95 protein-coding genes and 1 riboswitch (1 of these 96 running past the window's edge) are annotated in these 115,343 nt (G+C 52.0%); of the genes, 77 read left to right on the top strand and 18 right to left on the bottom strand.

What is annotated here, in order from left to right; genetic code table 11:
• A protein-coding gene (tgt, locus tag BN3772_RS17445; protein ID WP_042201018.1) for a tRNA guanosine(34) transglycosylase Tgt crosses the window boundary here: on the top strand, window positions 1–1,045 show its 3' portion. Its footprint begins 92 nt before the window's first position; the window shows 1,045 of its 1,137 coding nt (coding positions 93–1,137); the start codon falls outside the window, past its left edge; it ends in the stop codon at window positions 1,043–1,045.
• A gap of 120 nt (window positions 1,046–1,165) precedes the next feature.
• On the top strand, window positions 1,166–1,471 hold the full coding sequence (gene yajC / locus BN3772_RS17440) for a preprotein translocase subunit YajC (protein WP_042201017.1): 306 nt from the start codon (window positions 1,166–1,168) through the stop codon (window positions 1,469–1,471).
• Between the two features lie 83 nt (window positions 1,472–1,554).
• Here the strand turns inward: yajC and BN3772_RS17435 are convergent, their stop codons facing one another.
• Window positions 1,555–2,391, bottom strand: a complete 837-nt coding sequence (locus BN3772_RS17435; RefSeq protein ID WP_244444772.1) for a phosphatase PAP2 family protein — start codon at window positions 2,389–2,391, stop codon at window positions 1,555–1,557.
• 96 nt (window positions 2,392–2,487) lie between these two features.
• Window positions 2,488–2,880, bottom strand: coding sequence for a TIGR04086 family membrane protein (locus BN3772_RS17430; protein WP_042201015.1), 393 nt, complete (start codon window positions 2,878–2,880; stop codon window positions 2,488–2,490).
• Window positions 2,881–3,303: 423 nt separating this feature from the next.
• Here BN3772_RS17430 and BN3772_RS17425 point away from each other — a divergent pair, with 423 nt between their 5' ends.
• Window positions 3,304–4,089, top strand: coding sequence for a YetF domain-containing protein (locus BN3772_RS17425; RefSeq protein WP_042201014.1), 786 nt, complete (start codon window positions 3,304–3,306; stop codon window positions 4,087–4,089).
• A gap of 4 nt (window positions 4,090–4,093) precedes the next feature.
• Here BN3772_RS17425 and spoVB read toward each other — a convergent pair whose 3' ends face one another.
• Window positions 4,094–5,647 (bottom strand): stage V sporulation protein B, encoded by a 1,554-nt coding sequence (gene spoVB, locus BN3772_RS17420; protein WP_042201013.1) that lies wholly within the window; start codon window positions 5,645–5,647, stop codon window positions 4,094–4,096.
• Between the two features lie 257 nt (window positions 5,648–5,904).
• On the opposite strand from spoVB, the gene BN3772_RS17415 reads away from it, so the two are divergent.
• The 6 genes from BN3772_RS17415 (at window position 5,905) to BN3772_RS17390 (ending at window position 12,697) form a co-directional block, all read left to right on the top strand.
• Entirely contained in the window at window positions 5,905–6,156 is a 252-nt protein-coding gene (locus BN3772_RS17415; RefSeq protein ID WP_081947725.1) for a post-transcriptional regulator, read from the top strand.
• 219 nt (window positions 6,157–6,375) lie between these two features.
• On the top strand, window positions 6,376–7,626 hold the full coding sequence (gene secD / locus BN3772_RS17410; protein WP_042201012.1) for a protein translocase subunit SecD: 1,251 nt from the start codon (window positions 6,376–6,378) through the stop codon (window positions 7,624–7,626).
• Entirely contained in the window at window positions 7,616–8,512 is an 897-nt protein-coding gene (gene secF, locus BN3772_RS17405) for a protein translocase subunit SecF (protein ID WP_086074631.1), read from the top strand. Before secD ends, secF begins: the two co-directional genes overlap by 11 nt.
• Window positions 8,513–8,638: 126 nt before the next feature.
• Window positions 8,639–9,601 (top strand): cation diffusion facilitator family transporter, encoded by a 963-nt coding sequence (locus BN3772_RS17400; RefSeq protein ID WP_042201011.1) that lies wholly within the window; start codon window positions 8,639–8,641, stop codon window positions 9,599–9,601.
• A gap of 29 nt (window positions 9,602–9,630) precedes the next feature.
• The gene (gene recJ / locus BN3772_RS17395) at window positions 9,631–12,030 is read left to right on the top strand and encodes a single-stranded-DNA-specific exonuclease RecJ (protein ID WP_042201010.1); all 2,400 of its coding nucleotides are present in this window, start codon (window positions 9,631–9,633) and stop codon (window positions 12,028–12,030) included.
• 148 nt (window positions 12,031–12,178) lie between these two features.
• A complete protein-coding gene (locus BN3772_RS17390) occupies window positions 12,179–12,697 on the top strand; it encodes an adenine phosphoribosyltransferase (RefSeq protein WP_042179638.1) in 519 nt (172 codons plus the stop codon).
• 240 nt (window positions 12,698–12,937) lie between these two features.
• Here BN3772_RS17390 and uraA read toward each other — a convergent pair whose 3' ends face one another.
• Window positions 12,938–14,248 carry a uracil permease gene (uraA, locus tag BN3772_RS17385; protein ID WP_042201009.1) on the bottom strand — a complete coding sequence of 437 codons (1,311 nt, stop codon included), beginning with the start codon at window positions 14,246–14,248 and terminating at the stop codon, window positions 12,938–12,940.
• Between the two features lie 414 nt (window positions 14,249–14,662).
• On the opposite strand from uraA, the gene BN3772_RS17380 reads away from it, so the two are divergent.
• The 10 genes from BN3772_RS17380 (at window position 14,663) to BN3772_RS17340 (ending at window position 27,376) form a co-directional block, all read left to right on the top strand.
• On the top strand, window positions 14,663–16,843 hold the full coding sequence (locus BN3772_RS17380) for a RelA/SpoT family protein (RefSeq protein ID WP_042179633.1): 2,181 nt from the start codon (window positions 14,663–14,665) through the stop codon (window positions 16,841–16,843).
• 22 nt (window positions 16,844–16,865) lie between these two features.
• Entirely contained in the window at window positions 16,866–17,309 is a 444-nt protein-coding gene (gene dtd / locus BN3772_RS17375; RefSeq protein WP_042201008.1) for a D-aminoacyl-tRNA deacylase, read from the top strand.
• 176 nt (window positions 17,310–17,485) lie between these two features.
• Entirely contained in the window at window positions 17,486–17,641 is a 156-nt protein-coding gene (locus BN3772_RS30705; protein WP_157643613.1) for a hypothetical protein, read from the top strand.
• Between the two features lie 110 nt (window positions 17,642–17,751).
• Window positions 17,752–18,258: a type 1 glutamine amidotransferase domain-containing protein gene (locus BN3772_RS17370; protein WP_042201007.1), complete on the top strand. Its 507-nt coding sequence runs from the start codon at window positions 17,752–17,754 to the stop codon at window positions 18,256–18,258.
• Window positions 18,259–18,292: 34 nt separating this feature from the next.
• Window positions 18,293–18,742, top strand: coding sequence for a hypothetical protein (locus BN3772_RS17365; protein WP_042201006.1), 450 nt, complete (start codon window positions 18,293–18,295; stop codon window positions 18,740–18,742).
• 922 nt (window positions 18,743–19,664) lie between these two features.
• The gene (hisS, locus tag BN3772_RS17360) at window positions 19,665–20,918 is read left to right on the top strand and encodes a histidine--tRNA ligase (protein WP_042201005.1); all 1,254 of its coding nucleotides are present in this window, start codon (window positions 19,665–19,667) and stop codon (window positions 20,916–20,918) included.
• Between the two features lie 76 nt (window positions 20,919–20,994).
• A complete protein-coding gene (gene aspS / locus BN3772_RS17355) occupies window positions 20,995–22,773 on the top strand; it encodes an aspartate--tRNA ligase (RefSeq protein WP_042201004.1) in 1,779 nt (592 codons plus the stop codon).
• A gap of 72 nt (window positions 22,774–22,845) precedes the next feature.
• Window positions 22,846–23,601 carry a tRNA threonylcarbamoyladenosine dehydratase gene (locus BN3772_RS17350; protein WP_042179614.1) on the top strand — a complete coding sequence of 252 codons (756 nt, stop codon included), beginning with the start codon at window positions 22,846–22,848 and terminating at the stop codon, window positions 23,599–23,601.
• A 160-nt stretch (window positions 23,602–23,761) separates the two neighbouring features.
• A complete protein-coding gene (locus tag BN3772_RS17345; protein WP_042201003.1) occupies window positions 23,762–25,063 on the top strand; it encodes an NCS2 family permease in 1,302 nt (433 codons plus the stop codon).
• A gap of 108 nt (window positions 25,064–25,171) precedes the next feature.
• Window positions 25,172–27,376 (top strand): HelD family protein, encoded by a 2,205-nt coding sequence (locus BN3772_RS17340; RefSeq protein ID WP_042201002.1) that lies wholly within the window; start codon window positions 25,172–25,174, stop codon window positions 27,374–27,376.
• Window positions 27,377–27,464: 88 nt separating this feature from the next.
• Here BN3772_RS17340 and BN3772_RS17335 read toward each other — a convergent pair whose 3' ends face one another.
• Window positions 27,465–29,498 (bottom strand): methyl-accepting chemotaxis protein, encoded by a 2,034-nt coding sequence (locus BN3772_RS17335; protein WP_052380556.1) that lies wholly within the window; start codon window positions 29,496–29,498, stop codon window positions 27,465–27,467.
• Between the two features lie 530 nt (window positions 29,499–30,028).
• Between BN3772_RS17335 and BN3772_RS17330 the strand changes: the two genes are divergently transcribed.
• The 10 genes from BN3772_RS17330 (at window position 30,029) to BN3772_RS17290 (ending at window position 43,972) form a co-directional block, all read left to right on the top strand.
• A complete protein-coding gene (locus BN3772_RS17330) occupies window positions 30,029–30,310 on the top strand; it encodes a CD3324 family protein (protein WP_039876272.1) in 282 nt (93 codons plus the stop codon).
• A 132-nt stretch (window positions 30,311–30,442) separates the two neighbouring features.
• Complete coding sequence (locus BN3772_RS17325; protein WP_042201001.1) at window positions 30,443–31,747, top strand: replication-associated recombination protein A; 1,305 nt, start codon at window positions 30,443–30,445, stop codon at window positions 31,745–31,747.
• A 35-nt stretch (window positions 31,748–31,782) separates the two neighbouring features.
• Window positions 31,783–31,935 carry a hypothetical protein gene (locus tag BN3772_RS30700; RefSeq protein WP_157643612.1) on the top strand — a complete coding sequence of 51 codons (153 nt, stop codon included), beginning with the start codon at window positions 31,783–31,785 and terminating at the stop codon, window positions 31,933–31,935.
• Window positions 31,936–32,158: 223 nt separating this feature from the next.
• Window positions 32,159–34,891, top strand: a complete 2,733-nt coding sequence (locus tag BN3772_RS17320) for a glycoside hydrolase family 9 protein (RefSeq protein ID WP_086074630.1) — start codon at window positions 32,159–32,161, stop codon at window positions 34,889–34,891.
• Window positions 34,892–34,919: 28 nt separating this feature from the next.
• Entirely contained in the window at window positions 34,920–37,907 is a 2,988-nt protein-coding gene (locus BN3772_RS17315; protein WP_042201000.1) for a glycoside hydrolase family 48 protein, read from the top strand.
• A 354-nt stretch (window positions 37,908–38,261) separates the two neighbouring features.
• A complete protein-coding gene (locus BN3772_RS17310) occupies window positions 38,262–39,278 on the top strand; it encodes an ABC transporter ATP-binding protein (protein ID WP_042200999.1) in 1,017 nt (338 codons plus the stop codon).
• Window positions 39,265–40,200 carry an ABC transporter ATP-binding protein gene (locus tag BN3772_RS17305; RefSeq protein WP_042200997.1) on the top strand — a complete coding sequence of 312 codons (936 nt, stop codon included), beginning with the start codon at window positions 39,265–39,267 and terminating at the stop codon, window positions 40,198–40,200. Before BN3772_RS17310 ends, BN3772_RS17305 begins: the two co-directional genes overlap by 14 nt.
• Window positions 40,201–40,205: 5 nt before the next feature.
• Window positions 40,206–41,168, top strand: a complete 963-nt coding sequence (gene opp4B / locus BN3772_RS17300) for an oligopeptide ABC transporter permease (RefSeq protein WP_042200996.1) — start codon at window positions 40,206–40,208, stop codon at window positions 41,166–41,168.
• A 30-nt stretch (window positions 41,169–41,198) separates the two neighbouring features.
• Window positions 41,199–42,104: an ABC transporter permease gene (locus BN3772_RS17295; RefSeq protein ID WP_042200995.1), complete on the top strand. Its 906-nt coding sequence runs from the start codon at window positions 41,199–41,201 to the stop codon at window positions 42,102–42,104.
• Window positions 42,105–42,127: 23 nt separating this feature from the next.
• A complete protein-coding gene (locus tag BN3772_RS17290; RefSeq protein ID WP_042200994.1) occupies window positions 42,128–43,972 on the top strand; it encodes an oligopeptide ABC transporter substrate-binding protein in 1,845 nt (614 codons plus the stop codon).
• Between the two features lie 124 nt (window positions 43,973–44,096).
• Here the strand turns inward: BN3772_RS17290 and mnmA are convergent, their stop codons facing one another.
• A complete protein-coding gene (mnmA, locus tag BN3772_RS17285; RefSeq protein ID WP_042200993.1) occupies window positions 44,097–45,224 on the bottom strand; it encodes a tRNA 2-thiouridine(34) synthase MnmA in 1,128 nt (375 codons plus the stop codon).
• A 323-nt stretch (window positions 45,225–45,547) separates the two neighbouring features.
• Between mnmA and cymR the strand changes: the two genes are divergently transcribed.
• Window positions 45,548–45,967, top strand: coding sequence for a cysteine metabolism transcriptional regulator CymR (gene cymR, locus BN3772_RS17280; RefSeq protein WP_042179583.1), 420 nt, complete (start codon window positions 45,548–45,550; stop codon window positions 45,965–45,967).
• 76 nt (window positions 45,968–46,043) lie between these two features.
• Window positions 46,044–46,104: riboswitch (Fluoride riboswitch) on the top strand.
• A 115-nt stretch (window positions 46,105–46,219) separates the two neighbouring features.
• Window positions 46,220–47,515, top strand: a complete 1,296-nt coding sequence (locus tag BN3772_RS17275; protein ID WP_042200991.1) for a voltage-gated chloride channel family protein — start codon at window positions 46,220–46,222, stop codon at window positions 47,513–47,515.
• Between the two features lie 272 nt (window positions 47,516–47,787).
• Here BN3772_RS17275 and BN3772_RS17270 read toward each other — a convergent pair whose 3' ends face one another.
• Window positions 47,788–47,973, bottom strand: coding sequence for a hypothetical protein (locus BN3772_RS17270; protein ID WP_042179574.1), 186 nt, complete (start codon window positions 47,971–47,973; stop codon window positions 47,788–47,790).
• A 241-nt stretch (window positions 47,974–48,214) separates the two neighbouring features.
• A complete protein-coding gene (locus BN3772_RS17265) occupies window positions 48,215–48,883 on the bottom strand; it encodes an SOS response-associated peptidase (RefSeq protein WP_042200990.1) in 669 nt (222 codons plus the stop codon).
• Window positions 48,884–48,978: 95 nt separating this feature from the next.
• Here BN3772_RS17265 and BN3772_RS17260 point away from each other — a divergent pair, with 95 nt between their 5' ends.
• The 6 genes from BN3772_RS17260 to leuS all read left to right on the top strand — a co-directional run bounded on the left by BN3772_RS17260 (window position 48,979) and on the right by leuS (window position 55,752).
• A complete protein-coding gene (locus tag BN3772_RS17260; RefSeq protein ID WP_042200989.1) occupies window positions 48,979–49,449 on the top strand; it encodes a 2-thiouracil desulfurase family protein in 471 nt (156 codons plus the stop codon).
• A gap of 191 nt (window positions 49,450–49,640) precedes the next feature.
• Window positions 49,641–50,786, top strand: coding sequence for a cysteine desulfurase family protein (locus tag BN3772_RS17255; RefSeq protein WP_042200987.1), 1,146 nt, complete (start codon window positions 49,641–49,643; stop codon window positions 50,784–50,786).
• Between the two features lie 56 nt (window positions 50,787–50,842).
• The gene (locus tag BN3772_RS17250; RefSeq protein WP_042200986.1) at window positions 50,843–51,364 is read left to right on the top strand and encodes a PRC-barrel domain-containing protein; all 522 of its coding nucleotides are present in this window, start codon (window positions 50,843–50,845) and stop codon (window positions 51,362–51,364) included.
• A gap of 14 nt (window positions 51,365–51,378) precedes the next feature.
• A complete protein-coding gene (locus tag BN3772_RS17245; RefSeq protein ID WP_042179559.1) occupies window positions 51,379–51,588 on the top strand; it encodes a hypothetical protein in 210 nt (69 codons plus the stop codon).
• A gap of 239 nt (window positions 51,589–51,827) precedes the next feature.
• Window positions 51,828–52,895, top strand: coding sequence for an AI-2E family transporter (locus tag BN3772_RS17235; RefSeq protein ID WP_042200983.1), 1,068 nt, complete (start codon window positions 51,828–51,830; stop codon window positions 52,893–52,895).
• Window positions 52,896–53,301: 406 nt separating this feature from the next.
• Entirely contained in the window at window positions 53,302–55,752 is a 2,451-nt protein-coding gene (leuS, locus tag BN3772_RS17230; RefSeq protein WP_042201037.1) for a leucine--tRNA ligase, read from the top strand.
• An 83-nt stretch (window positions 55,753–55,835) separates the two neighbouring features.
• Here the strand turns inward: leuS and comER are convergent, their stop codons facing one another.
• Window positions 55,836–56,687, bottom strand: coding sequence for a late competence protein ComER (gene comER / locus BN3772_RS17225; RefSeq protein ID WP_042179556.1), 852 nt, complete (start codon window positions 56,685–56,687; stop codon window positions 55,836–55,838).
• A gap of 437 nt (window positions 56,688–57,124) precedes the next feature.
• On the opposite strand from comER, the gene BN3772_RS17220 reads away from it, so the two are divergent.
• From BN3772_RS17220 to BN3772_RS17195, 6 genes are all read left to right on the top strand, one after another.
• A complete protein-coding gene (locus BN3772_RS17220; protein ID WP_042200982.1) occupies window positions 57,125–57,772 on the top strand; it encodes a ComEA family DNA-binding protein in 648 nt (215 codons plus the stop codon).
• A gap of 198 nt (window positions 57,773–57,970) precedes the next feature.
• Window positions 57,971–58,576, top strand: coding sequence for a TetR/AcrR family transcriptional regulator (locus BN3772_RS17215; protein WP_042200981.1), 606 nt, complete (start codon window positions 57,971–57,973; stop codon window positions 58,574–58,576).
• Complete coding sequence (locus tag BN3772_RS17210; RefSeq protein WP_042200980.1) at window positions 58,557–59,060, top strand: flavoprotein; 504 nt, start codon at window positions 58,557–58,559, stop codon at window positions 59,058–59,060. The genes BN3772_RS17215 and BN3772_RS17210 overlap by 20 nt, the downstream gene beginning before the upstream one ends.
• Window positions 59,060–59,716 (top strand): flavodoxin family protein, encoded by a 657-nt coding sequence (locus BN3772_RS17205; RefSeq protein WP_042200979.1) that lies wholly within the window; start codon window positions 59,060–59,062, stop codon window positions 59,714–59,716. Before BN3772_RS17210 ends, BN3772_RS17205 begins: the two co-directional genes overlap by 1 nt.
• Window positions 59,717–59,798: 82 nt before the next feature.
• Window positions 59,799–60,317: a deoxycytidylate deaminase gene (locus BN3772_RS17200; RefSeq protein WP_042179548.1), complete on the top strand. Its 519-nt coding sequence runs from the start codon at window positions 59,799–59,801 to the stop codon at window positions 60,315–60,317.
• Window positions 60,318–60,440: 123 nt separating this feature from the next.
• The gene (locus tag BN3772_RS17195; protein ID WP_042200978.1) at window positions 60,441–63,137 is read left to right on the top strand and encodes a ComEC/Rec2 family competence protein; all 2,697 of its coding nucleotides are present in this window, start codon (window positions 60,441–60,443) and stop codon (window positions 63,135–63,137) included.
• Here BN3772_RS17195 and BN3772_RS31325 read toward each other — a convergent pair.
• The 4 genes from BN3772_RS31325 to BN3772_RS17175 all read right to left on the bottom strand — a co-directional run bounded on the left by BN3772_RS31325 (window position 63,103) and on the right by BN3772_RS17175 (window position 67,893).
• Window positions 63,103–63,276, bottom strand: coding sequence for a hypothetical protein (locus BN3772_RS31325; protein WP_244444770.1), 174 nt, complete (start codon window positions 63,274–63,276; stop codon window positions 63,103–63,105). The two genes, BN3772_RS17195 and BN3772_RS31325, sit on opposite strands and share 35 nt — an antisense overlap.
• A 92-nt stretch (window positions 63,277–63,368) precedes the next feature.
• Window positions 63,369–65,174 (bottom strand): ABC transporter ATP-binding protein, encoded by a 1,806-nt coding sequence (locus BN3772_RS17185; RefSeq protein ID WP_052380555.1) that lies wholly within the window; start codon window positions 65,172–65,174, stop codon window positions 63,369–63,371.
• Window positions 65,116–66,867 carry an ABC transporter ATP-binding protein gene (locus BN3772_RS17180; RefSeq protein WP_042200975.1) on the bottom strand — a complete coding sequence of 584 codons (1,752 nt, stop codon included), beginning with the start codon at window positions 66,865–66,867 and terminating at the stop codon, window positions 65,116–65,118. The genes BN3772_RS17185 and BN3772_RS17180 overlap by 59 nt, the downstream gene beginning before the upstream one ends.
• A gap of 36 nt (window positions 66,868–66,903) precedes the next feature.
• Window positions 66,904–67,893 (bottom strand): LacI family DNA-binding transcriptional regulator, encoded by a 990-nt coding sequence (locus tag BN3772_RS17175; protein ID WP_042200973.1) that lies wholly within the window; start codon window positions 67,891–67,893, stop codon window positions 66,904–66,906.
• A gap of 213 nt (window positions 67,894–68,106) precedes the next feature.
• Here BN3772_RS17175 and BN3772_RS17170 point away from each other — a divergent pair, with 213 nt between their 5' ends.
• The 3 genes from BN3772_RS17170 to BN3772_RS17160 all read left to right on the top strand — a co-directional run bounded on the left by BN3772_RS17170 (window position 68,107) and on the right by BN3772_RS17160 (window position 70,955).
• On the top strand, window positions 68,107–68,667 hold the full coding sequence (locus BN3772_RS17170) for an RNA polymerase sigma factor (protein WP_341872577.1): 561 nt from the start codon (window positions 68,107–68,109) through the stop codon (window positions 68,665–68,667).
• A complete protein-coding gene (locus BN3772_RS17165) occupies window positions 68,664–69,848 on the top strand; it encodes a hypothetical protein (protein WP_042200971.1) in 1,185 nt (394 codons plus the stop codon). Before BN3772_RS17170 ends, BN3772_RS17165 begins: the two co-directional genes overlap by 4 nt.
• A 90-nt stretch (window positions 69,849–69,938) precedes the next feature.
• Window positions 69,939–70,955 (top strand): LacI family DNA-binding transcriptional regulator, encoded by a 1,017-nt coding sequence (locus BN3772_RS17160; RefSeq protein ID WP_042179536.1) that lies wholly within the window; start codon window positions 69,939–69,941, stop codon window positions 70,953–70,955.
• 480 nt (window positions 70,956–71,435) lie between these two features.
• Here the strand turns inward: BN3772_RS17160 and BN3772_RS17155 are convergent, their stop codons facing one another.
• Window positions 71,436–72,389 carry a sugar kinase gene (locus BN3772_RS17155; RefSeq protein ID WP_042200970.1) on the bottom strand — a complete coding sequence of 318 codons (954 nt, stop codon included), beginning with the start codon at window positions 72,387–72,389 and terminating at the stop codon, window positions 71,436–71,438.
• A gap of 356 nt (window positions 72,390–72,745) precedes the next feature.
• Between BN3772_RS17155 and BN3772_RS17150 the strand changes: the two genes are divergently transcribed.
• The 5 genes from BN3772_RS17150 to holA all read left to right on the top strand — a co-directional run bounded on the left by BN3772_RS17150 (window position 72,746) and on the right by holA (window position 77,249).
• Complete coding sequence (locus BN3772_RS17150; protein ID WP_039876193.1) at window positions 72,746–73,387, top strand: bifunctional 2-keto-4-hydroxyglutarate aldolase/2-keto-3-deoxy-6-phosphogluconate aldolase; 642 nt, start codon at window positions 72,746–72,748, stop codon at window positions 73,385–73,387.
• Window positions 73,388–73,524: 137 nt separating this feature from the next.
• Window positions 73,525–73,803 carry a hypothetical protein gene (locus tag BN3772_RS17145; protein ID WP_157643611.1) on the top strand — a complete coding sequence of 93 codons (279 nt, stop codon included), beginning with the start codon at window positions 73,525–73,527 and terminating at the stop codon, window positions 73,801–73,803.
• Between the two features lie 273 nt (window positions 73,804–74,076).
• A complete protein-coding gene (locus BN3772_RS17140) occupies window positions 74,077–74,628 on the top strand; it encodes an RNA polymerase sigma factor (protein ID WP_039876188.1) in 552 nt (183 codons plus the stop codon).
• Entirely contained in the window at window positions 74,625–75,866 is a 1,242-nt protein-coding gene (locus tag BN3772_RS17135) for an anti-sigma factor family protein (RefSeq protein ID WP_052380554.1), read from the top strand. Before BN3772_RS17140 ends, BN3772_RS17135 begins: the two co-directional genes overlap by 4 nt.
• Before the next feature lie 363 nt (window positions 75,867–76,229).
• Window positions 76,230–77,249 carry a DNA polymerase III subunit delta gene (gene holA / locus BN3772_RS17130; protein ID WP_042200968.1) on the top strand — a complete coding sequence of 340 codons (1,020 nt, stop codon included), beginning with the start codon at window positions 76,230–76,232 and terminating at the stop codon, window positions 77,247–77,249.
• Between the two features lie 194 nt (window positions 77,250–77,443).
• Here holA and rpsT read toward each other — a convergent pair whose 3' ends face one another.
• Window positions 77,444–77,716, bottom strand: coding sequence for a 30S ribosomal protein S20 (gene rpsT / locus BN3772_RS17125; RefSeq protein ID WP_039876184.1), 273 nt, complete (start codon window positions 77,714–77,716; stop codon window positions 77,444–77,446).
• Window positions 77,717–78,185: 469 nt separating this feature from the next.
• Here rpsT and gpr point away from each other — a divergent pair, with 469 nt between their 5' ends.
• The 6 genes from gpr (at window position 78,186) to BN3772_RS17095 (ending at window position 85,228) form a co-directional block, all read left to right on the top strand.
• Window positions 78,186–79,196, top strand: a complete 1,011-nt coding sequence (gene gpr, locus BN3772_RS17120; protein WP_042200966.1) for a GPR endopeptidase — start codon at window positions 78,186–78,188, stop codon at window positions 79,194–79,196.
• A gap of 212 nt (window positions 79,197–79,408) precedes the next feature.
• The gene (locus tag BN3772_RS17115) at window positions 79,409–80,731 is read left to right on the top strand and encodes a stage II sporulation protein P (RefSeq protein ID WP_042200964.1); all 1,323 of its coding nucleotides are present in this window, start codon (window positions 79,409–79,411) and stop codon (window positions 80,729–80,731) included.
• Window positions 80,732–80,772: 41 nt separating this feature from the next.
• Window positions 80,773–81,246 carry a hypothetical protein gene (locus tag BN3772_RS17110; protein WP_042200963.1) on the top strand — a complete coding sequence of 158 codons (474 nt, stop codon included), beginning with the start codon at window positions 80,773–80,775 and terminating at the stop codon, window positions 81,244–81,246.
• Between the two features lie 282 nt (window positions 81,247–81,528).
• Window positions 81,529–83,343: a translation elongation factor 4 gene (lepA, locus tag BN3772_RS17105; RefSeq protein WP_039876177.1), complete on the top strand. Its 1,815-nt coding sequence runs from the start codon at window positions 81,529–81,531 to the stop codon at window positions 83,341–83,343.
• Between the two features lie 128 nt (window positions 83,344–83,471).
• Window positions 83,472–84,644: a radical SAM family heme chaperone HemW gene (gene hemW / locus BN3772_RS17100; protein ID WP_042200961.1), complete on the top strand. Its 1,173-nt coding sequence runs from the start codon at window positions 83,472–83,474 to the stop codon at window positions 84,642–84,644.
• Window positions 84,645–84,736: 92 nt separating this feature from the next.
• A complete protein-coding gene (locus BN3772_RS17095) occupies window positions 84,737–85,228 on the top strand; it encodes an N-acetyltransferase (RefSeq protein ID WP_042183115.1) in 492 nt (163 codons plus the stop codon).
• 86 nt (window positions 85,229–85,314) lie between these two features.
• Here the strand turns inward: BN3772_RS17095 and BN3772_RS17090 are convergent, their stop codons facing one another.
• Window positions 85,315–86,037 (bottom strand): hypothetical protein, encoded by a 723-nt coding sequence (locus BN3772_RS17090; protein ID WP_052380553.1) that lies wholly within the window; start codon window positions 86,035–86,037, stop codon window positions 85,315–85,317.
• 223 nt (window positions 86,038–86,260) lie between these two features.
• Here BN3772_RS17090 and hrcA point away from each other — a divergent pair, with 223 nt between their 5' ends.
• From hrcA to dnaJ, 4 genes are all read left to right on the top strand, one after another.
• The gene (gene hrcA, locus BN3772_RS17085) at window positions 86,261–87,292 is read left to right on the top strand and encodes a heat-inducible transcriptional repressor HrcA (RefSeq protein WP_042200960.1); all 1,032 of its coding nucleotides are present in this window, start codon (window positions 86,261–86,263) and stop codon (window positions 87,290–87,292) included.
• Window positions 87,293–87,341: 49 nt separating this feature from the next.
• On the top strand, window positions 87,342–87,917 hold the full coding sequence (grpE, locus tag BN3772_RS17080; RefSeq protein ID WP_042200958.1) for a nucleotide exchange factor GrpE: 576 nt from the start codon (window positions 87,342–87,344) through the stop codon (window positions 87,915–87,917).
• A gap of 97 nt (window positions 87,918–88,014) precedes the next feature.
• On the top strand, window positions 88,015–89,850 hold the full coding sequence (gene dnaK, locus BN3772_RS17075) for a molecular chaperone DnaK (protein ID WP_042200956.1): 1,836 nt from the start codon (window positions 88,015–88,017) through the stop codon (window positions 89,848–89,850).
• A gap of 218 nt (window positions 89,851–90,068) precedes the next feature.
• Window positions 90,069–91,193: a molecular chaperone DnaJ gene (gene dnaJ / locus BN3772_RS17070; RefSeq protein ID WP_042200954.1), complete on the top strand. Its 1,125-nt coding sequence runs from the start codon at window positions 90,069–90,071 to the stop codon at window positions 91,191–91,193.
• A 180-nt stretch (window positions 91,194–91,373) separates the two neighbouring features.
• Here dnaJ and BN3772_RS17065 read toward each other — a convergent pair whose 3' ends face one another.
• Window positions 91,374–95,474, bottom strand: a complete 4,101-nt coding sequence (locus tag BN3772_RS17065) for a S8 family serine peptidase (RefSeq protein WP_042200953.1) — start codon at window positions 95,472–95,474, stop codon at window positions 91,374–91,376.
• A 587-nt stretch (window positions 95,475–96,061) separates the two neighbouring features.
• On the opposite strand from BN3772_RS17065, the gene BN3772_RS17060 reads away from it, so the two are divergent.
• From BN3772_RS17060 to BN3772_RS16990, 15 genes are all read left to right on the top strand, one after another.
• On the top strand, window positions 96,062–96,421 hold the full coding sequence (locus BN3772_RS17060; protein ID WP_042200952.1) for a hypothetical protein: 360 nt from the start codon (window positions 96,062–96,064) through the stop codon (window positions 96,419–96,421).
• Between the two features lie 45 nt (window positions 96,422–96,466).
• Window positions 96,467–96,646: a YfhD family protein gene (locus BN3772_RS17055; RefSeq protein ID WP_042200950.1), complete on the top strand. Its 180-nt coding sequence runs from the start codon at window positions 96,467–96,469 to the stop codon at window positions 96,644–96,646.
• 104 nt (window positions 96,647–96,750) lie between these two features.
• Window positions 96,751–97,125, top strand: a complete 375-nt coding sequence (locus BN3772_RS17050; protein ID WP_042200949.1) for a hypothetical protein — start codon at window positions 96,751–96,753, stop codon at window positions 97,123–97,125.
• Between the two features lie 135 nt (window positions 97,126–97,260).
• Window positions 97,261–98,172 carry a methyl-accepting chemotaxis protein gene (locus BN3772_RS31550; protein WP_042200947.1) on the top strand — a complete coding sequence of 304 codons (912 nt, stop codon included), beginning with the start codon at window positions 97,261–97,263 and terminating at the stop codon, window positions 98,170–98,172.
• Between the two features lie 231 nt (window positions 98,173–98,403).
• Window positions 98,404–100,848, top strand: a complete 2,445-nt coding sequence (locus tag BN3772_RS17040) for an EAL domain-containing protein (RefSeq protein ID WP_042200945.1) — start codon at window positions 98,404–98,406, stop codon at window positions 100,846–100,848.
• Between the two features lie 260 nt (window positions 100,849–101,108).
• Window positions 101,109–101,675 carry a DNA-3-methyladenine glycosylase I gene (locus tag BN3772_RS17035; protein ID WP_086074626.1) on the top strand — a complete coding sequence of 189 codons (567 nt, stop codon included), beginning with the start codon at window positions 101,109–101,111 and terminating at the stop codon, window positions 101,673–101,675.
• A 149-nt stretch (window positions 101,676–101,824) separates the two neighbouring features.
• Window positions 101,825–102,874 carry a 50S ribosomal protein L11 methyltransferase gene (prmA, locus tag BN3772_RS17030; protein ID WP_042179480.1) on the top strand — a complete coding sequence of 350 codons (1,050 nt, stop codon included), beginning with the start codon at window positions 101,825–101,827 and terminating at the stop codon, window positions 102,872–102,874.
• Between the two features lie 2 nt (window positions 102,875–102,876).
• Complete coding sequence (locus tag BN3772_RS17025) at window positions 102,877–103,569, top strand: site-2 protease family protein (protein ID WP_042200944.1); 693 nt, start codon at window positions 102,877–102,879, stop codon at window positions 103,567–103,569.
• A gap of 94 nt (window positions 103,570–103,663) precedes the next feature.
• Window positions 103,664–104,428 (top strand): RsmE family RNA methyltransferase, encoded by a 765-nt coding sequence (locus BN3772_RS17020; RefSeq protein WP_042200943.1) that lies wholly within the window; start codon window positions 103,664–103,666, stop codon window positions 104,426–104,428.
• A gap of 3 nt (window positions 104,429–104,431) precedes the next feature.
• On the top strand, window positions 104,432–105,775 hold the full coding sequence (gene mtaB / locus BN3772_RS17015; RefSeq protein ID WP_042200942.1) for a tRNA (N(6)-L-threonylcarbamoyladenosine(37)-C(2))-methylthiotransferase MtaB: 1,344 nt from the start codon (window positions 104,432–104,434) through the stop codon (window positions 105,773–105,775).
• 432 nt (window positions 105,776–106,207) lie between these two features.
• Complete coding sequence (locus BN3772_RS17010) at window positions 106,208–106,645, top strand: NUDIX hydrolase (RefSeq protein ID WP_042200941.1); 438 nt, start codon at window positions 106,208–106,210, stop codon at window positions 106,643–106,645.
• 392 nt (window positions 106,646–107,037) lie between these two features.
• The gene (locus BN3772_RS17005; protein ID WP_042200939.1) at window positions 107,038–109,266 is read left to right on the top strand and encodes an Ig-like domain-containing protein; all 2,229 of its coding nucleotides are present in this window, start codon (window positions 107,038–107,040) and stop codon (window positions 109,264–109,266) included.
• Between the two features lie 145 nt (window positions 109,267–109,411).
• A complete protein-coding gene (locus BN3772_RS17000; protein ID WP_042200937.1) occupies window positions 109,412–109,972 on the top strand; it encodes an ECF-type riboflavin transporter substrate-binding protein in 561 nt (186 codons plus the stop codon).
• Between the two features lie 107 nt (window positions 109,973–110,079).
• Window positions 110,080–111,786, top strand: coding sequence for an ABC transporter ATP-binding protein (locus tag BN3772_RS16995; protein ID WP_042201032.1), 1,707 nt, complete (start codon window positions 110,080–110,082; stop codon window positions 111,784–111,786).
• Window positions 111,783–112,610 carry an energy-coupling factor transporter transmembrane component T family protein gene (locus tag BN3772_RS16990; protein ID WP_042200936.1) on the top strand — a complete coding sequence of 276 codons (828 nt, stop codon included), beginning with the start codon at window positions 111,783–111,785 and terminating at the stop codon, window positions 112,608–112,610. The genes BN3772_RS16995 and BN3772_RS16990 overlap by 4 nt, the downstream gene beginning before the upstream one ends.
• A gap of 152 nt (window positions 112,611–112,762) precedes the next feature.
• On the opposite strand, the gene BN3772_RS16985 is transcribed toward BN3772_RS16990, so the two are convergent.
• Window positions 112,763–113,755 carry a Na/Pi cotransporter family protein gene (locus BN3772_RS16985; RefSeq protein WP_042200934.1) on the bottom strand — a complete coding sequence of 331 codons (993 nt, stop codon included), beginning with the start codon at window positions 113,753–113,755 and terminating at the stop codon, window positions 112,763–112,765.
• Window positions 113,756–113,853: 98 nt separating this feature from the next.
• Between BN3772_RS16985 and BN3772_RS16980 the strand changes: the two genes are divergently transcribed.
• Complete coding sequence (locus BN3772_RS16980; protein ID WP_042200933.1) at window positions 113,854–115,254, top strand: class I SAM-dependent rRNA methyltransferase; 1,401 nt, start codon at window positions 113,854–113,856, stop codon at window positions 115,252–115,254.
• The last annotated feature ends 89 nt before the right edge of the window (window positions 115,255–115,343 follow it).

The following is a 115,343-nucleotide window of genomic DNA, read 5'->3' as shown; positions in this document are numbered from 1 at the left end:
CCCTACCTTTATGCCTGTGGGCACACAGGCAACCGTCAAAACGATGGCACCTGAAGAGCTTAAGCAGATGGATGCCCAGATTATTCTGAGTAATACCTATCACCTGTTCCTGCGTCCCGGACACGATATTGTACGTGAAGCCGGCGGACTGCATAAATTCATGAACTGGGACCGTCCGATTCTGACGGACAGCGGCGGTTTTCAGGTGTTCTCGCTAAGTGAGATGCGCAAAATCACCGAGGAGGGCGTTCATTTCCGCTCCCACCTTAACGGAGACAAGAAGTTCCTGTCGCCGGAAGTGGCAATGGAAATTCAGAATGCGCTCGGCTCCGATATTATGATGGCATTCGATGAGTGCCCGCCCTACCCTGCGGAATATGATTATGTCAAAAAATCACTGGAGCGCACAACACGCTGGGCAGAAAGATGCCTCAAAGCCCATGCCCGTCCTGAGGATCAGGGGTTGTTCGCGATCGTGCAAGGCGGCATGCATGAAGATCTTCGGCGTCAGAGTGCGGCTGATTTGACTTCCATGGATTTCCCGGGGTATGCTATTGGGGGGCTTAGCGTCGGTGAGTCCAAGCAGATTATGTATGATGTGCTGGATTATACCGTTCCGCTCCTGCCGCAGAATAAACCCCGTTATTTGATGGGCGTCGGTTCACCGGATGCGCTGCTTGAGGGGGCAATCCGCGGAGTGGACATGTTCGACTGCGTCCTGCCTACCCGCATCGCCCGCAACGGAACCACAATGACCAGCCAGGGAAGGCTTGTTGTACGCAATGCGCAATATGCCCGTGATTTCGGACCGCTTGATCCGGAGTGCAGCTGCTACACCTGCCAGAATTACTCCCGTGCTTATTTACGTCATCTGATCAAAGCTGATGAAACCTTCGGCTTGCGCTTAACGACCTACCACAACCTGCAGTTCCTGCTGGATTTGATGCGTAAAGTACGTGAAGCGATCAGAGAAGACCGTCTGCTTGATTTCCGCGATGAGTTTTTTGCACAGTACGGTTTGTATGATAATCTCAAAGGCTTCTAGTACAACTGTGTATTTACCATATGGCCTTATTGCAGCATGAACAGTTATGTTTACATTTGCAATTTAAGCGTACTAGAGAACTAGAATGTGCTTACATGCATATTGAAGGGGGGGAGAAATATGTTTCAATTAGCATCTGGGACTGGAAGCGGCAGCATCCTGGGTCTGGTAGGCCCGTTTGTGCTCATGTTCGTGGTATTCTACTTCCTGCTGATCCGTCCGCAGCAGAAGAAGACCAAAACGCGCAATTCCATGTTGAAGGCACTGAAGAAGGGCGACAAGATCGTTACGATCGGCGGCCTGCACGGGACAATTGTTGAGTTGTCCGACGATATCGTTGTTCTGCGCGTTAATGATGTAACCAAGCTGACCTTTGACCGCGGGTCGATCAGCCATGCAGTTACTGTAGCAGAAGAGAAAGAATAAATCCGGTTATACGTACATAAAAGCGGCGTTCTCTGTATAAGAGAAACGCCGCTTTTTTAGTAACAGGGAGTATCGTTGAACAATCACGAATTCGTGACCCGGCTCGGAACCGTAAGGGTATCATGTCCGCTGCGCAGAGTCAGCTTAGCCAGCTGGACAGCCACTGAAGTGGAGGCCACGGCCAGTACAGTACCTCCGATCATATCGGTAAGCCAGTGGATGCCGAGATAGAAGATTCCAAATACAATCAATGCAGCTGAAACGGTCGTAATAGCCAGCCAGCGCCGGTTGCCGGAGCGGTAAGCCAGAATTGCCGTAGAGACTGAGATGGCAGTGTGCAGGCTGGGAAAGCAGTTGTTTAAACCAGAGAGCGGCCGGTACTCCTGTTCAAATCTCGGAAATACATCTAGCATCACGAAGCGCACGCCTGCCGGGGCATAGGACCAGACCTCGTTGACCGGGAAGTAGAGATAAAACGGAATTGCGACTGCATAGACGAGCATAATCGTATAACATGTTGCATAGAGCATGACCCGGTTCTTATCCAGCAAATACACACCCAGTGAAGCACCCAGTACGGACTGGAGCATGAAAATATAGAAAAAAACGATTATAGGCGTTAGCCAGGGAGCATAGAACAACTGCTGGATCTGCTGGACGAAATGCCCTTCAAGCCCGAAGATGAGTGAGGTAAAGTTAGAGCCGAGATGCATTTTTTTCTCAATCTGCAGTTCATATTTATTAAAGGTCAGGACGCTGATCATGCCGGCGACAATCAGAAGGAATTTGTATGAGCGCAGCAGCTCCTTCCCGAGCTCCAGAAAGGCAAGCAAAGGGTTGCGCCTTGAGCCGAGCCAGATTAAAAGGACTACAATTATGATAGTGAACAGCACTACATGATTCATCGATTGGTAAAGCAAAATAATCAAAGCCTCCTTGAACGTTTGCGTTAATCAGATGAACCCAGTGTAACATATTTTCGATAAAAGATTTAAGGTTCTAAAAGATTAAATTTTCTAGGTTTTTTGTAAATTTACACCAAATATTCCGCCGAGTGCGCTAATTGCTGCCGCAGCGAGAACCCACAAGCCGTCAATGCCGGCAGGCGAGCTGTCGAGAGCGAGAAAACCGACCAGCAGCACAATTACCCCATACAGTATTCCCGTTAATGCACCCTGATACCAGCCTCTGCTTTCCGCTCTCCGCCCGGCAGTAAGCCCGCCGAAGGCAGCAGCAATGCCGTGGACTATGTAGGTATACATCGCAAGATCCTGCTCCTTCATTCCGCTGCTCCACAGCAGAAGTGAAAGGACCACAGCCCCCAGCAGCATCCACAGAAAAGAGCGGCATAACCCCGAGAGCACTGGACTTGATATTCTCCACGAGAACAGACGCCGGATTAAGTACATGATAGAACCTCCTAAAAGTTTTTTAAGCGTTAACTACCCCCGATTCAGCTTCGAAAAAAACTGTCTTCGGAAGCATCTGCTTAGTTTTTTAAGCGTGACTACCCCGATTCAGCTTCGAAAAAAACTGTCTTCGGAAGCATCTGCTTAGTTTTTTAAGCGTTAACTACCCCCGATTCAGCTTCCAGTTAAATCGTTTCAAAAGCATATACCTAATTTATTCAGCAGTTTTGGTCTTTGGTTACTAATTATTCTATGGGCAGGCTTGCCCCAATAGTACAAGATTGGAGCGGGCAGTTTATTTACCAGTAATTTATATGGCAGCTTCCGAATGTTCCCTTGGCAGGGAGGTCAGAATAGGGTTACATTCATCCACCCACGGCACAGCGGCTGCGGGTGAGAAGCGGAAAGGGGAGCGAAGCGAATATGCTCCAGCATATTACCAGCCATGTCTTTCTGACCGTGCTGATGTATTTCTTCATTTTCCTGTGTATGCGGATTATGGGGAAGCGTGAAATCGGCAAGCTGTCCGTGTTTGACCTGACAATCTCGATAATGATTGCGGAAATAGCCGTTTTTGTCATTGATGACATTGAACGCCCGATCTATGACGGTGTAGTTCCGATGGTAACCTTGGTTTTAATCCAAATTGTTGTTGCACAGCTCAGTCTGAAAAGCCGGAAGCTGCGGCTGCTGATTGATGGCAGGCCCAGTGTGCTGATCTCGAACGGCAAACTGCACCGGAGCGAAATGCGCAGGCAGCGGTACAATATGGACGACCTGCTGCTGCAGCTGCGCGGCCAGAATATTGTCAGTCCGGCTGACGTGGAGTTTGCCATTCTCGAAACCAGCGGACAGCTGACGGTTATTGAAAAGAACAAAAATGTCTCGTCATCCAACCAGTCTGGTAACAGCAGCGATACTGCCGAGAATCAGGAACAGAACTCAGGCGGCGGATCGGGCGGATCAGGGAAGTCAGGGGGCTCCGCGGGTGTAAATCTGTCCAAGAGCAAAATCCGGTATGAAGGTCTGCCTGTTCCGCTGATTATGGACGGAAAGGTGCAGGATGATAACCTGGAGATGATCGGGAAAAACCGTTTTTGGCTGCGGACACAAATCCGCCAGAAAGGGGTTTCTGATTTCCGTGATGTGTTTCTGTGCTCAATCGATCATACAGGTAAAATATATGTAGACCGGCTGCGCAGCCGTTAAATGTCTAGCGCCGCCGTCTGAAAAAGGGAACCCGGTCAAGATCCCTGACAGAGATCAGGCCCGTAAGCAGGCAGATGCCGAGGTATAGCGCCATACCGCTGGCGGCGGCGAACAGAAACTGCAGCCACATGGTGCCGGAGAGCGGGACAGAATAAAAGACATAAGATGTGCCGGCAGCCATGATAATCATGGCTGTTATGGTTTTGAGCGGATCAGTAATTCTCAGTGAAAGCTGAATCAGCTTCACCACACTTGAATAATGCAGCAGCGTAACCAGAATGCTGTTAACGATAATTGCAATAATCGCACCGTAAATGCCGTATTCCGGCCGGGAGGCCAGCAAGAGAATAAGCAGGATCTTTATCACTGCACCGGCCAGAGTATTAATAAGGGCCCGGCCCGGACGGTCCATGGCCTGTAGGGCAGCCTGGAGGGGAGCCTGGACATAGAGAAACAGGGCGAACGGGGCCATCAACCGCAGCATTGGAGCGGTATCCGCATTGCCGTACATCAGCGTACACAGCGGTACGGCAAGTACATACATGATAGCAGCAAAAGGGGCACCTGAAACCATCGCCAGCCGGAGGGCCTGATGCATCCGTTTATGAATAGAAGGCAGATCTCGGCGGGCCGCCGCTTCAGACAGCGAAGGGACTAACGACACTGCAAGAGATGAGCTGAGCACGCCCGGCAGCAGCAGCAGCGGGATGACCATACCCTGCAAAGAGCCGTATTGTGCGGTGGCAGCGGCAGTTGCAAGCCCGGCGAGTGCCAGACTGCGGGCGGTAATAATCGACTCCAGCAGATAGGAAAAGGAGCCGACCAGCCGGCCAGCCGTAACTGGAACAGCAATACCCAGCATCCGTCTGAGCAGAGTACCGCTTTGCCGATCCTTGTCCTGATGCAGCCCGGTATCCAGTGCTGCTGTATCCGGGTTGCTTTCCAGCCGGTCTGCCTTTGCAATAAAGAAATATTGTACCAGCAGCGCGAGCATCCCGAAAATTTCACCGACAGTGACACCGAGCATCGCTCCTGCCGCAGCAAAAGCCATTCCCTTGGGAAGCAGCAGATAAGAGAACCACAGCATGAAAAAAATGCGGATTACCGACTCCAGCACCGATGAAAGCGCAGAGGGAATCATGTTCTGCCTGCCCTGGAAATATCCCCGGTACACCGAAGAGACAGCAACAATTGAAATCATCGGCGTCATGCTGACAAAGGTATAATACACCCGGCTGTCCGTTAAAATAACATTAGATACCCAGGATGCGCTGAGCAGTGCCACCAGGGTGAACAGCAGGCCCAGCGAAAAGCTCAGGGTAAGCCCGGTCCGCAGAATACGGCGTGACTGCTCAGGGCGGTTTTCACCCTCTGCTTCGGCGACCATTTTTGCAATGGCCAGAGGTAATCCGCCTGTAATGACTGTAATCAGCACGATGAAAAAAGGGTATCCCAGCTGGTATAAGCCGACGCCCTCGGCACCGATAATCCGCGGTAAGGCAATTCTGGGGATAAAGCCCAGCATACGGTTAATGATACCTGCGGCCAGCAGGATCATCGTTCCTTGTATAAAGGTCTGCTTTGCGGGTCTCCTCAAAGGACACTCCTTCTTCCTGAAATGAAATGAAACGCAGGTAGAGCATGCCGGTCCGCGAGGCTGCGGGGCTTGTATATTGATATGCTTGACCCTGTCCAATCCATGACAAGCTTTAAGTGCGATATCTTTTTACGGGAAGAAGGATAGTTGGACGGGGAGGTCGAATATATATCCGGTAGCCTGCTTCAGCGAGCAAAACCTTGGGAGGTGTTTATCACGTGGAATCTGAACCGTGGAAGTACGACGAGCTTAGTGATGTGATCGAGGCCATGTGCGCAAGCAAAGCGGAGGAATTCCGCCTTCTGGGCTATGAATACGTAACGGGCAAGGATATATGGGAGTGCATCAGCCGTAAGCATGAGAAGGAAGGCCACCCGCCCCTGTATAAGCTGGTGAATGATATTTATTCGCTGAAAGCCACCACCTATATGAATTATCTGATGCTTGCAGCCTATAGGGGGATTACTTGATTAGCAGGAACGAATTTCTTTTGCAAACTGATAGAGGAAGCGGTAAAGTAAGAGAGGATAACTTAAGTACTGCCTATCCAAACGGATGGCTTGCCACCAGAGCATAGCCGGCCGTTTCTTTGTGTGATTAGAGCACCGTCATTCTACCCTGAATTGACGGTGATTTCGCACGTAGCTATAATAGGAATATTGAGTAATGAAAGGGGAACTAGCAAGAGCATGAAGAGACTGTTGAGCTTTATCATTACCGTGCTCGTTTTAACCGGCGTCATGGCGTTTACAACCCCCGGTCTGCTGGACAAGGTCCGTCTGGGTCTTGACCTGAAAGGCGGATTCGAGATTCTGTATCAGGCCTCGCCGATGGATAACGGCGGCGAACTAACCAGAGCTTCTCTGCAGCAAACTGCAAAAAGCCTGGAGAAACGCGCTAATGCGCTGGGCACAAGTGAGCCTGAAGTGACAACGGAGGGTACAGACCGCATACGTCTGAAGATTGCCGGTGTTACCGACGAGGCTGAAGTCCGCGAGAAGATGAAAGAACCTGCTGTAATGACATTCCGCAGTGCTGCCGAAGGTGATGCAGCCGGAGTATACAGTAAGATTGAGCTTGTGGGCAGTGATTTTGTTGAAGGTGCGGCAGAAGTTCAACGCAGTAACCTGAACCAGCCGGAAATCAGCATCAGCATTAAAGATAAGGCTAAATTCGCTGAAATTACCAAGCGCCTGCTTGGGAAAGAGCTTGCTATTTATTTGGATGAAAACCTGCTGTCGGCACCATTTGTAAGAGCGGAGCTGACCGACGGTAAAGCATCCATCTCCGGTAACTATACGTTAGATGAAGCACGCGAACTGGCAGATACTATTAACCTCGGCGCACTGCCGCTGAAGCTGACCGAGAAATATTCCCAAAGTGTCGGCGCAACCCTTGGTAAACAGTCTCTTGATCAGACGGTTAGAGCAGGTCTCGTAGGCTCGCTGATTATTTTGATCTTTATGATCGGAATGTACCGGCTTCCCGGTATTCTGGCCAGCTTCGCGCTGATCCTGCATACCTGGCTGCTGATTCTTGTATTTGTAGTAGCAGATTTCACCTTGACCCTTCCGGGTATCGCCGCATTTATCCTAGGTATAGGGATGGCGGTCGATGCCAATATCATTACCAATGAACGGATAAGAGAAGAGATACGCAGCGGCAAGGGCATTATGTCCTCCGTCAAAGCTGGGAACAAAACCTCCTTCCGTACGGTTATGGACGCCAACGTGACGACCATTATCGTTGCGGCTGTAATGTTCGCTTTCGGTACAGGTGCGGTTAAGGGCTTTGCACTGATACTGATTGTAGAAATTGTGCTTAGTATCTTGACCAACCTCTATTTTACCCATTGGCTGCTAACGGTGCTCGTTAAAGCCGGCGCTTTGAAGAAACCTAAGCAATTTGGGGTAAAGGAGAGTGACATCAGTGCGCTTTAATAAAGATATGGATTACGTGCATTGGAGTAAATACTTCTTTAGTTTCTCCATTGTACTTACTGTACTAGGTGTAGTATTCCTGGGTTTTATGGGGCTTAACTACAGCGTAGATTTCAAGGCGGGTTCGAACGTCGATGTGTCATTAACTAAGAGCATTACACAGGCTGAACTTCAGCCTGCTCTGGATAGTCTGAATTTTGAGCACGCTCCGAGTATCACATTCGGTGAAAACCGCGTCAATATCCGTTATGATGAAGTACTGGAAAACGAGCAGAGTGAAGCCCTCAAAGCAGAGATCAGCAAGCTTGATGCCCAGGCTTCTTTTGAGATCAACACTGTTGATACGGAAATGGCCAGAGAACTTGCACGCAACGCGATCTATTCGGTGCTTCTCTCAAGCTTAGGGATCATCATTTATGTTAGTATCCGTTTTGAATGGCGTTTTGCACTGGCATCGATTGTAGCACTGCTCCACGATGCGTTTATGGTTGTAGCTGTCTTCTCGATCTTCCGTCTGGAGGTTGATATAACCTTCATTGTCGCAGTGCTTACTATTATCGGTTACTCCATCAATGATACGATCGTTATCTTTGACCGGATCCGTGAAAATCTGCGCTTCGGCAAACAAAAAACGTATGAGGATCTCAAAGTACTGGTTAACAAGAGTATCAGCCAGACGCTTATGCGGTCCCTGTATACAGCCTTTACGGTGTTCATTGCCGCTTTCTTCCTGCTGGTAATGGGCGGAGAATCCATTAAAATGTTCTCCCTTGCCATGGTTGTCGGTCTGCTCTTCGGAGCTTACTCCTCCATCTTTATTGCTAGCCCGCTCTGGCTGCTGCTCAAAAAGCGCCAGAAGCCTGCTGTGAAGAATAATGCTGTCTAAGCTGCACAGCTGATTGTCTCGAAAAGCCGCGTCAACGACGACGCGGCTTTTCGGAATCTTTGGAACCGGCTGACAGGCGTATGCCTCAACATGAGATTACTTGCTACCAGGTAAGGAGGGCTCGTTATGAATGACAAACAATCACCGCAAAGTGAGACGGTCGCCTGGAACGGGATCGTCAGTGATGCTGTACTGGCTCTGGCTAAAGGCAGTGTCGGTTATTTCACGGGCAGCAAGGCATTGCTGGGCGATGCCTTATATTCGGGAGCAGACGCAGCTGCAAGGCTGGCGGAGGCTCTTCCCTGGCGCCCGGAAAAGGGTAAGAAGCAGAGGGCAGCCCGCCGTGCCGTTGCCGGGACAAACGGCAAGGAACCGATTATTACGATTCTTTTTTCTGTGCTGATTCTGATGGCCGGACTGCAGATGACTTTTTCAGCCATCCGTGATTTGACCAGGGGACATTTGTCTACGGTTCCGCCTGCTGCGCTTGTTACGGTTCTGATTTCTATTTTAGTTAAAGAGGGCATCTTCCAGTATCAATACCGTTATTTCAAAAAAATCGGCGACGGCAGCCATGCTGCTTATGCAGACAGCCACCGTTTCAGTCTTTATAGCTCGGTAGCCGCTTTGATCGGAATTACACTGTCTATGATCGGGGGATATATCAGCTGGAGTCCGCTCTTATACATGGACCCGGTAGCAGCCCTGCTTACAAGCTGCCTGATTCTCCGCAAGGGCTATACGATGATTGCGGCTTCAATATACGGTAAGACCAGTCAGGAGCTTCCTTCTGCGGAAGCGGCCAATTTCATTGAAACGGTAGGACGGGTGCACGGTGTGATCAGGGTTGAGCATCTTCAGGCGGTGGAACAGGGCAGGTACGTTAATCTTCAGGTTAAAATCAGCGTCAATCCGCGGATTACAGTCATGGAGGCCCAGGATATCTCAGAATGTGCCAGAAAGCTTCTGCAGCATCGTTTCGTCCATGTGGGTGAGGTGCATATGGATGTTGTACCTTATGATCCGGGTTACCCTTACAAAACCAATCATCAGCTTGCGGACAATGATATACCTACACTGCTTCAGTAAACCGCATGGCGAGAGAAAGGTGAGCTCTATTGCTTCATTCAAAAACAAGATGGCATTCTCCGGCAGCCGATCCCGATCAAGTTCGTGATCTGGCCCGGAGCCTTTCTATTTCACCGCTCCTTTCCTCCTTGCTTGTCACAAGGGGCTTTACTGCGCCGGATGAGGCGCTGCTGTTCATGGACGGAGGAACGGATGACAGCTATGATCCGTTTCTGCTCAAAGGGATGGCTCAAGCTGTACCGCGGATCAGAAAGGCTCTGGAGGAAGAGGAGCATATCCTGGTATACGGTGATTATGATGCTGACGGCGTATCCAGCACGTCGCTCATGATCTATCTGCTGCGCCACCTGGGCGCTTCCTTTGATATTTATATTCCTCACCGCTCCAACGAGGGCTACGGCCTGCATAATCATGCCCTGGACTGGGCGGTTCAGCAGGGCGTTACACTCGTCATAACGGTCGATACCGGAATTAGCGCAGTCCATCAGATTGCTTATGCAACCCAGCTGGGAATTGATGTTATTGTCACCGATCATCATGAACCGCCCGGGCTGTTACCGGAAGCGTTTGCTTTAATTAACCCCAAGCAGCATGATTGTCCTTATCCCTTCAAAGGGCTGGCCGGAGTTGGTGTAGCCTATAAGCTTGCTCAAGCTCTGCTCGGCGGCAGAGTGCCTGAGGAGTGGAGTGAGATTGTGGCGATCGGCACCATAGCGGATCTGATGCCGCTGCTGGATGAGAACCGCAGCCTGGTGCGCCAAGGGCTTGCCAGTATGCGGAATTCGCCGTTTCCCGGCGTTCGTGCGCTGCTTGAGGTCAGCGGGGTAACGATGAGTACAGTAGGTGCGGTCAATATTGCCTTTGGTGTGGCTCCGCGGATCAACGCCAGCGGCCGCCTGGATCATGCAGGCCGGGCTGTAGCCCTGCTGACTACCACTGACAGTGTGGAGGTCGGACAGCTGGCGGGTGAGCTTGATCTGCTCAATAAGGAACGCCAGATGGTCGTGGAACGGATTGTAGCTGAAGCTTCGGATAAGCTGGCCGGGCAGATTGGAGACAGCCAGCCGCCGGATATTATTGTGCTGGCTAATCAGGGCTGGAATGTCGGCGTTGTCGGGATTGTAGCCTCCAAGCTGCTGGAACGGTACTACCGTCCCGTTATTATCCTTGATATTCATCCTGAGACAGGCATGTGCAAAGGCTCGGCCCGCTCCATTCCCGGCCTGGATATTTATGAGGCATTGACTTCCTGCAGCAGCTTGATGGACCACTACGGCGGCCATCCGGCGGCTGCCGGGATGAGCCTGCACCGCGATAATCTTGCCGCCTTTGCCGCTGCTTTAAATGAATATGCTGCTGGTGTGCTGACACCGGAGGATCTGATTCCGGTAACCGCTGCAGACGGGGAAGCGGAGGTCGCAGATCTCACACTGCAGGCTGCACTGGAGCTGGAGCGGCTGGCCCCGTTCGGGATGTCTAATCCGCTGCCCAAATTTATTGTGCGCGGAGCGGCCGTGAAGGAGACCCGCACAATGGGCCAGGACGGCAAGCACCTGAAGCTTGTTCTGCAGCAGGGCAGGCATACCATCGAAGCGGTTGCTTTTGGGAAAGGGGCACTTTCTGAGCTGCTGCCCGGAGGAACCCGGGTTGACGTGCTCGCTGAGCTGTCAGTCAACGAGTGGAACGGCTCCCGCAAGCCCCAGCTGATGCTGCAGGATCTGGCTGTCCCTGAAGCGCAGCTGCTGGATCTGCGCGGTTCAGCTGATGCGGTGAAGCGGGCGGTTCGCCTCAAGGAGCTGCTGCAGCCGTATAGCGGCAGTACACCTTTTACAGCGGCGGCCGTTTTTCAGAACAGCCGGCAGTCGCCGCTTAGCGAGCTGAACGGCATGTCACTGTGGACTTATGATGAGGACGGCGGAATTACGGCGCTTCCTCATGGACAAGCTGAGCATAACGGGAGCGTATCCCTGCTCTGCCTGCTGGACATGCCGGATACGCCAGAACAGCTTGATGCTCTGCTGGCCGCCTTTCCCCGGGCAGATAACATTGCGCTGCTGCATGCCCTGCGTGACGGGCGCGACAGGCTGCAGGTTCCAACCCGGGATCACTTTAAAATACTATATAAATTACTGGCCTCCATTGCCGCTTCGGCAGTGCCGGAGCGTGAGGTGCTGCTGCGGCTCAGCCGCCAGTCCTCGTTAGGTGTGCGGATGCTGGGGCGGATGCTCGATGTGTTTGAGGAGCTTGATTTTATCGAGCGGACCGGCGGGATGATCAGTTTTGTATCTGCGCCGGCTGCAAAGAGCCTGTCAGCCTCACGTCACTTTGTGCGTCTGGGCCAGACAGCAGAGATGGAGCAGTATTTCATGGACGGCAGCGCCCATGAGCTGGAAAGCTGGATGCAGGCCCGCCGGCAGGGTGTATCGTAGACCGGTTGGCATATGCTTCCGAAGTAAGTTTTGTACGAAGTAATTAAAGTGGGCTGAAGCTCACAAAACTAAGCATATGCTTCCGAAGCGAGTTTGTTCGAAGCGAAATCGGTGAGGTAATCCTCACAAACTTTTAGGAGATGATACTATGGATTTCAAAAATAATATTCGTGTAATTGAAGATTTCCCGCAGCCGGGAATCAGCTTTAAAGATATTACTACCCTGCTCAAGGACGGAGAGGCTTACCGCTCCGCGATCGACGAGCTTAAAGCACTGGTGTCCCATCTGCAGATTGACGTTATTGCCGGACCGGAAGCGCGCGGCTTTGTAGTAGGCGCTCCGCTGGCCTACGCGCTGGGTGTAGGATTTGTGCCGATCCGTAAAAGCGGCAAGCTTCCTTACGAAACTATTGAAGTAGGCTATGATCTGGAATACGGCAAGGATACGCTTGCTGTTCACACGGATGCTATCAAGCCAGGCCAAAATGTGCTGATCGCAGATGACCTCCTGGCCACCGGAGGAACAATTGCTACCTCTGTCAGCCTGGTTGAACAGTTGGGCGGCAAGGTTGTCGGTGCTGCTTTCCTGATTGAGCTGGTTCAGCTGGCCGGCCGTAACAAGCTGTCTGACATCGAAGTAGTATCCTTGCTGACTTACGAAGACTAAATAAAATTCCTGGATAGCTTTTCCCGGGAAATAAAAAGCGGACCGTTGTCGATTTGCGACAGCTGTCCGCTTTTTTGCTATGCTATTGCGTTTCATTACGCTCACATGGAATTGCACGATAACCGGCTGTTAGCCGGCAGGGAATACAGGATCTGTCTGGCTGAGTATACAGCAAGAGCTGCCCCGGCAGCAATACAACTGCATGGGGACAGCTCTTGTTATTAATCGGAGTAATGTAGCTTAATGGGCTGATTTCTCCGGCTCCTGTTCGTTAGACAAGCCAAGAACTTCGATTAGCTTGAAGAACAGGGACAGAACGATACCAACGATAGTAGCCAGTGCCATACCTTTGAGCTGTACGCCGGCGATATTAAGCGAGATGCCGCTGATGCCGACAACCAGAACCAGGGTGGCAAGAATCATGTTGCTTGCTTTGGAGAAATCAACCTTCTGTTCTACAAAAATGCGCAGGCCGGATGCTGCAATTACTCCGAACAGCAGCAGGGATACACCGCCCATAACCGGCAGCGGGATGTTGGCAATAACAGAGGAGAAGGTTCCTGAGAATGACAGGAGGATAGCAATGACAGCCGCTCCGCCGATTACGAAAACGGAGTACACTTTTGTCAAAGCCATAACGCCGATATTTTCACCGTAAGTGGTGTTAGGTGTAGAGCCGACGAAACCGGAAAGAACGGTCGAAATCCCATTACTGAACAGGGAACGGTCAAGCCCGGGGTCCTTGGTCAGATCTTTACCAACAATGTTGCTGGTTACTAGCAGATGACCGATATGCTCAACGATAACAACGAGTGATACAGGAATAATGGTCAAAATAACCTGTAAATCAAAGGAAGGAGTGGTAATAGTCGGATGGGACAGGAAGCTAGCGTCGGCAATAGCTCCGGTATTTACTTGTCCCATAATATAGGCCAGCACATAGCCGGTAACGATACCGATGAGGATATGGATGATTTTGGGGAAGCCGCGGAACATAACGGAACCGATAACGGTTACTCCCAGTGTGACCAATGACAATGTAATAGCCTTACCGTCCGGAGTCCAGTCTGCAACCGCAACGCCTTCAGGAGCAATCAGTCCCGCCATACGTGCAGCTACCGGTACAAGCTCAAGCCCGATTGTTGCTACGATAGCACCCATGGCTGCGGGAGGGAAAACAACATCAATCCAGCTTGTTCCGGCATAACGGACGATCAAAGCGACAAGAATAAAGATAACGCCGGTAACAATAAACGCGCCCAGTGCAAGCGAATATCCATGCTGATGATCCCCCTCATATTTGCCGAGCACACTCAGCACCGGTGAGATAAAAGCAAAGCTTGATCCAAGGTAGGCCGGAATTTTACCGCGGCAGATCAGAATATAGAGCAGTGTGCCGATACCGTTCATCAGCAGGATCATGCCGGGGTCTACCCCGAACAGGTTAGGAACAAGCACGGTGCTGCCGAACATGGCGAACAAATGCTGCAGGCTCAGCAGAAAGCCCGGGCCAAAAGGGAGTTTCTCGTTAACTTGAATTTCGCGTTGCAATGGAGTTCACTTCTCTTTCTCATATGTAGTTTTGGGTTAGCCTGGCGAAAACCGCCTTTACTAGATTAAATAGTCCGACGGCGTTTGACAACAACATTTTATGAACAATGTAAGTCTTTATTTGTTTATGTCATAAATTATCCTCTAATTGTTGGTAAAAGCGGCAGAATGCCATCCGGTGGGAAGTGTTGACGTAATGCATCCTAAGCGTCATAATTATAAACAACTTTAGACTGCGTTCAGTACAGCTCAGATGAGCTGAAGGCCTGCAAATAGGGTTTCACTTGCGGGTTTATTTTATTAATTCGGCAGAGATTACCTTTTTTTGATTACATTTAACGAGCAATTCGACTACATCTTCGAGAAACTCCTTTACGGAATTTTTCTAATAGAAGGGAAACGGATACGACGAGAATGGGCATAGAGCAATTAGTTGAAAAGGCCGGCGCCTATATAAAAGAAAAAGATCTTCTCCGCATCCGCGAAGCTTATGAGTTTGCCGATCAGGCTCACCATGGCCAGGTGCGCAAATCGGGAGAGCCTTATATCCTGCATCCGCTGGCGGTTGCAGATATTGTCGTCAATATGCAGATGGATGTCATCTCCATTATTGCAGCGCTGCTGCATGATGTCGTCGAGGATACAACGGTATCGCTGGAGCAGATCCGCGAGAAATTCGGGGATACCTGCGCCATGCTGGTGGATGGCCTGACCAAGCTGGAACGCATCCGCTTCCGCTCCAAGGAAGAGCAGCAGAACGAAAATTACCGCAAAATGTTCATCGCCATGGCCCAGGATATCCGGGTCATCGTGATTAAGCTTGCGGACCGTCTGCATAATATGCGGACACTGAAGTATCAGTCTGAGGATAGCCAGCGGCGTATTTCCTATGAGACGCTGGAGATCTTTTGTCCAATTGCGGACCGGCTGGGTATTTCTGCGATTAAATGGGAGATGGAGGACATTGCTCTCCGTTACCTGAATCCGCAGCAATACTACCGGATTGCGAACCTGATGCATAAGAAGCGTGCAGAGCGTGAACAGTTCATCGACAGCGTTATCGGCAGAATCCGGGCCAAGCTGGACGAAATGGGAATTGAAGGAGACCTCTCCGGACGTCCCAAGCATATTTATAGTGTCTACAACAAAATGAGCACCAAAAACAAGCAGTTCAACGAGATCTATGATCTGCTTGCAATTCGGATCATCGTTGATAATATCAAGGATTGTTACGCTACATTAGGGATTATCCATACTCTTTGGAAGCCGATGCCCGGCAGGTTCAAGGATTATATTGCCATGCCCAAGGCGAATATGTATCAGTCACTGCACACCACAGTGGTAGGTCCCGGCGGAGAGCCGACAGAAGTGCAGATCCGTACCTGGGAAATGCACCGGACAGCAGAGTTCGGGATTGCCGCACACTGGGCATACAAAGAGGGCTCAAGCAATACCGGGAACCCGGAGAACCGAATGCCGTTCTTCCGGGAAATTCTCGAGCTGCAGCATGAGGCCAAGGATGCCGAAGAGTTCGTGGAATCGCTTAAAATGGACTTTTTCTCTGACCTTGTGTTCGTCTTTACGCCGAAGGGTGAGGTAGTAGAGCTGCCGGCGGGCTCGGTTCCGCTGGATTTCGCTTTCCGGATTCATACTGAGGTCGGGAACCGGACCATTGGCTCCAAAGTGAACGGGCGGATTGTACCGCTTGACCATAAGCTGAAGACTGGGGACATCGTGGAGATTCTGACCTCTAAGAATTCCTACGGGCCGAGCCGCGACTGGCTGAAGATCGCTCAATCCTCACATGCGCGAAGCAAGATCAAACAGTGGTTCAAGAAAGAAAAGCGTGAAGAGAATGTGGAAAAAGGCCGCGAAGCCGTGGAACGCGAGCTGAAACGGCTTAATATGGAGGTCTCTGATTTCCTGACAGAGGATAAACTCAGCGACGTAGCCAAGAAGTTCGCTTTCGGCGACGTCGAAGATATGCTCTCCGCTGTCGGATTCGGGGGCATTACCGCTTCGCAGATCGCCAACAAGCTGACTGAGAAGCTCCGCAGAGAGCAGGAAGAGGCTGCCAACCACCTGGAATTGTCTACGGAGATGAAGGAGATCAAATCCAGCGGCGGGAACCGCAATCAGCCGACTAACGGCGTACGTGTCAAAGGCATCGACAACCTGCTAGTCCGCTTCGCACGATGTTGTAACCCCGTACCGGGGGACGATATTGTCGGATACGTAACACGCGGGCGCGGCGTGTCTGTGCACCGTGAGGACTGTCCGAATATTCCGACCGACGGTGACGGGGAAGAGTCGGCGCGGGTGATCGAAGTCGAATGGGAAGGCAGCATGGAGGCCAACTACAGCGTCGATATTGAGATTACAGGCCATGACCGCAACGGTCTGCTTAATGAGGTGTTGCAGGCGGTGTCGGAGAGCAAGACGAACATTTCCGCAGTCACCGGGCGCTCCGACAAGAACAAGATGGCAATGATTCACATGACGATTCTCATCCGCAATACGGATCATCTGCAGTCGGTTGTCGACCGGGTGAAGCGTGTGAAGGATGTATATACGGTTAACCGGATTATGCAATAGGGCAAGGAGCTGACAGACGCCAATGAGAGCAGTAGTACAACGCTGCAAGGAAGCGAAGGTCACAGTTGATGGAACGGTAACAGGAGCCATTAACGAAGGCCTGATGCTGCTGATCGGCGTAACGCACAGGGATACCGAAAAGGATGCGGAATATCTGGCCGGTAAAATAGCCGGACTGCGCATCTTCGAGGATGAAGCCGGCAAAATGAACTTCAGTGTTACGGATACCGGAGGGGCGATCCTGTCGGTATCACAGTTTACGCTGTACGGGGACTGCCGCAAGGGACGCCGCCCGAATTTTATGGCTGCAGCGGCTCCGGATGAGGCTAGGCGGCTTTATGATTATTTCAATCAGGAGCTGAGAGCCGGCGGACTCCAGGTGGAGACGGGCGTGTTCGGAGCGATGATGGACGTTTCTTTTACTAACTGGGGGCCGGTAACCCTGATTCTGGACAGCAGGGATTAGATATTGGCAGACTTATAACCTGGTATCAAGCATACCGCAGATTGTTCCTTTGAGGAGCAGCCTGCGGTATTTTTGCGTCTGCACCTGTCAGTCTGTACGGACCGCGCGGATAGAGCCTGCCTGTCCAGGATAAACTAAAGGGGATTGAAATTTTGTCAGGGGCAGGTAATCCAAAGATGAGATACTCACCAAAGTCGTGGGCATGGAGCCGTATTCAGGCCTGTACGGCAGGCAGCTCAGCGGAAGCAGCTGCAACAGCAAAAGAGGCAGGACAGCAGGATGATCCGGTGATGCTGAAGGGGAGAAGCCGCGGTCTTTTGCCCAGAACTTAGAAGTTAATTACAAATCCAGCAGATTTCCTATATCCGGTGTCGTTAGAAATCCAGCTATTGCGGGTAATAAGAAAGCGAGAACAAAATAGCGGAGAGGAGAACTTATCTAGATGAGTAAAGTAGCTTTTCTGCTCGCCAGCGGTTTTGAAGATTCCGAAATGCAGGTACCTTACGATGAAGTGAAAAAGGCAGGACATCAGGCGGATATTATCGGTCTGAAGAAAAATGAAACGCTGCTCGGCAAAAAGGGAAAGGTCTCTTATGCCGCAGACAAAGCAATCAGCGAGGTAAAGGCCGGGGACTATCATGCGGTCGTCATTCCAGGCGGTTCGTCACCGGAAAATCTGCGGCTGAATGAGGATGTTCTTGCTTTTGTAAAAGAAGCTGATGCTTCCGGAACACCGATTGCATCCATCTGCCACGGACCGCAGATTCTGATTAGTGCAGACCTGCTTCAAGGACGAACCATAACTTCCTACCCGCCGCTCAAGGATGATGTTGTGAATGCAGGAGCGGAGTTCAAGGATGAAGAGGTCGTCGTTGACGGCAATTATATAACTTCGCGCACCCCGGAAGATGAGCCGGCCTTTGTGCGTGAGCTGCTGAGGGTCCTGTAATCCATAGCAACCATTACTGAAGGAGGGAACAATTATGACCAGAAGAATTCAGGCTTATTTCAGAACGGAAAGTGAAGCGGAAGGCGCTAAGACTGCATTGATTCCATACAGTGTGGAGGCTCTGGAGATTTCTACGCTGACCGATCCACTGGACAGCGGGAGAGACCGCAGACCGAATCTTCTATTGCCGCTTGTTCCGTATAATAATTCAGCAATTACCGGCGGTACTATGGGTGTGGCAGGAACAGCAGGCGCCTTGAGCGGCGCAGCGGTGGTTCCCGCAGTATCCGACATTAATGATGAAGGGCTGAAGCGCTCTGACGTTGACAGAGACAATGATATTGTCCAGGATACGAATATCAATGACGATGTGGATCTGAGTGAGGTGCATATTGTAATGTCGCTGAAGACTACTGAGGAGCATTACAATGAGGTTGTAGAGACCCTTCGCGGCAAGCATGCTTACGTAGAGGTTTTTGATTAAGATAGGATGACAGCTGCCTGCTGCAGAGCAGGCTGTATACCCTCACGCCCCGGCGGGTCAAATGGACCGCCGGGGCGGTTTGTGCTTGGGGACAAAAATTCACTTTACAGCTTAAGTGCCGTAGTGTAAAGTATGCTTGTGCTACTGAGTACGGGGAATGTCCCAATAATTGAAACGCTTTCTTTTCTGTAATGCAAACGTAATAATTCTAAAATGATTCCTTAATATAGGGTGCTTATAATAGAAGCATGACCCCCTTTTTTATAATATATGAACTGGACCTGCAGCAATCGGCTGCAGGTCACTTTTTTTGTGACGGCATCTTTCTGTACAAATTTTCATTTCCTTCCTTGACTTTAGCGCAGTGGTTCAGTAGAATCTAACAATATACGAAATGTTTATATTGCTTTGATGACGGGACCAAGTAATCCGTAACCCACAACCCCAGAGAGGAATCCCCCGCAGAACCGGCTATCATCCTTAGGACGTAGGAGTAGCCGATTCAGTATGGCTGTAAGGATTCTGTTGATGACCGGATGAATGACTTCCCCGAGAACGCACGGCGAACGCAAGGCAACAGAAATTGCCGAGGGTCAGTAGCCGGAGCGCGTAGGCGGGCGTTAACCGCTTTGAGCGGATTCAATGATGGTGAATGAATCCGGAATGTGGGTGGTACCACGGGTGAATAATCATTTATGATAATCCCTCGTCCCTGTTTGTTACAAACAGAGGCGAGGGATTTTTTGCTTTTTTTTGAAAGATCAGAACGTATAAGTCTAAGGGCTTATACAGGTCTGATCTTTCTCGCAGAAACGGTTGCCGACTTCCCCGAAGAACGGCAAAGCCGTTTCTGCTTGAAATGGTGCAGACTAAGGTGCATGCTTTGTCTGGTAAGAGGGGTTATTTTCAGGAGGGATAGGCTGTGGCTAAAGAAAGATTCGAGAAACCTACAGGTACTCAGGATGTACTTCCGGGTGCTGTAGAGAAGTGGCAGTATGTTGAAGGCAAGGCCAGAGATCTGTGCCGCCGGTTTAATTACCGGGAGATCCGCACTCCGATGTTCGAGCACACCGGGCTGTTCGAGCGCGGCGTAGGTGAAACGACGGATATTGTGGAAGGCGAAATGTACACCTTCAAGGATAAGGGCGACCGTGATCTGGCGCTCCGTCCGGAAGGAACGGCCGGTGTTGTGCGTGCTTATGTCCAGAACAAGCTGTACGGCGAGCCGGATGTCAGCAAGCTGTATTATATCGGTCCGATGTTCCGCTATGAGCGTCCGCAGGCAGGCAGATACCGCCAGTTTCACCAGTTCGGCATTGAGGCGTTCGGTGCGGTAGATCCGGCAATTGATGCGGAAGTCATCTCACTGGGATATCAGTTCTACAAGGATCTTGGGCTTAAGGAGGTCAGAGTTGAGCTGAACTCTGTCGGCAATGCGCCGAGCCGGGCCGCTTACCGGGAGAAGCTGCTGGATTTCCTGAGACCGATGCGGGATAGCCTATGCAGTGACTGTCAGCGCCGGATGGAGCGTAACCCGCTGCGGGTGCTCGACTGTAAGGTCGATCAGGATAAATTCGGCGGGGCGCCGTCCATTCTGGACAGTCTAGATGAAGAGTGTACTACCCATTTCGAAAAGGTTAAGATGCATCTCGATACGATGGGTGTGGAGTATAGCATTAACCCGCGTCTCGTACGCGGACTGGATTATTACACGCATACCGCGTTTGAGTATAAGGCAGCCGGTATCGGCTCGATTGATACCGTCGGCGGCGGCGGCCGCTACAACGGGCTGGTGGAGGAAATCGGCGGACCGGATCAGCCGGGCATCGGTTTCGGGATCGGGCTGGAGCGTATCCTGCTGATTCTGGAGAGCCAGGGTGTAGAACTTGAGACAATGAAGCCGCTGGATGTATATTTCGTAGCGCTTGGAGAGGCTGCGGATCAGGAAATTACGAAGCAGCTGTTCCTGCTGCGCAGCCAGGGGTTCTCTGCAGAACGCGATTATCTCGGCCGCAAGATGAAGGCCCAGATGAAGTCGGCCGACCGCATGTCGGCGCGGTATACGGCGATCCTTGGTGAGGATGAGCTGAACAGCGGAGTCATTGCCCTGAAATCAATGGAGACCGGTGAGCAGAAGACGGTCAAGCTGGAAGAGCTGGCGCAGGCGCTGGTGTAGGCTGGGCTGGTTGATGCACTACTGAACACAAGCTAGGGGAACCATGTATTTTAACCACGAAAGGGTAGGATAAATTATGAGTAGAAGTCACCATTGCGGACAATTGACGCCAGAGCAGATCGGCCAGACTGTAACACTGAACGGCTGGGTTCAGACCCGCCGCGACCTTGGAGGCGTGCTGTTTATTGATCTGCGTGATCGTTCAGGTATTGTGCAAATCGTATTTAACCCGGATTATTCCGGTGAAGCGCTGCAGATTGCCGATAAGGTACGCAGTGAATATGTACTATCCGTTAAGGGTACCGTTGTTAAGAGAGACGAAGAAACAGTCAACCGTAACCTGCCTACCGGTGAAATTGAAGTGCAGATTACAGAAATTGAAGTGCTGAATGCCGCCAAGACTCCTCCGTTCTTCATCGAAGACGGCGTGGAGGTAGATGAGTCCCTGCGGATGAAATACCGTTACCTCGACCTGCGCCGTCCGGAAATGCACAAGACGCTGCTGCTGCGTTCGAAGGCGGCGAAGATTTTCCGTGACTTCCTTGACGGTGAAGGCTTCATTGATGTAGAAACACCGATTCTGACCAAAAGCTCCCCGGAAGGCGCACGCGACTATCTGGTGCCAAGCCGGGTGCATGAAGGCGAATTCTTCGCGCTGCCGCAATCCCCGCAGATTTACAAGCAGCTGCTTATGGTCGGCGGCATCGAGCGTTACTACCAGATTGCCCGCTGCTTCCGCGATGAGGATCTGCGCGCTGACCGCCAGCCGGAATTCACCCAGGTCGACATCGAGACCTCCTTCGTGCCGCAGGATGAGCTGCTTGGCATGATGGAGACGCTGATGCAGCGTCTGCTGAAGGAAACCATTGGTGTGGATGTGGCAGTGCCGTTCCAGCGCCTGACCTACGCCGAAGCGATCGGCAAATACGGCTCGGATAAGCCGGACCTGCGCTTTGGCCTGGAGCTCGTTGAAATGAACGATATCGTTGCCGGCAGCGGTGTCAAGGTATTCGCTTCCGTTATTGAAAAAGGCGGAGAAGTGAAGGTTCTCAACGCCAAAGGCTGCGGCACATGGACCCGTAAGGAAATCGATGATCTCGGACCTTATGCTGCACGTTACGGCGCGAAGGGACTGGCTTGGATTCAAGTGAAAGACGGAGAGTTCAAAGGCCCGATCGTCAAGTTCTTCACTGAAGAAGAGATTGCAGCTGTAAAAGAACGTACGGGCGCTGAAGAAGGCGACCTTCTGCTCTTCTCCGCAGACACCAAGAAGGTTGTTGCTGATGTACTGGGTGCCCTGCGCCTGAAGATCGGCCGCCAGCTTGGTCTGATTGATGACAGTGTGTTCAAATTTGCCTGGGTTACTGAATTCCCGCTGCTGGGCTACGATGAAGAACAGAAACGTTATGTAGCCGAGCATCATCCGTTCACCCGTCCGATGGACGAGGACCTGCACCTGTTCGACACTGATCCTGGTGCGATCCGTGCGCAGGCCTACGATATCGTGCTTAACGGCTATGAAGTAGGCGGCGGCTCCCAGCGTATCTACAAGCGTGATGTTCAGGAAAAAATGTTCGAAGCACTGGGCTTCTCGCCTGAAGTGGCTTATGAGAAGTTCGGTTATCTGATGGATGCGTTCGAATACGGCACGCCTCCGCACGGCGGAATTGCCTTCGGCTTTGACCGCCTGGTAATGCTGCTGGCCGGACGCACCAACCTGCGTGAGACGATTGCCTTCCCGAAAACGGCAAGTGCAACCGACCTGCTGATGGATGCACCGTCCCCGGTAGATGCTGCACAGCTGGAGCAGCTGCACATCAAGCTGGCGCCAAAGCCGGAAAAAGTGAAAAACTAACTAAACCTGTGCCTGCGGAGATTGGAATGAGACCTGCTCCGCAGACTGCATAATAAAGGAGGCGTGAACCTTATGCTGCATCAGTTCTCGCGTACAGAGCTGGCCATCGGGCCGGAGGGTCTGGAGATTCTGAAGAACAGTACAGTAGCTGTGCTGGGGATCGGCGGCGTTGGAGCAATGTCTGTTGAAGCGCTGGCCCGGATGGGGGTCGGCCGGATTATCCTGATCGACAAGGATGCGGTGGATATCACCAATATCAACCGCCAGATTCATGCGCTTACGACCACGATCGGCCAGAAAAAAGCTGATCTGATGGTCGAGCGCGTCAAGCTGATCAATCCGGAGATTGAAGCAATTGCCCTGAACATGTTCTACACGGATGAAACATATGAGGAGCTGTTCAAGCTTAAGCCGGATTTTGTAATTGACGCTTCAGACACGATTATCTACAAAATCCATCTGATAAAGGAGTGCCTGTCCCGGAAAATCCCTATGGTTTCCAGTATGGGCGCAGCGAACAAGATGGACCCTACACGCTTTAAAGTAGCTGATATTTCTAAAACCGAGATGGACCCGATTGCCCGCGTAATCCGCACCAAGCTCCGCAAGGAAGGCATCAAAAAAGGTGTGAAGGTTGTCTTCTCAACTGAAGTGCCGGTGAAGCCGCGTGTGGATGTAACGGAACAAATTGTTCCCGCCGATGCGCCTGACCGCCGTAAGGCCAAGCAGCCGCCGGCGAGCAATTCGTTCGTACCGCCGGTTGTCGGCCTCATTATGGTCAGTGTGGCTGTGGATGATCTGCTGAAAGCCGGCGGAGCCAGCGTATAATTAAGATTCAGACTACAAATAAATGAATGTGGACGAAGGGCGCAAGCAGCCGGTTATCCGGCTGCGCGCCCTTTTATTGCGGTTTTCCGCTCATTACGATTACGGGACTGCTAAACCGGGTAATAGCGGGCGGAACTTAACAATCAGTGGAGGTTTTTACATGAATTCGAATTTTTGGCGGAATAGCGTGGGTCTTGAGCCTGGAGATGACTGGAAACGGGAATGGGCTGCTGGAATCCTGTCCTATTTTGCCTCTGTATATATTGTTATGGTTAATGCGGCGATTCTGCAAGATGCAGGCATGCCGCTGCGTGCGGGAATGGTGGCGACACTGCTGACGGCGGTTACCGGCTGTCTGCTGATGGCCTTCGGCGGCAAAACGCCGATTATAGTTGTGCCGGGCATGGGGATTAATGCGTTCTTCACCTATACACTGGTCCATTCCATGAAGCTGGACTGGCGCGAAGCGCTGGCGGTTGTTGTGCTGACCGGGGTGCTGTTTGCCGTTGTGGCGTTCACATCGCTGTACCGGATTCTCAGTGAAGCCATACCCCACAACCTCCAGCATGCGATTACTGTCGGGATCGGATTGTTCCTGACCTTTATCGGCCTGCAAAAAAGCGGAATCGTCATCGCCCACCGCACGACCTTCGTCGCTATCGGGCACTTTAGTGATCCGGCGGTTATTACCTCCTGTGTGACGCTGGTTCTGGCACTGGTGCTGTTCATCCGCGGAACGCGCGGCGGGCTGCTGATCAGTATGATCGCCGGCACAGGGCTGGCCTATCTGCTTGGAGCGGCACATAAGCCGGAAACGGCGGAAGCAGGCCATGTGTTCACCGGTTACGGTGATGTGTTTGCCGGCATGGACTGGAGCGGAGTCATCAGCCTCGTGTTCTGGATAGCCGTGTTCCTGCTGCTCCTGATTGTCGTATTTGAAAATATCGGGCTAATCTCCTCCCAGACCCTTATGGCCGGACGGCCGGAACGGTTCAAGAGCAGTCTGCGGGCGCTCTCCCTAGCCAATATTGCATCCGGCCTGTTCGGCAGCAGTCCTGTGGTCGCGGCCGCAGAATCGACCGCAGGCATCGCGGCGGGCGGCAAATCCGGCTTGACCTCGCTGGTTACCGGGCTGCTGTTCGGGGCGACCTTCCTGTTCATTCCGCTGCTGGCTTACGTGCCGGACAGCGCCATTGCCCCAATTCTGATTGTTATCGGCGGCCTGATGGTGCAGAGTGTGAGGGAAATGGACCTCAGTGACATGACCGAGCTGTTTCCGGCCTTTTTAATTATGGTGATGATTCCCTTTACGTACAGTATTGTGGACGGAATGGCCTTTGGCTTCATTACCTATCCGATTGTGAAGCTGGCAATGGGAAAAGGCAAGGAGGTTCCTCCGGCACTGTACGGTATTGCGGGACTGTTCGTAGCCAACTTTGTGCTGCACGCACTGATGGGTTGAGGATTATTCTGGATTTCCTGAAGGTGATGTGCTATGATGGGAATCCTTTTTGTGTAAGTGAATCAGCCTTGCACGGGGTAAATCAAAACTTTTAGGAGGTAACTGAAAATGGAGGAGAACTTTCAAAGTGCCTATCAAGAGGAAGAAGACAGGCTGAACAGCACGCTTACCGAAATTGACTCAATTCTTACAAGGCTAAGGAACACTCCGGTGTACACAGGACACGATTATACGGAGCAGGTGCTGGAGGATTCCAGGGAGCAGCGGCGCAAGGATCTGGCCAAGCTCGTACACGAGCCTTATTTCGGACGCCTTGACTTTCAGGGCAGCGGTGAGGGAGAGGCGCAGCCGCTCTATATCGGCAAAATCGGCGTGGACCGCGAGCAGGTAAGCGACCGTCCGCTGGTCATCGACTGGCGTGCACCGGTAGCAAGCCTGTTCTATTCTTTTATCGGGGGAACCGACCCGGCCTCATATGAAGCTCCGGAAGGGCTGATTGAAGGGCTCGTGTATCTTAAGCGCAACGTAGTGATCCGGAAGCAGATTCTGGAACGGGTTGCGGATACGTACAACCGGAACAGCGACGCGCCAGCCGTGTCCGATGAATTCCTTGTCTACCGGCTGGGTGAGAACAAGGACAACCGGCTGCGTGATATCGTCTCGACAATCCAGGAGGAGCAGGATAGAATTATCCGCGCAGTGAAGAATACGGCGCTGATTATCCAAGGGGTAGCAGGCAGCGGAAAGACTACGGTTGCCCTGCACCGGCTGGCGTTCCTGCTGTATCAATACAAAGACCAGGTCTCTGCAGAGAAAATGATTATATTCGCGCCTAACCGGATGTTTCTGGACTATATTTCTGATGTGCTGCCTGAGCTCGGTGTGGGCAACATTGCCCAGAGCACCTTCCCGGACTGGGCTGCAGCTGTGCTGAACCTGGAGCTGCCTGAACAGAACACGGCAGATACGCTGAACCGCTGGTTTGAAGCCGAGGGCGGCATGCCGGCTATTACGGAGGAAACACCGGGCCGCTTTAAAGGCTCAACAGCCCTTATTGGGATCATTGAATCGTCCGTCCGGCTGCTGGAGAGCGGAGCGGTTCCCGAAGGGGATTTCATCCCGTGGGAAGGCGCTGTGCTGCGCCGTTCTATGATTCTGCGCTGGCATAATGAGGAGTACGCTCCTTATCCGCCGCTGAAGCGCAAGGAACGGGTAATGGCGCGGATTCACCGCTGGATTGAGATGGAGCTGAAGAAAAGCCCGTCAGCAGCCGCGCTGAAGGAACGGAAGAAGAAGGCGGCCGCCCGCGAAAAGACCTACGGCGGCAAATGGCCGAAATATGACCCGCTTATGATCTATAAACAGATCTTCCGGGCAGCCAAGGTACCGGCGGACTGGCCTACGGAGGCTTCGGAGCTTATTCCGCCGAGCGTGCTGAAGGAAACCGCAAAGGATCTCAAAAAAGGTATCCTGCGCGAAGAAGATCTGCCGCCGCTGCTCTATATCCATTATCTCCTCAGCGGCAATGAGGGCACCGAGCGTTTTGACCACATCGTAATTGATGAGGCACAGGACTTCTCGCCTTTCCAGATTGCCGTACTGGATTTATATGTGAAGGGACATTCATTCACAATCCTCGGGGATCTGTCGCAGGGAATCCATGCTTATAAAGGGGTGCACGAATGGTCTGAAATGCAGACGCTGTTCGCCCCGGAACATACAGCTTATCATGCACTGACGCGAAGCTACCGCTCAACGATGGAGATCATTGAATTCGCCAACGGCATCCTGTCAGCCGGCGTACAAAGCCCGCTGCTGGCTGTACCGGTGTTCCGCAGCGGTAACCCGGTCCGGCTGATCGATTACAGCGGTGAAGCGCCTAAGGCTGTCTCTGGCGCTTCTCAGCGGCTGCATGCAGTAAGAAGCGCGCTGGAATCGCTCTCCGGGCGTGAGTACCGCACAGTTGCTGTGTTGACCCGCAGCCTGCGCGAAGCAGAGGAGCTGTTCACGGAACTGGCCGGCCCATTCGCAGATCTGCATCTCATTGACGGGAGCATGACTCATTATCACGGCGGGCTGTCGGTGCTGCCGGTCTATCTGTCCAAGGGACTTGAGTTCGATGCTGTTATCCTGGCCGATGCCGATACCGGCCATTACGGTGCTGCGGCCTGGGACGCGAAGCTGATGTATGTCGGCTGTACCCGTGCACTGCATGAATTATGGCTGCTGCATGGCGGGGACCTGCCTGCCTATGTACAGACAGCAGGAGAAGAGACGGTTTCCGGCTGGCCGGAAACTGCCGCTGATCAATAATGATATATAGAAAAGGACCGCCCTGAACGTAATGTACAGGTGCGGTCCTTTTCTATTCTGCGTGAACCTTTTGATCCGGTTATAGCCTTTATAATCCCTTGGTGCTGTCATTCTTTCCGCTGAAGCGGAACTGCTCCACCTGCTGCTGCATATCCGCTGCCATACCGGACAGGGCAGTGGCCGATGAGGTGATCTCCTCCATTGAAGCAAGCTGCTCCTCTGTAGCTGCTGTCACGCTCTGGAAAGAATCGAGTGCGGCTTTGGCGATGACTGCCATTTCCTGCACGGAAGCGGCTACTTCAGCCGAACTGGCGGACATCTGCTCGGTAATTGCCGAGACTTCATGGATCTGTTCACCCACATGGCGGGTAGACTGCTGAATCTGTACGAAGGCTTCATTTGCTTCCTGAGTAAGATTCATCCCCTGCTCCACATCTGCGGCCACTTTCAATCTCATCAGATCATACGCACTGGAGATCAGCCCGACCATTTCGGAGATGGTCTCCTGGATATCTCCCGCACTAGCCCTTGTAGCTTCCGATAGCTTCCGGACTTCCCCGGCGACAACGGCAAACCCTCTGCCGTGCTCCCCTGCCCGGGCCGCTTCAATGCCTGCGTTCAGCGACAACAGATTAGTCTGCTTGGCTATGGCGGAAATCGCAGTGCTCGTCTCAGCCACCTTAGTACTCAGTGTATTGAGCTGGGCAATCAGGCTGCCGGACTGATGAACGGAATCACGGATCGTCTGCATCTGCTCGCCGACATGCTGTACCTTGCTGCTGCCAGTGTTAACATCCTGCTCTGTCAGTACAGCAGAGCTGACGATGGACTGGGAAGCGGCGGCGATTTTTTGGATAGCTGCTGACATCTCATCCATTGTTGTCGCAACCTCTGAGGAAGCGTACGCCTGGGTTTCAACGCCGCGGGTGGAATCCTCCACCAGCTCGGTAACATATTCGACAGCCCGGCTGTTCTCGCTGGTGCTGGCGGTAAGCTGCTCACTGGCGGCAGCCAGGTGCCCCGAGGTCTCGGCAACCTCCTGGACCATGGTCCGCAGGGAGGCGACCATCTTGTTATAATTGGCAGCCAGCTCGCCGATTTCATCTGCACGGCGGGTGTGCACTGCTTCATCCAGATAACCTTCACTGACTCTTTTTGCCGAAAGATTCAGCCGGATGAGCGGGGCGGTAATGTTGCGGATAATGATAAAGGTGGCGGCTGCAGCCAGAATCAGGGCAACAGCAAGTACAACTGCTGACTTCAGCAGAATCGGATAGGCAGCATGTGCATATTCATCCTCGGGCAGCACGGCGATCATCTTGAATCCGCTAAGATCATTGGTGATATAATAACCGGCCATTTCAGTCCCGGTGATGTCATCCTTATAAGCGATTTCGCCTGCAGGCCCGCCGGCCAGTGCAGCTGTCTGTACTTCACCTATGGTTGTACCCGCCTCCAGGGAAGGATGATAAATAACCTTATTCTGGCTGTCCAATATATACACGTATCCCATGGAGCCGATACTTACATTCTGGGCAAGCTCCATGAGCTCTGAAAGACTAAGGCTTATTGTAATCGCCCCCCGGCCGTCAGGCAGAGCCCTGGAGATCGGCAGGATAAAATTGTTCGTAACCCGGGAGAAGATCGGATCGATCAGCGAGGCTTTTTCCGGTGTCTTCAGTGATTGAATATACCAGTCTCTTTCACGCGGATCGTAATCCCCAAGCCGTGAGTCAGGGGAGAACATATATTGGCCGATGCTGTTTCCGACTGCTACGATATCGATTTCAGGGTGCTCAGACTTGAACTGGTCAATATGCTCCCGGATCGAATCCGCATTTGCACCGGCGTTCATATCACTTGACGGAAGCTGATAAGCCAGGCTGTTTACATTCGCAATTTCCAGCTGGACAAGCTGGGACAGTGTTTTATCCAGCAGATGAATGCTTGAATTTGTCGTTTCCTCCATTTTGGAGCGAAGCTCCGTTTCAGAGGTTGAGGTAGAGATTACCGTCAGAGCCAGCGAAGGCAGAAGAATAGCAGTAATCATAAACAGCATCAGTTCAGTCCGAAGTTTCTTTAATTGAAAAATACGCTTGAATACACGCCGCATAGCCGCCATAGTATATTCCCCCTAAAAGTTGTGTAAGCATAAGCTTTTATAATCATAAAGTAATGCATATTTAAATACTTATTTCGACATTAATCGACCTGATAATTAGTTTTTCTACATAAATCTTTTTCCGGTTCTGGTGAAGAACGATTATAACTGTTCTTGATCTTGTATCCCCCGGGCAGCTATGGCTTAATAATAAGTGTCCGGCCGGGCAAGATTACTTCTGGAAGGAGGCTGAGTGAAATGATTTCAGTATACGAGGTGGTTTCCGTCTAAGGACGGAAATCCTGTTTACGGGGAGGCCGCAAGGCCTCCCTACTTACAACACCTGACAGCGGTGCAGGTGTACCCCTCAGAGGGGAACTGGAAATAAAAATGAGAACGAATGTAGACGCTAACCATAGGGTTTTATATAATGAACTTACGGTATTTACCAAATATGAGCTGAAGAAAGGAGGCAGGTGCAATGATTATTACTTTAGATGCGGCAATTGACGGACACAAAGGGACACACCTGTTGAAGGAGGAAACACAACGTGAGTTATGTAAATGGGAAGGATGTGCTCCCCCCGGGCCTGCTCGAAGAGCTTCAGGGATACATTCAAGGTGAATTGCTCTACATCCCGAAGAAGACGGAGCAACGGGTAAGATGGGGTGAGAACAGCGGCTCGAGGCAGGAGATTGCCAGCCGGAATAAGGAGATTTTCTGCAGTCACAGCAGCGGCTGCTCGGTGAACGAGCTGCAGAAGAGATACCACCTCTCGGAGGAAAGCATCCGCAAAATTATTTCAAAAATGCGGCTGGCGATGAACCGCTAGCCTGAAATTTGAACAAAGAGCATGACGCCCGCTTAGTGCAGCGAGGTCATGCTCTTTCTATGTTTTGTGGTATGATAGGGAGAAGTATTCAGGTGCGGCTAGCCTGAAAGTTAACAGCAAGGAAGTGGATTTATGGACTTATTCTCACTCGGAGACAATACCGGAGGCGGCCGGCTGCTGGCAGACCGTATGCGTCCGCAGAGTCTTGATGAATATATCGGCCAAGAGCACATCATCGGGCCGGGCAGGCTGCTGCGCAGGGCGATCCAGGCCGATCAGGTCTCGTCGGTTCTCTTATATGGCCCCCCGGGCTGCGGCAAAACGACGCTCGCCCACATCATTTCTAATCATACGCAAGGCGAATTCGTGCGGCTGAATGCGGTTGAAGCCTCGGTCAAGGATGTGCGCGAGGTCATCGAGCGGGCCCAGAGCAACAAGGCGCTGTACGGCACGAAGACAATCCTGTTTCTGGACGAGGTGCACCGCTTTAACAGCTCGCGTCAGGATGCGCTGCTGCCGGCTGTCGAGAAGGGCACGATTATTTTTATCGGCGCAACGACAGAGAATCCGTTCCATTATGTGAACGGGGCCCTGATGAGCCGTTCTACACTGTTCCAGCTGGAATCGCTGACCAGCGGACACAGCATGCAGGCCATGCAGCGGGCGCTCGCTGATGAGCAGCGCGGGCTTGGCTTTATGCGGCTGCAGGCTGACGAAGATGCGCTGCTGCATATTGCAGCGATGGCGAACGGTGATATCCGGCGGGCGCTCAATGCACTGGAGCTGGCGGCGATGACTACGGCGCCGGAGCCGGACGGCAGCGTGCACATCACACTGGCTGTGGCGGAGGAGTCTATCCGCCGGCCGATTGTCAAGGCGGACGAGTCTACCCAATACGATGTGCTGTCCGCCTTTCATAAGAGCATCCGCGGCTCCAGCGACGCCGCGCTGTTCTGGTTCTTATATGCCGTGGAGAAGCTCGGGATGGACCCGATGACCTTCATTCGCCGGCTGATTGCCGCCTGCAGCGAGGATATCGGCCTGGCGAACCCGCAGGCCATGGTCCAGGCGGTCAGTGCGCTGGACGCCTACCGCAATAACGGCTGGCCGGAGGCGCGGCTTAATGTAACACAGGCAATTCTGTTTGCGGTGGAAAGTCCAAAGTCCGATGCGGTAGTTACGGCTATTGCAAAGGTTATGGATACCATTGAAGAGCTCAAATCCGCTGAGGTACCGCTTCATCTGCGCGATACCCACTATAAAGGCGCGGTAAAGCTCGGACACGAGGGCTATCAGTACCCGCATCATTTCCCCGGCCATTATGTCCGGCAGGAATACCTGCCGAAGCCAATTGCCGGCAAGGTGTTCTATGAGGCCACCGAGCAGGGTAATGAAGCAAAGATCCGCCATAATCAGGGACTGCGGCGCGGGCAATAAGAAGGAGATCATTCCTTGCTTCCGCCGGAGAATAGATGAATGAGGTGAAAACCGCTGTTTGGCTACAGGAAGCTGGTATTCCTTTGGCACAAGCAGCGGTTTTTTTTGAAAGACAGGGAAGTCCATTTGAATTCAGCAGCGGTCCGCATGATTTGCGTATAATTACAAAAGTTTCTAAAATTTTCTAAAATACTACTATAGTCACATAGAAAGACGTCCGTATTTATGGTATATATTTACATAGAAAGAAAAACATCCTAAGATTTTCTCCAAGAAGAGCAGGTTGAAAGAGAGGTGGAAGACTTCTTCTGACAATTTATTCGCTGTAATGGATGGTCCATCTGGGGAGGCGCTATGCAGATATGCTATTGAACAGAAGCGAAAATATGAATTGGAGGGAGCAGGGCTAAGATGGGCAAAGGGATCAGGAAAGGCTGGGCGTTATCCTTGAGCTTTATGTTAGCGGTTACATTAACCGGAATTGCCGTTCATCCGGCTGTGGGAACAGCGGCGGCAACCGACTATAATTATGCAGAAGCACTACAGAAATCTATTTATTTTTACGAAACGCAGCGTTCCGGCGAGCTGCCGGAGAACAACCGTGTAGAGTGGCGGGGAGACTCCGGGCTTCTGGATGGTGCTGATGTCGGTCATGATCTGACCGGCGGCTGGTATGATGCCGGAGATCATGTAAAGTTTGGATTTCCTATGGCCTATACGGCAACGATGTTGGCATGGTCGGTTTACGAGTACAAGGACGGCTATACACAAGCTGGTCAACTGGAGGAAATCCTGGATAATATCCGCTGGGCGACCGACTACTTCATGAAGGCGCATACCGCTCCGAATGAGCTGTGGGGGCAGGTTGGCAACGGGACGGCGGATCATAATTGGTGGGGAGCGGCAGAGGTGATGCAGATGCAGCGTCCTTCCTACAAAATTGACGCTGCTCATCCCGGCTCTGATCTGGCAGCAGAAACCGCTGCAGCACTGGCCTCGGCCTCGATCATCTTCAGGGATTCGGATGCCGCGTATGCGGACGAACTGCTGCTGCACGCAAGACAGCTCTATACGTTTGCGGATACCTACCGCGGCTCCTATTCGGACAGCATTACCGATGCCAAGCAGTATTACAATTCATGGAGCGGCTATGCCGACGAATTGAGCTGGGGCGGGGTCTGGCTGTATCTGGCGACCGGTGAGCAGACCTATCTGGACAAGGCCGTGGCCGCCAGCAATCTATGGGGCACGAATCAGTCAGGGCAATGGGGCTATCAGTGGACACAGTCCTGGGATGACAAGCATTACGGAGCACAGCTGCTGCTGTCGCGGATAACCGGGGACGCGAAGTTCATTCAATCCACCGAACGCAACATGCAGTACTGGACAACCGGCGTCAACGGTACAGGCGACCGCGTAGCATACACCCCCGGCGGACTTGCACATCTTGATCAGTGGGGAGCACTGAGATATGCGGCCAACCATGCTTTTCTGGCATTTGTCTACGCAGATTGGGTCAGCGACCCTATTAAAGCGGAGCAGGCACGCACATTTGCTGAACGGCAGATTACCTACATGCTGGGCGACAACCCGCGCAGCAGCAGCTATGTAATCGGCTTTGGCGATAATGCGCCTGAGCATCCGCATCACCGAACTTCCCATGGCTCATGGAGTGACAGCCAGTCGACTCCGGCTAATCACCGTCATATCCTTTATGGCGCTTTGGTAGGAGGACCTTCCAAGACGGATGCCTATACTGATACCATCAGCGATTATGTCTCCAATGAAGTTGCAACCGATTACAATGCAGCATTCACAGGAGCCTTAGCCAAAATGATGACACTGCACGGGCAGGGACAGCAGCCGCTTTCCTCCTTTCCGGCAGCTGAAACACCGGAGGATGAAATGTTTGTTGAGGCCTCTGTGAATGCCAGCGGAAGCAATTTTGTGGAAATCCGTGCGGTTATTAACAATCGTTCCGGCTGGCCTGCCCGGGCCAGTAAATCAATGTCATTCAATTACTACCTGGATCTTAGTGAAGCAGCAGCAGCCGGGTATGGACCTGGGGACATTACGGTTACAGCTGGCGGATATAATCAGGGGGCAACGGTATCTGCACTCCTTCCGTACGATGAGGCGAATCATATTTATTACACCAAGGTGGATTTTACCGGAACTCTGATTTATCCGGGAGGCCAATCCGCTTACCGCAAGGAAGTTCAGTTCCGGATTGCCGGACCGCTGAATACGGCGTTCTGGAATAATTCGAATGACTTCTCTTATCAGGGAATAGCGGGCGCAGGAGCTTTACCGGTAAAAATGGTGAATATTCCGGTATTTGATGCAGGAGTCCATGTATTTGGCGAAATACCGCCCGGAGGCGGTCAGCCGGGTGAACCGCAGGTGCCGGCACGTCCTTCGAATGTTGCAGCTACGGCCGGGAATGCCAGCGTCAGCCTGTCCTGGAATCCGGTCGGCAGTGCAACCGGATACGTAATTAAGCGGGCAGAGGTAAATGGGGGACCGTATACTGCTATTGCTAATGTGGCAGGAGGCACCTACACAGACAGCAGTGTGGTTAACGGAACGACTTATTATTACGTAATTACTGCATCTAACAATGTAGGAGAGAGTGTGTCATCTCTTCAAGTCAGTGCTACACCGCAGAATGTACCGCCTCCGGCAACCGGTGATTTGCGGGTGGAGTACCGTAACAACGATACGAATACCGGAGACGGGCAGATGCGTCCGCAATTGCGTATCGTGAACACGGGCACTACAGCAGTGCCGCTGAGCGGGCTGAAGCTCCGCTACTATTTCACCGTTGACGGGGACATGCCCCAGCAATTTCATTGTGATTATGCGGTGGTTGGGAGCGGTAATGTGAACGGAACGTTTGTCAAGCTGGAGCCGTCCAAGAGCGGGGCGGATTCTTATCTGGAAATATCTTTTGCTGCGGGTGCGGGAAGTATTGCTGCCGGAGGCAACAGCGGAGAAATTCAGGCACGTACCAATAAGACGGACTGGAGCAGCTATAACGAAAGTGATGATTATTCCTACAGCGGTACACAGCAAGCTTTTGCTGAATGGAGCAAGGTGACATTATACCATGACGGAGCACTTGTCTGGGGATTAGAACCATAATTTATCTAAGAGAGGAAGCTTGCCTACAATGGTGAAATTGAGCTTATGTAAAAAGCCTATTTCCTTTATCATGTCCTCGATTCTGTTTCTCTCCCTTGTCAGCGGTCTGATTACCGTGGGTCCTCAAACCGTCAAAGCCGCTTCGGCGGAAGAGACACGGTTTCTGCAATTGTACGCCCAGCTGAAGGATCCGGTTAACGGGTACTTCTCAGCTGAGGGTATCCCCTACCATGCAGTAGAGACGCTGATGAGCGAAGCACCCGATTACGGGCATATGACGACCTCGGAAGCCTACAGCTACTGGATGTGGCTCGAAGTTCTGTATGGCTACCATACCGGGGACTGGGGCAATCTGGAAGAAGCCTGGGACAATATGGAGAAGTATATTATCCCGGTAAATGAAGGCGATGGCGTGCAGGAGCAGCCGACAATGAGCTTTTACAATCCGAACAGCCCGGCCACATATGCCTCTGAATATGCCCAACCGGATCAGTATCCCAGCCTGCTTAGCGGCAAATACGCGGCAGGCAAGGACCCGCTTGATGCCGAGCTTAAGGCGGCTTACGGCAACAATCAGACCTACCTGATGCATTGGCTGGTGGACGTGGACAACTGGTACGGATTCGGTAACCTGCTCAATCCGTCCCATACTGCTGCCTATGTAAATACTTTTCAGCGGGGCGAGCAGGAATCGGTGTGGGAAGCAGTCCCTCATCCATCCCAGGACAACAAAGCATTCGGTAAAACGAATGAAGGCTTCATGAGCCTGTTCACCAAAGAGAGCAGCGTGCCTTCCGCCCAGTGGCGCTACACCAATGCCACTGATGCTGATGCGCGGGCTGTGCAGGCGATGTACTGGGCCAAGGAGCTCGGCTACAACAATACCGTTTATCTGAATAAGGCTAAGAAGATGGGCGATTATCTCCGGTATGGCATGTACGATAAATATTTCCAGAAGGTTGGCAGCGCCGCTGACGGAACTCCCGAAGCGGGAACCGGCAAGGACTCGAACCAGTACCTGCTCGCCTGGTACACAGCCTGGGGCGGCGGACTCGGCTCAACCGGGAACTGGGCCTGGAGAATCGGTGCCAGCCATGCGCATCAGGGCTATCAGAATGTAGTTGCCGCCTATGCGCTTTCTGATCCGGATGGAGGACTTGTTCCGTCCTCGGCCACGGCCGGACAGGATTGGAGCAATTCGCTGAAGCGCCAGCTGGAATTCTATACCTGGCTGCAATCTGCCGAAGGTGCAATCGCCGGCGGTGCAACCAACAGCTATGACGGCGCTTATAAAGCTTATCCTGCCGGTACGAGCACTTTCTACGGCATGGCCTATGATGATGCTCCGGTCTATCATGATCCCCCGTCCAACAACTGGTTCGGGATGCAGGCATGGAGCGTTGAGCGCGTAGCAGAGCTGTATTATATTCTTGCTTCAAGCGGAGATACTTCCTCTGAGAACTTCCAGATGGCCAAACAGGTTATCGAGAACTGGGTGGACTGGTCTTCGGATTATGCTTTTGCCGGAAGCAGACCGGTGACAGATGCAGAGGGGTATTATCTGGACAGTGCGGGCAACCGCATTCTCGGCGGAGACAATCCGCAGGTAGCTACAGTGGCTGCTCCGGGAGAGTTCTGGATTCCCGGAAATGTGGAGTGGACGGGCCAGCCGGATACTTGGACAAGCTTCGCGGGCAGCGACGGCAACAGTAATTTAAAGGCCGTTACGAAGAACCCCAGCCAGGATACCGGTGTGCTTGGCAGTTATATTAAGGCGCTTACCTTCTTTGCAGCCGGTACTCAGGCTGAGCACGGCAGCTATACCGCCCTTGGAGGGCAGGCGCAGCAGCTGGCTAAATCCCTGCTGGATGCTGCCTGGGGCTATAACGACGGTGTAGGTATTGCGACAACGGAGAGCCGCGGCGATTATTTCCGTTACTTCACCAAGGAAGTCTATTTCCCAAGCGGCTGGACAGGGACGTTCGGACAGGGTAATACGATTCCGGGCAGTGCTACAGTACCTTCTGACCCTGCCAAGGGTGGAAGCGGAGTCTATGCCAGCTATACAGATATCCGTCCGGATATTGTAAATGATCCCGATTGGCAGTATCTGCAGGATAAATACAATACCTCTTACAACACCGTTACCAAGCAATGGGATAACGGAGCACCCGAATTTACCTACCACCGTTTCTGGTCGCAGGTAGATATGGCAACAGCCTATGCCGAATATGACCGGCTGATTAACAAAAGTAACGGACCGGTAGAGCCGGCAGCTCCCAAAGCTCCGTCCAAGCCTAATGCGGCTGCAGGTGACAACAGCGCTCTGCTCAGCTGGAATAAGGTAAACGGTGCGGACAGCTATACTGTGAAACGTGCGGTTACGAGCGGAGGCCCCTACACGAATGTGGCTACGGTTACGCAGGCTACTTACAGTGACAGTACTGTAGTGAACGGAACGACTTATTATTACGTCATCAGTGCATCTAATAGTGTCGGAACAAGCCCGGATTCTGCGGAGGTAAGCGTCAAGCCGGTAGCGGTACCTATTCCGGCCGTAGGAGATCTGGTGGTACAGTACAAGACCAGTGATACGAATCCGGGGGATAGCCAGTTCCGGCCGCAACTGCGGATCGTGAACAACGGAACAACTTCGGTGGCGCTCAAGGATGTGAAGCTGCGCTATTACTATACGATCGACGGCGAGAAAGACCAGCAGTTCAATGTGGATTATGCGACACTGGGCGGAAGCAATGTGCTCGGAAGTTTTGTTAAGCTAACTCCTGCGGCAACGGGAGCGGATTATTATGTGGAAATATCTTTTACAGCAGGTGCGGGAAGCCTGGCTCCTGGAGCCAACACCGGGGAAATCCAGCTCCGCATCAATAAAACCGACTGGAGCAATTATAACGAGGCTGGCGACTATTCATATGATCCGTCCAAAACCTCGTTTACAGACTGGGAACGCGTGCCGCTGTACTTGAACGATACACTGGCATGGGGGCTGGAGCCTTAATGCTGTCTAAGTCTTAGAACCAAAAGCCGCAGGTGCCGGTACATTCGGGCTTGCGGCTTTTCCTCTCATGATCATCTTTCTCGTTATGATGCTACGCAAAATAAATGCAAATAGTGACAAATACCTCTATTTAAGAGTCGTATTTTGTCGTATTTGTCATATTAATTAACATGACAATATTTTTTTATAGAAAAAAGATTGATAATTTACCATGAGTCAATTAGAATAAACTCTAACATTCAGGGATTGCTTCCATAATAATCCTAAATCTTAATCTACAGTTCTTTGGTGGGGTTACTGTATGTAACATAAATGTCCCGTCCAACTAAAAATCCTGGTGTTAGGGTGATGAATTTGAGTGAAGACTTACTTCGAATTGAGAATTTAACGACATCCTTCAGAATTGCAGATCATTATTACGCTGCAGTTGACGATGTGACGCTCACGGTGAAGAAGAATGAGATTCTGGCTATCGTAGGAGAGTCGGGGTCGGGCAAGAGCGCCCTTGCTTTCTCTATTATGGGGCTGCACACAAAAGCAAGAATTGAAGGGAAAGTAAATTACAAAGGACAGGATATTGTCCAAATGTCCCCCGGCATGCTGAATAAGGTCCGCGGCAAGGAAATGTCGATGATCTTCCAGGACCCTTTGGCTGCATTGAATCCGCTGATGATTATAGGCAGCCAGATCGATGAAGTCCTGCTGCTTCATGATACCGGCCTCTCCAAGAAACAGAGAAAAGAAAAGGTGCTTGATCTGTTGACCAAAGTGGGCATCCCCCGCCCTGAACATACATACCATCAATACCCTTATGAACTATCCGGCGGTATGCGCCAGCGCGTTATCATCGCTATCGCGATTGCAAACGGCCCGCAGCTGCTGCTTGCCGACGAACCTACAACGGCATTGGATGTGACCATTCAACTGCAGATTCTTGAGCTGATCAAAAAGCTTAAGGAGGATATGCAGGCAGGCATTATCCTTATCACCCATGATCTCGGGGTTGTTAGTGAAATGGCTGACCGTGTGGCCGTTATGTACGCAGGCCAAATCGTGGAGATTGCCGATATTTACACACTGACCTCTAATCCGCAGCATCCGTACACAAGATCCCTGTTCAACTCCATTCCTACTGTAAAAGAAGTAAAGTCAAGGCTGCACGTTATACAGGGGATTGTACCTTCGCTTAAGAATCTGCCGCGCACCGGCTGCCGCTTTGCTGGGAGAACGCCTTGGATTGATGCTTCTGCGCATGAGGAGAATCCGCAGCTTCACGAAATTGCTCCGGGCCACTTTGTCCGCTGCACCTGCTACAGACATTTTCATTTCCCGGATAGCACGGAGGAGGTAGGCACCGATGGCATTGCTTGAAGTTAAAGACCTGCAGGTTCACTTTCCGATTAGGGGCGGGCTGTTCAGCCGTCAGGTTGGCGAGGTTAAGGCGGTTGACCGTGTCAACCTTGCAATTGAGGCCGGCCAGACCTATGGTCTTGTCGGTGAATCCGGTTCAGGCAAAACAACAACCGGCCGCGCTATTATCGGCCTTAATCAGATCACAGGCGGCAGCATTCTGTTCGAAGGTGCAGATCTGGCTTCCAAAGGTGCACGCAAGCAGAACAATGTCCGCCGCGATGTGCAAATGATCTTTCAGGATCCGTACTCCTCACTCAATCCAAAGAAACGCGTATTGGATATTATCGCCGAGCCGCTGCGCAATTTCGAGAAGCTGTCCCCGCAGGAGGAAATGCGGAAGGCACAGGAGCTGCTGGAGCAGGTCGGACTTAGTGCGGACAATGTGCTTAAATATCCGCATGAATTCTCCGGCGGCCAGCGCCAGCGTATCGGAATAGCCCGGGCTATTGCCTTGAAGCCCAAGCTGATTATTGCCGACGAGCCTGTCTCGGCACTTGATGTATCGGTTCAGGCGCAGGTGCTGAACTTCCTGCGGGATATACAGAAGGAGCTGAATTTGACGTATTTGTTCATCAGCCACGATCTCGGTATCATCCGGCATATGTGCGACCGCATCGGCATTATGTACAAGGGGCGCCATGTTGAGGAAGGGACCCCTGAGGATATTTTTGACAATCCCCGGCATATTTATACCAAGCGTCTCATCGCCGCAATTCCGGACATCGATCCTCTACAGCGTGAGGTACGGAATGTTTTCCGCCGGTCCGTAAGTGAAGAGTACGACAACGCCTACCGGAGCCACTTTGACCAGGACGGCCTGGCTTACCCGTTACGATCCATTTCCGATACCCATATGGTGGCTATGCCCGAGAAAGGTTGAGACGTATGTGGAAGATTATTGTACGAAGATTGTTAATTATGATTCCCCAGGTATTTCTGCTGAGTATTCTCGTATTTCTGATGGCCAAAGCTATGCCGGGCGATGCACTTACCGGGATGCTTGATCCGAATATTGATCCGGCGGCGATTGAGGCAATGCGGGAAAGGCTGGGTCTGAATGATCCCTGGCACATCCAATACTGGAACTGGATCAGCAATGCTGTCCAAGGCGATCTGGGCCAGTCCTTCAACTTCAAAATGCCGGTGACCGAGCTGATCGGCCAGCGGATGATGAACACCCTGTGGCTGTCGCTGGCTACACTGATTCTTACATATCTGATTGCTATCCCGCTTGGCATTCTCAGCGGACGCTTCAATGATACATGGGGTGACCGCCTGATTACCGGCTATACCTATATCGGATTCGCTGCTCCCCTGTTTATTGTAGCGCTTGTAATGCTCTGGATGTTCGGCTTCTATTTCTCCTGGTTTCCGACCGGGGGAAGCGTATCGCCAGGTGCGGTTCCCGGAAGCTTCAGCTATGTGCTCGATAAAATCTATCATTTGCTGCTGCCGGCCTTATCTATCGCTTTAATTACGACTGTAGGTACGGTCCAGTATCTGCGCAACGAGATTATTGATACGAAGCAGAAGGATTTCATTCTTACCGCCAGAGCAAAGGGAGCTTCAGAATCGCGGGTGTATAACCGCCACATTCTGCGCAACTCACTGCTGCCGATAGCCGCCTTTTTCGGTTATGAGCTGACAGGACTCATCGGAGGAACCATCTTTGTAGAGAGCATCTTCAGTTATCCCGGCATGGGACAGCTGTTCCTGGGCTCGATCGTCATCCGCGATTTCACCGTGGTGACAGCGATAGTGCTGCTGTATGGGATTGCTACTATCATCGGTTCCCTGCTGTCTGACATCATATTAAGCATCGTTGATCCGCGCATCCGGATTAAATAAGGATCAGAACCTATACTGAGGTGAAATGAAATGGCAAAATCAAGCGCTGAGCTCCCGCTCCCGCACAATATCGAAAAAAGCCCGTCAGGCTGGAGCATTATCTGGCGGGAAATTTTTAGAGATAAGCTGGCACTGACTTCCCTGATCTTTCTGGCTCTGGTCTTTCTCGGAGTGTTCGGGACTGCCCTATTCCTCAACCAGCAGGAGATTGTAAAGGTTGATCTGTTCTCTCTATATAAAAAGCCTTCTGCAGAATTCTGGCTGGGTACCGATTACGGCGGCCGTGATGTATTCGGACAGCTTATTATCGGCACACGCAACTCGCTGAGCATTGGTATTATGGTCACCCTGATGACCGGGGTTATCGGAATTACAATCGGACTGGTTTCCGGATACTTCGGCGGCCTTATTGATAATCTGTTCATGCGTCTGGTTGACTTTTTCATGATTCTGCCGATGCTGATGATGGTCATTGCTTTTGTAACGGCCGTTCCGAAATATAACACACTAACCTTTTCGCTCATTATGACAGCATTCCTGTGGATGGGGATCGCCAGGCTGATCCGTTCCAAGACATTGCAGGAGAAAGAGCTTGAATATGTTCAGGCTTCCCGCACACTCGGTTCTTCCCATCTTAAGATTATCTTTAAGCAGGTGATGCCGAATCTCAGTTCGATTATCATCGTAACGATGACGCTGAATCTTGCAGCTAACATCGGGCTTGAGTCGGGGTTATCCTTCCTTGGCTTCGGGTTTCCCGAAAGTACACCGAGTCTGGGTACGCTTGTCAGCTATGCCCGCAACCCGCAGACTCTGCAGTCCAGATGGTGGATCTGGTTACCCGCATCACTGCTGATCCTGGTGTTGATGTTGAGTATAAATAATGTCGGTCAGGCGCTGAAGCGTGCGACGGACGCAAGACAAAGAAAAGGATAAATATAAGGGAGGAAGAAACAAGTATGACAAAAAGAAAAACCGCAAAGACCATGCTGGTCAGCCTGATGCTGGTCCTGTCGCTCGCAGTAACTGCCTGCGGCTCCGGCAACAATGAGGCTGCTGAGCCATCAGCAACCACTGCCGCTACAGATGCTGCTGCTACTACCGCTCCTACAACTGCACCTGCATCAGAGGACGGGCTGTACAACATTGCAGATTTCAGTAATGTTAAGACGAATCAGGGTGAAGCGCTTGAAGGCGGAACACTTAATTATGGCCTTGTATCTGATACTCCTTTTGAAGGAACGCTGAACTTTAACTTCTACTCCGGGAATCCGGATTCCAAGGTTCTTGAATGGTTTGACGAAGGCCTGCTGACTTGGGATAAAGACTATGTGTACACCAATGATGGCGCGGCTACCTATGAGGTTTCCGAAGACGGACGCACGTTCACCTTCACGATCCGCGACAATGTAAACTGGCATGACGGCAAGCCGGTTACGGCTGAGGATTGGCTGTTTGCCCATGAAGTCATTGGTAACCCGGCTTATGACGGTCCGCGTTACGGCTCCGATTTTACTAACATTGAGGGAATGGAAGCATACCACGACGGAACAGCAAAGACCATTTCCGGAATCAAGGTACTTAATGAGAAGCAGCTGGAAATTACTTATATTAAATCAACTCCTTCGCTGCTGACAGGAAGTATCTGGACTTATCCGCTGGCTAAGCATATCTTCGGAGCTATGGATGTTGCCAAGATCTCTGCTTCCCCTGAGGTCCGTCAGAAGCCAATCGGCTTCGGTCCGTTTAAAGTGGAAAGCATTGTACCGGGTGAATCTGTTGTCTATGTTAAGAATGAAGATTACTGGCGCGGTGCTCCTAAGCTGGATAAGGTTGTGTTGAAGGTTGTTCCTCCAACTACAGTTGTGCAGGAGCTTAAAGCTGGAAACATCGATCTGGTCGACAGCTTCCCGATTGACCAGTTCCCTGATAACTCGGGTCTGTCTAACGTAGAATATCTTGGTGCAGTTGACCGCGCTTATACGTATGTCGGCTTCAAGCTTGGTAAATGGGACGCAGCCAAAAGTGTAGTTGCACCTGATCCAAATGCCAAAATGGGAAATGTGGCACTGCGTAAAGCAATGTGGCAGGCGGTTGATAATGATGCTGTCGGCAAAAACTTTTACCATGGCCTGCGCTGGAATGCAACAACACTGATTCCCCCGTCCCATCCTGAATTCCATGATGACAGCAATCCTGGTATGCCTTATGATCCGGAAGCAGCAAAGAAGACACTTGAGGATGCAGGCTTCAAAATGAACGGTGAATTCCGGACTAATCCAGACGGTACTCCGCTGACTATCAATTTCATTTCTATGACCGGTTCGGATATTGCTGAGCCGCTGGCCCAATATTATGTGCAATCCTGGAAAGCAATCGGCCTGAATGTCACGCTGGAAATGGTGGAGTTCAATACATTCTATGACCGTGTAGGCAGTAATGGTGAAGATGATCCTTCGGTTGACGTCTACCAGGGTGCTTGGACCGTGGGGATCGACGTTGATCCGCAGGGACTCTACGGCCGCGATGCTATTTATAACTTCCCGCGTTATGCGAATGAAGAGAGTGACCGTCTGATGGCAGAGGGTGTATCTGAAGAGGCATTTGATGTAGAGAAACGTAAAGAGATCTACAAAGAATGGCAGGCGCTGATGGTTGAAGAAATTCCTGTGTTCCCAACCCTGTACCGCGCTGCGCTTGTACCGGTTAACAACCGTGTCCTGAACTACGCTATCGGTGATGGAACCGGAATCTATCTTAATGAACTTGCCGTATCCGCTGATAAAGGGATTGCAGCAAAATAATTCATTGCAGCAGTAAGTTATTTCGAGCAGGTTCAATAACAAAAATCCCTTCGGCATATGCCAAAGGGATTTTTGTGCGCTTGCTGATATGCAGCTTATGCAGACTGTGGCTGTAGTGCAGGGATCACCCCTGATGCTGCGGCACAACCTTCTGCGCTGCTTCAATCGTTCCGCCGCCCAGACACTGCTCGCCCTGGTAGAATACAACTGCCTGCCCTGGAGTGATAGCTTTCTGCGGCACATCAAACCGAACATCCAGGCTGCCGTCTTCCCGTGCAGTCAATGTAACACCCTGGTCGGGCTGGCGGTAGCGGAATTTGGCTGTGCACTTCAGCGGTGCATCACCAGGCGCTAGTACCTGTCCGTCAATCCAGTTGATGCCCGAAGCCATCAGGCTGGTGGAGTACAGGCTGTGGTGCTTGTCTCCCTGTACAACATACAGAATATTCTTCTCAAGGTCCTTATCGGCAACGAACCAGGGCTCACCGTTGCCGGAGCCTCCGATTCCCAGTCCCTGCCGCTGTCCCAATGTGTAGTACATGAGGCCGTCATGCCGGCCCTTAACTTCGCCGGTGGCAATATCGACCATATCGCCGGACTGCGCCGGCAGATACTGGCTGAGGAATTCGCGGAAGTTACGTTCGCCGATGAAGCAGACGCCGGTGCTGTCTTTTTTCTTGGCAGTATACAGGCCGGCTTCTTCAGCAATTCTCCGCACTTCCGGCTTCGGCAGATGGCCGATCGGGAACATGGCCTTCGACAGCTGGCTCTGGTTCAGCGCGTTCAGGAAATAGGTCTGATCCTTATTGTTGTCTACGCCGCGCAGCAGCTTGAACAAGCCGTCTTCTTCAACTACACGCGCGTAGTGGCCGGTTGCCACATAATCCGCACCGAGCTGGAGCGCCTTGTTGAGGAATTCCCCGAACTTGATCTCCCTGTTGCACATGACATCCGGGTTAGGTGTCCGGCCAGCCTTATATTCATCAAGGAAATAGGAAAAAACTTTATCGAAGTATTCCTTTTCAAAATTAACGGTATAGTAAGGAATATCAATCTGCTCACACACACGGCGCACATCCTCAGCGTCGGTCTCGGCAGTACATACTCCGAATTCGTCGGTATCATCCCAGTTTTTCATAAAGATGCCGATGACGTCATAGCCCTGCTGTTTGAGCAGAAGCGCCGTAACGGAGGAATCGACTCCCCCGGACATGCCGACGACGACACGTGTATCCTGTTTAGCCTTTGTCATTCCAATCACCATTTTCTATGCACAAAATACCGGTTATCTTAACTGAACACCCGGCTCATTTCGTATTATAACATACCTGTCTACCCTAAAACTGCCTGCGGACAGAGGAATTTGGTACAGAAACAGCGGAGATTTTGACAATTTGTCCACCACTGGCGAACATTCCGCCAAAAAAATGACTTTTACGCTGCAAATGTGTCCGCAGATATGATAACATAAGCATAGAGCAAACATCGGAATACGTTGATATGACATTTCTCATAATGTCTTCTTAGCTTATTGTGAACTACAACTGCAGCAATTAAACCGAAAGAGGTGCCCCTTTGAAAATATCAACAAAAGGACGTTACGGATTAACCATTATGATGGAGCTTGCCCTGAAATTCGGCGAGGGCCCAACCTCCCTGAAAAGCATTGCCGAGAAAAACGGCCTGTCCGAGCATTATCTGGAGCAGCTGATTGCACCGCTGCGCAATGCCGGACTGGTAAAGAGCATCCGCGGAGCCTACGGCGGATATATTCTGTCCCGTGATTCAGCTACCATCACCGCCGGAGATATTATCCGGGTGCTGGAGGGGCCGATCTCACCGGTCGATTTCACAGAAGAGGACGACCCGGCCAAACGCAACCTGTGGCTGCGTATCCGTGACAGCATCGCAGACGTGCTTGATTCGACTACATTGTCTGACCTGATTAATTATAAAGAAGAGAGTAAAGCTGATAATTACATGTTTTACATCTAAAACCTGGACTTTAGCCGGAACACCGGCAGCTCTTTACCATTGACGTTTCTCCAGCAAAATATTAAAATAGTTCTGCGATGATAAGGGCGATGGAGTTCGCCATTAACTGCCGAGAGGCTAATGACTCCTACCAGCGAAGCATATTCCTGGTAGGAGTCTGTTTTTTTATGTACAACTTTATATAAGACTTTATTTACAGCTTAATATGAAGGGAAGAACGGCATGGATCGGTGGAGACAAAGAGGGGCTATCATGTTAGAAAAATGTTGGTTTGCCGCAGCCTGGGGCACACTGCTGAAATGGATCGTACTCGGCAGCGCAGTAGGGGTGCTTGCCGGAACGGCGTCTGCTTTTTTTCTGAAGAGTCTGGACTACGTAACCGGAGTGAGGGTGGCCAATCCGTGGCTGCTGTTCCTGCTTCCGCTTGGTGGAGCGCTGGTCAGCTATCTGTATTCCAGGTACGGGGGCAGCAGTTCAAAGGGGAATAATCTGATTCTGGAGCAGATTCAGACGGACAGTGAGACTGTTCCGCTGAGAATGGCGCCGCTGGTCTTATTTGGAACACTGGTGACCCATTTGTTCGGCGGCTCTGCGGGACGGGAGGGTACAGCTGTGCAGATGGGCGGGAGCCTGGCGGACTGGCTCGGGAGAATGCTCAGAGTGAAGCCTGTTGACCGGAGGATTTTGCTGATATGCGGAATCAGCGGCGGGTTTGGTTCTATTTTCGGAACACCTTTGGCCGGAACGGTATTTGGTCTTGAAGTGCTTGCTATCGGACTGATCAGCCATGAAGCGCTCATTCCTGCTTTTGTAGCCAGCTTTGCCGGCAATCTTACTGCAACTTCTCTTTGGGGTGTTACCCATTTGCATTATCCGATTGGGGAGATTCCTGCTCTTTCCTTAATGGTGCTGCTCAAGGTAGTACTGGCCTCCGTCCTGTTCGGGCTGGCAAGCGTACTGTTCAGTGAATTGACACATGCACTAAAAAAGGGGTACACCTGCCTGTTCCGTAATCCTGTTCTGAAAAGCGCCGCCGGCGGTATTGTGATCATTATTCTGGTATATGCTCTGGGAACAAGAGATTATCTCGGGCTGGGGCTGCCTCTGATTGAAGATTCGTTTACCGGGGAGGTCAAGCCGTTTGCTTTTCTGGGTAAGCTGGTCTTTACTTCATTGACGCTTGGAGCCGGCTTTCAGGGCGGGGAGGTTACTCCTTTATTTGCAATTGGTGCCACATTGGGGCATTCGTTGGCAGGGCTGCTGCACCTCTACGGCCCTTTTCTGGCTGCGCTCGGGTTCATCGCTGTGTTTTGCGGTGCCGCCAATACGCCAATTGCCTGCTTTCTGATGGGCATTGAATTATTTGGGGGAGACGGGGCGGTATACTTCTTTATTGCCTGTCTTGTGAGTTATTTATTCTCAGGACATACGGGAATTTACACTTCCCAGCAGATCGGTATTTCCAAAAGTCCGCTCTGGTCCTTTTCGCAGGGGACAACATTAGCCAAAGCAAGGCAGCACAAAAAGAAGAACGGCAGCCCCTTGTGAATACCCGCATCAATATTTATCCTTGGCTTCTCAATAGGGAATTTACCGTCTTCTTACCTGTACGTGACATTCCGGAAACAAACCGCTGCTAAACTATGAATATCCCCAAAAGTATGTAACGTTCGTTCATGTCCCTCTTGAAGCCCTGCCGTTGCCGGCGGGGTTTTTTTTGTCTGGTCAAAGCTCGGGAGGAGATGCATGGGTCGCATAAGGCGGGATTATTAGGAGGAAGGATGTAAGGGGTTATGGCTGCAGAGATGCAGGATCCGGGATTATAATCTTTTGTATCGTTTAATGGTCCAGAACGGCAGCGTTAACAGACCCGCGTCTGTCTTGAACTCGAAGGAGTTTGCTGTGTGGCCTTTTTCGCCTGTGCCTTTGTACGTTTCACCGCTAATCAGATGAATTTCAAGCAGAGCTCCTTCAGAGATCGCCTGTTGAAGTTTTGAATTTTGCAAAATAAGGTCTCCTTACTATACGCTGTTTGAAAAAAATACTATGAGTTTTATTAAACCAACGCTTTGCTGTTTACTCGCGAAAAATGATATTTGACAAATTTGTAATGTTTCTGCTGACAGGGTATCAGATTGTACATGACCAGTAAGTCATAATGGTATCTATGTAGTTTAGTGCATAATGCGTAAAAATTGAAACTCTCCAAAAGAGCACTGCCTGGAAAATTATGCAGCCGGTATACGCTCAGGCTTCCTTAACAAGCTCCGAGTAATCATTCCGTACATTGCCTACTGCCGCGGATACGGGGTAAGCCGTCATTTGAGCAGCATCGTAAGGCTTAAGCAGCCGAAGCAGGGAAGGGATATCCTTATTGCTGCGGTCAAGCCAAAACGCTTCAGCCCCGGGTTCAAGAATAACCGGCATCCTATTGTGAATGTCAGCCATCAGACTGTTCGCTTCGGTCGTTATAATGGTGCAGGTGCTGAGCCGGTTGCCGTCAGCATCGATCCGTATATCATACAATCCTGCCAGTGAAAAAATACTGCGGTCCCGCAAAGTAATCCGCATCGGCTGCTTGCCGTCCTGAAGCTGCTTCCATTCATAGAAGCCGTCTACAGGAATGATGCAGCGCCGCGAAGGAAGCAGTCCTTTAAAGGCAGGTTTCTCCAGCAGTGTCTCAGCGCGCGCATTGATCATCTTGCTGCCGGTACGGTCATCTTTAGCCCATGAAGGGACCAGTCCCCAGCGGAGCTCGCCCAGCCTGTTGCGCCTGCCGTCATGAATAACTGCAGGAATCTGCTGTACCGGTGCGGCATTATACTTGGGCGAGTAGTTAATCAGCGGGCTACCCTCTATGAAATAACGCAGCATCAATTCGTCCAGGGTTACAGTAATGGTATATCTTCCGCACATGTCCGGTCTGCCTCCTATTTACGCCAAAACTATTTGTTATTATAATTCATGCTGTATGTGTACGTGAAGTGCAGATAAGAGAAGGAGGAAATACTGTGATAATGGTAAGCTCCTGTCTGGCAGGAATGAAAGTCCGGTATAATGGTACAGATTGTCTGGAAAAGAGTCTGAAGACGCTTTTTGACGGCGGACAGGCGGTTGCAGTCTGCCCCGAGCTGCTGGGCGGGTTCGCAACGCCGCGGGAACCGGCCGAAATTGTCGGCGGGACTGGCAGGGATGTGCTGGACGGCAGAGCCAGGGTAATAGACCGCTCAGGAAAAGAGGTTACTGCTATGTATCTGGAGGGAGCCCGGATAACTCTGGATACTGCGCTCCAATTCGGCGTGTCCACCGTAGTGCTCAAGTCAAATAGCCCATCCTGCGGAAGTGCCATGATCTATAACGGTGAATTTACAGGTGTAAAAATCCCCGGTGAGGGTGTTACCGCCGCCCTGCTGCGGAGAAACGGTATTGAGGTTATTTCCGAGCAGGAGCTTGCGGACAGGCTGGAAGATTTAGGGCTCTAAAATAAGCTTTTAAATACTATTAGCGAACCCATATATTTCTATACAATAAACCAGTATTTTCAGGGGATATGCCCTTTGATACATGTTACAATATTGTGTTCTTTACCGGGTGGTAAAAGACCGCATTCAGCAGTATAATCTAGAAGCCTTAAGAAATCCTGAATTCTAATATAAGAAGCGGAGAAAACAGTATGAAATCCATCTATTTGGACCACGCCGCCTCAACGCCGGTTCATCCGGAGGTGGCCAAGGTCATATACCATATACTGACTGAAGAATACGGCAACGCGTCCAGCGTGCATCATTCCGGACGCTCCGCCAAAAGAATTGTTAACGGCGCGCGCGATACGATCGCGGGCTTTTTGGGCTGTGCGCCGGATGAATGGGTGTTTACCAGCGGAGGCACGGAAAGTGATAACCTCGCCCTACTGGGGGCTGCGGCTGCCACAGCGCACAAAGGAAAACATATCATTACTACTGCTATTGAGCATCATGCGGTCCTGCATACCTGCGAGCAACTGGAGCGGCAGGGCTACTCCATCACCTATCTTCCGGCAGATTCCACGGGAAGGGTGTCGGCTTCGGATGTTGAGGCGGCCCTGAGGGAAGACACGGTACTAATTAGTGTGATGTTTGCCAATAATGAGGTAGGAACGGTTCAGCCGATTGAGGAAATCGGCAGGCTGGCGGCTGAACGGGGAGTCCTGCTCCACGTTGATGCTGTACAAGCCCTCGGCATGGTGCCGTTTACGCTGTGTGAGCTGCCGGTGGATTACATGAGCTTCACCGCCCACAAAATCAACGGTCCGCAGGGTATCGGCGGCCTGTATGTGCGGCGCGGGGCGCCGCTGCATCCAAGGCAGCACGGAGGCCTGCAGGAGCGCGGCAGGCGGGCCGGTACCGAAAGCCTGGCAGGTGCGGCCGGCTTTGCCAAGGCGGTTGAGCTGGCGGTGCAGGGGCTTGAGGAGCGCCGGGAGAAGGCGCTGCAGCTGCGCAGCACACTGCTCGGTGAGCTGGACAAGCGGATTGGACAAGACGGCTATACGGTTAACGGTAATCCGCAGCATTTTTTGCCGGGCATACTGAATATCAGCTTCCCCGGGGCAGGGACAGATGTGATGCTGATGAACCTGGATATGGAACAGATTGCCGCTGCGAGCGGGTCGGCCTGTACCTCCGGTTCACTGGAAATCTCACATGTTCTGCAGGCTATGAAACTTCCTTCAGAACTTTTGAACTCAGCGATTCGATTTAGCTCTGGTTTGGGTAATACTAAGGAAGAAATGGATTACGTTGCCCAAAAAGTTGAAACCATTCTGAAACGGCTGCGTAAATAGGGCTAGGGTTTGCTTCAGCTCAACGCTGTTTTGGTACATAATAGGAGGCCTTGGCATTGAAACTTCAGGATTTGATCGGCCTCACTGTATATGAAGTTGAAGAAGGTAACGAAGTCGGCAAGCTTGTCGATTGTACACTGGATTCAAACTGGAATATTACGGGTATTGAACTGGAAAGCAAATCATTTTTTTCCAGTCATGTGAAAGTTGTGGCATGGGAAGATATTGTCGCTTATGGCGAAGATGCTGTCATGATTCGCAGTAAAGAGTCGATTATTAAGGCCGACACTGACCATATACCATATACTTTTCTTTTGGGAAAGAACAAACTGAAGGATCTGCAGGTCCTGACTACATCAGGAAGTAATCTTGGGCGAATATCCGATGTTTATTTTGACCAGAAGTTGGGAAATACAATAGTAGCGCTGGAAATCAGTGACGGGCTTGTAACGGATTTGATCGAAGGCCGCAAATGGCTGCCTTGTTCTGAAGAGATGTCCATTGGGGAGAATGCCGTACTGGTTCCCGCGATGAGCGAAGAACGGCTACAGAAAGCCATTAATATTGTTAACGGATAGGTGGAATGTATGATATGAAGTGTCCAAACTGCAACTCCAAGGATATCGGCAAGATTGGTTCACACCAGTTCTATTGCTGGGGCTGTTTTATTGAACTAACGGTCAATGGTGAAAAAATGTCGGTTTATCAGGTTGAAGAAGACGGCACGCTCAGTTCGCTTGACGATCTGTTCTCAGGCGAAGAAATTGCTCAGGATTTCCCGCAAATCCACGCATCCTCCTGATTTTACGTTCTTCCTGTGCTTTGAGCAGCGGGTACGTATGAAGAGCTTATTAAGCGTCAATTTCCTTTCAGCATACGGAATGCTGAGGGTTTTTGGCGCTTTTTTTCATAGTCTGCATATCTTCGTTTTGACTGGAGCGGCGGTTATTTTTATCTCCGTATACATATACTTATCTACGAAGCCTGTCCGGATATTGGCGGGCTTCTTCATGTGGGATGTGTACTAAGGAGGTGTTGATCTTGGAGCAATGGTCGCAGAGCAAGTGGTTCCGCTGGATGACTGGTGTGCTGCTTGGGCTGATTATCCTATATTTTGTCTGGCTGCTCCGTCCGATGCTGCACGGGATTTTTATATTTTTAAAAGCCATTCTAGCTCCGTTTCTGGCTGCCATGATTATATCTTATGTGCTCAATCCGGTGGTCAGTATGCTGGCCGGACGAAAAATGCCGCGCAGTGTCGCGGTGCTGCTGATCTATACCGTATTCCTGACCACACTCGTTGTTATCGCCATCAACCTGATTCCGATGTTCATCGAGCAGCTTGAGGAACTGAATGAGCATCTGCCGGAAATGACCCTGCATGCCCAGGGGCTGATGCGCAGCATGAATACGAAGCTGATTCCGCCGGGGGTGGAGACAGGGATGAACAACTGGTTTTTTCAGCTGGAGAACCGGCTGGCCGGCGGAATTTCCCATTTTCTCGATAATATCGGAACGACAATCGGTCTGCTGTTCAATGCTTTTATCGTACCGTTCCTGGTGTTCTATATTCTAAAAGACTTCGACGTGTTTGAACGGACGATGGTATCCTGTCTGCCCCGCTCCCGCCGCAGGTCGATTGTGAAGCTGCTGAAGGATATCGATGATGCGCTCGGGAATTACATCCGCGGCCAGATTCTGGTCTGCCTGATTATCGGTGTGCTGGCATATATAGGCTATGTGATCGTAGGAATGCCTTACGCCCTTCTGTTTGCCTGCGTAGTGGCTGTGTTTAACATTGTGCCGTATATGGGCCCGTTTCTCGGGGCTGCGCCCGCCATTGTCATGGCAACGACGATCTCGCTGCGGCTGGTGCTGCTGGTAGCGGTTGTAAATACGCTGTGTCAGATGCTGGAGAGCAATGTGATATCTCCGCAGGTGGTGGGCCGGAGGCTGCATCTGCATCCGCTGCTGATTATTTTTGCCCTGCTGGTCGGCGGAGAGGTGGCCGGTATGATCGGATTAATTCTTGCAGTGCCTGTTTTTGCCGCCGGAAAGGTGGTTATTCAGCACCTCTTTACCTATTATATCCGCCGGAAGGCGGCATAGGCGGCAAAAACGTTGACTATCGACAAGAAAGTTGTATATAATATTGTGTAATATTACGATTAGCATTACGAAATAGCTGTCGATGATGAGGAGTATTAGTTCGCAGAACGTTAGCTCAGAGAGCCGGTGTACAGGTGCAAGCCGGTTAACGGAGCGGATGAACTCACCTCGGAGTAATGGCGCAAGCCGCAGGCTTCTGCAACAATTGCAGATCCGCGGGTGAACCGCCGTCGCCTCACCCCCGGTAAAGGGTGTCAAAGTGAGTGGCAGACATAGCATGTCCGGCCGCTAACTAGGGTGGTACCACGGGAATTCAGACCTCTCGTCCCTAGCGTTAATACGCTGGGGATGGGAGGTTTTTTTGTTTGAAAAGTACAGCAGCTGTAACTCCAAGGAGGAGAACAAGATGAGTGAGAACCAGACAACTACGGTGGCCGGAGCCGGCTACCGCGCCCAGACCATTGAGCCGAAATGGCAAAAGTTCTGGGATGAGAACAAGACCTTCAAGACAGGTGAAGATGCGGATAAACCGAAATTCTACGCGCTGGATATGTTCCCGTATCCATCAGGTGCGGGCCTGCATGTAGGGCATCCTGAAGGCTACACAGCAACCGATATTATCTCCCGTTACAAACGGATGCGCGGTTATAATGTGCTTCATCCGATGGGCTGGGATGCCTTTGGCCTTCCGGCTGAGCAGTACGCTATGGATACCGGGCAGCACCCGCGTGACATCACCTTCAAGAATATTGACAATTTCCGCCGCCAGATCAAGTCATTGGGTTTCTCCTATGACTGGGACCGCGAGATCAGCACCACCGATCCGGAATACTATAAATGGACCCAGTGGATCTTCATCCAGCTGTATAACCGCGGTCTGGCTTATGTAGCTGAGGTATCGGTGAACTGGTGTGAGGCGCTGGGAACGGTACTGGCAAATGAAGAGGTTATCGACGGCAAAAGCGAGCGCGGTAACCATCCTGTTGTCCGCAGACCGATGCGCCAGTGGATTCTGAAAATTACCGAGTATGCAGAGCGCCTGCTCGAGGACCTGGATGAGCTGGACTGGGAAGAGAGCATCAAGGATATGCAGCGCAACTGGATCGGCAAATCGACCGGTGCGGAAGTCAACTTTGCGGTCGACGGCCATGATGCAAGCCTGGAAGTGTTCACCACCCGCCCGGATACACTGTTCGGCGCAAGCTACTGTGTACTGGCACCGGAGCATAAGCTGGTGGATGTAATTACCACGGAAGCACAGGCTGCGGCCGTAGCGGAATACCGTGACAAAGCAGCCCGCAAGAGCGATCTGGAGCGTACGGATCTGGCAAAAGAGAAGAGCGGCGTATTCACCGGGGCTTATGCTATTAATCCGGTTAACGGTGCCAAGGTGCCTGTGTGGATTGCTGATTATGTACTTGCCGGTTATGGAACCGGGGCGATTATGGCTGTTCCGGGCCATGACACCCGTGACTGGGAATTCGCGAAGCAGTTCGGCCTCGAAATCATTGAAGTGGTGCAGGGCGGCAATATCCAGGAAGAAGCATTCAGCGGCGACGGCCCGCATGTGAACTCTGATTTCCTGAACGGCCTGGACAATAAGGAAGCTATGGCTAAGATGATCTCATGGCTGGAAGAACAGGGCAGCGGCAAGGGCAAGGTAACCTACCGCCTGCGCGACTGGCTGTTCAGCCGCCAGCGCTACTGGGGCGAGCCAATTCCGATTCTCCATCTGGAGGACGGCACAATGAAGACTGTGCCTGTGGACCAGCTGCCGCTGATGCTGCCGGATGTAGATGCCATCAAGCCTTCAGGCACAGGTGAATCCCCGCTGGCTAATGTTACCGAATGGGTGGAAACTGTTGATCCGGAGACCGGCATGAAGGCACGCCGCGAGACCAACACGATGCCGCAATGGGCCGGCAGCTGCTGGTACTACCTGCGGTATATCGATCCGCATAATGATAAAGAGCTGTGTTCGCCTGAGCTGCAGAAAGAGTGGCTGCCGGTTGACCTGTACATCGGCGGTGCCGAGCATGCGGTGCTTCATCTGCTGTATGCCCGCTTCTGGCACAAGGTGCTGTACGATATCGGTGTAGTGGACACCAAAGAACCGTTCCACAAGCTGGTGAATCAGGGCATGATCCTGGGCAACAACAATGAGAAAATGAGTAAATCGCGCGGCAACGTTATTAACCCTGACGAAATCGTCGAGGCTTATGGTGCGGATACCCTGCGTGTGTATGAAATGTTCATGGGACCGCTGGAAGCCACCAAGCCCTGGAATGAAAAAGGTGTGGAAGGCGTTCACCGCTTCCTGTCCCGTGTATGGCGCCTGTTCGTCAATGAAGACGGCAGCCTGAGCAGCAAAATTACACCGGATGGCGGAAGCGACGAGTTCAAACGGACCTGGCACAAGACGCTGAAAAAGGTTGGGGAGGACTTCGAAGGCTTGCGCTTTAACACAGCGATCAGCCAGCTGATGATCTTCACCAACGATGCGTATAAGCAGGATACCTTGTCCAAAGAAGCGGCAGAGCACTTCGTGCAGATGCTGGCGCCGCTGGCACCGCATATTGCTGAAGAGCTGTGGCAGCTGCTGGGTCACGAGGGAAGCATCAGCTATGTGCCTTGGCCGTCTTATGAAGAAGCCTGGACGGTGGATGCCGAAGTGGAAATTGTTGTACAGGTGAACGGCAAGATTGTACAGCGCGCACTGGTAGCTGCAGAGATGGGCAAGCAGGAGATGGAAGAGCATGCACTGGCTCTGCCGAACGTGCAGTCTGCTGTTGAAGGCAAAACCGTCCGCAAAATTATTGCGGTGCCGGGCAAGCTTGTAAATATTGTAGTGGGTTAAGCGAAGAACGCAACTCTACCCGCAGCTACGGAGCAATCCGTGCTGCGGGTTTTTGTCTACTATTTCCGCTTACCGCAATAAGTTTACCGGTCCAGCGGGCCCTGGGTAATCCCGCTGCGGCCGAACAGATCATCCAGCCGGAGGACATCCTCATCGTACTTGTCATGTGTGGTTGTAATAAGCCGCTCGAACACACCTTCAAGGCTGATTCGCAGATGGTTCAGCGCTTCTGCTGTAATGCCGCCGCGGACGGCGACCCGCTCCTGCAGCTCCTGGGGAGTGAACGAGCCTTCTGTCAGCAGCCTGCCGGTGCCGAGCAGCATTTCACCGGCCAGCCGGCTGACCAGTGCCTCGTCAATGCCGGTTGCTTCAACAGCAGCTTCAATCCACCGTTCCAAAAAGTAGCTTAGAAACGCCGGACCGCAGCTGGAGAAATCAGAGGCAATCCGGGTATGGCTCTCAGGGATTTCCGCGGGCACGCTAATGCAAGAGAACAGCCGGAGCAGGGACAGCCTGTCTTTTTTATTTAATCTGCTTCCGAAGATGCAAAGAGAAGTCCCGCTCTTGACGGAATGGGTGATGCTGGGAATAATCTTGGCAATTTTGGACGGCAGCACGGATTCCAGATGATGAAGCTGGACGGGGCTTGTAATAGAGACGATAATCTGCTCTCTGCGCAGACTGGGGGCGATTTCTTCAGCAAGCATTTTGAACTGCAGGGGTTTCACGCATAAAAAGACGATATCGCTGCCCGCTGCGGTCTCTGTATTGCTTTCACATATGCTGATTCCGGGATGAAGCTTCTGAAGTTCCAGCAGCTTGCCGGGGCTGCGGTTGCTGGCCAGCACATCGCAGGGATCAAGTGCTCCCGAACGAAGAAAGGTGTCGATGAGCAGACCGCCCATGCTGCCTGTTCCGATAAATCCCACTTTCATTCTGTGGTAACCTCCTTTCTTTTGATGCTGGGCTTACAGGAATACTCTTCGTTAAATGTATGCGTGCGAGTCTTGGACAAATGACAGGTTTGCAACAAGTTATTGAATAATATTCCAGATGGTTGAAGCTGATATGACCTTGCACGGAACGTATAGGCTGAATTGGACATGCGGCTCCGAGTATTAGTTAGATTTCCTCCCCCTAATCTGATCAAACGTTAATGTTTCCGATAATTAACTGGAAAACCTCCAGCTATATTGAAACGATATACCTCTCTGAGGGAGAATCCGGATATATAATTGGACTTTTTCCCGCTAATGCTTCCCTTGGCGATTATAAGCAAGAATTAGGTGGAGAAATTCCATTTAGCCAGGTGAATGCATGCTGAGCAAAAGAGCTGCAGCTATATTCAGATTTAATTGAAGGAGGGCTTTGGATGAGTAGAAGAATGATTGGCTGTGTAATTGCTGCGGTGCTGCTGGGCGGCGGATTAGTCTGGGCTGCAGATCACAGGCAGGCTGAAGGCATAGCCGGCTGGGAAACGCTGAATGCCGGAATGGCGCAGGCACTGGGTGTGGAGAATGGAACCGCCGGCACGGCTTCTGCAGGGAGGGCGAATGAGACCACGGCCGGACCGGTAGCAGCGGGAGCTGGCGGAGTGGCTGGAGCTGCGGCAGCAGACGGGGCAGCAAGCGGTGGTGGTGAAGCTGGAGCTGCGGCAGCAGACGGGGCAGCGGGAGATGATGGAGTGGCTGGAGCTGCGGCAGCAGACGGGGCAGCGGGAGATGATGGAGTGGCTGGAGCTGCGGCGGCAGGAGGGGCAACAAGCGGCGGTGGTGTAACCGGAGCTGCGGCAGCTGGCGGGACAGCGAATAGCGCTGTAGCCGCTGACGGCAGAATTAATGTGAATACAGCTGCTGCTGCTGCGCTGATGGACTTGCCCGGTGTCGGGGAGAAGAAGGCACAGGCGATCATCGATTACCGGAACAGCAAGGGGGCTTTTCGCAGCTTAGCTGACCTGGGCAAGGTGAAGGGAATCGGTCCGAAGATGCTGGAGAAGCTGGAGGCGCTGGTTGTTTTTTAAACGATTAGAAAGTATACAGACCGACTTATACGGACCTGATGTTTCTTGCAGATGGGGTGCCGGCCTCCCAGCAGAACAGCGGAGCCATACTGCGTATCCTCTGGAATGGGTGGGATATAATGGTAAAATTAATCTTGACACTGGCAAGATATAAGAAGTATATTTACAGTGTAAAGTTTAGAAAAAGGAGTTTTACCTGTGAAGCAGAGACCCTATCATCATGGCGATTTAAGAAACACATTGATTGAAACCGGTATTGAGTTAATTAATGAGGAGGGGCTGGGCGGATTTTCCCTGCGCAAGGTTGCAGCTAAATGCGGGGTCAGCCACGCAGCTCCGTATGGTCACTTCAAGGATGTTCAGCAGCTTCTGGCAGCAATGGGGGAGCATGTCACTGCGCAGTTTACAGCCTCTCTGCAAGCTTCAGTCGAAGGGCAGACAGAGCCGTTGTCAGCGATGGAAAAGCTGGGGACAGCCTATATTGCTTTTTTCGGACAGCATCCGGCTTATCTTCCTTTCCTGTTCTTTCAGTCGGGCATCACGATTCAGGTGGACGGAGGAGAAGAGGATGCTCCGGCGTATCCGCCATTTGCGGTGTTCCGGACGACTGGCTGCAGGCTGTTCCGTAGCCTAGGGCTGCCGCCTGAACGGGACGGCCAAATGCTGATGGCCTACTGGTCGCTTGTCCACGGGGTGGCATCCCTGCAGTCCAGCAGCGGCATCCGTTATTCGGGGAATTGGCAGGAGGTATGGCAAGTTATTCTTCAATCAGGAGGAACTGAAGATGAGATTAATCGTTCATGATCTGGCGGAACCGGAGTATGATGCATGGCTTAGCGGGTTCTGCAGAGAAACCGATGAAGTAATCGGATTAGAGGGGGACATCCGTCATTGTGTAGGCTGCTTCGGCTGCTGGGTCCGCACTCCGGGCACCTGTGTGCTGAAGGATTCTTATAAGCATATGGGCGAACGGCTCGCCGCCTGTGAAGAGTTTGTCTTAATCAGCCGTAACGTGTACGGGGGCTACAGCCCGTTTGTCAGCAATGTTTTGAACCGAACACTGCCGTATGTTCTGCCCTATTTCACGACCAAAAACGGAGAAACCCATCATCAGCAGCGGTATGAGCGCCAGATCAGATTTACGGTTCATTTTTACGGGGAAGGGATGACCGGGGCAGAGCGCGAAACGGCACAGTCACTGGTAGGGGCCAATGCGCTTAATCTGGATGCATCCGGCTACACCGTTGCTTTTCACGACACGCTTGTCAGCCTGAAGGAGGTACAGTGATGAGAATTGCACTGGTTAACGGGAGTCCCAAGGGCGGGGCGAGCAACTCCGGCATTCTGCTGGAAAAGCTGAAGCCGCTCATTGCTGAAGGCAATGAGCTTAGTGTGTACCGGGTTAATGTAAAACCGCTGAAGCCTGAGCAATACGGTGAGCTGAATGAAGCGGATGTGCTGGTGCTGGCGTTTCCGCTTTATTTTGACGCAATCCCCTCGCATCTGCTGCGGATGCTGGTTGAATTCGAACAGTACCGGCAGTCTAAGCAGGGCAATACGGACCTTATCGTCTATGCATTGATTAATAATGGATTCTATGAAGGGCATCAATGCAAGATTGCTGCCGATATTGTAAGTAACTGGTGCAGCCGCTCAGGCCTCCGCTTCGGGATGGCTGTGGGGCACGGAGCCGGTGAGATGTTCAAATCCTTGAGCCGGGTACCGCTCGGTAAAGGCCCGCTCAAGAATCTCGGCGCTGCCATGCATCAGCTCTCAGCCGCTATTCATGCGCGAAGCAGCGCAGAATCCTTGTTCATCCAGCCCAACTTTCCGCGCATCGCCTGGCGTCTGGCTGCCACCCATTCCTTCTGGCATGCTCAGGCGAAGAAGAACGGATTGCGGCCGAAGGAGCTGAGAAGACAGGCTTTTCAGCAGAGCAGGTAAGAAGCCCGCTTTATCATATTGAAACAGTGCCACAGTGTGTTACAATAGTGAACAACTAAGAAGAGAAAGTGGAGAAACACTGATGACTGTGGCCTACCGCAAAAACTGGGATACCTATTTCATGGACATTGCCTGCATGGTCTCCACCCGTTCACGCTGCCCCCGCCGGCATGTCGGTGCTGTGCTGGTGCAGGGCAAGAAGCTGCTGGGAACGGCATATAACGGGGCGCCGATGGGTGTGCCGGATTGCTCCGAAGCCGGGTGTATGGTCTCCGAGCAGTATGAACGGGAGCTTGTCGGCGGCGTGGAAACGATGGTTATGAAGCAGCGCTGCATCCGTACGATTCATGCCGAGCAGAACCTGCTGCTCTTCACCGACCGGAGTGACCGGGAGGGCAGTACCGTGTATGTGACGGATGAGCCGTGCTGGACCTGTGCCAATATGCTGGCCAACAGCGGTATTGTTGAGATTGTCTATCTGCGCCCTTACCGCAAGGATATGAAAAAGGTCGAGGCGATGCTGGGCTCCAAAGGGATTATATTCCGTCAATTGGAGAACTACGAGCCGCCGAAGGAAACGATGATTACGGTATCGGAGTAACCCGAGAGTACCGGATAAGGTAACTGAATAAGGCAAGCAACAGGGGAAGAACCTCTGCTCGCGCATGAATTGCGCAGCGGGGGTTCTTTTTGCTGTCTGCACATTACATAGGGAGGGAAGGAAATGAATAGAAGGCCGCTTTTGGGCTTCACCGTCTGTTGGATTGCCGGCAGTGCGGCAGGCTGCATGTTTTCAGGTTACAGTCTTCTGGCAGGTATATCCGCCTGCCTGCTGCTGCTTGTGATCTGGGCGTTCAGCGGGGGGATCAGCTGGCGGACGGCGGCTGTGTTTGTGCTGGCTCTGGCTGCAGCTGCGCTATATTGGGAGTGGACAGAGGCGCGGAATGTCAGCCTGCTGCCGGCGGCGCTGGGCCGGCCGGAAGCCGGGCTGAACGAGACATATCTAACAGCCGAAGGCGTAATTGTATCCCCGGTGGAGCGGGACGGGGACCGGGTGGATTTTACGCTGAAGCTGGCGCAGATTGAAGGGGAGAAGCTGGGACAAGACGATGGAGAATCGGTTATAGAGCAGGCAGGAGAAGGCAGCGATGCCCAGGGAGATGCTGGCCACGGGGACAATGTAGGCGCTGATCCGGCAGGCGAACTTATCGCTGTGCAAATCAAGCTCCAGGCGGAGAGTGAGATTGCACTGGCGGCACAGTGGCAGCGAGGCGACCGTGTAACCGTTCAGGGGGAACTGGGCCTGCCTGCAATTGCGCGGAATTTTGGCGGATTTGACTATCGTGCGTATCTGCAGACGCAGCAGGTGCACTGGCTGCTGAAAGGGGAAGGCACTGATAGCGTGACGGCTGTAGCCCCCGTGTCATGGGAGCTCTCCAGCATTTTACGCTGGAATGATGCCGGGCGGGCTGCGCTTGGTGCTGAAATGGACCGCTTGTTTCAGGAGCCGCATGCCGGATATATGAAGGGGCTTGTAATCGGTATACAGGATGATCTCGATCCCGAGACGTTTAAGCAGTTCTCACAGCTGGGGCTGACGCATATTCTGGCCATTTCCGGTATGCATGTTGCTGTGTATGTGGGAGTGATTCTGTTTCTGCTGCGGCGCCTGCGTGTTACAAGGGAAACCGCGCTAACGGTCACCCTGCTCCTGGTTCCGGTATATGTACTGCTGTCAGGTGCGGGGCCGTCCATTGTGCGAGCAGGAATCATGAGTATGATTGCCCTGCTCGCTGCAAGGCTCGGCCTGCTTAAGGACGGAATGAATATTCTGGCTGCATCGGCACTGATGATGCTGGTCTGGAATCCGTATATGCTGCTCAGCGTCAGCTTCCAGCTGTCATTTCTGGTTACGGCCGGGCTTATGATCTACACGCCGCTAGCAACGCCGTTATTCAGCAGGCTGCCCAAATGGCTAGGCAGTTCTGTAACAGTAACACTGATTGCGCAGCTGGTGTCTTTTCCGCTTACGGTGTATTACTTCAACCAGTTCTCGCTGCTCTCCTTTATCGCTAATCTGCTGCTTGTGCCCTTTATTACTTTTCTAGTGCTGCCGCTTGGAACGCTGGCCCTGCTGCTTGGCCGGATCTGGAATACTGCGGCGGTTACGGTTGCGGGAGCTGCGGAGCTGCTAAACAATTGGACGTTTGGGGCAGTGGAATGGGTGAACGGATTTACGGCAGGTGTGCTGATCTGGGCCTCACCGTCCCTGCTATGGATATGTGTCTATTACGCGCTGCTCTACGGCCTGCTGTATGTGCTGAAGCAGCGGAGAGAGGCGCGGTTTGCCCCGCAATTTATGGAGGACGAGACCAAACCCCTGGCGGAGCTGGAGCAGCCGGGAGCAGAGGGAATCCGCGATGCCTCTGCGCATCCGTCTCATGCCGGAGTCCAATCCGGGCTGCGCGGCAGCCGTTACACAGCCATGCTGTGCGCAGCTGCACTGGCTCTGCTGCTGTATAAGGGCTATTACGCAGAAAAGCTGACCGGTGCCGGAGCCATAAGCTATCTGGATGTGGGCCAGGGTGACAGTATCCTGATTACTACACCGCAAGGGGCTCACATCCTGGTCGACGGCGGCGGAACGGTAAGCTTCGGGAACAAGGAAGAGTGGCGTATCCGCCGCAGCCCGTTCGAGGTAGGAGCCAAGACGCTGTTGCCCTTACTGAAGCAAAGGGGGATACACCGGCTGGACGCCGTAATCCTGACCCACGGTGACCAGGATCATGCGGGCGGGCTGCAGGCCGTACTGGAGGGAATCCCGGTGTCGGCGCTGCTGTTCAACGGAACCTTGGCAGATACGGAGCCTTACAGCAAGCTGATGAGCACGGCCCTTGCCAAGGGCGTCCGGCTGTACGCTGTGCAGCAGGGAATGGTGCTGGCTCCGGATAAGGCGGCGCAGCTGCATTTTCTCCGGCCCGAGCCTGAGAACTTGGCTGCAGCGCAGCCGCTGGTTCCGGTAGTGAAAGAGCAGAACCATGAGTCAGTCGTGTTCCGGCTGGAGATGAACGGCCGCAGCTTTCTTTTCACGGGAGATATGGATGAAGAGGCAGAGGAAAAGATTATTCATGCTGCGCAGCAGGCCGGTATCCGGTCCGCCGGACCGGTTGACGTGCTGAAAGTCGCCCACCACGGCAGTAAAACCTCGACAGGTGCAGCCTGGCTGGAGTTCTGGAAGCCTGCTACCGCAGTAATCTCTGCCGGAGTCAACAATCTGTACGGGCATCCTAATGCCGGTGTGCTGGAGCGGCTGGAGGAAGCGGGGGCAGAGATATTCCGGACGGATCTGCACGGGGAGGTGCAGTTTAGGGTGGAGGAGGATGGAATTAAGGTGCGGCATAAGCTGATCGCTGGGGAGTGACGGACAAAAAGAAGATAAAAATAGAGCGGCGGGAAATGTCATGGATAGGAACACTGTCCAGCGCCATATCGAGCGAAGCGGCCTTTAACATCTTGATGCCCTGTGTAAGCGACAGCAGGTCGGCTACCTTTTGAAGCACACCCGGCATAACCTCATAAGGTAAGGTAGATACGTATTCATGAATCCGGGCTCCCCTCCCCCTGAACCTTATCATTCCTTCATAAGTCTGGCCTACCCTGTTTTTATCACATGCGCCTTGCTCTCCCTCAGCAGCCGGGCATAATAGCCCTCCTGCTCCAGCAGCCTGCGGGGCGGGCCGGACTCGGCAACCCGCCCGTTCTTCATCGCGATGATCAGGTCGGCTCCGGCGATGGTGGACAGCCGGTGGGCGATGATTAGCGTGGTGCGCTCGCGGGCCACATTGTCGATGGCCTGCTGAATCAGCTTTTCCGTGCGGGTATCGATGTTCGCGGTAGCCTCATCCAGCACGAAGATCGCCGGATCATGGGCAATCGCCCGGGCGAAGGAGATCAGCTGCCGCTGACCGGCAGACAGTGTCCCGCCCCGCTCGGTAACCGGCTCGTTGATGCCGCCGGGGTAATCCTGCACGAACTCAATGGCGCAGGAGGCCTGCAGCGCATGCTGCACAGTCTCTTCCGCAATCTCATCCCCCAGCGTAATATTATCGCGGATCGTGCCGGAGAACAGGAAAACATCCTGCAGCACGACAGAAATGTTCCGCCGCAGATCATCCAGCCGAATGTCGTTCACATTGACGCCGTCGATAAGGATTTCTCCCTTTTGCACCTGGTAAAAGCCGTTGATCAGACTGATAATGGTCGTTTTGCCCGCGCCGGTCTCGCCGATGAATGCCGCGGTCTGCCCTTTGCGGATCACAAAGCTCACGTCCTTCAGCACCCAGTCGGTATCCTTGTAGGCAAACCAGACATGGCGGAACTCAATCGTGCCGTTCAGCCGCTCTACAGCAACTCCGCTCTCCGGCTGCTCCAGCCGTTTCTCCTCACGCAGTAGTTCATCAATGCGCTCCGTAGACACCAGTGCCGATTGAATGGAGGTATATTTGTCCGCCAGATCAGAGACCGGGGCAAAAAACTGCCGGATATAGGTTGTGAATGCATACAGCACACCGATCTGCAGCACGCCGCCGGAGATTTGGCCGACACTGAACCAGACAAGAATGGCAATCGCCAGACTCTGGAACATATCCGATGCCGGCTTCAGGATGCTGTTGAGCCGCACCTGGATCAGGGTGGTCCGGAAGTAATCCCCGTTCAGCTTCAGGAACTGCTCCTCTTTTTCTTTTTCCGCGCGGAAGATCTGGATAACCCGCATCCCTGCAACACTTTCGGCAATAAAACCGTTAATCTGGCCGATGTAATGCTTCATATGGAAGAAGTTCTTTTTGATTTTGTTTTTGATGAACAGGACCAGGAACACGATCACGGGAATAACGGTAAAAGAAACCAGCGTAAGCTGCGGGCTGAGCATCAGCATGGCGTATATAATGCCGATCAGCAGCAGGACATCCTTGACCAGTGAAATGATGACATCGGTATACAGGTCGCTGACCTCAGCGGTATCATTCGTCGCCCGGGTAATGAGCCGTCCTGACGAGGTCCGGTCCAGAAAGGACAGCGGCAGCCGCTCGATAATCCCGAACACCCTGACCCGCAGATCATGGATCAGGCTCTGTCCGGCTTTGGCGACAATCAGCGCCTGCAGGTAAGCAAACCCGGAGCCCGCCGCCGACACCAGCAGATACAGCAGGGCCAGGCCAAGAATAGAGTCAAGACCATGCTCTGCCGCACCGCCGATCAGAAAATGGTCAATGACCCGCTGCAGCAGCAGCGGCTGGACCAGAAAAGCGGCATTGACAATAATGACGCAGACACAGGCCAGGAGGAGCTGGAATGTATAAGGGGCGGATAGCCGCAGCAGCAGCTTAGCTGCGCCTGATTCAGCCTTTTTGGGACGAGGATTGATCTCCTTCTTCATGCTGTTCGGTGTAGATATCAAAGTACAGGCCTCCTTTCGTAAGCAGCTGTTCATGCGTCCCGCGTTCGGCGATAATCCCTTTGTCGAGCACGATAATCTCATCGGCTTCCATAATGGAGGAGATGCGGTGCGAGATTAGTATATTGGTTTTGCCTGCCCGGATCTGCCGCAGATTCGCCAGAATTTGCCCTTCCGTCACGCTATCCACTGCCGACAGCGCATCATCGAGAATCAGAATGGCCGGATCACTGACCAGGGCGCGGGCGATGGCCAGCCGCTGCTTTTGTCCGCCGGACAGATTGACGCCGCGTTCCCCGAGCATCGTATCATAGCCGTCCGGTAAGCCATTGATGCTGTCCGCAATCAGTGCGGATTCCGCCGCCTGCCGGACCTGAGCATCACTATAGCTATCCTTGAAAAAGGCGATGTTATCTTTAACGGTAGCGGCAAAAACAAAGCTGTCCTGCGGCACATAGCCCATTCCTCCGCGTAGCGCCTCAACCCTGTAATCATTGATATCCCTGCCGTCCAGGCTGATCTGCCCGGGCTCCACATTATAGAAGCGGAAGAGCAGCGAGGCGAGTGTGCTTTTACCGGAGCCGGTGCGGCCAATAATGCCAAGACTATGTCCCTTAGGGAGGCTGAGCGAGAGGTTGCACAGGGCAGGCGTATCGGAGCCATCGTAACAGAAGGTCAGATTACGAAGCTCCACCGCACCTTCAGGCTGATTCTGGATCGCCAGCGGCGTATCCGTAATGTCAGGCTGCACCCGCAGCACCTCATACAATCTGCCCAGCGAGGCTATGCCGCGCTGAATGGTAGTAACGATTTTGCCGATGGATACGATAGGGCTGATGATCAGGCTCAAATACCCGTTAAAAGCGACGAAATCCCCGACACTGATAACTCCGCGCATGACCAGACGGCTGCCGTACACCAGATTAATAACAAAACAGACCGCAAAACCGAATTCGATCATCGCCGGCAGCGCAGCAGAGACACGGATCAGATCCAGATTGGCCTGTTTCATCTTGCTGCTCAGCCCGCTGAAGCGCTCCATTTCCGAACGCTCCTGCACATAGGCTTTGATAACACGGATACCGGAGATATTCTCCTGGACCTTACCGGACACGGCGCCGAACTGCTGCTGGACCACTCTGAACCGGGTCTGCACCTTACGGCTGCTGAACAGCATGATTACAATGATAAAAGGCAAAGGGGCAAGTGTGGCCAGCGTAAGACGGGGATCAACCGTAGCGAACATGAAGTAAATGGAGGAGCAGCAGATCACAATGCCGTTGAACGACATCGCCGTAGCCGGACCGAACGTCATCCGTACCGCGGATATATCATTGATGGCATAAGCGATCAGATCGCCTGTCTTGCGGCTGTTATAAAAAGAGGGAGAGAGCTTAAGATAATGCCGGACCAGTTCTTCACGCAGGTAACATTCGAGGTTGCGCGCGCTTTTGATAATGATATTTCTCCATAAAAAAGTGCAGGTGAACACACCGGCGGCAATCAGCACCATCCACAGCACCTGAAGCTGCACCTGCCGGGTGTCAAAGCCGCTGACCTTCATCAGATCAACCGCACGGCCCAGCACTTTAGGAAAAAGCGTCTGAATGAAGGAGGCGGCGAACATAAAAGAAAATCCGATCAGATAATCAGCCTTACGCGCTTTGAAAAAACGCAGCAATATAGAGGATTGCATTTAACATCCCACCTTTTGAAAATACACCTGTCTATATCAGATGCTCCTTACGGATTCTCTTTCCACAAAAGTGCTAAGCACAGCAATATTCTCCGCAGGCTTCTGCGGGTCGACAATCCGGCTGAGCAGTGTGGCTACCACTCTCTGGCAGGAGTAACCGATATTCAGATCCATTGTAGTAAGCGGAGGGGTTGAAAGAGCGGATATCTCCGTGTTGCCGCTGCTGAGAATGGATACGTCCTCCGGTACCTTAATCCCGCGCTCCTGCAGCAGACGGATCAGCTCTATAGCCGCGAAGTCATGCTCACAGATAAAAGCGGTCGGAAGCCCGCCCCCGGCAATCAGCGGCGACAGCCTGCTCCCAAGTGCATCATCACGCTCCCAAAAAACCGCCCCGTCAGCCGGCAGGCCATGCTCCTCCAGTGCGGAGGTGATGCCTGTTTTCTTTTCCTTGTTGCGGTAGGCGCTAAGATTTCCTACAAAGCCGATACTGCGGTGCCCGCGGCCGATCAGATACTGGCACTGCTTATAGCCGGCATGGAGGAAGCTGAACCACACACTGTCGAAATCATAGGCCGGTGAGTACCCCACATACAGAATCAGCGCCGGAATCTGCTTATGGATAAAGGATATATAATCGCTGTTAAATCTGCCGATAAAAATAACCCCGTCGAACTTATAGCCTTTACTTAAACGGTAGGGCAAGGCCAGTCTGTTCTGGTGCTCCTTATCGACAAATTCAATACTGTAATCCGTGTCAGCCTGCTGCAGCGCCTTCTCAATGCCTTGAACCTTATAGCTGAAGTTGCTGTTGTCATGCTGATAGGGCTTCTGGTGCAGGACCAGGATTTTCGGAGGAGCGGCTTTGCGGGGCCGGATGTAGCCCATTTCCGCTGCTTTTTCTACAATCTTGGCCTTCATTTCCCCGCTGATGCCGCCCTGATCCGCCAGTGCTCTGCTGACTGACACCGGAGAGAGCCCGAGTGCTTCCGCGATCTGGGTCAGTGTTACCTTTTTGCTTTTCATAAGAATCCCCCGTTGTTGCTGTACAACACAGCAGCTTATGCCTGAATACTGTTATTATATTCCTGTATTACACAGGATACAACGCAATAAAACGATAAAAAGAACGTTAAGAATGATTTATTTTAAGTTAAAACACATACTTTTTTGCGTACAAGAGTTAACTATAAAAAGATTTGAAGATCGAGGGAACCGAATGCAGTCTGGAGAGTCTTATTGGCCAAAGAGGTGAGGGAGAAGATGCACAGTGAAGAATTGCCTTATGCCGTGGCTTATGCGCCGTCCATGACGCTGCGGGAAATGATGGAGACTTACGGGCGGGATGTGTGGAATTATGCGTATTTTCTGACCGGCAGCCGGGAGCAGGCGAATGACATCAGCCAGGAGGTGTTCCTGAAGGCGCACCGCAATATCGCCAATTACCGGGGCAGTGCCACCCTGAAAACCTGGCTGCTGACGATTACCCGCAATACTGCATTCAGCTGGAGACGAAACAGCTTCTGGCACCGCTTCATTCCGCTGGGGAAGAATCACTCTCCCGGACAAGCGGGGTCTGCCGAAAAAGAGGCGCTGAGCAAGCAGTATGTTAACCGCATCTGGGAGCTGATTATGGAGTTGCCGGATAAGCACAGGGAGGTACTGGTGCTGGAGATTCAGCATGGATTGTCCACTGCAGAAATGGCGGCTCTGCTCGGAGTAGCGGAAGGTACTGTGAAATCCCGGCTGTCCCGGGCCAGGGAGAACATGAGAAAAGCGCTGGAGGAGGATGAACGATGAAGCATAGACAGGCGGAAAACGCAGGGAAAGTAGGGACAGAGAAGCCTGAATGGTACCGGGAGGCCGGACGCGGCCCCTTCGCGGAAGACGGGTTCACCCCGCAGCTGATGGCCCGGATCGAGCTTGCCGCTGAGCGCCGTAACGGGGCGGTGAAGGTTATTATGCGCAGGCGCATCGGTATTGCTGGAGTGACAGCAGTCCTGCTGCTTGGTGTGCTGCTGTGGCCGCTGGCGGGCGGCGGGAAAGAAAGCGGTGACGGTCCGCAGGTCATTTGGAACAACAAAAGTGGTGCTGCAGTCCAGCCATCTGTACCGGCTGCTCCTTCTCCTTCTCCTTCACCTGCTGCACAGAGGAGTTCAGGATACTTCAGCAAGGTGAATTTTGAGCTTGGCGGATTAAAGTATGTGATGTCACTGCCAATCGACAGGGACGAAAGATCCGCACAGGCAGTGGAGACTCCGCTGGGGATTGTCTGGTCACCGCCGCCCCCTAAGGCCGATTACCTCAGACCCGGATACACCCGGAATACAGAGCCTTATACTCTATATCTTACTCCTAAGGGGCATACCGAGCTGTCGGTAGAATCCGCCCAAAGACTGTATACCTTTCCGTTGTATGCGGGTGGAGCACAGACTTATTTTGCTCTGGGGTACCTTTTAAGTGCAGGAGATTATTTAGTATTTACCAATGGGACTTATACAGTCGGAGAAGTGAAACAGCAAAGTCCCGGTAAAATGTCTGCACTGGATCTTAGAAAAGCCTCTGCAGGAGAAGTGACTGTTCCGTTTGATCTCTTTACAAACGACTCTACTGCCTATAGTCTTGATCATGCATTTATTGCTGCTGATCCGGAGCGGAATGAGCTGCTGCTGGTTGATTATAAAGAAGACGGAAATGGCGGGTTTATTCAGCACAGCAAGCTATACGATATAACAACCGGGAAGAGTAATGTTCTTCCGGGAACGGTTACTACAGAAAAGAAAAAACGGCCAACCAAAGTACATTACGGTGAACTGTCCATTGATACTGAAGAAGATTATTATGTGGCTCATTATGAGGTTAACGGTGAAAAACGGACGGTGGATATCGGTATGGCCACCGGTGAGCAATGGTTTTACGACTGGTGGTATGACGAACACGGAGAGAAGATCGATGCCTCCACAATAAAGAAAAAACTTTAGTTCATTTCATCTGGATAATTTACTAAAAAAAAGCTATACTTTTGATAATATCAAAGGTATGGCTTTTTTATGCGGAGTGGAGCGGAAGAGATGAAAAAACTGACGATTGAGGATGTGGCCCAGAAGGCGGGAGTCTCGAAGAGCACAGTCTCACAATTTTTGAATAAACGCTTTAAATACATGAGCGAAGCGACCAAAAACCGGATCGCCGACGTAATTGAGGAGCTGAATTATCAGCCGAACGGCCTGGCCCGCAGCCTCAAGCAGAACCGTACGCACATGGTCGGGATCATTGTCGCCAATATCGACTATTCGCTGTCAATCCAGTGTATCCGGGCGATCGAGAATGAGCTGCAGCGCCGCGGCATCCAGGTCATTATCTGCAATGCCGACGAGAACTCGGATAAGGAAAATACGTACGTGGAGACGCTGGTGGCGCGCCAGGTGGACGGGCTGATAATTTTTCCGACAGGTCACCAGTCTGCGGCTTATACGCGGCTGATTGAGGCGGAGTATCCGCTGGTATTCATGGACCGGCTGGTTGAAGGGGTAACGACCCAGAGTCTGCTGCTGGACAATGAAATGGCCGTCAAGACAGCGGTCAAGGAACTGACCCGTAACGGTCATGAGGCTATCGCCATCCTGTCACTGCCGCTCGGGGAGAACGCGATTACCCCGCGCAAGGAACGGATGAGCGGCTATAAGAAGGCGATGGAGGAGGCCGGTCTTCCGCTGAATGAGCGTTATATGTGCAGTGTACCCAGAGAGCAGATCTCAGCTGCGCTGGATGAGCTGTTGAACGGTCCGCAGCCGCCGACGGCGCTGATTGCCGCCAATGACCTTGTGCTGGGCGAGATTCTGAAATATGCGAACCGCCACGCTGTCGCCATTCCCGGCCGCCTGTCTGTTATCGGGATAGATGATGCCGAGTTTGCCCTGATCTACAATCCGGCGATCACAACAATTCGTCAGCCGGCTTACGAGATGGGCATGCAGGCCGCGAAGATCATGTTATCGCTGATCGAGGATCAGGATGCTGCGGTTCCGATCACATACCGCTTTCCGCCTGCGCTTCAGCAGGGGCAGTCTGTACAGCCTCCGGTATAAAGAAGTTAGAGTAAAACGGTTTATTCTCTTAGCGCCTGCTTGGGCATGAATTTGTGAGCTGTACTGCCTGTGCGAAGTTTGTCTTGGACAAGTTTAGAAGACGCTTATGGGGGGAGCACAGCTTCCCTCTTATTTGAGTTTATGTGGATTGCGATTCGGAAGCTTGCTAGATTAGAGCAGCTTGCGCGGGTTATGCGTGGGTTACATGCCTGGAGAACTTTGCGATAGTGCAGATGAGCCGAGTGATTTAGCTGGATTAAAGGGAAAAATCCCACTAACTGAGCTGTAGATGGCCGGTTTGCAGGTGAATAGAGGGGAAAATCCCACTAACGCGGTCCGTCCGGCCACCAGGATACCGCTGCAAAAGCTGCAAGAAAAAAAGAGGAGTGCTCCCGGCGGTTAGCCGAGGGGCACTCCTCTTTTGGGATAGGAATGTTTGTTGTCTATAGCTGATCCTCTGCGAACAGTCGGCAATGACTTTTACACACCGGCGCCCATGAAGCTCTCCAGCTTGCCGCGGGTCGGCAGTCCGTCCATGTCTCCGGGAGACATTACGGCCAGCGCGCCGATTGCATTACCGCGGCGTACAGCTTCAGCTACCGTAAGCTTTTCCAGCATGGCGCTGATTACGCCAACGGCGAAGCCGTCACCTGCACCTACTGTATCGACAACCTCTTCTACCTTGAAGCCGTCCACATAACCTTCTTCTCCGGCAGCGGTTTTGTAGTAAGCGCCTTCAGGGCCCAGCTTGATCACTACGAGCGATACCCCGCGTTCCAGATAGTAGGAAGCAATTTGCTCCGGTGTTTCAAGACCGGTCAAAATTTTGCCTTCACCCAGGCCCGGCAGGAACCAGTCACAGCGGGTGGCGAGATCATTGATGGTAGCTACCATAGTCTCTTTGTCAGGCCACAGGGTCGGGCGCAGGTTCGGATCGAGAGAGACGGTTTTACCGTTCTTTTTCATAAACTCCATAGCATGCAGCGAGAACTCATGACAGGTCTTCGAGAGTGCGGATGAAATGCTGGTTACATGCAGATGGCCGGCGGAGGCAAAATAAGCCTCATCGAAGTCTGCCAGGCTCAGCTTGGACGCGGCGGAGTTTTTGCGGAAATATTCAACCTTAGGGTCTCCGGTCAGCACCTTGGATTTGATCAGCATTCCGGTAGGAGCTTCCTTGGTATAAGTGATGCTGTCTGTATCAATGTTTTCTTTGTTCAAGGCCATCGCAATGAATTGCCCGAAATTGTCTTCGCCCAGCTTGGTAACATATCCTGTTGTGTGTTCGAGGCGGGACAGACCGGTTGCTACATTGCTTTCTGCTCCGGCCAGAGCCTTCGAGAACGAGGTTGCCTCATGCAGCGGTCCTGCCTCATTCGCATAAAACATCGCCATCGGCTCGCCAAAAGTGACGGCGCTCAGTTGTTTGCTCATCTTCATATTCCTCCCCAGGGCAATCCTGAGATTCCCTGTATAATGATTAGTAACTTGAAATTATCACATAAATCGGTTTTGTTCAATAAGCCAACGCTCATTTAGCTGTGTGAATTTTCGGCGTGAAAATGTGACAAAAGAAAAAAACCTTTATTTATAAGGGTTTTTCTTGAATTTAAAGCGGCTATCCTCCTTTTGAATAAAAAACGTATTGACTGTTTGCAGGATTATTATTACTATTTCCATAGAAGCTTTCGTAAGCATGTTAGTAAATGAGATAAAATAGTTTATCTAAATAAATGTTCTATGATGCACGCTGCTTTATATTACGTATTTATTAAGAGAGGACGTTTAAGATGAAGAAAATAAAAGTATTGCAAAACCTTACCTCTGTCGGTGTAGTAGCGGTTATCCGTGCTGATAACGCTGATGATGCCTTTAAAATGTCGGCTGCCTGTATCGAGGGCGGATTGACGAATATCGAGGTCACCTTTACGACTCCGGATGCGGATGTGGCGATTAAACGCCTGGTGGCTGAGTATGGCAGCCGTGCTGTAATCGGCGCAGGTACTGTACTTGATCCGCTGACAGCCCGGATTGCCATTCTGGCAGGGTCCGAATTTGTGGTCAGTCCTTCTTTTGAAGAAGAAACGGCTAAAATGTGTAATCTCTACGGTATCCCTTACATGCCGGGCTGTATGACGCTTAACGAAATGAAGGAAGCGCTGAAGCTTGGCGTGGATGTGCTGAAGCTGTTCCCTGGCAGCGCCTTCGGACCGGATTATGTTAAGGCAGTCAAAGGCCCGATGCCGCATGTTAACATCATGCCTACCGGCGGTGTAGATCTGAACAACATGGGCAAATGGATCGCGAACGGCTGTATCGCTGTGGGAATCGGCGGCAACCTGACTGCTCCGGCCAAAGAAGGCCGCTACGACCAGATTACGGAGCTGGCAGCACAGTATGTAGCTAAGTACAAAGAGGTTAAAGGCCTGTAACAAATAATCACTTGAACTGCCCCGCCTCTTTATAAGGTGAGGCAGTTTTATTATTTTTCCTACATCTAAATGATAATAGTGATGCTTTCCTCCGATTCCGGGCAATACTTACAGAGACAGCAGCAGGCAGTCTGCTGATGCTCAGGAGAATGTCCCTGAAGACGGAGGGGGCCGCTATGCCCGGGAATGACAAGCACAAGACACTGTACCGTACGATTAATGAAGAAGAGGCTGAGTATGTGCAGATTATCTCTGCGGTCCGGGGCTGCAGGGTGACAGCAGGACAATTGTACAGATTGCACCGTAACCATAGTAATCCGCAGCTTTTTGAACAGGGTGAAATCTATGTGGTGGATGACGACGGCAAGGACAACTACGCTGTACTGATGCTGTGCACTACTATAATGTATAAATAAATCAGGCTGTCCCCGGGTAAGCGTACCTGACGGGCAGCCTGTTTGATTTCATTTTTGTCATAAACTTCTGTAAAAGAGTATTTGAAGATTCAGCGCTTCCCTTGTATGCTTAGTAAGGATTATGGGCGGTTTACGGACTTGCCCCGGAACGGAACCGGTGGAGGTTCAACACGTATTATGTAAAGTTTGGCATCTTTAAAATAATGATTACAGGCTTGCAACAAATCAGCAGTCTTGCGCGTCAGTAAGATTGCATAGAGAGGGGGAACCTTCGTGGTGGAGCAGGGACTCATCAGAGCCGCTCAAGCGGGCGATCGCGACGCTCTAATCACCCTATTGCGGGAAATTGAAGGACATGTGTATAAGACGGCTTTCTACATTTTGCATAATGAACAGGATGCTTTGGATGCATCACAGGAAGCGCTTATCAGAGTGTACACCAAAATCAATTCCTATGAGGAAAAGGCCCAGTTCAAAACATGGGTTCAGCGGATCGTAACGAACATCTGTATTGACAAATTCAGGAGATCGAAGCCTACTGTTTCTATCGATGAGCACGAAATGGTGTTCCAGGATAATAAACATAATGTAGAGCGCGAGGTCATGTCCGGTTATCTGGCGGAGGATATCCGCGAGGCCATTGACCAGCTCCCAGAGCATCACCGGACGGTGATTGTACTAAGGTATTTGCAGGATTTTTCTTACAACGAGATTGCAGACTGCCTCGACCTGCCGCTTAACACGGTGAAATCTTACCTGTTCAGAGCCAGGCAACAGCTGCAAAATAGACTTCAGGAGTATCAGAAAGGTGGTGTATCAGGATGAAGTGTACGGAGGTGACGGAATGGATGCACCGCTATCTGGATCATGATCTCAGTCCCGAAGAGACTGTGGAAATGTACCGCCATATCGATAATTGTCCTTCCTGCGCGGAAGTCTTTGACCGGCTGACTATGCTCTCTGAGCAACTGGAACAGCTGCCGGATATTAAGCCTCCTTTTAGTCTGGTTGACTCGATTCTGCCTCAGCTTGAGAGAATAGACTCCGGAGCTAAGAGTTCAAGTGCAGAAGCCCCGGAAGAAGAAGGCAAGGTCATTCCGATGACACGCAAGAATATGCACGGTAAAGCAGCAAAAGCTACCTCTAAAGCAGCTTCCATGGCAACGCGGACAGGCATAGGTGCAGTTGCTGCGGCCATTATATTGCTGTTCGCAGTGTTTAATATGCCGGACAGCCTGCCGTCGGCTGATGTGGAGATGTCGCTGAATCAGGCGGCTGATACAGCTTCAAGCAGTGAGCCACTGAGCAAGATGGCAACGGAAAACGCGGATACGGCTGCAACCGGAGATGAAGCCGGAGGTGCATCACTGTACCAGATGGAGATTCAGGCTACTGAATCTGCAGATGCCGCCGACGGCGGGGCGGCAGATACCGCTGCTCCGGCTGCAGCTGACTCGGTACCGGCAGCAGAGGCAAGTACGCCTGCTGCTACGGATAAAGCTGCTTCAGCCAAGCGGGACACTCCGGTTACGCGCAGCACGCAAGCGGCAACACCTGCTCCAAGAGCTGATGCCAGAGCGGGAAGCGGCAATAACGGCAATAACAATAACGCGCAGGACACCCGGATATTCGGCAGCGGTGCTGCTAATGCACCTGCAGATACGGCTGACACACCTGCACAGGAGCCGCAGCAGTCTCCTGCTGCCCAGGAGGCAGGTGTTATGGGGATTCTGCCGGCGCTTGTATCACCGCACGGGTCATGGAGCTCTCCGGACGGGCGTTATGCCGCCGAGCTTGCCGGCCAGCAGCTGGTAATCTACAGCCTGCCCGCCGGAGGACAGGCGGAAGAACGGACAGCGGTGACTTCGCTGCCGCTGGATGGGGCCTGGGTATCCGGCTCCTGGTCGGGGGACAGCCTGCAATTCACTTATGTGACTATGCAGGATGGTACAGAGGTTACTGAGGTGTATTCAGCGCCTGCGGCTCAGGCATCTGCCCTGCCGTCTGCTTCGCCGGCGAGTACGGGCCCGACACCGGCCAGCACGGCTCCGGCCAATAAATAGTTGTAGATTGGAACGTTTTGGGGGTACCCCGAATATGCTATGGTATGAGGACAGGAATTACAGGATTTGCGAGATTCATCGGTATGACCGGCGGAAGCGGGGTTTCTAGAGCCTTTTCCTTTCGCCGTTTATATAGATGCGCCGCTGAAACGGAGCAACTTTGGCCCTGGCTGCCGAGGTTGCTCCGTTTTTGTATTTTTGCGCCGGCCTGTGAAGTTTCACGGATGCCAGGGCGGAGTCATGAACATTCAGGTATCTGCTAAAAGCATTATGCACAACCTATGCAGCGCATTTTCTGTTAAACTAAAGAAACGTATGCATATGATGATTTTACTGAATTGAATTGGAAAAGGAAGTGGCAGGATGGATGCCAAAGCGGCGGCCAAGGACATTAAACAAGGAAAAATTTCACCGCTTTACGTGCTTTACGGCAGTGAAAAATTCCGGATGAATGAATTTGCGGCCTTCCTGGAGGATCACCTGATCGCCAAAGAGGACCGTGACTTTGCAGTAATTCCCTTTGATCTGTCAGAGACGCCTGTTCAGGCGGTAGTGGAGGAGGCGGAGACTGTTCCGTTCATGGTGGAGCGCAAGCTGCTGCTGGTGCGGGATGGCTCGCTGTTCACTGCCGGTAAGGAGAGTGCCAAGATTGAGCACCGCGTTGAGCTGCTAAGCGATTATATACAGTCTCCTGCCGACTTTAGCGTCATTGTGTTCCTTGTGAATAATGATAAGCTGGATGAGCGCAAAAAGATCGTCAAGGCGGCGAAAGCCGCCGGGACAGTGCTGGCATTCAACCCGCTCGGTGCGGAAGAGCTGCTGCGCTGGGTTGAGAAGGGCTTCAAGGACCGCGGCTGTTCGGTCGCGCCGGGAACTGCTGAGATATTGGTAGCCAGTGCAGGCACCGGCCTGCAGGGTCTTTCTGCGGAGATGGACAAGCTGTCGCTGTTCGCCGGAGCCGGCGGTACAGTGGATGCCGCAGCGGTGGAAAGCCTGGTTCACCGCGGTACGGAACAGAATGTTTTCACACTGGTGGAAGATATTGCAAATCTGCGCCTGGATAAGGCGCTTGGTACGCTGTATGAGCTGCTGAAGCAGCGCGAGGAACCGATCAAGATTGCCGCACTGATTGCCCGGCAGTTCCGGATTATTCTGCAGGTTAAGGACCTTTCTGCACTCAGCTATTCGCAGGCGCAGATTGCTTCGCAGATCGGAGTACACCCTTATGCTGTCAAGCTGGCCGGTGAGCAGGCCCGCAAATTCGACAGCCGGCGGCTGCGGCAGATTTTGAGCGGCCTGGCTGACCTTGATTACCAGATGAAGACCGGAGCCGTCGATAAGGTGCTCGGGCTGGAGATGTTTATGCTGCGCCTTGGGGCATAATGCCGGTATGTTGCCGTTCTATACGGTGTCCGGCCCATGGGCAACCCAAGAGCCTGCCTTTATCCGCTTGTTCAGCGGGTAAGGCAGGCTCTGTTTTTTTGCAGGTAAGCACGAGGGGAAGAAGACACAAAAAAACCTAACCGTATGCAGCATATCGGTCAGGTTCTTATAGTGCTCACTATGAAAGTCGCTAATTAGGCTTGAGCCTTAAGAGCGTTCAATTTCTTCGCCAAGCGGGATTTTTTGCGGGCAGCCGCATTTTTATGAACCAGACCTTTAGTTACGGCCTTGTCCAGCTTTTTGGAAGCAGCTTGGATAGCAGCTTGAGCAGTTTCAACTTCCGTTCCAGTCAGAGCTACATCAGCAGTTTTCACAGCTGTACGAAGCGCGGACTTCTGGGAAGCGTTCAAAGCACGACGTTTCTCGATCGTCTTGACGCGTTTAACCGCGGATTTGATATTTGGCATTGCATTCACCTCCTGGAAGACATTCGAAATCAACAAATGATTCACAACTTAAAATATCTTAGCATGTCGGGGGGCAAAATGCAACACTAAAAGCTATTGAAAAAGCCTGCGGATACCTCGCACGATACAGGAAGAAGGCTATGCTATGTGTCTTGCGGCATATAACGGCCTAAAGTTTGCTTGGCTGTACGATTTATCCATGCTCTTTTGCATAAACACCGCGCTTCTCCCGCACACTATGCTCACAAAACTTAAGCGTATGCTTCCGAAGTGAGTTTTGTACGAGGCTCTCCCAATGAAGCGTATGCTCACAAAACTTAAGTGTATGCTTCCGAAGCGAGTTTTGTACGAGGCTCTCCCAATGAAGCGTATGCTCACAAAACTTAAGTGTATACTTCCGAAGTGAGTTTTGTACGAAGAAGACTCACGGAAGACTATGCTCACAAAACTTTTAGGAGGCTGAACTAGGATGGAACTGGATCTTCAGCTGTATTCAGTACGCACGGACCTTGCGGTAGAAGCCAAGGAAATGGCCCAGGGGCCGCAGAAGACGCCTATACCAGGTGTGAATGAAGAGGTGGAGGAAGCGGGCGGTATCAAGGTCACACGGCTTGGCGTGGCTACTGCTGCAGGCTCCCAGGCGCTCGGGCGGGCGCTCGGGAACTATGTAACGCTGGAGGTTCCGGCGCTGCGCGGCGGGGATACCGGGCTTCAGCAGAAGGTCTCAGTTGTATTCGCCCGCGAATTCGAGCAGTTCCTTACCCGGATCGGCATCAACAAGGATTCTTCCGTATTGATTGTCGGTCTAGGCAACTGGAACGTAACGCCCGATTCCCTGGGACCGCTGGTAGTGGAGAATGCACTGATTACCCGCCAATTCTATGAGCTTGTACCTGATCAGGTCTCTCCGGGGTACCGTAATGTCAGCGCAATTGCTCCGGGGGTGCTCGGCCTGACCGGCATTGAGTCCAGTGAGGTTGTTCAGGGAATTGTAGACCGCACCAAGCCTGATCTGATCATTGCCATTGATGCACTGGCCTCCCGATCGCTTGAACGGATTAACACGACGATTCAGATTGCCGATATCGGCATTCACCCCGGTTCAGGCATCGGCAACAAGCGCCGCGGGCTGACCAAAGAGATTCTGGGCGTTCCATGCATTGCTATCGGCGTACCTACAGTCTGCTATGCTTCGACGATTGTTAATAACGTACTGGAGATGATGAGCAATCATTTCGGCCAGATGGCCGATGGAGGAGCACACACCAAGGAGATCATGGGCATGCTGGACGATATCTCGGAGCAGGAACGGCTGCAGCTGGTAAAAGAGGTGCTTGAGCCCCTCGGGCATGACCTCATTGTCACCCCGAAGGAAATTGATGAATTCATTGAAGAAATTGCCAACATTGTTGCCAGCGGCCTGAATGCTGCGCTGCATGATGCGGTTGACCCTGGAAATGTCGGAGCATATACTCACTGACCCGTTGTACAACGGACAGCCCGGATAAGCAGCCACGGCGGCAGCTTGTCCGGGCTTTTATGTGCCGATTACTAGGTCTGCCCGGACAAGAGACAACGGCTGGCTTGGCGTTATGCTCTATTAATCCTTCTCTTTGAGTTCTACTATTCTCCTCCTGCTCATAGATTTGAAATATAAGAGATTACAGAGGGCTGGAGGAGGACATAACAATAATGAACAGAAAATGGTTTCAGCTATGGAATATCGGCAGGCTGCGCGGAAAACTGCTGGACGTTCTGTCGCTGGGGAGAACAATGCTGCTGCTGGCCGGAGGTTCACTTGTTTTTTTCATGCTGCTTGGCGCCGGCGGACTGGCCGGAACGAAGCTGAATACATCACCTGTTCCTTCTATGAAAGGACTGGCGTCTTCATTGTCCAGCGGGTTCTTTATGGAACTGCTGGGGATGGAGGTACCGCATTTGCCGAAAAACGGAGAGGCATCAGCCTTCTCAGCGCCAAAAGTAACTTCCTTTGTATTCCGGATGCTGACAAGCGTTGATCCCGGCAATCCCAAAAGCCTGCTGTCGCGCGAGGTGCCGGGCCTTGCCGCTGATGACCCCTTCCTGCTGCGCGAAGGTTCAGGCGGGACGGCAGGTGCTCCTGCCGATTATCATCCTGGTACCGATGAACTGGCCGGCGGGGAGCCGGATGATCCCGGAGCCGGCACTGCTGATCCGGAGCCGGACAAGCCTTCCGGTGACTCTGTGCTACAGCCTCAGCCGACAGCTGCGCCGGATAATGGCATTTCTGCAGAACAGGGCAGCAGCGGCGGAGCCGGACGCGACAGCGGTACGACGGAGGATACCTCTATTAAACGGATGCTTGTCTACCATTCCCATCCGCGTGAAGCCTATAATCCGCTGCTGGGAGCAGAAAGTGATAATCCCAGCTCCGCCTCCCCGGCCAAAAATGTGCTGCTGGTCGGCTCCTATATCACTGACAGGCTGGAGCAGCGCGGGATCGGAACGGTTCATGCAAAGGATGATTATGCAACTGAAGTGCCGGATTACAACTGGAACTTTTCTTATAAATATTCCCGGATCACTATCAAGGCGGCAATGGCAGCTAACCAGGAAATGACCGAGCTGATCGATATCCACCGCGACTCACAGCGGCACGGCAAAACGACAGCAGTCATTGATGGAAAAAGTTATGCACAGGTGTACTTTATTCTCGGGCATGCCAATAAGGACTGGAAGAAAAACGAAGCCTTCGCCAATTCCATTCATCAGCTGCTGGAAAAAAATTATCCTGGCCTCTCGCGCGGCATCTGGGGGAAGTCCTCCGGCAACGGTAATAATGGGGAGTATAACCAGTCTCTTTCACCTAACAGTGTATTAATAGAAGTCGGTGGTATCGACAATAGTGCTGAGGAGCTGAAGCGGACGGCTGATGTTCTGGCTGATGCGATTGCTGATGTGTACTGGAGCAGCCATGATGCGGAAAAAGCTGCAGCACCTGACAAGAGCGGCGGTTCGGAAGAGAGCACTGAGTAACATAGAACCTCAATACATGAGAGAGAAAGGAGTGGCTGGACATGTCCCGTTTCGGCAAAAAACTGGTTGTGATCGGCGTGTGGGCGGGTATCGGCATCTTGATAGGTCTGCAGTTCGGCGGCAGCGGCACAGCCAGGACGGAGACGGTAGCTCCGGGCTGGAACGGAGCAATAAGGGGGCAGCAGGCGGGGCAAGCCGCTGCTGCTGGCACCGTGAACGTGCAGAGCAGCCCGGCCTATGTCTATGTGCCGGTTGCCGTTGATCCGGTGACCGGCGCCTATACGGCACTTCCTGCGGTCCAGCCGCAGTCTACAGCCCAGACATCAGCCGGCGGCAGTACACTGCCGCAGCAGGAGGTGCAGGACTATAATACGCTGACCCCGGAACAGCTGCTGATCCCCGGAGATCAGCAGCCAGGCATTGATGTGCTTGCGGATAAGACAGCCGGTCTGCTCCAGCAGGCTTCGCAGAAAAGCATCCGCTGGATTGTCTCCCTGTTCGACTCTGCCGATTAGTTATAACTGCAAGGACGAAAGGCTTCAGAAGGGGACTTTTTGAAATATATGAATTTATATGTTTTACGCTATCCATAATCCTTATCTTTCTCGCAGGAACGGTTACCGCCTTCTCTGAAGGACGGCATAGCCGTTTCTGCTTGTCATTTGTTGCATAGCCGCAATGCTTATCGCGGAGCTGTGCGCGGCTTTCTTTACTTTCCGGGCTGAACGGGATTGATGGGGGAAGCGCGTACTGGTATAATGAGTGGATTAACATAAGGCTGTCTGTGGGGGTAAGGAATGACTGACGTTCAGAAAAGACAACAACAAATCCGCAATTTCTCGATTATTGCACATATAGACCATGGTAAATCGACTCTGGCCGACCGTATTCTTGAATATACGGGCGCACTCAGCTCACGCGAAATGCAGGAGCAGGTGCTGGATCAGATGGATCTGGAGCGTGAACGCGGGATCACCATTAAGCTGCAGGCTGTACGCCTGACTTACAAGGCTGATGACGGCCAGGAGTATTTGCTCAACCTGATTGATACTCCGGGACACGTCGACTTCACTTATGAGGTCTCCCGAAGCCTTGCTGCCTGTGAAGGAGCACTGCTGGTTGTTGATGCTGCCCAGGGGATTGAAGCGCAGACACTGGCTAACGTATACCTTGCGCTGGATAACAATCTGGAGATTCTGCCGGTCATTAACAAGATTGACCTGCCGAGTGCCGACCCGGAGCGGGTCAAGCAGGAGATTGAGGATGTAATCGGACTAGACGCCAGTGAGGCTGTGCTTGCTTCAGCCAAAGCGGGCATCGGGATTAAGGAAATTCTGGAGCAGGTAGTGAAACAAGTTCCGGCTCCTACCGGTACTGCCGAAGATCCGCTGAAGGCGCTGATATTTGACTCCCATTACGATCCGTACAAGGGCGTTATCGTCTATGTCCGCGTTATCGACGGTAAGATCCGAGCCGGATCAAAGATCAAAATGATGGCTACTGAAAAAGTATTCGAGGTTATCGAAGTCGGTTCCTTCATGCCGCGTATGACGATTGTGGACGAGCTTAACATCGGGGATGTAGGCTTCATCGTTGCCGGTATCAAGCATGTCGGGGATACCCGTGTCGGGGATACGGTAACGGACGCAAAGAATCCGACACCGGAGCCGCTGCCGGGTTACCGCAAGATCAATCCGATGGTATATTGCGGTCTGTATCCGATTGAAACCTCGGATTACAATGATCTGCGTGAAGCGCTTGAGAAGCTCCAGCTGAATGACGCGTCGCTAAGCTTCGAGCCGGAAAGTTCAAGCGCCCTGGGCTTCGGCTTCCGCTGCGGATTCCTTGGGCTGCTGCACATGGAGATTATCCAGGAGCGCATTGAGCGCGAGTTCAATCTCCCGCTGATTACGACTGCCCCAAGCGTTATTTACCGGATTATGCTGACCAACGGCGAAATGCTGCAGATCGACAACCCGTCGAACTATCCGGAGATCGGTACCATTGATTACGTGGAAGAGCCGTATGTCAAAGCTGCGGTCATTGTACCGAATGATTATGTAGGTACTGTAATGGAGCTTTGTCAGAATAAGCGCGGAGAATTCGTGAATATGGAGTATCTGGATACCAACCGGGTAACCATTACTTATCAGATTCCTCTATCGGAAATCGTATATGATTTCTTTGACCAGCTGAAATCAGGCACGAAGGGCTATGCTTCCTTCGACTATGAGATTTCCGGCTACCGCCAGTCCAATCTGGTGAAGATGGATATTCTCCTGAACAACGAGCAGGTTGATGCCCTGTCATTCATCGTCCACCGTGACCGCGCCTATAACCGCGGCCGCATTATCTGTGAGAAGCTGCGCGGTATCATTCCACGGCAAATGTTCGAGGTGCCGATCCAGGCATCGGTCGGAACCAAGGTTGTCGCCCGTGAGACCGTTAAGGCGATGCGCAAGAACGTCCTGGCCAAATGCTACGGCGGTGACATTTCGCGTAAGCGGAAGCTGCTGGAGAAGCAGAAGGAAGGGAAGAAGCGCATGAAGCAGGTCGGCAGTGTAGAGGTGCCGCAGGAAGCGTTCATGGCGGTTCTGAAGATCGACGAGTAAAGAGGTTATAGGGACTCCCGGCTGCGGAGTGCACTAATGAATCAGCAATGAGACACTGAAGGGGAGCCTGACGGCTTCCCTTTTCTGGCTATATATGCAGACACTATTAACATTTAAAGGAGACAGCTATGACAGCTCATAACAATGGCCGTCCCCCTGAGGCCGTGTACATTCATATTCCGTTTTGTACGAATAAATGCTTTTACTGTGATTTCAATTCCTATGTCCTGAAGGACCAGCCGGTGATGGAGTATCTGCATGCGCTTGACCGCGAAATGGAGCTGACCGTACAGCAGACTCCGCCGGGTGTGATTAAGACGATCTTTGTCGGCGGGGGAACGCCGACCATGCTCAAGCCCGATGAAATGGCCTATTTCCTGGCGTCGGTCCGCAAGCATTTCCCGCAATGGGATGACAATATTGAATTCTCGATGGAGGCTAACCCGGGCACAACGGACATCGAGAAGCTTACAGTAATGAAAGAAGGCGGAGTTAACCGGGTCAGCTTCGGCGTTCAGGCATTCCAGAATGAGCTGCTGAGCGGGATTGGACGTATTCACAATGTGGATGATGTCTACCGCAGTCTGGAGAATGCGCGCAGCGTAGGGCTGGATAACCTGTCTGTTGATCTGATGTTCGGGCTGCCGAACCAGACCGTGGACATGCTTAAAGAGAGTATCCGCAAAGCGCTGGAGCTGAATCTGCCCCATTATTCAATCTACAGCCTGAAGGTAGAGGAGAATACGCTTTTCCATACCCTATTCAATAAAAATAAGCTGCCGTTGCCCAGCGAAGAGGATGAGCTGGAAATGTACCTGCTGCTCATGTCTGAAATGGAGAAAGCGGGTTATATCCAGTATGAGATCAGTAATTTTGCCAAGCCGGGCATGGAGAGCCGTCATAATGTAACGTACTGGCGTAACGAAGATTATTACGGCCTTGGTGCAGGGGCTCACGGATATGTTAAGCGTCAGCGGCATATTAATATCAAGGGTGTGAATCCCTATAATGAAGCTTCGCGCAGCGGGCTGCCGCGTCTGGACTCCTTTGAAATTACGGAGCAGGAGGCGATGGAGGACTTTATGATGGTCGGCCTGCGTATGCGCGCCGGGGTATCAGGCATTGCATTCCAGGCACAGTTCGGCAAGACGCTGGAGGATATTTTTGGTGCGTCACTGCATAAATTGCTGCATGCCGGACTGCTGGAGCAGACGGATGGAACCTACCGGCTGAGCAAGCAGGGAATCCTGTTCGGCAATGATGTTTTTGGAGAATTTGTCGGACTTTTAACAGAGGTTTAATTTTAGAATACCCCTTGAATTGTAATTCACCATGTTGTATATTTATTCATATTAACAACGAGGGGTGAGTTATAGTGCTTGTCAAGACGGAAATGATCCGCCAGTCGGCTCCTGCGGGAGAATCTAAGGTAATATGCAGAATTGCTACGGTGGAGGATGTGGAGCCGCTGTACTTAATGATAGAGGAGTACGCCCAGCGCGGAATTATGCTCCCCCGTTCCAGGCAGGCACTGACCCGCCAGATCGACCAGTTCGTCATCGCTGAAATTGACGGTATGTTCGTGGGCTGCGGCTCGTTGTTTAGACTTGGAAATGATCTAGTTGAAGTCCGTTCAATCGGCTTGCGCGATGAAGGCAAGGGTAAGGGTGTCGGTTCGATGATTTTGGAGAAGCTGACTGAAGAAGCAAGACGCCAAGGCATTCCTAAGATTATGGCGCTGACGTATGCAGTCGATTTCTTTCTCAGAAACGGATTCACTGTGGTGGAGAAGGAGATTTTCCCCGAGAAGGTCTGGACGGATTGTGTTAACTGCAAGAAGCAGCATGCCTGCGATGAAATTGCAGTGATGAAGAGATTGGATTAATCAGGCAGCCGAATTCTGCCGTGTAACAATATAAGCCGCTGTCTGTCAGGAGAGCTATTCCTGGGAGCAGCGGCTTTTTTATAAGTTTACTTGGCATAGATCAGCTTGCGCTGCTGCTCTATAAGCCCGGCAAGCTCCGGGGTGGCGTAAGCTGGAGGATTAAAGGATCGGGACAGCGTATTATAAACGATGGTCAAGGCGGAGCCGTCCTTCAGCTCGATTTCGAGCCAGTATTTATCGCCGACCCAGCCTTTAGTATCCTTATATAGCTGATCAAACGGAATGTATTCCGATTTGGGATACTCTTCTATAAAAAGCCCGGCAGCCTCCGGTGTGAAGTCCATCAGACGGGTGGTTCCGTCCATTCCGCTGATGAAGCGGACCGCTGTAATTTTACCAGAGATATCAAGCAGATCGTTCAGGGTCACGGCTTCCGGATTGCTGTGGGCTATAAACAGCCTGTCGCCTGCCCATAGGCGGGCGGAAGCCTTATACCCGGTTACCTCATACAGCGCTGTACCGGTCTCAAGCAGAGTGGAATCGCCGTTAAGCATCTCATCCCGCGGACACTGATGATCGGCTTTACGGTAAGAGATTTCCCCCAGCCGTTTACCTTTGAGCTGCTCCCTGGCTGGACTGGCATAATCCTCCTGATAGACAACACCATCCCATTGCAATACAGAGATGTAATCCACTTCACCGTAAAAGCAGTTATCCTCTCTGCCAGTCTTTCTCTCATAAAACAAAGCAGCGCCGGCAAGAAGCAGCATAACAAGCAGGATAATCGATATGGATCTTTTCCATTTCATGTGGCTTAACCCCTTTCCTACTATATTCAGACGATAGTTGAAGATGGAGGTTGCAGAAATTCCCGGACTATGGGATTTAAATAAGGCTGCGCCCATAATCCAAATCCGCAGTGAAACTGACTTGACAACGCTGAGGTCAGTTTGGTATTTTTGTATTAGTGGTTAGCACTCATCTGAGTAGAGTGCTAACGAATCGGAGCCGCAGCCGATAGGAGGGAATAACATGTTAACTGAACGCCAGAGAATGATCCTCAATGCTATTGTAGATGATTATATATCTTCTGCTGAGCCGATAGGCTCACGCAGCATCTCCAAACGGGGCGATGTGGGCTATAGCCCGGCAACTATCCGTAATGAAATGGCCGATCTGGAGGAGTTAGGTTATCTGGAGCAGCCGCATACATCGGCTGGAAGAATTCCTTCTCATAAAGGCTACCGTTATTATGTGGACCATCTGGTGCCGTGGAATTCCGCAGGAACAGCAGAAATGGGCACGATTCGCGCTTTTTTCGCTGAGAAGCTGAATGCTACCGAGCAGGTTATCCAGCATGCGGCCATGATTCTTTCCAATATGACGAATTACACTTCCATCCTTCTGGGACCGGAGGTTTTTCATACTTCATTGCGCCATTTTCAGCTGCTTCCGCTTGACGGCAATAACGCCGTGGCTATTATTGTTACCAGCACTGGTCAGGTAGAGAACCGTACAGTTCAGATTCCGCCGGAGATTTCGCTCTCCGAAATGGAGAAGGTTGTCAATCTGCTTAACAGCAAGCTGGTGAATGTGCCGCTCTACAAGCTGAAGAGCCAGCTGTATTCCGAGCTGGGTGAGGAAATGCAGCGTCATATCTCCCACTATGAAGAATTAATGCAGGTGCTTGACCAGGCGCTCGAAAGCGATCATGACCAGCGCATCTATCTGAGCGGGGCGGCGAATATGCTGACCCAGCCGGAGTTCAAGGATGTCGACAAGGTCAAGACGATCCTTGATCTGCTCGAAGAGACGCCGACGCTGCTGAAGATGCTGTCCCCCGTATCCGGCGGAACCGGAATACAGGTCCGTATCGGGACGGAGAATAAGCATGAAGCCTTTGCCCACTGCAGCTTGATCACAGCTACTTATTCACTGGACGGCAAGGCACTGGGCAGTATCGGCATTTTGGGTCCGACCCGGATGGAATACGCCCGTGTGATGGGTATCCTCGGAATTTTATCCCGGGATTTGACAGCGATGCTGGCACACTGGTATAAGTGAACAGAGTGTAATTGATTTGCGTGAATAATATGAAGGAGGTGAAGACAACTTGAAAGAGGAACAGGTGCAAGAACCGAATGAACTGAAAGACGAAGCGGTAAATGAAACACTGGCAGCCGATGAGGCTGAAGCCGCAGTAGAGAACACGGCAGACTTCGAGGAGGCTTCAGGCGGCGGTGAAGCTGTGAAGCGCCTCCAGGAGCTGGCAGAAGAGGCACAGGCCCGCACACTGCGTGTACAGGCTGATTTCGATAACTTCCGCCGCCGTACGCAGAAGGAGAAGGAAGAGCTGGCACAGTATGCTACCTCCAAGCTCGTTACTGAGCTGCTTCCGGTACTCGATAATTTTGAGCGTGCACTGGTTACTGCTCCGGGCAATGCCGAATCCGAGGCTTTTACCAAAGGCATCAACATGATTTTCCGTCAGCTCGAAGGTGTATTGAAGTCTGAGGGCCTCACAGCGATGGAAACAGTAGGGCAGCCATTCAACCCTGAATATCATCAGGCGATTATGCAGGTTGAGAGCGAGGAGCACGAGGAAGGCATCGTGACGGAAGAGGTCCAGAAGGGCTATCTCCTGAAGGATAAGGTTCTTCGTCCGGCCATGGTCAAAGTCAGCATGTAGTCTGTCTATATATTTCTTCTAAATTTAAGTTCAACCAACCTAATGATAAATATGCAGGAGCATTGCTCCATAACCATTTTTGAGGAGGCACATTACAGTGAGTAAAGTTATCGGGATTGACCTTGGAACCACCAACTCTTGCGTTGCCGTTATGGAAGGCGGCGAAGCCGTCGTTATTCCGAATCCGGAAGGCGCGCGTACAACCCCATCGGTTGTAGGCTTCAAGAAAGACGGCGAGCGCATCGTCGGCGAAACAGCAAAACGCCAGGCTATTACGAATCCTGACCGTACCATCGCTTCTATTAAGCGTCATATGGGTACGGGCCACAAAGAAAGCATCGACGGTAAAGACTACTCTGCACAAGAGATCTCGGCCATGATTCTGCAGAAGCTGAAATCCGATGCTGAAGCTTATCTGGGACAGACTGTTACCCAGGCGGTTATTACTGTTCCGGCATACTTTAATGACAGCCAGCGTCAAGCGACTAAGGACGCCGGTAAAATTGCAGGCCTTGAAGTGCTGCGTATCGTGAACGAGCCGACTGCGGCAGCTCTGGCATACGGCCTTGAGAAATCCGAAGATCAGACCATTCTGGTATATGACCTGGGCGGCGGTACATTTGACGTATCGATCCTTGAACTGGGCGACGGCTTCTTCGAGGTTAAGGCTACCAGCGGTGACAACCGTCTGGGCGGCGACGACTTTGACCAGGTTGTTATGGACTATCTTGTAGCTGAATTCAAGAAGGAGCAGGGCATTGACCTGAGCAAGGACAAAGCTGCTGTACAACGTCTGAAGGATGCTGCAGAAAAAGCGAAAAAAGAATTGTCCGGTGTCCTGACTACAACGGTATCGCTTCCGTTCATCACGGTTGTTGACGGCGTGCCTCAGCACTTGGAAGTTAACCTTACCCGTGCTAAGTTCGACGAGCTGACTGCAGAGCTGGTAGAACGCACACTGGGTCCTACCCGCCAGGCGCTGAGCGATGCAGGCATGACTCCTGCTGACCTGAACAGAATTGTGCTTGTCGGCGGTTCCACGCGTATTCCTGCCGTACAGGATGCGATCAAGAAGCTTACAGGCAAAGACCCGCACAAAGGCGTTAACCCGGACGAAGTAGTAGCCCTGGGCGCTGCTGTTCAGGCGGGCGTATTGACTGGTGATGTTAAAGACGTGGTACTGCTCGATGTAACCCCGCTGTCCCTCGGTATTGAAACTGCAGGCGGCGTGTTCACGAAGATGATTGAGCGTAACACTACTATTCCTACAAGTAAATCCCAGGTCTTCTCGACCTTTGCCGATAACCAGCCAAGCGTGGAAATTCACGTATTGCAGGGTGAACGCCAAATGGCGAACGGCAATAAGACTCTCGGCCGCTTTATGCTGAACGAGATCCCGCCGGCACCGCGCGGTGTACCTCAGATCGAGGTTACCTTTGACATTGATGCCAACGGTATCGTTAACGTATCGGCAACAGACAAAGGCACGAACAAGAGCCAGAAGATCACGATCACTTCTTCCAGCGGCCTGAGCGATGCTGAAGTTGAACAGATGATGAAGGATGCCGAGCTGCACGCTGAGGAAGACCGCAAGCGTAAAGAACTGGTTGAAGCGAAGAACAACGCTGACCAGCTCGTGTATTCCACAGATAAAGTCATCAAGGATCTTGGCGATAAAGTAGATGCTTCCGAAATCGAAAAAGCCAATGCTGCAAAGGACAAGGTAAAGGCAGTTTTGGAAACCGACAATCTCGAAGAAATCAACGCGGCTACAGAAGCGCTGAACGAGATTGTACAGCAGCTGTCCGTGAAGCTGTATGAACAGGCTGCACAAGAGCAGCAAGGTGCTGAAGGGGCTCCGGAAGGCGCTAAAAAGGATAATGTTGTTGACGCTGACTATGAGGTTGTTGACGACGAGAAGAATCAAGGGTAACCTTAAACGATAAGTTTATTCTGTACGAGGGGAAGGTCAAGACCGGGGCATCCCGTGTTTTGGCTTTCCTTTTAAAATGTAAGAATTTATATGTTTTACGCTATAAATAATTCTTATATTTCTCGCAGAAACGGATACCGCCCTGTTTAGGACGGTAAAGTCGTTTCTACTTGACATGTTACAGGGGAATTGAGTACTGATGTACGGAGGTGAAAGCAGTGGCAGATAAACGCGATTTTTATGAGGTGCTGGGTCTCGGGAGAGATGCATCTGACGATGAAATAAAGAAGGCCTACCGTAAGCTGGCGCGCCAGTATCACCCGGACGTTAACAAGGCCAGTGATGCTGAAGCCAAGTTCAAGGAAGTGAAGGAAGCTTACGACGTGCTGAGCGACGGCCAGCAGCGGGCCCGATATGACCAGTATGGTCATATCGATCCTAATCAGGGTATGGGCGGCGGCTTTGGCGGCGGAGATTTCGGCGGCGGCCTCGGAGATATCTTCGATATGTTCTTCGGCGGAGGCGGCGGACGCCGTGATCCGAACGCGCCGCAGCGCGGCGGTGATTTGCAGTATACGATGACCATTGAATTCAAGGAAGCGGTATTCGGCAAAGAGACCGATATTACGATTCCGCGTACGGAGTCCTGCGATACCTGCTTTGGCTCCGGGGCTAAGCCGGGCACGAAGCCGGAGACCTGCTCCGTCTGCCATGGCAGCGGCCAGCAGGAATTCGTACAGAATACCCCGCTTGGACAGATGCGCAACCGCCGTCCCTGCTCCCATTGCAGCGGCACAGGCAAAATTATTAAAGAGAAATGTTCGACCTGCGCAGGCCAGGGCAAGGTCAAGAAGCAGCGCAAGATTCACGTACGTATACCAGCCGGCGTAGATGACGGCGCGCAGCTGCGCATGACCGGTGAAGGCGAGGGCGGTACACGCGGCGGCCCTGCCGGAGACCTGTATATTGTTATCCGCGTGAAGAACCATGAGTTCTTCGTGCGCGAGAACGATGATATCATGTGCGAGGTTCCGCTGACCTTCGCCCAGGCGGCGCTTGGTGATGAGATTGAAATTCCTACCCTGACTGAAAAGGTGAAGCTAAAGATTCCTGCGGGAACACAGACAGGCACCTTCTTCCGCCTCAGAGGCAAAGGGGTTCCTCACCTGCGCGGCAGCGGCACTGGCGACCAGCATGTGCGGGTAGTCGTTGTAACGCCAAGCAAGCTAAGCGAAGAGCAGAAGGATCTGCTTCGCCAGTTCGCTTCCCACAACGGCGAGAATACGCATGAGCAGGAGCAATCCTTCTTTGACCGTGTAAAGCGTGCCTTTCGCGGTGACTAAGTTTTGGAAATGAGCCTGAACGAATCCCCGGCCCCGCTTATTGACGCGGAGCCGGGGATTTTTTGATAGAAGTGCATACAAAAAGGATCGTGCAGGGCCGGTTGGCCGCTGCACGATCCTTTTGCATTGCAGGCTGCTGTCAGCCTCTTTAGAGGCTGGCAGCAGTCTATATAGATTTCCCTACTCGATCAGGCCGATCTTGTTAAGAAGCTGGTACAGAGCGCCAGCAGCTGCTTCACGGGTTGCCGGAGCAACCGGGTTGAAGCTGGAGCCTGTATCGCTGCCGATGATACCGGCTGAAGACAGGGTTTGCAGGCTATCCTTCGCGTAAGGAGCAACTTTTGCGCTGTCTGTATACGTTGTGAAGGAAGGATTTGTGCTCTTCAATTCAGTTCCGGTTAATTTGAGTGCTCTATCCAGAATAACTGCCAGCTCCTGGCGGGTTACATTCTGGGTTGGCGCAAATTTCCCGTTGCCGATGCCAAGAATCAGACCGGCTTTGGAAGCGGCAGCCACATCCTGGGCATACCATGCAGTGGAGCTTACATCAGTGAAGGTAACACTGGCGTCTGTACGCAGTCCGAGTGCACGGGTCAAGAGAGCGGTGAATTCCGCACGGGTCAGGCTGCTCTTCGGTGAGAAGGTTGTTGCCGAAGTGCCCTGGATGATCAGCTTGTTAGCCAGAGTCTGAATAGCTTCAGCTGATGATGAAGCAGTGATATCTGTGAATGCTGCGGCAGGCTTGCTGACTGCGGCATACGTTGAGAAACCTGGACGGCTTACGGTAACAATTGTTTTTCCGTCTGCCTGTGGTGTGAACACCGAAGCAACTGGCGTTACAACGCCGTTATCTTCAAAGAGAACACCTGCAGTATTCGGCTGAATGGCGCCTGGTACAGTAAAGGATCTCTTAATGAAGAGGTTGGTTGGTGTATTCAAGTAGGTGCTGCCTGTAGCAGTAGACCAAGATGCTTCATACGTAACCGGAGTTCCGATTACTGTTGAACCGGCAATGCCGGAAGTCAATCTGCTTGCGGCTTCAGGAGCCTGCTTGATGTCAAGGTTGAAGTTCTGGCCTGCAGGTGCTGACTTCAGCAGGGATACCGGCAGAGCGACAGCAGAACCGTTGGCTGTAACTACAAAGGTGCTGTCGGCATGAATACCTGCCAGCTGGGTTACCTGTGCTGCAGTCAGGCTCAGTTCAACTGCTGTGTCTGTTGTGGCAGGCAATGAGAGCACTACAGCTGTTTTGGAAGCAGCAGCATTAGCCAGCGCTGCAGTCAGGGCTGAGTCAGTCACTGTTACTGTTGTTACACTGTCCTTAGATGTTGTCGTCGGAGTCAGAGTAACCGAAGTTGTACCTTCTTCAATCAGTGCAGCAGCAGCCGGAGCAGCCGGAGTTACTGGTGTTACTATACCGCCGCCGCCGTTATTGCCTCCGTTTCCTGAGCTTGGAGCCGGCTGGTTAATAAAGCGGAATGAGGTGTAGGTAGTGTAGAAATCATCATTGTACTGGTCAATCTTGATAGGCAGCTTGGAATTATCCTCAGCGTTGATACCCAGCACCTGGAGCTTGTACACCCCTTCTGTCAGATAAGCAACAGCCGGATTGCCGTTAGCATCTACAATTGGATCTCCTTCACTGTCATAAGGATGATAAGTGGCACTGATAACAGTGGAATAATCACCCGGTTCGAAATATTTATCAGGGGAGTCAGTAGCGGCAATCTGGTAGTAGCCTTTGGTCTTATCGTCCATGCCAACCAGATCTACTTCATAATAGTTGATGTCTTCTGCCTTCAGCTTGTAGTTGAGGACAGTACCGGAGTTGTTATAAACAACCGGTGTTGTGATCTCAGCTTCCTGGATACCTGTACCCCAGTCAGGCTGATCTGTAGTTTCATCAACGTTAATAGCGAACGGCAAGTGCAGGGTAGGCTGACCCGGTGCTTCCAGAACAACATTACCTTGCAGCATCTGCGGTTCAGTATCAGCTGCAACGCTAACAGTCAGATTGAAATTGGAAGTGCCGTAGGCAGCAGCTGTCACGGTTGCTTTATCCAGTGTTGCAGTTACATTCTCAAGATCGTCGTAGTTCCAGACTACAGAGGCGGTGTAATCAACTCCGCTGTTGCTGACGTTCTTAAGCTGCAGTTCTCTGGATGCAGTTGCACCAGGCAACAGAGTTCCAAAGCTGGTGGAAGGATTATAATTGGTAATATTCTGTGCCGCGTAATTTTTGTCAAGGATCGTAATGGGTTCTACGGCCAGAAGCAGTGCCGGTGTCTTGATGGCATTCTCAACATTTGCCCGGCCTGGACCTTGAATATACAGATCCTCTGGAGCGCCTTTGTAAAGGAGCTGGTCTGCAGTATTGGCCAGGGCGGCACGGACATCAAACGGTGTGTAATCCGGATGTGCCTGTTTGATCAGAAGTGACAAGCCCGCAACGTGCGGAGTAGCCATACTGGTACCGCTGCTGCGGTGGTATGCTTGGGTGTAATCTCCGCCATAGGCCGGATAGGTCGACAATACACCGTCACCAGGAGCGACAATATCAGGCTTGATGCTGAGGTTTCCGTCCACGTTAGGACCCATGGAGGAGAAGTAGGTTATTTCATCACCTGCAGTCATCGTCTGCTTATACTCATCCCCGAAGGTGAAGTAGACAGGCTTACCGTCATTCGCAAGGATGGCTTTGGCCAGTGCACGGCCCTTGGAGCCTTCGATATCAAAGGTTGGAATATAGTCATATCCGTCACCGAGGTTACTGCCGATGAATCCGTCGCGGTCTTTGATGCTCTCAGAAAGAATAGCCTCTGAGTTAGCAGCATTACCGTTAAAGATTACAACAGCCTTAGCCCCGTGCTCTTTAGCGATAGCGATTTTATCGACAAAGGCCAGATCACCGCGGGACAGCAGGACAATAGAGCCGGAGATGTCACGTTCCGGATAATCGTCTTCCGTACCCAGGTCAGCGTATACGACTTCAACCGGCTCGGTACCGATAATATCGGTAAAATTATAATTTCCGAGCTCGTAAGCCATTACATGGAAATCGTAATACTCAGAATAAGTAACAGTAGTTACCGAATTTGCAATTTCCGCTTTAAATCCGCCTGAGAATGCTTTGATTGGGCTGGTTACAGCGCCAACTGAAATGGCCAGCTGCGCAGCTGCAGGTGATCCAAGCGAGAAATAGCCCGCTTCCCCGTTGTTACCGTTGGCAATAACGGCTACAACTCCTGAGAGCACTGCGTTATTAATCGCGATTGAGTCGGGAGAATTCACATCCTTTTCGGAGTCCGAGCCGAGAGACAGGTTGATGACATCCATGCCGTCCTTAACAGCATGCTCAATCCCGTCGATAACCTGGGCGGACGAACCTGAAGAGGTGCTTGGATCGTCAAGATTGCGTCCCAGAACCTTGTATGCGTAGAGCTCTGCGCCAGGTGCTACTCCTTTTTGGGCAACATCACCTTTTGCGGCATATTGTCCGATGATCGTTCCCGATACATGTGTACCGTGAGAGGTTCCGGCATATCCCGTCTTATACGGGTCCTCTTCCTTCGTCAAGGGTTCTTCTTCATAAGGGTCATTATCCTGATAGAAGGAGTCATAGCCGCCTTTATAGGCAGGGGCAATATCCGGATGCAGGTAGTCAACTCCGGTGTCAATAACGCCGACCTTCAGACCTGTGCCTGTAATGCCCTGATCTGCAGCCCAATCAGCATGAATCTGCTCCAGCGGAGCGTTATCATTTCTGTAAGTGGCTTCTGTAACAGTCTCATCAGGCAGTGCATACCAGGTGCTGTTCGGATAAATGGAGGTAACGCCGGAGATTTTGGCCAGCTTCGGAATTTCATTAGCCGGAACGGAAATCTCGAAGCCGTTCAGTACGGTGTTGTACTGGTAGTTAACGGTAAGGTCAATGCCGAGAGCATCGGCTTTATCAAGTACCTCGGATTGCTGGCTCTTTACGGCAGCTTCCGTAGCTGTCTTGGAGAGGGCGGAGATTCCTTGCTTGGCTGCATATTTGCCTACTGCTGCAGGCTGGCCGCTCAATTGCACGATAACGCGGACATCATTAGAAGATTTGGTGTTAATCTGTGGTGAAATATACGTCTGATTGGATGTCTGTGTAATAGAGGTAAAAGAATCAGTCGATGATAGCGTCTGCGAGCCGCGGGCGGCAAAGGCCGCTCCTGGAATCATGCCTGCTGTCACTCCCAGTGACAAGGTGATGATTGACAGCTTGCGAGGTAGTTTATTCCACTCCAAAAGTAATCCCCTCCAGATGTGTATGTGTACTGATACAACTACATTTTTCCCGCCAAAGACAGTAGTAGGATTCTCCTTCCTGGTAATCTATTATTTATTTCCGTCCAAGCAGGTAGGAAAAATATTAAGAAGATTCTACCATTGGTAAAATGTAAAATCCAGTTAAAAATTATGATGATCATAAAATAGAATCTCATGGATGATGTAAAATATGACATGTATGCATGCGAAATCAGAGCGAAAATCGGTAAAAAGAACTATAAGATACAAATTAATGTTTTAATATGAGAAGGGTGAGTGAAGTTTTGTGACATATTGAATTCCAAAAAGCGACTATTTTAATGAGTCAAAAGTAGCACAAATGTAATTATATGTAATATCACAAACCTCCTTTTCGCTTTTATGTAATTAATGGTTAATATAAGAAGGGAAATCCGAGAGTACAACTAGGAAAAATGCGCAACCAGTCGCAAACATATTTTTCCTGCTGCTAAAGATTAAACATAAATAACACGCATAAATCAGGGAGCTTTTATCCAAAATAAAAAAGCCAGCTTGGCATATCAGGAGGAAAGCAGGGATTTTCCTTGTACGAAAAAAGTATACTCGCCTATTTTAAAGCTCCTGAAGAGGCTGAAGGGGTCTCTCGTAAGCTTGCGGCATTACGTGTGACCGAGATGTCCATTGACCGGTTCACCCGGTTTGGCGGAGGCAGCCTGCAAAATGCTGTTAACCCGGTAACAGGCAATCTGGCCAGCATGGATTCCATGACTGCAGTAAGCGCTCACTCGAGTATTTTGTCGGCTGCACATACCAGTGCAAGCGGAATGAGTCATGGCGGAGACGGAGGGCCGACCGGCAGAAATATTCTGCTGACTGTGATTGTAGACGCGGATTCTTACCACCAGGCATTATCTATCATTGAAGAGGCTGGCGGTATGATTTGAACGTGCAGTAATCCAATACTTAGTACCAGGAGGGCGGTAACTGTTATGGACAGAGAGAATTCCAACATTGTCTCCAAAACCGGCAAGCAGAAAATGCTTTACGAAGCTAAGCTGGAGGATGTCCAGTTTGCGGCTGCGGAAGCTGACCATGATGATCTGGAAGCGCTGGGACGCTCGCAGGAGGCTGACAAACGGCAGCTGAATAAAATAATTAAAAAGATGTAGCAAATGGCATTTCAGGCTAACAGCAAAAACCCCGCAGATTGTGGGGTTTTTTGCTGTTCCGGCGTGTATAATGAAAGGGACATGCTGGAGCCGGAGGGATTGTAATGAACACCTTTATTGTATGGGCAGGGCTGGTGCTGCTGGTGGCGCTGCTCACCTTATTAAATCACAAGCAGATCTATTCGTCCAAAGTTAAACGTGCATATCGTGAACTTCGGGGGCTTGCGGAAAGCGTGTCGGAAGGCCGCTCTGTTCCTGACGATTTGGAGAAATGGGAGCAGGCTATTGAGGAGCTGGAGAAGCAGCCGAACGAATATAACAAGCTCGATGCTGAAATCGGCCTGCGACGTGTATTCGTTATGTATCTGGAGCAGCATTATCCGCAGGATCCGCGGCTTCCCGGCCTGCAGGAGGCGGCGGCTTACGTGAAAGATTCGGTGTGGGGACTTAAGCTGGGAGACTACGGGCCTAAGAAGTGAATTATATTTTCAATTCGACTGCTGTTTCAGCAAACTTGTAATCTATGATGTCCATTTTGCTGTTAATATGGAATATATCTGATGAAATTAAGAAAGCTGTATAATTTAATTTGAGCCGCACGGGGAGACAGTATAATGGAGAATGTATCAGACCAGGCAGTTACAGATGCGCTGGTCGTTAAAGCGCTGGAAAAAAATCTCGCCCTGATCCGCTTTGGTCTGGATCGCAGAGTGGCGTATGTCAATGAAATGTTTGCCAGTTCGATGAAGTACAGATCTGAGGATATGTACGGGATGTATCACCGTGAGCTGTGCCTTCCCGAATTTGCGGACAGCCCGGACTATGAACATTTCTGGCAGAACCTGCTTTCCGGTACCAGCTTTCAGGATAAGATTGAACGAATGGATTCTGGAGGGAACACAGTCTGGCTTGAAGCTACATATATGCCTATTTTTGATGATGCCGACCAGCATGTTATTGGAGTAACCAAGGTTGCGACCAATATTACTCACCGGCAGACCAATATGAACAGCGTGGTTGAGCAGATGCAGGGTATGGCAGACGGACTGAACCGGCGGGCGGAGCAGGGAATTGAACGGAGCCGGGAAATGCTGCTCAGCATCAACAATATCGCAGGTGTATCGGATGAGAACACCAATATCCTGTTGAATCTGCAGAATAAAGCCGTTGATATTCAAGGTGTCGTGCAGACGATCCGCGATATTGCCTCGCAGACACATCTGCTGGCGCTTAATGCGGCAATTGAAGCAGCCCATGCCGGAGAATTCGGACGGGGCTTCGATGTAGTCGCCAAGGAGGTGCGGAAGCTTTCGGGTCTGGTGCAGGATTCCATAGGCGAGGTGCGTGAGAACGTGAAGGCCATCACCGATGAAATCAGCCGGATGTCTGACGGACTGGAGCATGTTCAGGAAAGTGTGAAAGAGAGCCAGAAGCAGATTGAAGTAGCCCTGCATGAGTTCACAGCTATTGCAGCCTCGGCCAGCGAGCTCGATACACAGGCCCGTGAAGTTATGAATATTATCTGAGTACAAAGATACGGCAGCGTGGAAGCCTCCGGAGCGGGGAAACCATGCTGCTTTTTTCACGGAAAACCATACCCTGCACAATAAATCAGCCTTACCGCGCTTTCATATAAAGTTGCTAATATACAGGGAAGTTATCAGGTTTCCGGTCAAATTAACCGATATAATATTAAATTGTATAAATTCTAGAATATTGCCAGTCTGGTTTGGAATGGTTTGAAGGGGGATGAGGTCATGGAGCACATGCATATGCATGGAAGTCATGACAAGCTGCTTGTGTTTTTTTCATATTTAATTGCTGTTGCAGCCTCCTACACGGTATTGGAGTTAGCCGGCATAGTGGGTATATCCAAAGGCCGGCGGCGTGCATTTTGGATTGTATTTGGCGCGGTCATCATGGGAATGGGCATCTGGTCTATGCATTTTGTCGGCATGCTGGCTCTGAAGCTGCCTGTAGCCGTTGCTTATAACCTGATGGTGGTTCTGCTGTCCGTTCTGGTGGCAGTTGTTGCCTCGCTGGTTGCCCTGATTGTTATCAGCCACTTCAGGCGGGGGCTGATTCCGCTATTTATGAGCGGGCTATTGCTTGCTTGCGGTATCTTCGGTATGCATTATATTGGCATGTTCGCCATGCAGATCGGCATATCTTATCGGGCGGATTATGTTACCCTGTCCTTTGCCGTTGCCCTGATAGCATCCATTGCTGCGCTTGGGCTGTCTTCACAAATCATGATGAACCGTAAAGCGGTAGGCCAGAGGAAAAAGCTCATCAGCGCCCTGGTCATGGGCCTCGCTATTGTCGGGATGCACTATACAGGCATGCTTGGGGCAACCTTTGAGCCGGAGAACCGGTCGTGGCTTAACACAGGGGTTGTACTGGACCAGAAATGGCTTGCCTACGTCATTGCCGGAGGCACACTGTTTACTCTGGGTATGTCTATTATCGGAGTTTATATTTCACGGCGCTTCTCAAGAAAAGACACAGAGCTGCTGATCAGTGAAAAATGGTACAGATCACTCTACGAAAATAACCAGGATGCTATTGTCTCGATTGATCTCAATCTGCGTATTATCGGCTCCAATCCTGCAGCTACTGCAATTACGGGAATCAGCAGCAAGGAATTTAAAGAGCAGCCCCTCACCTCCATGCTGGATATTATTACAATAGATGATCAGCAGCCGATCAGGGATATGTTCATCCAGTCCCTTGCAGGTGAGCGGGTCAGCTATGAGACAGCGATAACACACAGAAGCGGACAGAAGGTGGACATCAGTATCAATATATCTCCGGTTATGGTTGACGGGCAGGTCGCAGGTATATATGTCATCGCCCGGGACATCACGGAGGAGAAGCAGGCCAAGGAGCAGACCCGGTATCTTATCTTTCATGATGAGCTGACCGGGCTTCCGAACCGACGGATGTTCGACCAGCTGGTGACACAGACGATTGAGGATCATCAGGAAGGGCAAGAGCCTTTTGCCGTGCTTGTTATGGATTTTGACCGCTTCAAGCTGATTAATGATACCCTTGGGCATCTGTACGGCGATCTGTTCCTGCAGGAGATGAGCAGCAGGATTCTGGATAATGTGCTTAATGAGCGGATGACGCTGGCAAGGCTGGAGGGCGATGAGTTTGCACTGCTCTGCCGGTTCTCGCGCGAAAAAATGAATGTGACCGATATTGCCGAGCAGATGATGTCAGCGATCAAACAGCCGATGCATCTCAAGGGGCGGGATCTCTACGTTACAGCTAGCATTGGTATTTCATTCTATCCGGGTCATGGGCAGACAGCGGAGGAACTGCTCAAAAATGCGGGTACAGCCATGTATGAAGTGAAAAAAAATGGCAGAAACGATTACCATTTTTTCTCAGAGGACCTGAACGGTCAGATTATGGAGCAGCTGGAGCTGGAATCGGACCTGCGTAAAGGGCTGGAACGCGGAGAATTTACTGTGCATTACCAGCCGCAGATCCGTACGGCCGATAAGGAGCAGATCATCGGGGTAGAGGCGCTTGTCCGCTGGAATCATCCGGTAAAAGGTCTGCTCGGGCCCGGCATGTTCATTCCGGCGGCTGAAGTAACCGGGCGGATCGTGGAGCTTGGAAATTTTGTGCTGCGGGAGGCCTGCCGGCAGATGCGGCAATGGCATGATGCGGGCGGCCCGCTCATTCCGGTGGCTGTTAATTTATCCTCACAGCAGTTCCTTCAATATAACCTGCTGGAGGACATCCGGGACATTCTCCGCGAAACGGGGCTGGCCCCCGAGTACCTTGAGCTGGAAATAACCGAGAGCATGATGATGGATGCTTCCAGAGCCAGTGCTATTCTAAATGATCTGGTAAAAAGCGGGGTCCGGATCAGTCTGGATGACTTCGGAACCGGATACAGCTCGCTGGGGTACCTGAAGCTGTATCCCATCCATAAAGTGAAGATTGACCGTTCGTTTATCAGCGGCATCACGGACAGCAGCCATGACCGGGCCATCGTGGCCACCATCCTGACGATGGCGGAGCATCTCGGGATGCAGGTCATTGCCGAGGGCATTGAGACGAAGGAGCAGCTGGACATTCTGGTGGGCAGCGGCTGCCGGGATATTCAGGGGTATTATTACAGCAAGCCTTTAGCTGCTGAAGAACTGGAGCGGAAATACCTGTGGCCGGTGGAAGCTGCCGGCTGAATAATGGATACAGAGAAGCGCGGTCCGCAGGGATCGTGCTTTTTTTGATCAGCCTGACGCTGATGATTTATGAAGAAATGAACCTTTGCAGCTAACCACTATCTCAGCGCAGAGCTCCAGCCGTAACTGTACTGTTATATCAGTGAATCAGCAGGGGCGGACTTTTTTGCTTTGTTTTGACAGTTAAAATGAAACAGTGGTAGCTTTTTGCAGACTGATCCTATATCCTAGCAGGACAGAAACCAAAGGGAGAGAGTCATTTGGACAAGCAAATAACACGCTGTGCCTGGGTCACTGAGGACCAGCTGTATATGGACTATCATGATAACGAATGGGGCAGGCCCTTATACGATGACCAGAAGTTGTTCGAGCTGCTGATGCTGGAAGGGATGCAGGCCGGGCTTAGCTGGTACACGGTGCTGAAGAAGCGGGAACACTACCGCGAGGTATTTGACAATTTTGACCCGCACCGGATTATGCATTATGACGATGCTACAATAGAAGCGCTGCTGCAGGACACCAGGATCATCCGTAACCGCCTTAAGGTTAATGCCATCGTGCAGAATGCGAAGGCCTATCATGAGATTTGCCGGGAAGAGGGCAGTTTTTCGGATTATCTGTGGAGCTTTGTTGGCGGAGAACCGGTTGTTAACGGCTGGAAGACGCGGGCTGAGGTACCGGCAACCACGGGGCAGTCTGATGCTATGAGCAAGGCGCTGAAGAAGAAGGGCATGAAGTTCGTCGGCTCTACGATCTGCTATGCTTTTATGCAGGCTTCCGGTATGGTAAATGATCATACTATGGACTGCTTTTGCCGGAAAGAATAGAATGTGTATTTGTATTGCTTACGCTGTTTTGGCGCTTCCTGCGGTAGAAATGGTATACTGAATAATGTTGAATAACTGGATTAGTGAGTTTTGAACGAAGCTAAATCATGGAAGTATTGCTTACAAAACTTTTAGGAGGACCCACACACATGTTATGGCATGAACTGACGGTACATACAACAGAAGAGGCACAGGAGATGATATCCAATCTGCTGTATGAGGCCGGAGCAGGCGGTGTTTCGATTGAGGAATCAGGAACACTTGATAAAGTCAGAAATACCCGTTACGGTGAACTATACGATGAACCGCTGAACGATATTCCTCCTGGCGAGGCTGTAATCAAAGGCTATTACGCTGAAAATGTATCTATGGACGACGTTATTAATGAGGTGGCACCGCGGGTTGAGGAGCTGCGTGAATTCGGGATTGATCCCGGCAAAGCGCTGATCTCCTGGAAGACAGTAGACGACGAGGAATGGGCGCACGCCTGGAAGGCGTACTTCAAGCCGCTTCGCGTGTCGGACCGTCTGACGATCAAGCCGACCTGGGAGGAGTATACACCAGCGGGCCCGGATGAAAAGATTATTGAAATAGATCCCGGCATGGCCTTCGGAACAGGAACGCATCCGACTACGGCGCTGTGCCTGCGTGCGCTGGAGAAGCATATCAGCGGCGGCGAGGAGGTCATTGACGTAGGGACCGGCTCAGGGATTCTTGCGGTAGGCGCAGTTCTGCTCGGTGCAGGGAATGTGCTGGCCCTTGATCTTGATCCGGTTGCTGTCGAAAGTGCGCGGGAGAATGTGGAGCTGAACAGGCTTCAGTCCTCGGTTACGGTAAAAGAGAGCGATCTGCTTACGCTGCTTGGAGGCGAAGGTGCAGCTGATACGGCTGCCGGGGATATGTGGCCTGCGGCGAGACCCGGCTATACCGGAGCAGCAGAGAAGGCCGGACCGGCGGATGCAAGCCTTGGCGTTACATTGCCTGTGAAGCTTATCGTCGCCAATATCCTGGCAGAGATTCTGGTGCTGTTCACGGATGATGTATACCGTGCGCTCCAGCCGGGCGGAATCTATATCACCTCCGGTATTTATAAGGATAAGGAAGGCCTGGTATCACAGGCGCTTGAGGCCTCCGGTTTTGAGATTATTGAAATTACCCGTGAAGAAGACTGGGTGGCCATTACAGCCGGAAAGAGGTAGAGATGGATTTTCTGGATCAGATATTAATTTATCCCCTGCAGCAGCTTCCGTTTTTTCTGATTACCATTGTGATCGCATTTACGGTGCATGAATTTGCCCACGCTTATTTTGCCAACAAATTTGGCGATCCGACTGCGAGGCTGCTGGGCCGTATGACGCTGAACCCTGCGGTGCATTTCGATCTGTTCGGGATTATTCTGCTGCTTATTGCCGGCTTCGGCTGGGCGCGTCCGGTTCCGGTGAACCGCGATAACTTCAGCCGTCCGCGGCTGATGGGCGTAATTGTATCGGCAGCCGGCCCGCTGAGCAACTTTTTGCTTGGTATTTTGGGCGCGCTGATCTATGCAGTACTGTTTGCTACAGGTGTTATGGATTCTATTACCAATGATCAATTACTGAAAGCGATATATTTTTTCTTCAATATGTTTATTCCGTTTAACTTTTTCCTGTTCCTGTTTAACCTGATTCCGCTGCCGCCGCTGGATGGTTACCGGATTGTGGAGGATATCGCACCGCGTCCGATCCGCGGCAGGCTGCAGCAGTATGAGCAGTATACCGTTTTTCTCTTTTTACTGATCATCTTTATTCCCGGTCTGCGGGGGTATACCATTGAACCGTTATTTATCTGGGCCGCGAATATGGGAAGTGACTTTTTGCGGATGTTTACGAGTCTGTTCGGATACTCCGGAGTGTAACAGGGGCTGGTCATGAACGGACAAACGTTGTAAGATGGAATATGTTTTTTTGGTAACAGCATTTTACTGAATATGAATAGAATGAGGCTAAAATATGCAGCGTTATTTTGTAAGCCCGGAGCAGTTCGGCGCAGAGCAGGTGAGCATCGGCGGGGAGGACGCACGCCACATTGCTAAGGTGATGCGCGGCAAGGCCGGAGATAAGCTGATTGTCAGCGACGGAGTGTCCCGTGAGGCTCTGGCGGAGATTGCTTCTATTGAAATCGGCGAGATTGTCGTTAATATTGTAGAGGCGCTGGAAATGACCCATGAGCCGCGCATTCAGATCACAGTGGCACAGAGTCTGCCCAAAGGCGACAAGCTGGAGACCGTGATCCAGAAATGCACCGAGATCGGTGCCGTAGCCTTTGCTCCTTTCCACTCAGAGCGCACGATCGTACAATACGATGAACGCAAGGAGGGCAAACGGCTCGAACGCTGGCGCAAGATTTGTAAGGAGGCTGCCGAGCAGGCACACCGCAATATCATTCCGGACGTTCTGTCTCCGCTTAGCTGGAAGCAGCTGCTTCAGAGCTTCAGCGGATATGATGCCGTCTACTTCTGCTATGAAAAAGAAGAAGGCTTGCAGCTGCGCAGCGCCGCCGCACCTTGGATTGCCGGATTATCTGCGGATTCCCAGGGCAAAGTGATGGTGGTGGTAGGCCCAGAAGGCGGGTTCAGTCCGGAGGAATGCCAGGCGGCTGAAGCTGCCGGGGCAGTATCTGTGGGACTAGGGCGCCGTATCCTGCGCTGCGAGACAGCCGGCATGGTTGCTGCAGCCTGTATTTTATATGAATCCGGAGAAATGGGGGGAGCTTAAGCAATGCCATCCGTAGCATTTTATACTTTAGGTTGTAAGGTTAATTTCTATGACACTGAAGCCATCTGGCAGCTGTTCAAAAATGAAGGCTACGAGCAGGTAGATTTCGAGGGGAATGCCGATGTATACCTGATCAACACCTGTACGGTGACGAACACTGGTGACAAAAAGAGCCGCCAGATGATCCGCCGCGCCGTACGCCGCAACCCGGAAGCGATTGTCGCTGTAACGGGCTGCTATGCGCAGACTTCACCGGGTGAGATTCTGGATATTCCCGGTGTCGATCTGGTCATCGGCAACCAGGACCGTGAGCATATCATGACCCACGTTAAGAATATTCAGGAGTCGCGCCAGCCGGTGAATGCGGTACGCAACATCATGAAGACCCGTGAATTCGAGGAGCTGGATGTGCCGGGCTTTGCTGACCGGACACGTGCGTTCATGAAAATTCAGGACGGCTGCAACAACTTCTGCACCTTCTGCATCATTCCGTGGTCGCGCGGGCTGTCACGCAGCCGTGATCCGAAATCGATTGTCGCCCAGGCGCATCAGCTGGTTGAAGCTGGCTACAAGGAGTTCGTGCTGACCGGTATTCACACCGGCGGCTACGGCGATGATCTGGACAACTACCGCCTGGCTGATCTGCTCTGGGAGCTGGATAAGGTGGATGGGCTGGAACGCGTACGCATCAGCTCGATTGAAGCCAGCCAGATCGATGAGAAGCTGCTGGAGGTGCTGAACCGCAGCACCAAAATGTGCCGTCATCTGCATATTCCGCTGCAGGCCGGCCATAATGAGGTGCTCAAGACGATGCGCCGTAAATACACTACGGAAGAGTATTATGCCAAAATGCAGCTGATCCGCCAGGCGATGCCGGACGTAGGCATCACTACAGACGTTATCGTCGGCTTCCCGGGCGAGACGGACGAAATGTTCCGCGCCGGATACGACTTCATGAAGGCTGTGAATTACTCCGAAATGCATGTATTCCCTTACTCCAAGCGGACGGGTACTCCGGCTGCGCGGATGCTTAACCAAATCGACGAGGAGATCAAGAACGTCCGCGTACAGCAACTGATTGATCTCTCCGAGGAGATGCAGCTGGACTACGCCCGCAAGTTCGTCGGCAAGACGGTATCGGTCATCGCCGAGCGTTCAGCCAAGGATGCGCCGGGACGCAGCATCCAGCACGGCTTCAGCGACAACTATCTGCAGGTATTCTTCGGCGGCGATGATTCGCTGCAGGGTGAGCTCTGCCAGGTAAAGATTACTGAAGCCGGCATTAACGAATGCAAGGGCGAGCTGGTTAGCGTCAGCCGGACTGCGCTGCACCAGACTGCGAACTAGACTGAAACGGGCTGACAGGATCATCAGAAGCCGGTCTGACAGGATATGTCTGCAGCACAAATGTCCTTGCAGGTGAGCGCGCCGGCATTGAGGAGCATGGGCTGTTGTATTTTGTGCAATAGATATTGCTCAATCGGGCCGGATATTGGATTCTACTGTAATTTGTGCTGCAGATTCTTCTAATTAAGCTATCTTCTGCTAACATAACGTATCCTATTAAGCAAGGATTTCATTTCCCGCCGGAGGTGAAGTCCTTGTTGCTGTTTGGGACGGGATGCCAAGGAACAACGGCGCGAGCGGATTTAACAGAGAGCCTGCGCCCGAATTCCGGAAAATGGGTAAGGAGTGATAAGGGGCGGATGGGCCCCGGAGCGCTTTCATAGGAACATCTCATAGGATAGTAGGCGATTACAATGTTAAGGAGCAATGAACATGGCGCATAAGCAAATTTCAGCGGGCGGCGTGGTGTACCGGCGGGGCAGAGAGGGTCTGGAGATACAGCTGATCGTGGACCGTTACGGCAAGGGGGCGCTGCCAAAGGGGAAGATGGAGGACGGCGAGACGGTAGAGGAGACAGCTCTGCGGGAGATCCGCGAGGAGACCGGCGCTGTCGGCATAATCAGAGCCCCGATTGATATTATCAAATATACGTATGAGCACCGCACCTATGGAACAGTGGATAAAGAGGTGCATTACTTTCTGGTAGAGGCGGTTGGCGGGACCACCAAAGCCCAGGCTGAAGAGATCAACGCGGTGGAATGGCATGACGCAGATGCTGCCTGGGAGCGGGGAAAGAGCAGGCTATACGCAAATAATGTGCCTATTTTACAAAAGGCGATGTCGATGCTGGAACGTTTTTTTACCGCATAAGCTATCTATATAGATTGAACTAAACATTTAACAAAGGGAAAAGTGGCGGAGGGGAATTTTGGAACTGGAGGAGCGGTAGCGACCGCCTGAAAGCTTTTCGTAGAAAAGCTAGCATCGGAAGCATAGGCTGTCTGCGGATTTCAACCATTAAGAACGGTATAAATCAAGAAATCTGTAGACAACAGCGGCCGGAAGTCCAAACATTCTCTGGAGTCACGGCTAACCCGAAAGCATAAAAATCATTAGTTCAATTTATATAGTTATAAAGTCCTGAATTACCTCCATTCTGAAAATTAACTGAAATTAGGGTAAACACTTCAGGCGTAATTGTCGATATAGTGGAAGAGTGTGGTAATGACCACCGATAATCTTACTGCCTAAGGAGAGAACAGATGACTGTGTACAGGAAAATGACAAAGATGCTCCTCATTATGATATTGCTGACTGCCGCAGCTTTTCCGGTAAACGTCTTTGCGGCTGCAGGCGATACCAACTCAATTGATTTTGACAGCTCGGCTAAAGTTGAACTTACGGTTGGACAAACCCCGAAACAGCTTAAAGTGTATGCCAACATTGAAGGGTCTTCCTCCAAAAAGGATGTGACCGCAGCTTCAACCTGGGTATCCTCAAATACAAATGCAGTCAAGGTAGTTAACGGGCTGTTAACACCGGTAGATACAGGTACGGCAATGATTACTGCTACGTATCTTAATGCGGTAGCCACCCTTGAGGTGTCCGTTACCCATCCGTTCAAAGACCTGACTCTGGAGCGCAGCTCCGACGGGAACTATAAATTAGGTGACAGTGAAGAAACACTGCTCGTCAAGGCCAAAGCAACAGGCGGACAATCGGCTACAACGGTTAAAGATGTCTCGCAGGATGCAGACTGGAGCAGCTCCAATACAGGTGTTCTGACCGTTGATGACGGCCAGATTACCCTGGTTGGTGAAGGAACAGCGACGGTTACAGCCAAGTACAAGGGCTTGACCGCTACTTTTAAAGCCAAGGTAGAGCTGCCGTATTCGGCAATTGTCCTGAAAGAAAACAAGGTGGTTGTTAAGGAGCTTGAGCTGCTGGTCGGCGACAGTCCGGTAGAATTAACGGCTGCAACCAAAGCGACTGAAAATAGTCCTGAAAAGGATATTGCCGATCTGGCGGAATGGACCAGCTCAAGCGAAAGTGTAGCAACAGTAGATGCCGGTACAATCACGGTAGTGGGAACAGGTAAGGCTGTAATTACAGCGAAATACCTTGGTGTATCCAAATCTGTGGATGTGTATGTGCGTGCACCGTATGAAGCGATTCTGCTGACTCCTTCCGAGGATCAGACGCTTTTCATGGGGGAGAGCCTGCAAATAAAAGCAGAAATGCGAAATGCTGTGAATTCCACACAAAACCAGTCTGCGGGTGCAACCTGGACGTCTGATAACCTGCTGGCGGCAACCGTAACGAAGGATGCTTCGGCTGCTACAGTTAGCGGTAAAGCGGTGGGCTCGGCGGTTGTTAAGGCGGAGAACCTCGGTGTCAGCAAGACTCTGAAGGTGACCGTACTGCCAACCCTTACGGAGCTGAGTCTGGATAAGTCCGAACTGGAAATCTATACAGCGGACAGCGTCAGCCTGCCGAAGGTCAGCGGAACGAAGCTGGACGGCACGAAGCTTGAGATCAGCCAGGAAATCGAATGGACCTCAGCCAATGAAGAAGTAGCAGAGATCAAGGACGGCAAGCTTGCCGCTGTCAAAGCGGGTACCGTCACACTTACAGGTAAGATTAAGGAGGGCAATGTCTCCTCCGGGACGGCTTCCCCGATCCGCGGTAAAAGCGTTGAAGTAAAGGTTACTGTACAAAATAAAGTGCTGGTGCTGATCGGGCCTGAGGATGCACTGGGTCTCGTAATCGGTGAAGAGCAGCCGCTTCCTTCCGTAAATGCTGTGCTTGAGAACGGTGACGAGGTTGATGTTACAAGCACGATTACCTGGGAGGTTAGCGGAACCAATACGGTCATCAGGCAGACTGCAAACGGCAAGGTCATTAAAGGCCTGACCAAAGGCTCAGCTACACTTAAAGGAACGTATTCCAACAAAACAATCAGCATTCCGGTGACCATTGAGCAGAAGGTTGTGAAGCTGGTCGTTGAGCCTGCCACAGTGGACCTGAACCTCAAAGCCTCCAAGGCGATCAAAGTAACCGGATATTTTGCAAACGGCAAGTCGGCGAACTTCTCCGGTGCAATGAACTGGGAGTCCTCTAATCCGGCGGTGGCAACTGTGAAGGGAACAACCGTCAAGGCGGTGGCTGAAGGTACGGCAACTATGACCGGCTCCTATCAGGGCATAGCTGCTACAGTAAAGGTTAATGTGGTACCTAAGCTGACTAAGCTGACTGTGAATGAAACGAAGCTGACGCTTGCCGCCGGCGCTTCACAGAGCGTTGTTGCAACAGCGCTATATGATACCGGCAAAACAGCAATTGTTACCGGCAGCGTAGTCTGGACCAGCTCCAAGCCTTCCGTAGCGAAGGTGAATGCTTCCGGTATGATTACAGCGGTGGGCAAAGGAACAACGTCCATCAAAGGAAAATGGAATAACAAGACCATAACAGTATCGGTCACTGTAAAATAAACCCTCACGCGAATCTGCAGAGCTGCTGTTACAGCGCTTTGCAGATTTTTTTTGCTTAAAGCCATAGTAAAACCAAGTAATCCGATGTATAATTCTAAAAAATACATAACAAATGATACAAATCCAATTCAGGGAGATGAAGCAAATGGCGAAAAAAGAATTATTATCTATCAGATCCATTGTAGCGGTCGGGATTGGTTCAGCCTTGTTCGTGATTCTGGGAAGGTTTGGCTCGATTCCTACCGGTATTCCGAATACGAACATTGAGACTACCTACGCGCTGCTTGCAGTATTCTCGCTCCTGTATGGACCTGTAGCGGGGCTGCTGATCGGACTGATCGGGCACACGCTGAAGGATTTTATTTTCTACGGCTCGCCCTGGTTCAGCTGGGTCATCTCTTCGGGGCTGGTCGGACTGATTATCGGCCTGCTGGTTGCCGGTATTTCCATTCAGGACGGTGTATTCGGTAAAAGAGAAATCATCCGCTTCAATCTGGCCCAGATTGTTGCCAATGCTATTGCCTGGTTCGCAGTTGCGCCGACGCTGGATATTCTGATCTATGCTGAGCCGGCAAATAAGGTATATACGCAAGGACTGGCTGCGGGAGCGGCAAATATCGTTACGGTAGCGGTTATCGGTACACTGCTTGCAGTGGCCTATGCCAAGACGCGGACCAAGCAGGGAAGCCTGCGCAAGCTGGGCTAATTGAAGAGCTGACAGAAAAGCCGGTGACAATCACCGGCTTTTCTGTTGAAATAAAGAGAAGACAGAAGCAGGCATACATGAATCAGCTGAAGAGGAAGATTACAGATATGAAGAATACCGTTATTGAGTTTACAGATTTCAGCTTCACTTACCGTACCCAGCAGGAGCCTACGCTGCGAGGCATTAATCTGAGCATCAGGCAGGGGGAGAAGGTACTTATCGTCGGGCCTTCCGGCTGCGGAAAGAGCACGCTGGCCCACTGCATTAACGGGCTGGTCCCCTTCTATTATCCCGGAGAGTCGAAGGGGAGTCTGCGCATTGCCGGGCAAACACCCGGAGAGCGGAGTATTGCTGCGCTGTCACAAGCAGTAGGCACAGTACTGCAGGACCCGGACGGGCAATTTGTCGGGCTGACTGTAGGGGAGGATATCGCTTTTGTGCTGGAGAACGGAGCGGTATCTCCGGCAGAAATGAATGAACGGGTAACAGCTGCAGCGGATGCTGTAGGCATTGGAGAGCTGCTGCTGGCATCGCCGCAGGAGCTCTCCGGCGGGCAGAAGCAAAAGACGATGCTGGCCGGAGTGCTGGCAGGTAATGTGGATATTCTGCTGTTTGATGAGCCTCTTGCCAGCCTGGACCCGTATACCGGCACCAAGACCATTGAACTTATTCACCGGCTGCAGCAGGAAACCGGCAAAACCGTGATTATTATTGAACACCGGCTCGAAGAGGTGCTGCACCGGGCAGTTGACCGGATTATCGTAATGAACGACGGGGCCATTGTTGCCGATCTGCCGCCTGCCGAGCTGTTAAGCTCAAGGCTGCTGGGCGAAGCAGGTCTGCGCGAGCCGCTGTATCTGACGGCGCTCCGGTATGCCGGAGTAACCGTTACGCCTGAGATGAGGCCTGAGCATCTGGAGCTTCTGCAGATGGAGGGGACGGCCGGGCCGCTCCAGCGCTGGATGGACGGGCGCGGGAAGCAGCAGGAGAGCGCCGCAGCCGAACCGCTGCTTGAGCTTAAAGAGATTTCCTTCGGCTATGATGAGAAGGCTGAGGTCCTGCACCGGCTGTCGCTGACTGTTAACCGGGGCGAGATGCTAGCCATCGCCGGCAGGAACGGGGCTGGGAAATCTACTGTTTCCAAGCTGATCTGCGGCTTCTATAAGCCGGCGTCAGGCAGCATCTGGCTGAACGGCCGGGATATCAGCCGGGATTCAATCCGGGAGAGGGCGGAGCGCATCGGGTTTGTGATGCAGAATCCAAACCACATGATCTCAAAGACGCTGCTGTACGATGAGGTGGCCTTCGGTCTTAAGCTGAGGGGAGTGCCGGAGGAAAGAATCCGGGAAAGGGTCTATAATGTACTGAAAATCTGCGGCCTGCATGAATTTCGCGAATGGCCGGTCTCGGTACTTAGCTACGGACAGAAGAAGCGGGTTACAATTGCTTCCATTCTGGTACTGGAGCCGGAAATTATCATTCTGGATGAGCCTACCGCCGGCCAGGACTACCGGCATTATAATGAGATGATGGAGTTTCTGCAGGGCCTTGGCAGCCGGGGGATAACCGTAATTATGATTACGCATGACATGCATCTGATGCTGGAGTATGCGCAGCGGACGGTTGTGCTGGCGGACGGGAAGAAGCTGGCTGATGACCGTCCCGAGCGGATTTTGACGGACCGGTCTATAGTAGAAAAGGCCAATCTGCGGGAGACATCGCTGTATACCCTGGCGCTGAAGGCAGGGCTGCGGAAGCCGGAGGAACTGGTGCGTACCTTTATTGCTTATGACAGGGGGGTGCGCCGCGGATGAGAGCCCGGATGCTAACCTTTACCCGGCAGGATTCGCCGGTGCACTCTCTGAGCGGAGCAGCCAAGCTGATCTGCTTTATCGTCTGGTCGCTGTCGGCAATGATTACTTATGATACGAGATGCCTGATAGTGATGCTGCTGGTCAGTCTAGCCGTTTTCCGGATCTCGAAAGTGAAGTTTGCAGATTATGCTTTTGTACTGTATTTTATTCTGATCTTTTTCCTGCTTAACCATCTGGCGATCTTTCTCTTCTCTCCCTTGGAAGGAACACAGGTTTACGGTACACGCCATGATCTGTTCCATCTGGGCGGGCGTTACACTGTCACGGCGGAGCAAGTATTCTACCAGTTTAACATTGCGCTGAAATATGCTGTAGTCATTCCCATGGCGCTGCTGTTCCTGCTGGCGACAGATCCGAGTGAGTTCGCGGCATCCTTAAACCGGATTGGTGTTAACTATAAAATTGCGTATTCGGTATCACTGGCACTGCGCTACATTCCCGATATCCAGCGGGATTACGAGAATATCTCGTTCTCTGCACAGGCCAGGGGGATCGATCTTTCCCGCAGGGAGAAGCTGTCACAGCGCCTGAAGAATATCGTGTCGATCCTGCTGCCGTTAATTCTCTCGAGCATTGAGCGGATCGAAAAGATCAGCACCGCTATGGAGCTGCGCGGCTTCGGCAGCGGCAGGAAGCGGACGTGGTACACAGGCAGGCCGTTTAGCCTGAGCGACTATATTGCGATGGGGCTGCTGCTGTCTCTGGCTGCGGCAACGCTGATCGTTACGTTTTATGACGGATCACGGTTCTACAGTATCTTTTGATGACTGCGGGAAGAGAATAGATTAGTATTTGGGGTTAGGAAATAAGAGAATAGATTAGTATCGCAGGGCAGTTTGAAGTATAATAATACAGCGATTCTCCCGGTATGGGAGAACCGCTGCTTGTTAGTCTGCCTGATTCGGCAGACTAAGCCTTAAGTGCGGCTGAGCCGCTGCTCGACTCTGGACCAGAGGGGCAGATAGCACAGCGGCAGGACGGCCAGTGAGCAGACGACATTAAAGATCGTCTGCGCATGGGCGAGCTGGGAGGCGGGGCCGCCGCCGAATGAAGCGGCTATGCTCTGCAGCGGGCCGATAAACGGCAGGAACAGCAGGGCGCCGCCGACGTTGAGCGCCACATGCGAGCCGGCGACGAACTTGCCGGAGGCTGAGCCGCCGATCGAGGCGATGACGGCGGTGACACAGGTGCCGACATTCGCGCCCAGCACAATGGCGATCCCGATCTCGGGCGGCATGGTGCCAGCGGAAGCCAGGCCCATTGCCATCCCGATGACCGCAGCGCTGCTGTGCAGCATCGCGGTCAGGCAGGCTCCGGCGGCAAGCCCCCACAGGGCGCTGGTTGCCGCATGGTCCAGGAACCAGCGGAACAGGCCGCTGGTTTCAAGCGCGGGGCCGACCGACTGCATGACGGCGATGCCCCATAGCACCAGTGCAAAGCCGGCCACGGCCAGGCTGATGAACTGGAGCGGGCCGGAGGCGGCGCGGCAGGCCTCGGCTGCCCGCCAGGCGAAGGGCGGCAGCTCGCCGAGGATGACGGCAGCGGCCCACAGGCAGAGCGCCGCCGTGAGCAGCGGCGCGGCAGCCGAGCTGATCTGCAGTCCGATCAGCTCGGTGGTCAGGCAGGTGCCGATGTTGCTGCCGAGAATAATGCCAAGCGTACGCGCATAGGTGAGCAGCCCGGCATTGACCATGCCGATGGTCAGCACGGTTACAGCGGTGCTGCTCTGCAGCAGCGCCGACAGCAGGCTGCTGGCGATAAGGCCTTTTAGCGGCGTTGAGGTAGCCTTATGCAGGCTCCGCGTAAGCAGCGGGCCGGCGAGCTTGGCCAGCGCAGCTTCCATCAGCTTCATGCCGGCAAGAAAAATGACAAGACCGTATATGACAGGGAACAGCAGGTCACGGATCATAAGGACATGCTCCTTTGGACGGGGGTTGTACACCAATATATGAAAGCAATGCAGTGGACATGTATGAAATTTACAAGAGGAACAGGGAGTTGAAGTCATTGGCATCGGTTATTCTGGAACGAAACCGCAAAAAAAGACTGGAGAAGGCCCACCCGTGGGTATTCGCCAGCGAAGTAGCTTCAGTGGACGGGGAGCCGCAGGCCGGCAGTCTGGTGGATGTGCTTAATCATCAGGGAAGATATCTGGCTACCGGATATTACAATCCGGCATCGCAGATCCGGGTGAGAATTGTGTCGCAGTCCCCGCTGCCTGCAATGGACACGGCCTTCTTCGTCGAACGCTTTACGGGCTGCCTGCAGCACCGGGAACGGTTCCTGCCGGGAGCGGATGCATACCGCTTCGTTTACGGGGAGGCAGATTTTCTGCCGGGCCTGATCATTGACCGCTTCGGAGATGTGCTGGTGGTGCAGCTGCTCACGCTGGGGATGGACAAGTGCCGGGAGGAGATTGTTGAAGCGCTCGTGCAGGTTATGCACCCGCAGGGCATCTATGAGCGCAGCGATGTCTCGGTCCGTGAGCTGGAAGGTCTTGAGCAGAGAACCGGCGTGCTGTACGGTGAGTGCCCGCGTCATATCACAGTTAGCGAGAACGGGCTGAAGGTCATTGTCGATATCGAAGAAGGCCAGAAGACCGGCTATTTCTTCGACCAGCGCGAGAACCGTGCATCCATTGCTCCGCTGATGAAGGGCTGGGGCGGACGCAGCGGGATTACGCTGCAGGAAGTGCAGGCAGAAGACGGTGCTACGCAGACCTTACCGGTGAACAAGAGCGGCAAGCCGGTTACCTTCCCTTACTGGGACGGCGCTACCGTGCTGGAATGCTTCGCCCATACGGGCAGCTTCACGCTGCATGCCTGCAAATACGGGGCGAAGAAGGTGACCTGCCTTGACGTTTCTGCCCATGCGATTGAAAGCGCCAAGGCCAACGTTGAAATTAACGGATTCACGGACCGTGTAGAGTTCGTTGTGGACGATGCGTTTGCGTTCCTGCGTAATCAGGTAAAAGGGCTGGAGGAGCGTTCTGAGCGGGCAACAAGTAAAGCGGAGGCTGGTCCTGGAGGCAAGCCGGCTGTTAAGACAGATACGGCGAAGCCGATGACAGCGGGCGGCGGACGCACCTGGGATGTCGTCATCCTGGACCCGCCTGCCTTTGCCAAAACCAAAAGCGCCGTTGCCGGAGCCTGCCGCGGCTACAAGGACATCAACCTGCACGGCATGAAGCTGGTCAACGAGGGCGGCTACCTGGTAACCGCAAGCTGCTCATATCACATGCAGCCGCAGCTGTTCCTGGACACCATCGCCGAAGCGGCGAAGGATGCCGGCAAGGTGCTGAGACTGATTGAGTGGCGGGCTGCCGGCAAGGACCATCCGCAGATTCTCGGCGTGGACGAGGGCCACTATCTGAAGTTTGCGATCTTTGAGGTACGCAGCAAAAAGTAATGAGCTGATGCGGACGGTGCTGATCCCGGCGCGTGTGTACTGAGTAAATCTAGGACAAAGGCAAAAATAAAAGGCAAAAGTGCCTCTCA

The sequence above is a fragment of the Paenibacillus camerounensis genome, assembly GCF_000723885.1.
In the GTDB taxonomy this organism is placed as follows: Bacteria; Bacillota; Bacilli; order Paenibacillales; family Paenibacillaceae; genus Paenibacillus_AQ; species Paenibacillus_AQ camerounensis.
The sequence above is the reverse complement of the archived record's forward strand: the minus strand, read 5'-3'. Positions and strand labels throughout refer to the sequence as shown.

Bases quoted from the DNA above. Each gene is read 5' to 3' on its own strand.
- yajC (WP_042201017.1), top strand. From the start codon at position 1,166: ATGTTTCAATTAGCATCTGGGACTGGAAGCGGCAGCATCCTGGGTCTG.
- BN3772_RS17430 (WP_042201015.1), bottom strand. From the start codon at position 2,880: ATGTACTTAATCCGGCGTCTGTTCTCGTGGAGAATATCAAGTCCAGTG.
- BN3772_RS17425 (WP_042201014.1), top strand. From the start codon at position 3,304: ATGCTCCAGCATATTACCAGCCATGTCTTTCTGACCGTGCTGATGTAT.
- spoVB (WP_042201013.1), bottom strand. From the start codon at position 5,647: ATGATCCTGCTGGCCGCAGGTATCATTAACCGTATGCTGGGCTTTATC.
- secD (WP_042201012.1), top strand. From the start codon at position 6,376: ATGAAGAGACTGTTGAGCTTTATCATTACCGTGCTCGTTTTAACCGGC.
- BN3772_RS17400 (WP_042201011.1), top strand. From the start codon at position 8,639: ATGAATGACAAACAATCACCGCAAAGTGAGACGGTCGCCTGGAACGGG.
- BN3772_RS17390 (WP_042179638.1), top strand. From the start codon at position 12,179: ATGGATTTCAAAAATAATATTCGTGTAATTGAAGATTTCCCGCAGCCG.
- BN3772_RS17380 (WP_042179633.1), top strand. From the start codon at position 14,663: ATGGGCATAGAGCAATTAGTTGAAAAGGCCGGCGCCTATATAAAAGAA.
- dtd (WP_042201008.1), top strand. From the start codon at position 16,866: ATGAGAGCAGTAGTACAACGCTGCAAGGAAGCGAAGGTCACAGTTGAT.
- BN3772_RS30705 (WP_157643613.1), top strand. From the start codon at position 17,486: ATGAGATACTCACCAAAGTCGTGGGCATGGAGCCGTATTCAGGCCTGT.
- BN3772_RS17370 (WP_042201007.1), top strand. From the start codon at position 17,752: ATGAGTAAAGTAGCTTTTCTGCTCGCCAGCGGTTTTGAAGATTCCGAA.
- BN3772_RS17365 (WP_042201006.1), top strand. From the start codon at position 18,293: ATGACCAGAAGAATTCAGGCTTATTTCAGAACGGAAAGTGAAGCGGAA.
- aspS (WP_042201004.1), top strand. From the start codon at position 20,995: ATGAGTAGAAGTCACCATTGCGGACAATTGACGCCAGAGCAGATCGGC.
- BN3772_RS17350 (WP_042179614.1), top strand. From the start codon at position 22,846: ATGCTGCATCAGTTCTCGCGTACAGAGCTGGCCATCGGGCCGGAGGGT.
- BN3772_RS17345 (WP_042201003.1), top strand. From the start codon at position 23,762: ATGAATTCGAATTTTTGGCGGAATAGCGTGGGTCTTGAGCCTGGAGAT.
- BN3772_RS17340 (WP_042201002.1), top strand. From the start codon at position 25,172: ATGGAGGAGAACTTTCAAAGTGCCTATCAAGAGGAAGAAGACAGGCTG.
- BN3772_RS17335 (WP_052380556.1), bottom strand. From the start codon at position 29,498: ATGGCGGCTATGCGGCGTGTATTCAAGCGTATTTTTCAATTAAAGAAA.
- BN3772_RS17325 (WP_042201001.1), top strand. From the start codon at position 30,443: ATGGACTTATTCTCACTCGGAGACAATACCGGAGGCGGCCGGCTGCTG.
- BN3772_RS30700 (WP_157643612.1), top strand. From the start codon at position 31,783: ATGAATGAGGTGAAAACCGCTGTTTGGCTACAGGAAGCTGGTATTCCT.
- BN3772_RS17320 (WP_086074630.1), top strand. From the start codon at position 32,159: ATGGGCAAAGGGATCAGGAAAGGCTGGGCGTTATCCTTGAGCTTTATG.
- BN3772_RS17315 (WP_042201000.1), top strand. From the start codon at position 34,920: ATGGTGAAATTGAGCTTATGTAAAAAGCCTATTTCCTTTATCATGTCC.
- BN3772_RS17305 (WP_042200997.1), top strand. From the start codon at position 39,265: ATGGCATTGCTTGAAGTTAAAGACCTGCAGGTTCACTTTCCGATTAGG.
- opp4B (WP_042200996.1), top strand. From the start codon at position 40,206: ATGTGGAAGATTATTGTACGAAGATTGTTAATTATGATTCCCCAGGTA.
- BN3772_RS17295 (WP_042200995.1), top strand. From the start codon at position 41,199: ATGGCAAAATCAAGCGCTGAGCTCCCGCTCCCGCACAATATCGAAAAA.
- BN3772_RS17290 (WP_042200994.1), top strand. From the start codon at position 42,128: ATGACAAAAAGAAAAACCGCAAAGACCATGCTGGTCAGCCTGATGCTG.
- mnmA (WP_042200993.1), bottom strand. From the start codon at position 45,224: ATGACAAAGGCTAAACAGGATACACGTGTCGTCGTCGGCATGTCCGGG.
- BN3772_RS17275 (WP_042200991.1), top strand. From the start codon at position 46,220: ATGTTAGAAAAATGTTGGTTTGCCGCAGCCTGGGGCACACTGCTGAAA.
- BN3772_RS17265 (WP_042200990.1), bottom strand. From the start codon at position 48,883: ATGTGCGGAAGATATACCATTACTGTAACCCTGGACGAATTGATGCTG.
- BN3772_RS17255 (WP_042200987.1), top strand. From the start codon at position 49,641: ATGAAATCCATCTATTTGGACCACGCCGCCTCAACGCCGGTTCATCCG.
- BN3772_RS17245 (WP_042179559.1), top strand. From the start codon at position 51,379: ATGAAGTGTCCAAACTGCAACTCCAAGGATATCGGCAAGATTGGTTCA.
- leuS (WP_042201037.1), top strand. From the start codon at position 53,302: ATGAGTGAGAACCAGACAACTACGGTGGCCGGAGCCGGCTACCGCGCC.
- comER (WP_042179556.1), bottom strand. From the start codon at position 56,687: ATGAAAGTGGGATTTATCGGAACAGGCAGCATGGGCGGTCTGCTCATC.
- BN3772_RS17220 (WP_042200982.1), top strand. From the start codon at position 57,125: ATGAGTAGAAGAATGATTGGCTGTGTAATTGCTGCGGTGCTGCTGGGC.
- BN3772_RS17210 (WP_042200980.1), top strand. From the start codon at position 58,557: ATGAGATTAATCGTTCATGATCTGGCGGAACCGGAGTATGATGCATGG.
- BN3772_RS17205 (WP_042200979.1), top strand. From the start codon at position 59,060: ATGAGAATTGCACTGGTTAACGGGAGTCCCAAGGGCGGGGCGAGCAAC.
- BN3772_RS17200 (WP_042179548.1), top strand. From the start codon at position 59,799: ATGACTGTGGCCTACCGCAAAAACTGGGATACCTATTTCATGGACATT.
- BN3772_RS17195 (WP_042200978.1), top strand. From the start codon at position 60,441: ATGAATAGAAGGCCGCTTTTGGGCTTCACCGTCTGTTGGATTGCCGGC.
- BN3772_RS17180 (WP_042200975.1), bottom strand. From the start codon at position 66,867: ATGCAATCCTCTATATTGCTGCGTTTTTTCAAAGCGCGTAAGGCTGAT.
- BN3772_RS17175 (WP_042200973.1), bottom strand. From the start codon at position 67,893: ATGAAAAGCAAAAAGGTAACACTGACCCAGATCGCGGAAGCACTCGGG.
- BN3772_RS17165 (WP_042200971.1), top strand. From the start codon at position 68,664: ATGAAGCATAGACAGGCGGAAAACGCAGGGAAAGTAGGGACAGAGAAG.
- BN3772_RS17160 (WP_042179536.1), top strand. From the start codon at position 69,939: ATGAAAAAACTGACGATTGAGGATGTGGCCCAGAAGGCGGGAGTCTCG.
- BN3772_RS17155 (WP_042200970.1), bottom strand. From the start codon at position 72,389: ATGAGCAAACAACTGAGCGCCGTCACTTTTGGCGAGCCGATGGCGATG.
- BN3772_RS17150 (WP_039876193.1), top strand. From the start codon at position 72,746: ATGAAGAAAATAAAAGTATTGCAAAACCTTACCTCTGTCGGTGTAGTA.
- BN3772_RS17145 (WP_157643611.1), top strand. From the start codon at position 73,525: ATGCTCAGGAGAATGTCCCTGAAGACGGAGGGGGCCGCTATGCCCGGG.
- BN3772_RS17135 (WP_052380554.1), top strand. From the start codon at position 74,625: ATGAAGTGTACGGAGGTGACGGAATGGATGCACCGCTATCTGGATCAT.
- holA (WP_042200968.1), top strand. From the start codon at position 76,230: ATGGATGCCAAAGCGGCGGCCAAGGACATTAAACAAGGAAAAATTTCA.
- rpsT (WP_039876184.1), bottom strand. From the start codon at position 77,716: ATGCCAAATATCAAATCCGCGGTTAAACGCGTCAAGACGATCGAGAAA.
- gpr (WP_042200966.1), top strand. From the start codon at position 78,186: ATGGAACTGGATCTTCAGCTGTATTCAGTACGCACGGACCTTGCGGTA.
- BN3772_RS17115 (WP_042200964.1), top strand. From the start codon at position 79,409: ATGAACAGAAAATGGTTTCAGCTATGGAATATCGGCAGGCTGCGCGGA.
- BN3772_RS17110 (WP_042200963.1), top strand. From the start codon at position 80,773: ATGTCCCGTTTCGGCAAAAAACTGGTTGTGATCGGCGTGTGGGCGGGT.
- lepA (WP_039876177.1), top strand. From the start codon at position 81,529: ATGACTGACGTTCAGAAAAGACAACAACAAATCCGCAATTTCTCGATT.
- hemW (WP_042200961.1), top strand. From the start codon at position 83,472: ATGACAGCTCATAACAATGGCCGTCCCCCTGAGGCCGTGTACATTCAT.
- BN3772_RS17095 (WP_042183115.1), top strand. From the start codon at position 84,737: ATGATCCGCCAGTCGGCTCCTGCGGGAGAATCTAAGGTAATATGCAGA.
- BN3772_RS17090 (WP_052380553.1), bottom strand. From the start codon at position 86,037: ATGAAATGGAAAAGATCCATATCGATTATCCTGCTTGTTATGCTGCTT.
- hrcA (WP_042200960.1), top strand. From the start codon at position 86,261: ATGTTAACTGAACGCCAGAGAATGATCCTCAATGCTATTGTAGATGAT.
- BN3772_RS17055 (WP_042200950.1), top strand. From the start codon at position 96,467: ATGGACAGAGAGAATTCCAACATTGTCTCCAAAACCGGCAAGCAGAAA.
- BN3772_RS17050 (WP_042200949.1), top strand. From the start codon at position 96,751: ATGAACACCTTTATTGTATGGGCAGGGCTGGTGCTGCTGGTGGCGCTG.
- BN3772_RS31550 (WP_042200947.1), top strand. From the start codon at position 97,261: ATGGAGAATGTATCAGACCAGGCAGTTACAGATGCGCTGGTCGTTAAA.
- BN3772_RS17040 (WP_042200945.1), top strand. From the start codon at position 98,404: ATGGAGCACATGCATATGCATGGAAGTCATGACAAGCTGCTTGTGTTT.
- prmA (WP_042179480.1), top strand. From the start codon at position 101,825: ATGTTATGGCATGAACTGACGGTACATACAACAGAAGAGGCACAGGAG.
- BN3772_RS17025 (WP_042200944.1), top strand. From the start codon at position 102,877: ATGGATTTTCTGGATCAGATATTAATTTATCCCCTGCAGCAGCTTCCG.
- BN3772_RS17020 (WP_042200943.1), top strand. From the start codon at position 103,664: ATGCAGCGTTATTTTGTAAGCCCGGAGCAGTTCGGCGCAGAGCAGGTG.
- mtaB (WP_042200942.1), top strand. From the start codon at position 104,432: ATGCCATCCGTAGCATTTTATACTTTAGGTTGTAAGGTTAATTTCTAT.
- BN3772_RS17010 (WP_042200941.1), top strand. From the start codon at position 106,208: ATGGCGCATAAGCAAATTTCAGCGGGCGGCGTGGTGTACCGGCGGGGC.
- BN3772_RS17005 (WP_042200939.1), top strand. From the start codon at position 107,038: ATGACTGTGTACAGGAAAATGACAAAGATGCTCCTCATTATGATATTG.
- BN3772_RS17000 (WP_042200937.1), top strand. From the start codon at position 109,412: ATGGCGAAAAAAGAATTATTATCTATCAGATCCATTGTAGCGGTCGGG.
- BN3772_RS16995 (WP_042201032.1), top strand. From the start codon at position 110,080: ATGAAGAATACCGTTATTGAGTTTACAGATTTCAGCTTCACTTACCGT.
- BN3772_RS16990 (WP_042200936.1), top strand. From the start codon at position 111,783: ATGAGAGCCCGGATGCTAACCTTTACCCGGCAGGATTCGCCGGTGCAC.
- BN3772_RS16985 (WP_042200934.1), bottom strand. From the start codon at position 113,755: ATGATCCGTGACCTGCTGTTCCCTGTCATATACGGTCTTGTCATTTTT.